Source organism: Streptomyces sp. CA-135486, from assembly GCF_050936555.1.
Classification (GTDB): domain Bacteria; phylum Actinomycetota; class Actinomycetes; order Streptomycetales; family Streptomycetaceae; genus Streptomyces.
In genome coordinates this window covers 1,882,157-1,995,080 of sequence record NZ_JBNJMM010000001.1, presented here as the reverse complement: position 1 = coordinate 1,995,080, position 112,924 = coordinate 1,882,157, and the positions used below count along the sequence as shown (strand labels likewise).

General features: G+C 70.4%; 101 protein-coding genes, 4 pseudogenes and 1 riboswitch (2 of these 106 cut by a window edge). Of the genes and pseudogenes, 51 read left to right on the top strand and 54 right to left on the bottom strand.

All coding sequences use genetic code 11. From position 1 onward, the window contains the following. A protein-coding gene (locus ACQEVG_RS09030; RefSeq protein ID WP_432979637.1) for an anthranilate synthase family protein crosses the window boundary here: on the top strand, positions 1-1,178 show its 3' portion. Its footprint begins 718 nt before the window's first position; only the last 1,178 of its 1,896 coding nucleotides appear in the window; the start codon falls outside the window, past its left edge; the stop codon is at positions 1,176-1,178. A gap of 111 nt (positions 1,179-1,289) precedes the next feature. Here the strand turns inward: ACQEVG_RS09030 and ACQEVG_RS09025 are convergent, their stop codons facing one another. The 4 genes from ACQEVG_RS09025 to ACQEVG_RS09010 all read right to left on the bottom strand — a co-directional run bounded on the left by ACQEVG_RS09025 (position 1,290) and on the right by ACQEVG_RS09010 (position 5,178). Continuing rightward, on the bottom strand, positions 1,290-2,318 hold the full coding sequence (locus tag ACQEVG_RS09025) for a 6-phosphofructokinase (protein WP_432979634.1): 1,029 nt from the start codon (positions 2,316-2,318) through the stop codon (positions 1,290-1,292). A gap of 157 nt (positions 2,319-2,475) precedes the next feature. After that, positions 2,476-3,150 (bottom strand): response regulator, encoded by a 675-nt coding sequence (locus ACQEVG_RS09020; protein ID WP_432979631.1) that lies wholly within the window; start codon positions 3,148-3,150, stop codon positions 2,476-2,478. Next, positions 3,147-4,388: a MacS family sensor histidine kinase gene (gene macS / locus ACQEVG_RS09015; RefSeq protein ID WP_432979628.1), complete on the bottom strand. Its 1,242-nt coding sequence runs from the start codon at positions 4,386-4,388 to the stop codon at positions 3,147-3,149. Before macS ends, ACQEVG_RS09020 begins: the two co-directional genes overlap by 4 nt. 28 nt (positions 4,389-4,416) lie before the next feature. After that, positions 4,417-5,178 (bottom strand): lysophospholipid acyltransferase family protein, encoded by a 762-nt coding sequence (locus ACQEVG_RS09010; protein WP_432979625.1) that lies wholly within the window; start codon positions 5,176-5,178, stop codon positions 4,417-4,419. A gap of 149 nt (positions 5,179-5,327) precedes the next feature. Here ACQEVG_RS09010 and ACQEVG_RS09005 point away from each other — a divergent pair, with 149 nt between their 5' ends. Then, positions 5,328-6,107 (top strand): alpha/beta hydrolase, encoded by a 780-nt coding sequence (locus tag ACQEVG_RS09005; RefSeq protein WP_432979622.1) that lies wholly within the window; start codon positions 5,328-5,330, stop codon positions 6,105-6,107. Next, positions 6,100-6,684, top strand: a complete 585-nt coding sequence (locus ACQEVG_RS09000; RefSeq protein WP_432979619.1) for a hypothetical protein — start codon at positions 6,100-6,102, stop codon at positions 6,682-6,684. Before ACQEVG_RS09005 ends, ACQEVG_RS09000 begins: the two co-directional genes overlap by 8 nt. A gap of 113 nt (positions 6,685-6,797) precedes the next feature. Here ACQEVG_RS09000 and ACQEVG_RS08995 read toward each other — a convergent pair whose 3' ends face one another. The 6 genes from ACQEVG_RS08995 to ACQEVG_RS08970 all read right to left on the bottom strand — a co-directional run bounded on the left by ACQEVG_RS08995 (position 6,798) and on the right by ACQEVG_RS08970 (position 11,886). After that, positions 6,798-7,550, bottom strand: coding sequence for an endonuclease/exonuclease/phosphatase family protein (locus tag ACQEVG_RS08995; RefSeq protein ID WP_432979616.1), 753 nt, complete (start codon positions 7,548-7,550; stop codon positions 6,798-6,800). Positions 7,551-7,672: 122 nt separating this feature from the next. Next, positions 7,673-8,614 carry an ROK family glucokinase gene (locus ACQEVG_RS08990; RefSeq protein WP_404725893.1) on the bottom strand — a complete coding sequence of 314 codons (942 nt, stop codon included), beginning with the start codon at positions 8,612-8,614 and terminating at the stop codon, positions 7,673-7,675. A 66-nt stretch (positions 8,615-8,680) separates the two neighbouring features. After that, positions 8,681-9,145, bottom strand: a complete 465-nt coding sequence (locus ACQEVG_RS08985; RefSeq protein ID WP_432979611.1) for a DUF5304 domain-containing protein — start codon at positions 9,143-9,145, stop codon at positions 8,681-8,683. Between the two features lie 76 nt (positions 9,146-9,221). Further along, complete coding sequence (locus ACQEVG_RS08980; protein ID WP_432979608.1) at positions 9,222-10,568, bottom strand: ArsA family ATPase; 1,347 nt, start codon at positions 10,566-10,568, stop codon at positions 9,222-9,224. Continuing rightward, complete coding sequence (locus tag ACQEVG_RS08975) at positions 10,568-11,017, bottom strand: SRPBCC family protein (protein WP_432979605.1); 450 nt, start codon at positions 11,015-11,017, stop codon at positions 10,568-10,570. The genes ACQEVG_RS08980 and ACQEVG_RS08975 overlap by 1 nt, the downstream gene beginning before the upstream one ends. Positions 11,018-11,130: 113 nt before the next feature. Beyond that, positions 11,131-11,886 (bottom strand): metallophosphoesterase family protein, encoded by a 756-nt coding sequence (locus ACQEVG_RS08970; protein WP_432985189.1) that lies wholly within the window; start codon positions 11,884-11,886, stop codon positions 11,131-11,133. A gap of 304 nt (positions 11,887-12,190) precedes the next feature. Here ACQEVG_RS08970 and ACQEVG_RS08965 point away from each other — a divergent pair, with 304 nt between their 5' ends. Then, positions 12,191-13,987, top strand: a complete 1,797-nt coding sequence (locus tag ACQEVG_RS08965) for an AMP-dependent synthetase/ligase (RefSeq protein WP_432979602.1) — start codon at positions 12,191-12,193, stop codon at positions 13,985-13,987. A gap of 13 nt (positions 13,988-14,000) precedes the next feature. Here the strand turns inward: ACQEVG_RS08965 and ACQEVG_RS08960 are convergent, their stop codons facing one another. Further along, positions 14,001-15,638 carry a GMC oxidoreductase gene (locus tag ACQEVG_RS08960; RefSeq protein WP_432979598.1) on the bottom strand — a complete coding sequence of 546 codons (1,638 nt, stop codon included), beginning with the start codon at positions 15,636-15,638 and terminating at the stop codon, positions 14,001-14,003. 145 nt (positions 15,639-15,783) lie between these two features. Then, positions 15,784-16,926, bottom strand: a complete 1,143-nt coding sequence (locus ACQEVG_RS08955; protein ID WP_432979595.1) for a glycosyltransferase family 4 protein — start codon at positions 16,924-16,926, stop codon at positions 15,784-15,786. Positions 16,927-17,027: 101 nt separating this feature from the next. Here ACQEVG_RS08955 and ACQEVG_RS08950 point away from each other — a divergent pair, with 101 nt between their 5' ends. Further along, positions 17,028-18,395 carry a glycosyltransferase 87 family protein gene (locus tag ACQEVG_RS08950; RefSeq protein ID WP_432979592.1) on the top strand — a complete coding sequence of 456 codons (1,368 nt, stop codon included), beginning with the start codon at positions 17,028-17,030 and terminating at the stop codon, positions 18,393-18,395. Positions 18,396-18,432: 37 nt separating this feature from the next. On the opposite strand, the gene ACQEVG_RS08945 is transcribed toward ACQEVG_RS08950, so the two are convergent. The 5 genes from ACQEVG_RS08945 to ACQEVG_RS08925 all read right to left on the bottom strand — a co-directional run bounded on the left by ACQEVG_RS08945 (position 18,433) and on the right by ACQEVG_RS08925 (position 23,915). Then, positions 18,433-19,665, bottom strand: a complete 1,233-nt coding sequence (locus tag ACQEVG_RS08945) for a hypothetical protein (protein WP_432979589.1) — start codon at positions 19,663-19,665, stop codon at positions 18,433-18,435. Between the two features lie 58 nt (positions 19,666-19,723). Continuing rightward, a complete protein-coding gene (locus ACQEVG_RS08940; RefSeq protein ID WP_432979586.1) occupies positions 19,724-20,752 on the bottom strand; it encodes an NlpC/P60 family protein in 1,029 nt (342 codons plus the stop codon). Between the two features lie 173 nt (positions 20,753-20,925). Beyond that, positions 20,926-21,951 (bottom strand): NlpC/P60 family protein, encoded by a 1,026-nt coding sequence (locus tag ACQEVG_RS08935; RefSeq protein WP_432979583.1) that lies wholly within the window; start codon positions 21,949-21,951, stop codon positions 20,926-20,928. Positions 21,952-22,275: 324 nt separating this feature from the next. After that, positions 22,276-23,637, bottom strand: a complete 1,362-nt coding sequence (locus tag ACQEVG_RS08930) for an NYN domain-containing protein (protein ID WP_432979580.1) — start codon at positions 23,635-23,637, stop codon at positions 22,276-22,278. A gap of 35 nt (positions 23,638-23,672) precedes the next feature. Further along, the gene (locus ACQEVG_RS08925) at positions 23,673-23,915 is read right to left on the bottom strand and encodes a hypothetical protein (protein WP_432979577.1); all 243 of its coding nucleotides are present in this window, start codon (positions 23,913-23,915) and stop codon (positions 23,673-23,675) included. 150 nt (positions 23,916-24,065) lie between these two features. Between ACQEVG_RS08925 and ACQEVG_RS08920 the strand changes: the two genes are divergently transcribed. Then, positions 24,066-24,794, top strand: a complete 729-nt coding sequence (locus ACQEVG_RS08920; protein WP_432979574.1) for a rhomboid family intramembrane serine protease — start codon at positions 24,066-24,068, stop codon at positions 24,792-24,794. Between the two features lie 70 nt (positions 24,795-24,864). Further along, on the top strand, positions 24,865-25,146 hold the full coding sequence (locus tag ACQEVG_RS08915) for an Lrp/AsnC family transcriptional regulator (protein ID WP_277325772.1): 282 nt from the start codon (positions 24,865-24,867) through the stop codon (positions 25,144-25,146). A gap of 54 nt (positions 25,147-25,200) precedes the next feature. On the opposite strand, the gene ACQEVG_RS08910 is transcribed toward ACQEVG_RS08915, so the two are convergent. From ACQEVG_RS08910 to ctaE, 6 genes are all read right to left on the bottom strand, one after another. After that, entirely contained in the window at positions 25,201-26,610 is a 1,410-nt protein-coding gene (locus ACQEVG_RS08910; protein ID WP_432979570.1) for an aminotransferase class V-fold PLP-dependent enzyme, read from the bottom strand. Between the two features lie 227 nt (positions 26,611-26,837). Continuing rightward, a riboswitch (SAM riboswitch) is annotated at positions 26,838-26,955 on the bottom strand. A gap of 98 nt (positions 26,956-27,053) precedes the next feature. Further along, on the bottom strand, positions 27,054-28,118 hold the full coding sequence (trpD, locus tag ACQEVG_RS08905) for an anthranilate phosphoribosyltransferase (protein ID WP_432979567.1): 1,065 nt from the start codon (positions 28,116-28,118) through the stop codon (positions 27,054-27,056). 131 nt (positions 28,119-28,249) lie between these two features. Then, a complete protein-coding gene (gene qcrB / locus ACQEVG_RS08900; protein WP_432979564.1) occupies positions 28,250-29,872 on the bottom strand; it encodes a cytochrome bc1 complex cytochrome b subunit in 1,623 nt (540 codons plus the stop codon). Continuing rightward, entirely contained in the window at positions 29,869-30,921 is a 1,053-nt protein-coding gene (gene qcrA, locus ACQEVG_RS08895; protein ID WP_432979561.1) for a cytochrome bc1 complex Rieske iron-sulfur subunit, read from the bottom strand. The genes qcrB and qcrA overlap by 4 nt, the downstream gene beginning before the upstream one ends. Beyond that, the gene (gene qcrC / locus ACQEVG_RS08890) at positions 30,918-31,727 is read right to left on the bottom strand and encodes a cytochrome bc1 complex diheme cytochrome c subunit (RefSeq protein WP_432979558.1); all 810 of its coding nucleotides are present in this window, start codon (positions 31,725-31,727) and stop codon (positions 30,918-30,920) included. The genes qcrA and qcrC overlap by 4 nt, the downstream gene beginning before the upstream one ends. A 65-nt stretch (positions 31,728-31,792) precedes the next feature. Next, a complete protein-coding gene (gene ctaE / locus ACQEVG_RS08885; protein ID WP_360866443.1) occupies positions 31,793-32,413 on the bottom strand; it encodes an aa3-type cytochrome oxidase subunit III in 621 nt (206 codons plus the stop codon). A 178-nt stretch (positions 32,414-32,591) separates the two neighbouring features. Between ctaE and ACQEVG_RS08880 the strand changes: the two genes are divergently transcribed. Continuing rightward, on the top strand, positions 32,592-32,993 hold the full coding sequence (locus tag ACQEVG_RS08880) for a hypothetical protein (protein ID WP_432979553.1): 402 nt from the start codon (positions 32,592-32,594) through the stop codon (positions 32,991-32,993). An 88-nt stretch (positions 32,994-33,081) separates the two neighbouring features. On the opposite strand, the gene ACQEVG_RS08875 is transcribed toward ACQEVG_RS08880, so the two are convergent. The 4 genes from ACQEVG_RS08875 to ctaC form a co-directional block, all read right to left on the bottom strand. Further along, complete coding sequence (locus ACQEVG_RS08875; protein WP_432979550.1) at positions 33,082-34,335, bottom strand: Ig-like domain-containing protein; 1,254 nt, start codon at positions 34,333-34,335, stop codon at positions 33,082-33,084. Positions 34,336-34,496: 161 nt separating this feature from the next. Then, entirely contained in the window at positions 34,497-34,895 is a 399-nt protein-coding gene (locus ACQEVG_RS08870) for a cytochrome c oxidase subunit 4 (protein ID WP_432979547.1), read from the bottom strand. Then, positions 34,892-36,622, bottom strand: a complete 1,731-nt coding sequence (ctaD, locus tag ACQEVG_RS08865) for an aa3-type cytochrome oxidase subunit I (RefSeq protein ID WP_432979544.1) — start codon at positions 36,620-36,622, stop codon at positions 34,892-34,894. Before ctaD ends, ACQEVG_RS08870 begins: the two co-directional genes overlap by 4 nt. Continuing rightward, entirely contained in the window at positions 36,619-37,578 is a 960-nt protein-coding gene (gene ctaC / locus ACQEVG_RS08860; RefSeq protein ID WP_432979541.1) for an aa3-type cytochrome oxidase subunit II, read from the bottom strand. Before ctaC ends, ctaD begins: the two co-directional genes overlap by 4 nt. Before the next feature lie 383 nt (positions 37,579-37,961). On the opposite strand from ctaC, the gene ACQEVG_RS08855 reads away from it, so the two are divergent. After that, the gene (locus tag ACQEVG_RS08855) at positions 37,962-39,344 is read left to right on the top strand and encodes a cysteine desulfurase/sulfurtransferase TusA family protein (RefSeq protein WP_432979538.1); all 1,383 of its coding nucleotides are present in this window, start codon (positions 37,962-37,964) and stop codon (positions 39,342-39,344) included. A gap of 115 nt (positions 39,345-39,459) precedes the next feature. Here ACQEVG_RS08855 and ACQEVG_RS08850 read toward each other — a convergent pair whose 3' ends face one another. Then, entirely contained in the window at positions 39,460-40,434 is a 975-nt protein-coding gene (locus ACQEVG_RS08850) for a carbohydrate kinase family protein (RefSeq protein WP_432979535.1), read from the bottom strand. Between the two features lie 128 nt (positions 40,435-40,562). On the opposite strand from ACQEVG_RS08850, the gene ACQEVG_RS08845 reads away from it, so the two are divergent. Both ACQEVG_RS08845 and ACQEVG_RS08840 read left to right on the top strand, forming a co-directional pair. Then, positions 40,563-40,769, top strand: a complete 207-nt coding sequence (locus tag ACQEVG_RS08845) for a hypothetical protein (protein ID WP_360866465.1) — start codon at positions 40,563-40,565, stop codon at positions 40,767-40,769. Between the two features lie 111 nt (positions 40,770-40,880). Further along, the gene (locus tag ACQEVG_RS08840; protein WP_432979532.1) at positions 40,881-42,368 is read left to right on the top strand and encodes a hypothetical protein; all 1,488 of its coding nucleotides are present in this window, start codon (positions 40,881-40,883) and stop codon (positions 42,366-42,368) included. A 112-nt stretch (positions 42,369-42,480) separates the two neighbouring features. Here ACQEVG_RS08840 and ACQEVG_RS08835 read toward each other — a convergent pair whose 3' ends face one another. Beyond that, complete coding sequence (locus ACQEVG_RS08835) at positions 42,481-42,837, bottom strand: iron-sulfur cluster assembly accessory protein (protein WP_432979529.1); 357 nt, start codon at positions 42,835-42,837, stop codon at positions 42,481-42,483. Between the two features lie 264 nt (positions 42,838-43,101). Between ACQEVG_RS08835 and nadA the strand changes: the two genes are divergently transcribed. Next, entirely contained in the window at positions 43,102-44,292 is a 1,191-nt protein-coding gene (gene nadA / locus ACQEVG_RS08830; RefSeq protein WP_432979526.1) for a quinolinate synthase NadA, read from the top strand. 94 nt (positions 44,293-44,386) lie between these two features. Here the strand turns inward: nadA and ACQEVG_RS08825 are convergent, their stop codons facing one another. The 4 genes from ACQEVG_RS08825 to ACQEVG_RS08810 all read right to left on the bottom strand — a co-directional run bounded on the left by ACQEVG_RS08825 (position 44,387) and on the right by ACQEVG_RS08810 (position 47,537). Continuing rightward, positions 44,387-45,073 (bottom strand): response regulator transcription factor, encoded by a 687-nt coding sequence (locus ACQEVG_RS08825; protein WP_432979523.1) that lies wholly within the window; start codon positions 45,071-45,073, stop codon positions 44,387-44,389. Next, entirely contained in the window at positions 45,070-46,290 is a 1,221-nt protein-coding gene (locus ACQEVG_RS08820) for a sensor histidine kinase (protein ID WP_432979520.1), read from the bottom strand. The genes ACQEVG_RS08825 and ACQEVG_RS08820 overlap by 4 nt, the downstream gene beginning before the upstream one ends. A gap of 144 nt (positions 46,291-46,434) precedes the next feature. Then, complete coding sequence (pspAA, locus tag ACQEVG_RS08815; RefSeq protein ID WP_432979517.1) at positions 46,435-46,713, bottom strand: PspA-associated protein PspAA; 279 nt, start codon at positions 46,711-46,713, stop codon at positions 46,435-46,437. 29 nt (positions 46,714-46,742) lie between these two features. Beyond that, positions 46,743-47,537, bottom strand: a complete 795-nt coding sequence (locus ACQEVG_RS08810) for a PspA/IM30 family protein (protein ID WP_432979514.1) — start codon at positions 47,535-47,537, stop codon at positions 46,743-46,745. A 294-nt stretch (positions 47,538-47,831) separates the two neighbouring features. Here ACQEVG_RS08810 and ACQEVG_RS08805 point away from each other — a divergent pair, with 294 nt between their 5' ends. After that, complete coding sequence (locus ACQEVG_RS08805) at positions 47,832-48,428, top strand: DUF3043 domain-containing protein (RefSeq protein WP_432979511.1); 597 nt, start codon at positions 47,832-47,834, stop codon at positions 48,426-48,428. A 59-nt stretch (positions 48,429-48,487) separates the two neighbouring features. Continuing rightward, complete coding sequence (locus ACQEVG_RS08800) at positions 48,488-49,222, top strand: class I SAM-dependent methyltransferase (protein WP_432985186.1); 735 nt, start codon at positions 48,488-48,490, stop codon at positions 49,220-49,222. Between the two features lie 362 nt (positions 49,223-49,584). Here ACQEVG_RS08800 and ACQEVG_RS08795 read toward each other — a convergent pair whose 3' ends face one another. Further along, positions 49,585-49,791: a hypothetical protein gene (locus tag ACQEVG_RS08795; RefSeq protein ID WP_360866491.1), complete on the bottom strand. Its 207-nt coding sequence runs from the start codon at positions 49,789-49,791 to the stop codon at positions 49,585-49,587. 98 nt (positions 49,792-49,889) lie between these two features. Here ACQEVG_RS08795 and ACQEVG_RS08790 point away from each other — a divergent pair, with 98 nt between their 5' ends. The 4 genes and pseudogenes from ACQEVG_RS08790 to ACQEVG_RS08775 all read left to right on the top strand — a co-directional run. Then, a complete protein-coding gene (locus tag ACQEVG_RS08790; RefSeq protein ID WP_432979508.1) occupies positions 49,890-51,089 on the top strand; it encodes a bifunctional adenosylcobinamide kinase/adenosylcobinamide-phosphate guanylyltransferase in 1,200 nt (399 codons plus the stop codon). Positions 51,090-51,143: 54 nt separating this feature from the next. Continuing rightward, on the top strand, positions 51,144-52,214 hold the full coding sequence (gene cobT / locus ACQEVG_RS08785) for a nicotinate-nucleotide--dimethylbenzimidazole phosphoribosyltransferase (RefSeq protein ID WP_432985183.1): 1,071 nt from the start codon (positions 51,144-51,146) through the stop codon (positions 52,212-52,214). A gap of 75 nt (positions 52,215-52,289) precedes the next feature. Further along, complete coding sequence (locus ACQEVG_RS08780; RefSeq protein ID WP_432979505.1) at positions 52,290-54,065, top strand: phosphatidylglycerol lysyltransferase domain-containing protein; 1,776 nt, start codon at positions 52,290-52,292, stop codon at positions 54,063-54,065. Next, positions 54,062-54,709, top strand: a pseudogene (locus ACQEVG_RS08775) (hypothetical protein); the annotation flags it as partial. The gene ACQEVG_RS08780 and the pseudogene ACQEVG_RS08775, both read left to right, overlap by 4 nt. A gap of 221 nt (positions 54,710-54,930) precedes the next feature. Here the strand turns inward: ACQEVG_RS08775 and ACQEVG_RS08770 are convergent. Continuing rightward, positions 54,931-55,677, bottom strand: a pseudogene (locus ACQEVG_RS08770) (hypothetical protein); the annotation flags it as partial. A gap of 25 nt (positions 55,678-55,702) precedes the next feature. On the opposite strand from ACQEVG_RS08770, the gene cobS reads away from it, so the two are divergent. Both cobS and ACQEVG_RS08760 read left to right on the top strand, forming a co-directional pair. Next, the gene (cobS, locus tag ACQEVG_RS08765) at positions 55,703-56,524 is read left to right on the top strand and encodes an adenosylcobinamide-GDP ribazoletransferase (RefSeq protein ID WP_432979502.1); all 822 of its coding nucleotides are present in this window, start codon (positions 55,703-55,705) and stop codon (positions 56,522-56,524) included. A gap of 56 nt (positions 56,525-56,580) precedes the next feature. Then, positions 56,581-57,813 carry a hypothetical protein gene (locus tag ACQEVG_RS08760; RefSeq protein ID WP_432979499.1) on the top strand — a complete coding sequence of 411 codons (1,233 nt, stop codon included), beginning with the start codon at positions 56,581-56,583 and terminating at the stop codon, positions 57,811-57,813. On the opposite strand, the gene ACQEVG_RS08755 is transcribed toward ACQEVG_RS08760, so the two are convergent. Continuing rightward, positions 57,810-58,595: an endo alpha-1,4 polygalactosaminidase gene (locus ACQEVG_RS08755; protein ID WP_432979496.1), complete on the bottom strand. Its 786-nt coding sequence runs from the start codon at positions 58,593-58,595 to the stop codon at positions 57,810-57,812. The genes ACQEVG_RS08760 and ACQEVG_RS08755 overlap by 4 nt on opposite strands. 212 nt (positions 58,596-58,807) lie before the next feature. Between ACQEVG_RS08755 and ACQEVG_RS08750 the strand changes: the two genes are divergently transcribed. The 7 genes from ACQEVG_RS08750 to ACQEVG_RS08720 all read left to right on the top strand — a co-directional run bounded on the left by ACQEVG_RS08750 (position 58,808) and on the right by ACQEVG_RS08720 (position 69,910). Continuing rightward, on the top strand, positions 58,808-60,346 hold the full coding sequence (locus tag ACQEVG_RS08750; protein ID WP_432979493.1) for a leucyl aminopeptidase: 1,539 nt from the start codon (positions 58,808-58,810) through the stop codon (positions 60,344-60,346). Between the two features lie 251 nt (positions 60,347-60,597). After that, the gene (lpdA, locus tag ACQEVG_RS08745) at positions 60,598-61,986 is read left to right on the top strand and encodes a dihydrolipoyl dehydrogenase (RefSeq protein ID WP_360866506.1); all 1,389 of its coding nucleotides are present in this window, start codon (positions 60,598-60,600) and stop codon (positions 61,984-61,986) included. Between the two features lie 53 nt (positions 61,987-62,039). Then, positions 62,040-63,842, top strand: coding sequence for a 2-oxoglutarate dehydrogenase, E2 component, dihydrolipoamide succinyltransferase (gene sucB / locus ACQEVG_RS08740; RefSeq protein ID WP_432979489.1), 1,803 nt, complete (start codon positions 62,040-62,042; stop codon positions 63,840-63,842). Positions 63,843-64,060: 218 nt separating this feature from the next. Further along, positions 64,061-64,684 (top strand): GntR family transcriptional regulator, encoded by a 624-nt coding sequence (locus ACQEVG_RS08735; RefSeq protein ID WP_432979486.1) that lies wholly within the window; start codon positions 64,061-64,063, stop codon positions 64,682-64,684. A gap of 609 nt (positions 64,685-65,293) precedes the next feature. Next, entirely contained in the window at positions 65,294-67,978 is a 2,685-nt protein-coding gene (gene aceE, locus ACQEVG_RS08730; RefSeq protein WP_432979483.1) for a pyruvate dehydrogenase (acetyl-transferring), homodimeric type, read from the top strand. Positions 67,979-68,106: 128 nt separating this feature from the next. Further along, positions 68,107-68,925, top strand: coding sequence for a MerR family transcriptional regulator (locus tag ACQEVG_RS08725; protein ID WP_432979480.1), 819 nt, complete (start codon positions 68,107-68,109; stop codon positions 68,923-68,925). Positions 68,926-68,944: 19 nt separating this feature from the next. Further along, positions 68,945-69,910, top strand: coding sequence for a helix-turn-helix transcriptional regulator (locus ACQEVG_RS08720; protein WP_432979477.1), 966 nt, complete (start codon positions 68,945-68,947; stop codon positions 69,908-69,910). 86 nt (positions 69,911-69,996) lie between these two features. On the opposite strand, the gene ACQEVG_RS08715 is transcribed toward ACQEVG_RS08720, so the two are convergent. Then, positions 69,997-70,926 (bottom strand): SDR family oxidoreductase, encoded by a 930-nt coding sequence (locus ACQEVG_RS08715; RefSeq protein WP_432979474.1) that lies wholly within the window; start codon positions 70,924-70,926, stop codon positions 69,997-69,999. A 122-nt stretch (positions 70,927-71,048) separates the two neighbouring features. Between ACQEVG_RS08715 and ACQEVG_RS08710 the strand changes: the two genes are divergently transcribed. Then, positions 71,049-71,570, top strand: coding sequence for a DUF4240 domain-containing protein (locus ACQEVG_RS08710; protein WP_404726207.1), 522 nt, complete (start codon positions 71,049-71,051; stop codon positions 71,568-71,570). A 45-nt stretch (positions 71,571-71,615) separates the two neighbouring features. Here ACQEVG_RS08710 and ACQEVG_RS08705 read toward each other — a convergent pair whose 3' ends face one another. Next, positions 71,616-72,122 (bottom strand): N-acetyltransferase family protein, encoded by a 507-nt coding sequence (locus tag ACQEVG_RS08705; RefSeq protein ID WP_432979471.1) that lies wholly within the window; start codon positions 72,120-72,122, stop codon positions 71,616-71,618. Positions 72,123-72,167: 45 nt separating this feature from the next. Here ACQEVG_RS08705 and ACQEVG_RS08700 point away from each other — a divergent pair, with 45 nt between their 5' ends. Further along, complete coding sequence (locus ACQEVG_RS08700; protein ID WP_432979468.1) at positions 72,168-73,067, top strand: TIGR01777 family oxidoreductase; 900 nt, start codon at positions 72,168-72,170, stop codon at positions 73,065-73,067. A gap of 234 nt (positions 73,068-73,301) precedes the next feature. Further along, entirely contained in the window at positions 73,302-74,651 is a 1,350-nt protein-coding gene (locus tag ACQEVG_RS08695) for an NAD(P)/FAD-dependent oxidoreductase (protein ID WP_432979465.1), read from the top strand. A gap of 178 nt (positions 74,652-74,829) precedes the next feature. Here the strand turns inward: ACQEVG_RS08695 and ACQEVG_RS08690 are convergent, their stop codons facing one another. Beyond that, positions 74,830-76,284 carry a regulator gene (locus ACQEVG_RS08690; protein ID WP_432979462.1) on the bottom strand — a complete coding sequence of 485 codons (1,455 nt, stop codon included), beginning with the start codon at positions 76,282-76,284 and terminating at the stop codon, positions 74,830-74,832. A gap of 263 nt (positions 76,285-76,547) precedes the next feature. Here ACQEVG_RS08690 and lipB point away from each other — a divergent pair, with 263 nt between their 5' ends. The 4 genes from lipB to ACQEVG_RS08670 all read left to right on the top strand — a co-directional run bounded on the left by lipB (position 76,548) and on the right by ACQEVG_RS08670 (position 79,672). After that, positions 76,548-77,345: a lipoyl(octanoyl) transferase LipB gene (gene lipB, locus ACQEVG_RS08685; RefSeq protein ID WP_432979459.1), complete on the top strand. Its 798-nt coding sequence runs from the start codon at positions 76,548-76,550 to the stop codon at positions 77,343-77,345. Positions 77,346-77,447: 102 nt separating this feature from the next. Further along, positions 77,448-78,404, top strand: coding sequence for a lipoyl synthase (gene lipA, locus ACQEVG_RS08680; RefSeq protein ID WP_432979456.1), 957 nt, complete (start codon positions 77,448-77,450; stop codon positions 78,402-78,404). Between the two features lie 331 nt (positions 78,405-78,735). Beyond that, on the top strand, positions 78,736-78,945 hold the full coding sequence (locus ACQEVG_RS08675) for an SCO2195 family GlnR-regulated protein (protein WP_432979453.1): 210 nt from the start codon (positions 78,736-78,738) through the stop codon (positions 78,943-78,945). 19 nt (positions 78,946-78,964) lie between these two features. Then, a complete protein-coding gene (locus ACQEVG_RS08670; protein WP_432979450.1) occupies positions 78,965-79,672 on the top strand; it encodes a DUF4191 domain-containing protein in 708 nt (235 codons plus the stop codon). A gap of 93 nt (positions 79,673-79,765) precedes the next feature. Here the strand turns inward: ACQEVG_RS08670 and ACQEVG_RS08665 are convergent, their stop codons facing one another. Beyond that, positions 79,766-80,233 (bottom strand): RDD family protein, encoded by a 468-nt coding sequence (locus ACQEVG_RS08665; protein WP_432979447.1) that lies wholly within the window; start codon positions 80,231-80,233, stop codon positions 79,766-79,768. Between the two features lie 209 nt (positions 80,234-80,442). Between ACQEVG_RS08665 and glnA the strand changes: the two genes are divergently transcribed. Continuing rightward, positions 80,443-81,852 carry a type I glutamate--ammonia ligase gene (gene glnA / locus ACQEVG_RS08660; protein ID WP_432979444.1) on the top strand — a complete coding sequence of 470 codons (1,410 nt, stop codon included), beginning with the start codon at positions 80,443-80,445 and terminating at the stop codon, positions 81,850-81,852. A 273-nt stretch (positions 81,853-82,125) separates the two neighbouring features. Here glnA and ACQEVG_RS08655 read toward each other — a convergent pair whose 3' ends face one another. The 3 genes from ACQEVG_RS08655 to ACQEVG_RS08645 form a co-directional block, all read right to left on the bottom strand. Continuing rightward, positions 82,126-83,886 (bottom strand): choline/carnitine O-acyltransferase, encoded by a 1,761-nt coding sequence (locus tag ACQEVG_RS08655; RefSeq protein WP_432979441.1) that lies wholly within the window; start codon positions 83,884-83,886, stop codon positions 82,126-82,128. Between the two features lie 116 nt (positions 83,887-84,002). After that, positions 84,003-84,806 (bottom strand): class I SAM-dependent methyltransferase, encoded by an 804-nt coding sequence (locus tag ACQEVG_RS08650; protein ID WP_432979438.1) that lies wholly within the window; start codon positions 84,804-84,806, stop codon positions 84,003-84,005. A gap of 126 nt (positions 84,807-84,932) precedes the next feature. After that, positions 84,933-85,802: a HalD/BesD family halogenase gene (locus ACQEVG_RS08645; protein ID WP_432979435.1), complete on the bottom strand. Its 870-nt coding sequence runs from the start codon at positions 85,800-85,802 to the stop codon at positions 84,933-84,935. Positions 85,803-85,988: 186 nt separating this feature from the next. Here ACQEVG_RS08645 and ACQEVG_RS08640 point away from each other — a divergent pair, with 186 nt between their 5' ends. Beyond that, positions 85,989-86,594, top strand: a complete 606-nt coding sequence (locus tag ACQEVG_RS08640) for a GNAT family N-acetyltransferase (protein WP_432979432.1) — start codon at positions 85,989-85,991, stop codon at positions 86,592-86,594. Between the two features lie 104 nt (positions 86,595-86,698). Further along, positions 86,699-87,058, top strand: coding sequence for a hypothetical protein (locus ACQEVG_RS08635; RefSeq protein ID WP_432979429.1), 360 nt, complete (start codon positions 86,699-86,701; stop codon positions 87,056-87,058). A gap of 8 nt (positions 87,059-87,066) precedes the next feature. On the opposite strand, the gene ACQEVG_RS08630 is transcribed toward ACQEVG_RS08635, so the two are convergent. Beyond that, positions 87,067-87,351 carry a putative quinol monooxygenase gene (locus tag ACQEVG_RS08630; protein WP_432979426.1) on the bottom strand — a complete coding sequence of 95 codons (285 nt, stop codon included), beginning with the start codon at positions 87,349-87,351 and terminating at the stop codon, positions 87,067-87,069. Between the two features lie 72 nt (positions 87,352-87,423). Here ACQEVG_RS08630 and ACQEVG_RS08625 point away from each other — a divergent pair, with 72 nt between their 5' ends. Then, on the top strand, positions 87,424-88,290 hold the full coding sequence (locus tag ACQEVG_RS08625) for an MOSC domain-containing protein (RefSeq protein ID WP_432979423.1): 867 nt from the start codon (positions 87,424-87,426) through the stop codon (positions 88,288-88,290). Between the two features lies 1 nt (position 88,291). Here ACQEVG_RS08625 and ACQEVG_RS08620 read toward each other — a convergent pair whose 3' ends face one another. Then, positions 88,292-89,626, bottom strand: a complete 1,335-nt coding sequence (locus ACQEVG_RS08620) for a glycoside hydrolase domain-containing protein (protein WP_432979420.1) — start codon at positions 89,624-89,626, stop codon at positions 88,292-88,294. Positions 89,627-89,813: 187 nt separating this feature from the next. Further along, a complete protein-coding gene (locus tag ACQEVG_RS08615; RefSeq protein ID WP_432979417.1) occupies positions 89,814-90,128 on the bottom strand; it encodes a hypothetical protein in 315 nt (104 codons plus the stop codon). Between the two features lie 121 nt (positions 90,129-90,249). On the opposite strand from ACQEVG_RS08615, the gene ACQEVG_RS08610 reads away from it, so the two are divergent. Beyond that, a complete protein-coding gene (locus tag ACQEVG_RS08610) occupies positions 90,250-90,612 on the top strand; it encodes an arsenate reductase family protein (protein ID WP_432979414.1) in 363 nt (120 codons plus the stop codon). Positions 90,613-90,616: 4 nt separating this feature from the next. On the opposite strand, the gene ACQEVG_RS08605 is transcribed toward ACQEVG_RS08610, so the two are convergent. Both ACQEVG_RS08605 and ACQEVG_RS08600 read right to left on the bottom strand, forming a co-directional pair. Then, positions 90,617-90,787, bottom strand: a complete 171-nt coding sequence (locus ACQEVG_RS08605) for a hypothetical protein (RefSeq protein WP_432979411.1) — start codon at positions 90,785-90,787, stop codon at positions 90,617-90,619. Beyond that, positions 90,784-91,302, bottom strand: a complete 519-nt coding sequence (locus tag ACQEVG_RS08600; RefSeq protein ID WP_432979408.1) for a carboxymuconolactone decarboxylase family protein — start codon at positions 91,300-91,302, stop codon at positions 90,784-90,786. Before ACQEVG_RS08600 ends, ACQEVG_RS08605 begins: the two co-directional genes overlap by 4 nt. Positions 91,303-91,349: 47 nt before the next feature. Between ACQEVG_RS08600 and ACQEVG_RS08595 the strand changes: the two genes are divergently transcribed. Together ACQEVG_RS08595 and ACQEVG_RS08590 are read left to right on the top strand one after the other, a co-directional pair. Then, positions 91,350-92,777, top strand: coding sequence for a PLP-dependent aminotransferase family protein (locus tag ACQEVG_RS08595; RefSeq protein ID WP_432979405.1), 1,428 nt, complete (start codon positions 91,350-91,352; stop codon positions 92,775-92,777). Positions 92,778-92,933: 156 nt separating this feature from the next. Next, complete coding sequence (locus ACQEVG_RS08590; protein ID WP_432979402.1) at positions 92,934-93,617, top strand: hypothetical protein; 684 nt, start codon at positions 92,934-92,936, stop codon at positions 93,615-93,617. Positions 93,618-93,711: 94 nt separating this feature from the next. On the opposite strand, the gene ACQEVG_RS08585 is transcribed toward ACQEVG_RS08590, so the two are convergent. Then, positions 93,712-94,620, bottom strand: a complete 909-nt coding sequence (locus ACQEVG_RS08585) for a Gfo/Idh/MocA family protein (RefSeq protein ID WP_432979399.1) — start codon at positions 94,618-94,620, stop codon at positions 93,712-93,714. A 202-nt stretch (positions 94,621-94,822) separates the two neighbouring features. On the opposite strand from ACQEVG_RS08585, the gene ACQEVG_RS08580 reads away from it, so the two are divergent. From ACQEVG_RS08580 to ACQEVG_RS08565, 4 genes are all read left to right on the top strand, one after another. Beyond that, the gene (locus tag ACQEVG_RS08580) at positions 94,823-96,229 is read left to right on the top strand and encodes a hypothetical protein (protein ID WP_432979396.1); all 1,407 of its coding nucleotides are present in this window, start codon (positions 94,823-94,825) and stop codon (positions 96,227-96,229) included. Further along, entirely contained in the window at positions 96,226-97,365 is a 1,140-nt protein-coding gene (locus tag ACQEVG_RS08575) for an ARPP-2 domain-containing protein (protein WP_432979393.1), read from the top strand. Before ACQEVG_RS08580 ends, ACQEVG_RS08575 begins: the two co-directional genes overlap by 4 nt. A 146-nt stretch (positions 97,366-97,511) precedes the next feature. Further along, positions 97,512-98,531, top strand: coding sequence for a glutamine synthetase (glnII, locus tag ACQEVG_RS08570; RefSeq protein ID WP_432979390.1), 1,020 nt, complete (start codon positions 97,512-97,514; stop codon positions 98,529-98,531). 408 nt (positions 98,532-98,939) lie between these two features. Further along, complete coding sequence (locus ACQEVG_RS08565) at positions 98,940-99,503, top strand: winged helix-turn-helix domain-containing protein (RefSeq protein WP_432979387.1); 564 nt, start codon at positions 98,940-98,942, stop codon at positions 99,501-99,503. Between the two features lie 57 nt (positions 99,504-99,560). On the opposite strand, the gene ACQEVG_RS08560 is transcribed toward ACQEVG_RS08565, so the two are convergent. Together ACQEVG_RS08560 and ACQEVG_RS08555 are read right to left on the bottom strand one after the other, a co-directional pair. Next, positions 99,561-100,994: a PepSY-associated TM helix domain-containing protein gene (locus ACQEVG_RS08560; protein WP_432979384.1), complete on the bottom strand. Its 1,434-nt coding sequence runs from the start codon at positions 100,992-100,994 to the stop codon at positions 99,561-99,563. 45 nt (positions 100,995-101,039) lie between these two features. Next, positions 101,040-101,591 carry a hypothetical protein gene (locus ACQEVG_RS08555; protein ID WP_432979381.1) on the bottom strand — a complete coding sequence of 184 codons (552 nt, stop codon included), beginning with the start codon at positions 101,589-101,591 and terminating at the stop codon, positions 101,040-101,042. A gap of 210 nt (positions 101,592-101,801) precedes the next feature. On the opposite strand from ACQEVG_RS08555, the gene ACQEVG_RS08550 reads away from it, so the two are divergent. After that, positions 101,802-102,803, top strand: coding sequence for an NAD-dependent epimerase/dehydratase family protein (locus ACQEVG_RS08550; RefSeq protein WP_432979378.1), 1,002 nt, complete (start codon positions 101,802-101,804; stop codon positions 102,801-102,803). Positions 102,804-102,934: 131 nt separating this feature from the next. Here ACQEVG_RS08550 and ACQEVG_RS08545 read toward each other — a convergent pair. Continuing rightward, positions 102,935-103,516 (bottom strand): annotated as a pseudogene (locus ACQEVG_RS08545) (MMPL family transporter); the annotation flags it as partial. Here ACQEVG_RS08545 and ACQEVG_RS08540 point away from each other — a divergent pair. Next, positions 103,517-103,993: pseudogene (locus ACQEVG_RS08540) on the top strand (LuxR C-terminal-related transcriptional regulator); the annotation flags it as partial. A 58-nt stretch (positions 103,994-104,051) separates the two neighbouring features. Here ACQEVG_RS08540 and ACQEVG_RS08535 read toward each other — a convergent pair. Further along, on the bottom strand, positions 104,052-104,585 hold the full coding sequence (locus ACQEVG_RS08535; protein WP_432979375.1) for a GNAT family N-acetyltransferase: 534 nt from the start codon (positions 104,583-104,585) through the stop codon (positions 104,052-104,054). A gap of 196 nt (positions 104,586-104,781) precedes the next feature. Between ACQEVG_RS08535 and ACQEVG_RS08530 the strand changes: the two genes are divergently transcribed. Beyond that, complete coding sequence (locus ACQEVG_RS08530) at positions 104,782-106,338, top strand: DUF1996 domain-containing protein (protein ID WP_432979372.1); 1,557 nt, start codon at positions 104,782-104,784, stop codon at positions 106,336-106,338. Between the two features lie 93 nt (positions 106,339-106,431). On the opposite strand, the gene ACQEVG_RS08525 is transcribed toward ACQEVG_RS08530, so the two are convergent. Beyond that, positions 106,432-106,929, bottom strand: a complete 498-nt coding sequence (locus tag ACQEVG_RS08525) for a hypothetical protein (protein ID WP_432979369.1) — start codon at positions 106,927-106,929, stop codon at positions 106,432-106,434. Positions 106,930-107,032: 103 nt separating this feature from the next. On the opposite strand from ACQEVG_RS08525, the gene ACQEVG_RS08520 reads away from it, so the two are divergent. The 3 genes from ACQEVG_RS08520 to ACQEVG_RS08510 all read left to right on the top strand — a co-directional run. Continuing rightward, on the top strand, positions 107,033-110,125 hold the full coding sequence (locus tag ACQEVG_RS08520) for an alpha-N-acetylglucosaminidase (RefSeq protein WP_432979366.1): 3,093 nt from the start codon (positions 107,033-107,035) through the stop codon (positions 110,123-110,125). 95 nt (positions 110,126-110,220) lie between these two features. Beyond that, on the top strand, positions 110,221-111,015 hold the full coding sequence (locus tag ACQEVG_RS08515) for a tyrosine-protein phosphatase (protein ID WP_432979363.1): 795 nt from the start codon (positions 110,221-110,223) through the stop codon (positions 111,013-111,015). Positions 111,016-111,196: 181 nt separating this feature from the next. Next, positions 111,197-112,924 carry the 5' portion of a hypothetical protein gene (locus ACQEVG_RS08510; protein ID WP_432979360.1) on the top strand. Its footprint extends 225 nt past the window's final position, so only the first 1,728 of its 1,953 coding nucleotides appear in the window; the start codon lies at positions 111,197-111,199; its stop codon lies beyond the right edge, outside the window.

Sequence of the window (112,924 nt, the reverse complement as noted above, 5' to 3'; positions counted from 1 at the left end):
TGTGCACCGTCGGCGACATGGGCGGCGTCGTCATCGGTCCCCGGCTCAAGGAGATGGCCCATCTCGCGCACACCGAGTACGAGTTGAGGGGCAAGAGCTCCCTGGATGTACGGGACGTACTGCGGGAGACCATGTTCGCGGCGACGGTGACAGGATCGCCGGTGCAGAACGCCTGCCGGGTCATCGAACGGCACGAGGTGGGCGGGCGCGGCTACTACGCGGGGGCTCTCGCGCTGATCGGCAGGAACGCGGGTGGCGGGCGGGAGGGACACGCCGGTGCGCAGACGCTCGACTCCCCTATCCTGATCCGTACGGCCGACATCGACGCCGAGGGCTTCCTGCGGGTGCCGGTCGGGGCGACGCTGGTCCGGCACTCCGACCCGGCGGGCGAGGTCGCCGAGACGCACGCCAAGGCGGCCGGTGTGCTCACCGCGCTGGGGGTGCGGCCGGGCCGGCCGCGGGAGGACGCGGAGCGCCCGCAGCTCGCCGACGACCCGCGGGTACGGGCCGCCCTCGACGCCCGCCGCGCCGACCTCGCGCCCTTCTGGCTGCGGATGCAGGAGCGCAGCGCCCGGCTGAGCGGCCATGCGCTGGTCGTCGACGGCGAGGACACCTTCACCGCGATGCTGGCGCATCTGCTGCGCTCCACCGGCCTGGAGGTGACGGTGCGTCGGTACGACGAGCCGGGCCTGCGGGAATCGGCTCTGTCGCACACGGGACCGGTGGTGCTGGGTCCGGGACCGGGCGATCCGGCCGACGCGGGCGATCCGAAGATGCGCTTCCTGCGCTCGCTCGCGGCGGATCTGCTGCGCGATCACCGCCACGGTCTGCTGGGCGTCTGCCTCGGCCATGAGCTGATGGCTGCCGAGCTCGGCCTGGAGATCGTACGCAAGGACGCGCCGTACCAGGGGGCGCAGGAGCGGATCGACTTCTTCGGACGGGAGGAGACGGTGGGCTTCTACAACAGCTTCACGGCGCGCTGCGACGACGCGTCGGCGGCGGAGCTGGAGGCGCACGGGGTCGAGGTGGCCCGCGATCCCCGCTCGGCGGAGGTGCACGCCTTGCGGGGCACAGGCTTCGCGGGCATCCAGTTCCACCCGGAGTCGGTACTGACGATGCGGGGGCCCGAGGTGATCCACGGCCTCCTCACCTCGACGACACGGGTGGGCCGGGCCTGATTTTCCCTTACCCGCCCTCCCCGAACTGGGGGGCGGAGCCCCAGTTCAGGGATGGGGGTACCTCCCACGGCCGCCAGGCCGTAGGAGGGCGGGACAGGGGAACAGCAACCGTCAGCCGAAGAAGACGCCGACCTCCTCGTACAGCTTCGGATCGACCGTCTTCAGCTTCGCCGTGGCCTCCGCGATCGGCACTCGCACGATGTCCGTGCCCTGCAGCGCGACCATCTTGCCGAAGTCCCCGTCCCGCACCGCGTCGATGACGTGCAGTCCGAAGCGGGTGGCCAGCCAGCGGTCGAAGGCGCTCGGGGTGCCGCCGCGCTGGACATGGCCGAGGACCGTGGTGCGGGCCTCCTTGCCCGTACGCCTCTCGATCTCCTTGGCCAGCCACTCGCCGACGCCGGAGAGCCGGACATGACCGAAGGAGTCGAGCGATCCGTCCTTGAGGACCGCCTCGCCGTCCTTGGGCATGGCGCCCTCGGCCACCACCACGATCGGGGCGTAACTGGCTCTGAAACGCGAGGTCACCCAGGCGCAGACCTGGTCGACGTCGAAGCGCTGCTCGGGGATGAGGATGACATTGGCGCCGCCGGCCAGACCGGAGTGCAGGGCGATCCAGCCCGCGTGGCGCCCCATCACCTCGACGACCAGGACGCGCATATGGGATTCGGCGGTGGTGTGCAGCCGGTCGATGGCCTCGGTGGCGATGCCGACCGCGGTGTCGAAGCCGAAGGTGTAGTCGGTGGCCGACAGGTCGTTGTCGATGGTCTTGGGCACGCCGACGCACTTGATGCCGTACTCCTCGTACAGGCGCGCGGCAACGCCGAGGGTGTCCTCGCCGCCGATCGCGATCAGCGCGTCCACCTCGTGCTTGGCGAGATTCTCCTTGATGCGGCGGACGCCGTTCTCCGACTTGAGAGGGTTGGTGCGCGAAGAGCCGAGGATGGTGCCGCCGCGGGGCAGGATGCCGCGTACGGCCGGGATGTCGAGCGTGACCGTGTCGCCCTCGACGGGTCCGCGCCAGCCGTCGCGATAGCCGACGAATTCGTACCCGTACTCCTGCACGCCCTTGCGGACGATGCCACGGATGACCGCATTCAGCCCGGGGCAGTCGCCGCCCCCGGTCAGTACTCCGACGCGCATGGAAACTTCCCTTCGCCTGGTGAGCCGTATGACCGCCACGCTAATGGTGATCCAGGTCACTACGGGATGGGACGAAAGGTCAATTCCTGTGCGTCATACGACGGTTGACGCCCAATTTTCACCCGATCGAGTCTCGTACGGGTAAGAGCCCACCGGATTACTCGTCGTCGAGGCCGCGCTCGATGGCGTACCGCACGAGCTCTACGCGATTGTGCAACTGGAGCTTGCCGAGCGTGTTCTGGACGTGGTTCTGGACAGTGCGGTGGGAGATGACCAGGCGCTCGGCGATCTGCTTGTACGAGAGCCCCTTGGCGACCAGCCGCAGCACCTCGGTCTCGCGCTCGGTCAGCTGCGGCGCCTTCGGCTCGTCGCCCCCCGGCCCGGGAGCGGGCTCGGAGGCGAGCCTGCGGTACTCGCCGAGTACCAGGCCCGCGAGGCCGGGTGTGAAGACCGGGTCGCCGACGGCGGTCCGCCGCACGGCGTCGGTCAGCTCCCCGGTACTGGCGGACTTGAGCAGATAGCCGGTGGCGCCGGACTTCACCGCTTCCAGTACGTCCGCGTGCTCCCCGCTCGCGGAGAGCACCAGGACCCGCAGAGCGGGGTGGGAGCCGAGGAGCTCCTTGCACACCTGAACCCCCGGCATCCCGGGCAGATTGAGGTCGAGTACGAGGACGTCGGGCACGACGGCCCTGGCGCGGCGCACGGCCTGGGGACCGTCACCGGCCGTCCCGACCACCGTGAAGCCGGCCGCGTCCAGGTCGCGGGCAACCGCGTCCCGCCACATCGGGTGGTCGTCGACGACCATCACCTTGATCGTCTGCTGATCCGTCATTTTCCTGCCTTCCCCCGTGGAACCCGTGCCCGTGCAGCCCGCGGGGCCCGTGGAACCTTCAGTTCGACCTCTGTGCCCTGGCCCGGGACCGAGATCAATTCGGCGGTGCCGCCGAGATCCCGCAGCCGCCCGCGGATCGAGAGGGCGACACCGAGCCGTCCCTCGCCCTCCGCCTGGGCGAGCCTGCCCTCCGGGATGCCCGGGCCGTCGTCCCGGACCGTCACGATCACCTCGTCCGGCCAGTCCTCGACCAGGATCCAGGCCTGGGCGTTGTCCCCCGCGTGCTTACGGACATTGTCCAGGGCGGCGCTGACAGCGGCGGCGAGCTCGGCCGCCGCGTTCGTCGGGAGCAGCACGGGCGCGCCCGGCTCCGCGAACGTCACCTTCGACCCGGCGTGCTGGGCGAGCAGCGACCGCAGGTCGTAGAGCTCCGGCTCGCCCGAGTCCCCGTCGTCCTCGACGGTGCGGACCACGGCGCCCAGCGAGGCGTCGTCGGAGGCGCGCATCGCGGGGACCAGGCCGCTGGAGACCAGGGTGCGCAGGGCGACCTCCTGCTCCCCCGCCATCCGGCCGAGCTCGGCGGCCTCGCCGCCCAGCGCCGTACCGCGCCGCTGCACCATGGCGAGCACCTGGAGCACGCTGTCGTGGATGTCGCGGGCCAGCCGCTCCCGCTCGCGGGTCGCCGCCTCGATCTCCAGGGCGCGGGCGAGGGTGCGCTCGGAGGCGCGGGCGACCTCGACGACATAGCCGATGGCGATGGAGGCGACCCAGACCAGCAGGACGTTGTGGAAGGTGTCCCGGCTGGGCTCGCCGCGCTCGATGATGTTGACGACGGCGACGAGTGAGGACGCGAAGCCCGCCCAGCGCCAGCCGCCCTTGATGGCGAAGGCCAGAACGGATCCGGCGGTCCATATCGTCGGCAGCGTCGGACCGTCCATGTGCTGCGCCTGGGCGTCGGCGAGCGGGGTGAGCAGAATGCCGGTCAGCGCGATGGTGAGATCGGCGCCGAGGAAGCGTTTGGTGCAGCGGCGGGCGTTGGCCACCTTGGGGAGCGTGAGCAGCGTCCAGACGGAGATCACCGCGAGGACGGCCACCGCCACCCAGGGGCGCTCGAACTTGTCCCGGGTGAAGATGGCGAGGAGCACCGCGTACGTCATGGTCAGTACGCGGTAGGCCGTCAGCGCACGCCACAGCGGCAGTTCGACCGACATCCGTACGACCCGCTGGCGCTTGGCCATGTTTCCCACCCCAGGACGGACGGCTCGGCTAGGCAGCCGGCCGGTCCGTCGTCTCTGCCGTGTCCGCCTTCGCGGCCGCCTTCGCCGCCTTCTCCGCCGCCGCCTTCTGCTCGGCGATCTGGCGCTTCGCAGCCGTCGCGTAGATGTCTACGTACTCCTGGCCGGAAAGCTTCATGATCTCGTACATGACCTCGTCGGTCACCGAGCGCAGGATGAAGCGGTCGCCCTCCATGCCGTGGTAGCGGCTGAAGTCGAGCGGCTTGCCGATCCTGATCCCCGGGCGCATCAGCTTGGGGACCACCTTGCCGGGCGGCTGGATCTTCTCCGTGTCGATCATCGCGACCGGGATGACCGGAGCGCCGGTGGCGAGCGCCACGCGCGCGATGCCGCCCGGCTTGCCGCGGTAGAGGCGGCCGTCCGGGGAGCGGGTGCCTTCCGGGTAGATGCCGAACAGGCCGCCGCCCGCGATGACATCGACTCCGGCCTTGATCGCCGCCTCACCGGCACCGCGCGCGCCCGAACGGTCCACCGGGAGCTGTCCGACGCCCTTGAAGAAGGCCGCGGTGAGCTTGCCCTTGATTCCGGGCGAGGTGAAGTACTCCGCCTTGGCGATGAAGGTGACCTTGCGGTCGAGCACCGCCGGGAGGAAGAACGAGTCCGAGAAGGACAGATGATTGCTCGCCAGGATCGCCGGTCCCTCGGCGGGAATGTTCTCAAGACCCTCCACCCAGGGCCTGAAGGCGAGCTTCAGCGAGCCTCCGATGGAGAACTTCATTGCGCCGTAGATCAACTCGGGTGCCTCCTGTTGTGCTGTCGAACAGACCTTAACCCGAGGTGGGCCCAGGGTCCCTGCGCTGGGGGGCTTACGCACCTGGTCGGTGTCGGTCCGGTCGCGTACGGTGAAGTACACCTTCAGACACTGACGAACAGGAGACCCTGGTGCCGGTCCTTCCTGGAGCCGAGCCGTACCGCCACGAAGGCGGAGAGGTCGGCGTCCTCCTCTGTCACGGATTCACCGGTTCCCCGCAGTCGTTGCGCCCCTGGGCCGAGTATCTGGCGGAGCGCGGTCTCACCGTGTCGCTGCCGCTGCTCCCCGGGCACGGCACGAGCTGGCAGGACATGCAGGTCACCGGCTGGCAGGACTGGTACGCGGAGGTGGACCGCGAGCTGCGGGTGCTGGTCGAGCGGTGCAGCCAGGTCTTCGTCTTCGGGCTCTCGATGGGCGGCGCGCTCACGCTGCGGCTCGCCGCGAAGCACGGGGACACGGTCAGCGGCATCGTCGTGGTCAACCCGGCGAACAAGGTCCACGGCCTGTCGGCGCACGCCCTGCCGGTCGCCCGCCACTTCGTGCGTACGACAAAGGGAGTGACGAGCGACATCGCCAAGGAGGGCTCCCTGGAGGTCGGGTACGACCGGGTGCCGCTGCACGCCGCGCACTCCCTGCGGAACTTCTTCCGGCTGGTCGACGGCGAGCTGCCGCAGGTCACCCAGCCGATGGTGCTGCTGCACAGCCCGCAGGACCATGTGGTGCCGCCGGCCGACTCGGCCCGCATCCTCAGCCGGGTCTCCTCCACGGACGTCACGGAGATCCTGCTGGAACAGAGCTACCACGTGGCGACGTTGGACCACGATGCGGAGCGGATTTTCGACGAGAGTTACGCGTTCATCGGCCGGCTCGCTCCGAGTGTCGGGAAGAAGGGGAGCACCACTGGTGGCTGAGCAGCACGACGCGGACCGCGAGCCGCAGCCCATCGACGAGGAGGCCGCCTGGGCGGCCATCGTCGCCGGGTACGGCGACGAGCCCACAGACCCGCCGGGCGCGAAGCCGTTCAAGTCGGTGGAGGACCTCGCGCTGCTCGCCGAGGGCGAAGTGAACGAGACCCCCAAGGACCGGGCGGCGCAGCCGGAGCCCGGCCCCGAGGAGGACCCCGACGCGGACAGGCCCGCGCTGGGCAGCTCGATCACCTTCGCACCGGGGGTCGGCGGACCGCGCGACTACCAGCTGACCGAGCCGAAGGACGACGGCCTCGAGGACGGCGACGACGACGAGGGCCACTTCGTGCCGCCGGAGCCGCCGCCGCTGCCGGAGGCCGATGTCACGGCCAAGTTCGCCTGGCTCGCGGTGGTCGGCGGCCCGGTGCTGATGCTCGTCGCGGTGCTCCTGCAGTGGGACATGACCTGGTGGCTGACGACGCTCTGCGTCGGCGGGTTCCTGGGCGGCTTTGCCACCCTGGTGGCCCGGATGTCGGGCGCCGACGACGAGGACGACGACCCGGGCCGCGGGGCAGTGGTCTGATTCGGGCGCTCGGGTGGGGCAGTGGTCTGATTCGGGCGCTCGGGTGGGGCAGTGGTCTGATTCGGGGCCCGGGTGGGGCAGTGGTCTGATTCCGGGTTCGGGCGGGCCACCGCTCAGGCCGCGGGCACCCGGAGCGCGGCCAGCACCGGAAGGTGGTCCGTCGCGGCCTCCAGGTCGTCCTGGGTGATGCCCGGGAGGCCCAGCGGCACGCCGCAGCCCAGCACTTCGACGCCCTCCGTCGCGAAGATCGCGTCGATCCGCTGGTGCGGGTCCCCGGGCGTCGATGTGTGCTCACCGCCCCAGGGGGCGACCGCCCAGCCGTCCTGCAGCTCCCCGGCAAGCCTGCGGAAGCTCCGCCCGCTGGGCCGGTCGTTGAGGTCACCCGCCGCGATCGCGTACGGCACGTCCATCGCCTTCAGCCGGTCGAGCAGCATCCCGGCCTGCGCGTAGCGCTCGTCGCTCCGCAGGCTCAGATGACAGCTGAGCAATCCGATCCGGGCGCCCCCGACGCGTACGACGGCGGTGGCGAAGCCGCGCCGGTGCAGGCCGGGGGTGCGCGGCAGCAGCACGTCCTGCGTACGCTCCACGGTCGCCCGCAGCGAACACATCAGCAACGGCCCGGTCGTGGTCGCGCCGCCGGTCAGCACGACGAGCTCGCTCTTGGCGGCGAGTCGGGCGGCGTGCTTGCGCCAGCGGAAGAACCGCGGGGCCTCCTGGATGAAGACCAGGTCGGGCTCACAGGCACGGATCACCCGGCTCAGCGCGTTCTCGTCGTCGCGCAGGGAGCGGATGTTGTAGCTGAGCACCCGGATCACGACCGAACCGTCCGGCTCGGTGCGGGGGTTGGGCAGCGCAGTGATCGCCATGCGGCTCACGATACGACGCCACGGGCCATCCACCGGGGCTCCGCCCCGCACCCCGTACGCCCTTCGGGCCTGCCCTCAATCGCCGGAACATCAGGCCCGTCCGGCGATTGAGGACAAGGAGCTCAGCCCTGCCGGGCCAGGTCCGCCGCGCCCACCAGGCCCGCCCGGCCGCCGAGTTGCGCCGCCAGCACCTGCGCGTGCGGCCGGTACCGGCCGCCGATCAGCCAGCGTCGGAAGGACTTGCGGATCGGATCCAGGACCAGCTCGCCCTCGTCCGAGACGCCGCCGCCCACGATGAACGCCGACGGGTCGAAGAGCGAGGCCAGATCGGCCAGACCCGCGCCTGCCCAGCGCGCCAGTTCGCGAAAGGAGTCGACCGCGACCGGGTCGCCCTGCCGGGCCGCCGCGCTGACGTGCTTGCCCTCGATGCCCTCGACCGTGCCGTCGCCCAGGGACAGGAGCACCTCGGCGTTCTCCGGGGTGGCGTTGGCGCGCTGTTTCGCGTACCGCACGAGGGCGCGCCCGGAGGCGTACTGCTCCCAGCAGCCCTGGCTGCCGCAGCCGCACTGCAGACCGTCGGGGACCACCCGGATGTGGCCGAACTCCGCGGCCACGCCGAAGCGTCCGCGGCGCAACTTGTTGCCGATGATGATGCCGCCGCCGAGCCCGGTGCCGAGGGTGATGCAGATGACGTCCTCGTGGCCCTGGCCCGCGCCGAAGCGGTACTCGCCCCAGGCCGCCGCGTTCGCGTCGTTCTCGACGACCACCGGGAGGCCGACGCGCTGCTCGACCTTGTCCTTCAGCGGCTCGTGCCGCCAGTGGATGTTCGGTGCGAACAGCACGGTGGCGCGCTTGTCGTCGACGTATCCGGCGGCGCCGATGCCGACGGCCTCGATGTCGTGCCCCTCGCCGGCTCCGGCCACGGCGGAGCAGATCGCGTCGACGATGCCTTGCGGGGTCGACGGGGTGGGCACCGTGTGCGTCTCGATGATGGTGCCCTCTTCGTCGACCACGCCGGCCGCGATCTTCGTGCCGCCGATGTCGACGCCGATGGTGAGTCCCATGTGTCCCTCAGTTTTCGGTCGAGCCCCGCTACGGCCAACCGTACCCGAGGGCGGGCACCCGCCTTGTCAGTCCAGGTCGATGTGCTCGCTTGCCCCGGGGCCCTCGTCGCGGGGGTCCGTGTCGTCCTCGGCGGCCGCCGTGCCCTTGGTTCCCCTCGGGTCGTACGGCCGCTGCGCCCAGCGTCGCTCATGACCCTCGACGGCCGATCGATACGCGGCGAGCAGCTCGCCGCCCGCAGCGGCGAGATGGTCGAAGACCTGTGGATTGCGCTCGATGACCGGCTCGACGGCCGCCTTCGCCTGGCTGACCAGCTGCTGTACGGCGCTCTGCGCGGCCATGCCGGGAAGGGAGGTCTGGAACGAGGTGACCTTGTCGGCGACCGCGTCGAACAGCTTGCGCAGCTCCTCCGCGGCGGAGCCGGGCGGCGGCCCGTAGTGGGCGCGGCGGCGGGCCTTCTCGGCCTCCAGGTCCTCGGCGCACGCCCTGGCCCAGGCGTCGTCGTCGACGGGACGCTCGGTGGCATCACTCATGGCGTACTCCTGCACAGCGGCGGTGGCGGAACTTCCGGTTCGTACGCTCGACGTTACCCGAATGGAGGCGGGGCGTTCAGCGTGCCCGCGGCCACAGCTCGGGGTCCGGAGTGAAGCGGACCCGCAGCACCTCGTCGGTGAGTCCGGCGCCCGACACGGTGCAGCGGCGCAGCACGGACGGCAGCGGAACGATCCTGCGGAACGGGCCCACGGTGAGCAGCAGTTCGTCCCCACGGCGGACAAGACCGACGTCCTCCTTGACGGCGCCGGGCAGCCGGAGCCCCCAGACGAGGACCCCGTCCTCCACTCGCCGGTCCTCGACCGGCTGCCAGGCGCTGCCCGCGCCCGCGGGTCCGGCGCCCGCGGAGCCGCGCAGCAGTGCGCCGAAGCCGTCGTCCGCGGCCGCGTCGTCCACCGCCCAGGGGTCGGCGGCCCGGCGCTCGCGGTCCCAGTCGAGTTCGACGGCGAGCCCGTCACCCGCGAAAAGGCCGCCGCCGGTGCCCGCCTGCTCAAAGGTGGTGCAGGACGAACCGGTGTCGAGAAGCATGAGGTCGTCGACGCCGCGCGGGTCCCGGCCGAGGTGGGACACCTCGCAGAGCGAGGCCCCCGGCACCCACAGCTCGTACCACTCACGCAGGCACTTCTCCTGCTGGGCGGAGAGGGTCGCGAGCCAGGTGTCGGGCGAGTCCCGCGGCAGGATCCGGTTCGGTACGAGGGTGTCGACCCGCAGTCCGTGCAGTGCGAGCCCGGGGCGGGCGGCGGACAGGGCGTCGGCGGCAGCGGGCGAGGGCTCGGCGACCACCCGCAGGGTCGTGTTGCTGGATTCGATCACCGTCTGGACAGCGGCCAGTTCGGCGTCCCAGCGGGCCGCGGTCTCGTACAGCCACTGCGCGGGCATCGGCACGCCGGCGAGCTGGGCGAGCATCGGGCGCAGCGCGCGGGCAACCTGCCGTTCCGGCGGCAGCAGCCGGCTCAGATAGCGCCGCAGCTGTTCGGGCAGGGCGAGCAGGGCGATGGTCTCGCGCAACGGCGGCATGTCGACGACGACCACGTCCCAGTCGCCGTCGGCGGCGTTCTTCAGGGCGCGCAGCAGCGCGTACTGGTCGCTGCCGGGAAGCTCGGTCAGCTCCTCGTCCTCCAGCCGGGCCGCGCCCAGCAGATCGAGCGCGGCGCCGCCGCGCTCCTGCAGAGCGAGCAGCTCGGCCCGGAAGTCGGCCGCGGCATCGATGCGCGCGGCCCACAGCCCGTCCGTGAGCTGTGCCGGATCACCGGGCCGGCCGGTGACGGGCGTGCCGAGGACGTCGCCGGGTTCGGCGGAGAGCAGCAGTGTGCGCCTGCCGCGCCCGGCCGCGGCGAGCGCGGTGGCAGCGGCGACGGTGGTACGGCCCGCGCCGCCGAGGCCGGTGACGAGGACCTTGCGCATCAGGCGGTGGGCCCGCTCTCGACGCGCTTCTTCAGACCGGCCAGGGCACGGTCGATGATGACCTTCTCGGCCTTGCGCTTGATCATGCCGAGCATGGGGATCTTGACGTCGACGGTCAGCTGGTAGGTGACCTCGGTGCGGTCGCCCCCGCCGACGGGGGCGAGGGTGTACGAGCCGTCGATGGCGCGCAGCATCTGTGACTTCACCAGTGTCCAGCTGACCTGGTTCTCGCCGTTCCAGGTGTACGCGAGGGTGTGGTCGTCCTTGATCGCGCCGGCGTCGAGCACCAGGCGGACCTGCTCGGCGCGGCCCTTGGTGTCGGTGGCGAGCACCTCGGCCTCCTTCACCTCACCCGTCCACTCCGGGTAGCGGGCGAAGTCGGAGATCACGCCCATCACGTCGGCCGGCGCCGCCTCGATCGTGATGCTCGAGCTGGTGTGTTCCGCCATCGCTGCGGCTCCTCAGAGTGCGGTACGGACCGGGGGTGGTGTGGTGTGCAGGCTATCGCGCCCCGGCTGGTCACCACTCCAGGGCCCGTGGGTCACCGTTCCTGGCCCGTGCGTCACCACTCCAGCGCCCAGGGGCGACCGGTCGACGCGAAATGGCCGACGTTCACGCACTCCGTCCGGCCGATGCGCATCCGCTGGGCGAGCGGCTGGTGGACATGGCCGAAAAGCGCGTATCTGGGGCGGATCCGGTGGATCGCGTCGAGCAGTGCGCTGCTGCCACGTTCGAAGCGGCGCGCGACCGTGTCGTACGTCAACTCGGGCACCTCCGGCGGGATGTGCGAGCAGAGCACATCGACGGCCCCGAGCGCCTCGACCTTGGCCGCGTACTCCTCGTCGGAGATCTCGTAGGGCGTGTTCATCGGGCTGCGCAGTCCGCCGCCGACGAAGCCGAAGACAAGGCCGCCGATTTCGACGCGCTCGCCGTCCAGAACGGTGGTGCCCGGGCGCGCGTACTCCGGCCAGAGGGACGGTATGTCGACATTGCCGTAGGTGGCGTACGTCGGAGTGGGGAAGGCCGCGAACAACTCGGCGTACTGGCGCCGTACGGCCGACTCGATCGCGCTCTCCCGGTCCATCCGGAGTTCGCCCCAGAGTCTGCGCCCCAGCTCACGGGCCTCGTCGAAGCGGCGGGCCGTGCGCAGCTCCACGATCAGGTCGGCGTTCTCGACACCGAAGAGGTCGGGGAAGATGCCGCGCGAGTGGTCGGCGTAGTCGAGAAAGAGGACGAGGTCGCCGAGGCAGATGAGCGCGTCGGCGCCGTCCCCCGCCATGGCGAGATCCTTGGCGTTGCCGTGCACGTCACTGACCACATTGACTCGCATGCCTCGCATGACGATCACCCTAGGACGACGGAGTTGCGGGTGGGTAGTAGGGGGGCGGACCAGCCGTTCTACCGGGGCGTCAGGGGTGTGGACTACTCTGCGCGAAGCGATGCCACACACATGTGACGCAGCGAACATCTGGCCGGAAACCCCTATCCGGAACCGAGTACTGGTGGGTAACGTCCGGGCAGTCCAGTCGTGCTCGCCCCCCACGAGCACCTGCCCGATCTTGGACCGCAGCCGGTGCATCACACAGAGCCGTGGCGCCGGCGCCTGATGAGGAGCAGCAGTCTTGCGCGAGTTCAGCCTTCCGGCCCTGTACGAGGTCCCTTCGGACGGCAATCTGACGGATCTGATCCGCCGCAATGCCGCTCAGCATCCTGATGTAGCCGTCATGGGCAGAAAGGTGGCGGGCGTCTGGACGGACGTCACCGCCAAGCAGTTCCTTGCGGAGGTGCGCGCCGCCGCCAAGGGCCTGATCGCCGCCGGCATTCAGCCCGGCGACCGGGTCGCCCTGATGTCGCGCACCCGTTACGAGTGGGTGCAGCTGGACTTCGCGATCTGGAGCGCGGGCGCAATCACCGTCCCGGTGTACGAGACCAGCTCGGCCGAGCAGGTCTCGTGGATCCTCGGCGACTCCGGCGCGGTCGCGGTGATCGTGGAGAGCGACGCGCACGCCGCAGCCGTGGATTCGGTACGGGACCGGCTTCCCGTTCTGCGCAGCGTCTGGCAGATCGACAAGGGCGCGGTCGACGAGCTGACCGCGGCCGGCGCCGAGGTCGGCGAAGAGACGGTCGACGCGCGCAGCGCCGCCGCCAAGGCGGACGACCCGGCGACGATCGTCTATACCTCGGGCACCACCGGCCGCCCCAAGGGCTGTGTGCTCACGCACCGCAGCTTCTTCGCGGAGTGCGGCAATCTCGTCGAGCGCCTCAAGCCGCTGTTCCGCACGGGCGAGAGCTCCGTTCTGCTCTTCCTCCCGGCCGCGCACGTCTTCGGCCGCATGGTCGCGCTCGCGCCGGCGATGGCGCCGATCAAGCTCGGCTGCGTTTCGGACATCAAGAACCTCACCGACGAGCTCGCTTCCTTCCGGCCGACACTGATCCTCGGTGTGCCGCGCGTCTTCGAGAAGGTCTACAACTCGGCGCGGGCGAAGGCCCAGGCGGACGGCAAGGGCAAGATCTTCGACAAGGCCACGGACACGGCGATCGCGTACAGCAAGGCGATCGGCACCCCCGCGGGCCCGTCGGTCGGTCTCAGGATCAAGCACAAGGTCTTCGACAGGCTCGTCTACAGCAAGCTCCGTGCGGTGCTGGGTGGGCGCGGCGAGTACGCGATCTCCGGCGGCGCTCCGCTGGGCGAGCGGCTCGGCCACTTCTTCCGCGGCATCGGCTTCACGGTGCTGGAGGGCTACGGCCTCACCGAGTCGTGTGCGGCGACCGCGTTCAACCCCTGGGACCGGCAGAAGATCGGCACGGTCGGTCAGCCGCTGCCGGGCTCGGTGGTACGGATCGCGGACGACGGCGAGGTGCTGCTGCACGGCGAGCATGTCTTCCAGGGGTACTGGAACAACGACGCCGCGACCGCGGAGGCGCTGGCCGACGGCTGGTTCCACACGGGCGACATCGGCACCCTGGACGAGGACGGCTACCTCGCGATCACCGGCCGCAAGAAGGAGATCCTGGTCACCGCGGGCGGCAAGAACGTCGCCCCCGCGGTGATCGAGGACCGCATCCGCGCGCACGCTCTGGTCGCGGAGTGCATGGTGGTGGGCGACGGGCGGCCCTTCGTGGGCGCGCTGGTCACCCTCGACGAGGAGTTCCTCGGACGCTGGGTCTCGGACCACGGCAAACCGGCCGGTTCGACGGCGGCTTCGCTGCGCGACGACGCGGATCTGCAGGCGGAGGTCCAGCGGGCGGTGGACGACGGCAATGCGGCCGTCTCCAAGGCGGAGTCGGTGCGGAAGTTCCGCATTCTTGGCTCCCAGTTCACTGAAGAGGCGGGACACATCACGCCGTCGCTGAAGCTGAAGCGCAATGTGGTGGCGAAGGATTTCGCCGATGAGATCGAGGCGATCTACCGGGGCTGAGTGCCGCCGCTGATCAGCCGCTGGGGTCCTCGGCCAGAATCCGGGTCATGTTCCGTTCGGCGAGAGCCGTGATGGTGACGAACGGATTGACCCCGATCGAGCCGGGGACCAGGGCGCCGTCGGTGACGTACAGCCCCGAATATCCCCTGGCACGGCCGTAGTTGTCGGTGGCCCGGCCCAGTACGCAGCCGCCCAGGGGGTGGTACGTGAAGTCGTCGGCGAAGGTCTTGTTGCCGCCGAAGAGGTCGTACCGGTAGATGGTGGCGTTCGCTCTGTTGAGGCGGTCGAAGAGGGATTTGGCCGCGTTGACGGAGGGCTGATTCTGCGACCGGGTCCAGTCGAGCTTTGCGGAGTCGGTCGCCCAGTCGTACGAGAAAGTCCCGCGCTCCGGGTTCTTGGTGATCGCCAGATAGAGGCTGATCCAGTGCTCGAACCCCATGGGCAGCGGCGCGATTTCCGCGAAGACGGGGTTCGTGGGGTTGGCCCAGTCGTCGATGCCCATGGTGGGCATGGTCGCCTGGTTCGCCCCGACGGTGTCCCAGATGTGGTTGGCGCGGCCGGTCATGACATTGCCGTTGTGGCCCCAGCCTTGGCCGACCTCGGCGCTGAGGTCGGGCAGCGTGCCCTTCTCCCGTGCGCGCAGCAGGAGTTCGGTGCTGCCGAGGCTGCCCGCGCCGAGGAAGAGCTGCCGGCAGCCGATCTCGTCGGTCCCGACGACCCGGCCCGAGGTGTCCGTGCGGTCGACGGTCAGGACATAGCCGCCGTCGGGTTCCCTTCGGATTCCTCTGACCCGGCTCATGGTCTGGATGGTGACGTGGCCGGTGCCGAGCGCGGCCGCGAGATAGGTCTTGTCGACGCTGCGCTTGCCGTGGTTGTTGCCGTAGATGACCTCGCCGGCGAGCGCCGACTTCGGGGCCTGTCCGGCGGCTTCGCGCTGCATATGGCCGAAGTCGTAGACGTTCGGCACGAAGACGGTCCGCAGGCCGGCGTTCTGGGCGTGCTTGCGGGAGATCCGCGAGAAGCGGTACCACTCGGTGGACTCGACCCAGGCCGGATCGATGGTGTTGACGCCGAGCATCCGGCGGGCCCGCGGGAAGTAGGTGTCGTACATCTCGGCGGCGTCGACCTGGGGCAGCACCTCGGAGAAGTACGTACGCAGCGGGGTCACCGCCATCCCGCCGTTGACCAGCGATCCGCCGCCGACGCCGCGTCCGACGTAGACGGACATGCCGGAGTAGCGGACCCGGTCGAGTACGCCGGGGTAGGGGCTGATGTTCTTGTTGACGACATCGAGCCAGAGGAAGGTGGCGAGCGGGGCCTCGGTACGGGTGCGGAACCACATGGAGCGCTGATCGGGGGCTCCGGTGCTGCAGAAGATCTTTCCGTCCGGGCCCGGGGTGTCCCAGAGCCGGCCCATCTCCAGTACGAGGGTGCGGACGCCCGCCTCGCCGAGGCGGAGGGCGGCGACGGCAGCGCCGTAGCCGGAGCCGATCACGACGGCGGGGGCGTAGTCGGCCGCGTTGGGCTCGACGGCGGCCGAGGTCTCCCCGGCGGCAGCCGGGGAGAGACCGATGCGGGTGAAGCCGAGCGCGGCCGCGGTCTGCAGGGCGGCGATGCCCAGCAGTTGACGGCGCGTCAGATTTGATGTCATGTCCGCAGCATGGGCGGAATTCGGTCTTGTGCCCATATCCCGTGCGGCTCAGAACTGACGCTCCATCAAAATATGGTTTACGCAGTTCAGCGATGTGTCCGGTGCGGGTTTACGCAGGTCAGGAAAATGTCTGGTTTCAGGCTGGTCAGAGCAGTGTGCGAAGCTTCTCGGCCAGCAGATCCCAGCGCCACTTCTCCTCGACCCACTCCCGGCCGCGCTCCCCCATCCGCCGCCGCAGCCCCGGGTCCTCGAGCAGAGCCACGATCCGCTCGGCCGACTCCTCGGCACTCCCGCCGCGGACCACCCAGCCCGTCTCCCCGTCGAGTACGGCGTCGGGGGCGCCGCCCGAGTCGCCCGCGACGACCGGGAGCCCGGTCGCCGATGCCTCCAGATACACGATTCCAAGACCCTCGACGTCGAGGCCGCCCCTTCGGGTGCGGCAGGGCATCGCGAATACGTCGCCCGCGCCGAAGTGCGCGGGCAGTTCCGCCCAGGGCACGGCGCCGGTGAAGCGCACGGATCCGGCGACGCCGCTCTCGTCGGCGAGCCTGCGCAGATCCTTCTCGTAGGGACCGCCGCCGACGATCAGGAGCACCGCGTCCGGCACCTTCGCGAGGATCGCGGGCATCGCCCGGATCAGCGTGTCCTGGCCCTTGCGCGGCACCAGCCGCGATACGCACACCACGACCGGCCGGCCCGCCAGCCCGAGCCGCTCGCGGACGGCGTCCCCGCCCGAGCCCGGGTGGAAGGTCTTCTCGTCGACACCGGGCGGGAGTTGGACCATGCGCCCGGCCGCGGCGGGGGTGAGCGCGGCGGCTATGCGCGAGCGGGTGTACTCACCGAGATAGGTGATCGTGTCCGTGCCCTCGCCGATCCGGCGCAGCAGCTGCCGGGACACGGGCAGCTGCGCCCAGCCGGCCTCGTGGCCGTGCGTGGTGGCCACCAGCCGCCGTGCACCGGCCTTGCGCAGGGCCGGGGCCATCAGACCGAGCGGGGCGGCCGCGCCGAACCACACGGATTCACAGCCGTGCTCGCGCAGCAGCTGGGTCGCCCTTCGGGTGACGCGGGGGGTCGGCAGCAGCATCGTCGTACGGTCCCGTACGACCGTGAACGGCTGCTCGGCGTCGAATGCGGCGGTCGCCTCGGCGCCCTCGCGGCCACGCTTCCAGGTGGAGGCGTAGACGACGAGCTGCTCCGGGTCCAGCCGTAGCGCCATGTTGTGCAGGAACGCCTGGATGCCGCCGGGCCTGGGCGGAAAGTCGTTGGTCACGATCAAGGTCTTGTGCATCGTCGCCGACAGTACCGAACGGCCCTGCCTCACCGCTCCCGCGCTGCCCTGCCCGGCATCATGGGGCCCCACAAATCAGACTGAAACAGGATGAGGTGCTCATGGCGGGCGGGAGCGGTGGCGGCACGGAGGGCGCGGGCGGCAGCGGCAGGGGCGGCACGCGGCTTCCCGTCGCGGTGTGGATCCTCACCAGAACGGCGCTGCTGCTCTGCGTCCTCAATGTGCTGCCATTCCTCGGCCTCGATGTCACCACCGACGTCTCTGTGATCTACGAGGGCTGGTACGAGGTGCTGAAGAACGGCACCTATCCGATGGACGACGTCGCCTGGCAGTACCCGCCCGCCGCCGCGCTCGCGATCCTCTCCCCCGCTCTGCTGCCCTTCCTCTCCTACGCCTCCGCCTTCTTCGCCCTCACCCTGCTCTGTGACGCGCTGGTCCTCGGACTGCTGCTGTACGCGGGCGGACGGCTCCGCGAGCGACGCACGCGAGGCCGCCGGGCGGCAGGCGGCGACGAAAGCCGCGCCGCCGCCGAGCGGGCGGAGAAGCGAGCAGAAGTCAAGGGCAAGTCGCTGCGGGGAGCGTGGGTGTGGGTCGCCGGTGTGCCGCTGCTCGGCCCGACCGCGTACGCCCGCTACGACCTGATGGTCACCGCCGTCGCCGTGGCCGCGCTGCTCGCAGGCGCACGCCATCCGCGCACACTGGGCGCGCTCGCGGCCTTCGGCGCGCTGCTGAAGGTCTGGCCGCTGCTGCTGCTCGCGGGGGTCCCGGGCGTGCGGGCGAACCGCCGCGCCTGGGCCACCGCGGCGGGCACGGCGGCAGCGGTCGCGGTTGCGCTCGTCGCGGCGATGCCGGGGGCGCTGGCCTTTGTCACCTTCCAGCGCGAGCGGGGCACCGAGATCGAGTCGCTGGGCGGGCTGGTCTTCCATGTGGCGCGACACCACGGCTGGCACGGTCAGGTGCTGCTGAACTACGGGTCGGTGGAGTTCGTGGGCCGCCATGTCACCCTCGTCTCCACGCTCTCCCTCGGCCTCGCCCTGCTCGCCCTCGGCTGGCTGGTGCTGTGGCGGTTGCGGGTGAAGAAGTTCGTGCCGAGCACGCTGTGCGACGCGGCGTTCACCGCGGTGCTGCTGTTCACCACGACGAGCCGGGTGATCAGCCCCCAGTACATGATCTGGCTGGTCGGTCTGGCCGGCGCCTGTCTGGTCTTCCGGGGCAGCCGGATGGCATGGCCCGCCTGGCTGGTGCTGGCCGCGACGGGAGTCTCGCTGCTGGAGTTCCCCGTCTGGTTCTCGCAGGTGGTGGCGAGCGACCCGCTGGGCGTGCTGCTGCTGTTCGTACGCAACGGCCTGCTCGTCGCTGCGACGCTGACGGCGTGCCTGCGGCTGTGGCGCCAGACGGTGACCGAGCCGGGCCGCCGCCGACTGCTGCCCGCCCAGGCGACCCGCGACAATGCGCTGACGGTCTCCTGACCCGGCGGCTCTTTGGCACGCAGCCATGGCAACGTGCTCAGCGCGCCAGCCGCTCGCGCAGATACTCCCGCCACCGCACCGTGAAGTCCCGCGGCGTCGTCCCCAGCACATCGGCCAGCGCCTTCTCGACCGCCCCCGCCCGCTGTTCGCCCGCCCCCACGGCCCGGTAGAACGCCGTCAGCTTCTCCTCGCCCCAGCGCGCGGCAATCAGCTCACAGGCCAGCCATCCTCCCTCGTACGCCCGCGCCAGCCTGTCCGCGTCCGACCCGAAGGCGAAGTCCGCGTCGGACGGCAGCGCGGCCGGCACCTCGCCGCGCCGGACCGCGCCCTGGAGTTCGGGGGCGGTCTGCCCGGCCGTGCGGCCCCTGCCGCGGTACGCGACCCAGTCCGCGAATCCCTCCGAGAGCCACATCGGGGTCGCCGCCGAGGTGTACGCGCGGGTGGCCACATGGGTGGTCTCATGGGTGAGGACGACGCTCCGGCCGAAGTCGCCGAGCACCCCGTACGCCTCAGGGTTGACGATCACCCGGTCCGCCGGCGCCGTCCCGGCCGCGCCCGTCTCGCCGGTCGTGACCGCCGCTATCCCCCGGTACCCGGCAGCGGGCGCGTCCAGCAGCTTCCCCATGGCGTCCAGGGAGGCGGGGACCAGGACGACGAGACGGCGCGCCCAGGCAGACGGCCAGGCGTCCGACACGGCGGGCACGGCCCGGTCGGCGGTCGCCGCGAGGGCTTTGAGTTGCTCGCCGCTCTGGCCGACGGCGAGGATCAGACTCCGCTCGCCCCGGACCACCCGCACATCACCCTGCTGCCAGAGCTGCTGGCCGCCCGTACGCGCGCGTTCAGCCGTGACATACCAGCGGCCGTCGCGCTCGGCGAGCTCCAGCGTGCGGGACGCGGTCACCGGGGCGGTGTCGTACCCCTGGATCCGGTAGCGCAGTTCGGCCTCGGCGACGGCTCGCGTGCCGTGCCGCTGCACCGTCCCCAGCCGGTACTCCCAGGAGCGCAGGGGCACATCCGCGAGGTTCCGGAACTCCTGGCGCTGCGCCGTACGCAGCCGCGCGGCCTCGGGCGCCAGCGCGGCCAGATAGGCGTTCTCGTCATGACCCAGGACGGCGGCCGCACGCCCGTCCAGGGTCCGCTGGATGTCCCGCACGCTCGTGTCGGACGCCTGGCCGGCCGTACAGCCGGACGCCAGCAGGGCGGCGGCGAGGATCAGCCCCGCCGCACGCCGTATCGCCCGGCGCCCTGTGCCGCGCCCCTGACCTGCCACATGGCCGATCGTACGGAACGCGGTGCGGAACAGTGCGCGGCGCGGAACGGTACGCCGCTCAGACGCGGGTGACCGAGGAGATCGGCATCATGCCGACCGGGTCGTAGCGCACTGCGGCGCCGGGGTAGGGGGCGTGCACGACCTGCCCGTTGCCCATGTACATCCCGATATGACTGGCATCGCTGCGGTACGCCACGAGGTCTCCCGGCCGCGCCTGCGACAGCGGGACCTGCCGGCCCGCGTACCGCTGCGCCTGCGAGGTGCGCGGCAGGCCGACACCCGCCTGTGCGTACGACCACTGGGTGAGCCCCGAACAGTCGAAGCCGGACGGCCCGTTGGCGCCCCACACATAGGGGCGGCCGACCACGCTGCGGGCCGCCCTCACCGCGGCGGCCGCCCGCGAGGAGGCGGGCGCGAGGCCGGAGAGCTCGGGCAGGGAGCCGCGGCCGGCGCGCGACACCCGGTCGAAGGCCTCACGGTCGGCGGCCGGCAGGGAGTTCAGCAGCCGCTGCGCCTGGGTGAGTTTGCGCTCGACGGTGCGCTTGTGGCGGGCCACGGCCGCCCGGCTGCGCTCCAGTTCGGCGAGGTCGCGGGAGGCCTCGGCCCGCTCCTGGCCGAGGCTGCGCTGCTCCCGCCGCAGATCCCGCAGCACGGCCGTCTGCCGCTCGCTGATGCGGTCCAGGGTCGCGGCCTTGTCCAGGTAGCTGTCCGGGTCCTCGGAGAGCAGCAGGGCGAGCGCGGGGTCCATGCCGCCCGACCGGTACTGCGCGCCGGCCACCGATCCGAGCGCTCCCCGCATCCGGTTGATGCGCTCCTGCCCGCGAGCCACGCTGTCCTGCACCTGCGTCACCTGCTCACGCAGCCGCTCGACGCGCTCACCGGCCTTGTTGAACTCCTCGGTGGCCTGCTCGGCCTCCTCGTAGAGCCGGTCGACCGTGGCCCGGGTGCTCTCCGCGGTGGTGCCCGGCTCGGCGCCCGCCGGTGCGGCCCCGAGCGCTGCGGCGGCCGTTGCCGCCGCGGCGGACAGGACGGTGACCCGGGCACTCTGAGTGAGGCCGGACTGTGAGAGCCGTCGATGGGACGTCACGAGCCGCGCTCCCTTCCGCTGTACGAGGGATGTTGCGCGGCAGACAGTAGCCGGGCGAACACGGAGCGGCCAAAGGCCGCGCCGGGCACGCAAAGTGACGCCCCGCCGGAGACCACAGGTCAATGGCGGGGCGTGACGTCAGCGACGGGTGCGGGAAATCGCCCGATTGGGCGTCAGATACGCACGCCGAACTGGAACGGCATGTTGCCGATCGACTCGTAGCGGACGCTGGCACCCGGCTTGGGGGCGTGCAGCACCTGGCCGTTGCCCGCATAGAGGCCGACGTGGTGCATGTCGCCGTAGAAGATGACCAGGTCGCCCTGCTGGAGCCCGCTCTGCGAGTAGATGCGGGTGCCGGCGTTGGCCTGCGACTGGGAGGTCCGGGGTATGGAGACGCCGGCCTGCCCGTACGCCCATGAGGTCAGCCCGGAGCAGTCGAAGGAGCTGGGGCCGGACGCGCCGTAGACGTACGGCGAGCCGATCTTGCTCTGGGCGGCGGCGAAGGCCGCGCCCGCGCGCTGCGAGGCGGGAACCGAGTTACCGAGGTCCGCACGCGAGTTGTCACGGTTTGCCCGGGACTCGTCGGCGGAGAGGGCGGCACGCTCCTTGGCGGTGAGCGTGTTGAGAAGCTTCTGCGCCGCGGCGAGCTTGCTCTGGACTTCCTTCTTCTTGGCGCCCAACTGCTTGCGCGTGTCGGCGAGGTCGCCGAGCTTGTCCTGGGCTTCCTTGCGCTGCTGCGCGAGGGTCCGCTGCTTGGCCTGGATCTCGGCGAGCGCCTCGGTCTGCTTGGCGCCCAGCTGGTCCAGCGCGGAGGCCTTGTCGAGGTACGTGTCCGGGTCGGAGGAGAGGAAGAGCTGCACAGCCGGGTCGATGCCGCCCGAGCGGTACTGGGCGCTCGCCACCGAACCGAGGCCGTCACGCAGGGTGTTGAGCTCGTCCTGGCCGCGGGCGACCTTGTCCTGAAGGGCGTCGACCTGCTTCTCGAGCTTCTGCTGCTGCTCCTTGGCCCCGTTGTACTTCTCGGTGGCCTTCTCCGCCTCTTCGTAGAGCTTGTCGACCTTCTCCTTGACCTCGCTCTTGCTCGGCTTCGGGTCGGCCTGGGCGGCCTGGGAGGTCAGGGCTACGGCCGCGGCGGCGGTCGCGGTGAGCACGGTCACACGGGTGCGGCTCGGCTGCTTGGGTCGACGGTGGGACGCCACGAAGGCGAGCTCCTTCTTCCTCGAGCCGCCTACCGGGCAAGTGGGGGGTTGAATCCCCGGCTCTGGGCATTCATCCCCTGGGGACAAAGGGGCTGAACTGCACAGATTCGGCGGTTCCTTCGCTGTTCGCCCCGGCTGGACGATCAACCGCGCGAAGGTTCGAGGCCTGACCCTAGTGACCTTCTTGTGATCAGTTCAAATCCTGATGAGAAAAATCTGGGTCACCGACTGCATTCTTTACCCACATCACACGCGTAGTAGTGGCCACTTGACACAACGTCCCGTCAACATCGGTCGAATTCGGGCATTGGGTGCGTGAGTTACTTAGATGCGTGAAAGCCGCTTCAGCAACAAGGCGGACGCGACGGGCCGGGCGCCCGCCTTCGCCACTCCGTCGGCGACCTCGCGGTCGGTGGACACCACCACCACCGGCCGGCCCGGCGGCTCCGCCCGTACGAGCTGACGGATCAGTTCGTCCGCCGTCACACCCGGCTTGGAGAACAGCACCCGCACTCCACGCGGTGGCGCGAGCAGCACCGGGGCCGCCAGCTCCGCTCCGTCGAAGACACAGGTGATCTCGGCGCCGGTCTGCGCGGCGAGCACCGAGAGTCCGCCCAGCAGCCGCAGCCGCTGCTTCTCCAACGGCATCGTCGGATAGCCGGTCTTGGTGACGTTGTAGCCGTCCACGACCAGATGCGCCTGCGGCAGCGCGAGCAGCTGGTCGAGCAGCGCCGGATCGGTCTCCGAAAGCGCGCGGGCCGCGATGTCCTTGGGTGACATCCGGCCGGGCTCGACCGCGTCGACCGTGTCGGCGGGATGGAGGGCGGCGGGCGGCAGGGCCAGCTCACGGCGCAGCCCCTGGGCCGCGTCCAGCACCGTGTCCAGCAGCAGCCGCAGCCGCATGTCCTCGATCGAGCGGCCCTCGCGGGCGGCCCGGCGGCTCGCCTCCACGGCGGCCTCCGCCTCGCCGAGGCGAGCCTTGAGCCGACGGGTCTCGCTCTCGGCGGCCGACACCTGGGCGGCAGCCTCCGATCTGATCGTGTCGATCTCGGCGTGCGTACGGCGCAGGGCGGCCTCGCCGCGCTTCACATCGCTCTGGGCGCTGCGCAGCTTGCGGCGCAGCGACTCGGCTTCCTTGCGAGCCGCCTCCAGCTCCGTGCGCAGCCGCTCGGTCTCGCTCTTGGTCTGCCCGCGGGCCTCGGTCAGCTCCTCGCGCAGCCGCTCCAGCTCGCGCCGCCCGGCCTCGTCGGCGCGCTCGGCGTCCGCCCGCTGGGCCTCCTCGCCCGCGGCGGCGACGAGTTTCACCCATCCGGTGGGACGCAGCACATAGGCGGCAGCCGCGACATCGACGGGATCGGCGGCCGCGGGCGGCGAACCGGCCTCCAGCGCAGCGGACAGCTCCGGCTGGGCCTGGCCGAGCCGCTCGGCGATGCGCTGCCGGAAGACCGGGTCGCTCTCCAGGGCCGCGGCCATCGCGTTGCCCGCGAACTTGGCCCGACGAGTCGGGGTGAATCGGGCGTACTGCCGCAGCTGGGCCGGAAGTTCGGAGACCGTCAGGCCGCCGAACGCATCCGAGACCAGCGCCACCACCCGGCGCCGTACGCCCTCCGGCAGCGGGCGGTCGAGCGCCTCGGCGGCGTCACCGGCCGCATCGGCCGGCTCAGCGCCGTGTGCAGGCTGCTCCACGATCCGTCACCCCACTACCCGTTCGGGCCGCTCCCTCAGGAGCCGGCGCCCGGCCTGTCCACCAGCTCGATCTGGTCCACCGCGTTGCACCAACGGCAGCGCACCGACTCGATGGTCTCACTGACCACCTCGCGCTCCTCGACCGTCGGCTCTCCGGCCAGGTCCAGATGGACGTACTCGACGACCTTCGAGGAGCGCGTGACGTCGAAGCGGGTGAGGTTGCCGCAGAGCGTGCAGCGCCAGCGGGTCTTGGCGGTCGGCAGGGGAACCGTCGTCATCGAGCCGTCCTCTTTCATGATGCGGGTGCGGGTGCCGCTGTGCGCCGTCGAACTGCGGGTGTACTGCCCGTAACCCTACGGCCTTGCCGGTACCCCGTGCCGCGGCGAGGCACCCTGTACCGTTCAGTCCCACTACGCCATGCTCTGTCCATGATCGGTTGGCGGGGCGCGGGCCTCCGGAGCGCGGTCCTGCGGGGCGCGCTCACCGGACCCGCGGTGACGTACGCAGTGATCGCCGTCTGCTGTGCGGTGTTCGTGATCAGCCCGGTCTCGGGCGTCAACCCGGTGTACGGCACCGGTGACGCGCTGCTGACCGCGCAGAGTCTGTACTTCCAGCGCTGGGGCGTGATCCCCGCCGAGCTGCTGAACAGCTCTCCCGACGCCCTCCTCACTCCCCTCACCGCTCTCTTCGTCCACGGCAGTTGGCTGCATCTGCTGGGCAACATGCTCTTCCTCTACGTCTTCGGGGCGATGGCCGAGGAGCGCATGGGGCAGCTGGAGTTCGCCCTGTTCTATCTGGGCTGCGGCTACCTTGCGCTGCTCGCCTACGCGGCGGCCAACGCCGACTCCGAGCAGACCCTGGTGGGAGCGTCCGGGGCGATCTCGGGCGTGCTCGGGGCGTTCCTGTACCTCTTCCCGAAGGCCCGGGTCACCAGTCTCTTCCCGTTCCTCTTCTTCCTGCCGCTGCGCTTCCCCGCATGGATCGTGCTGATCTTCTGGTTCGTACTGCAGGGGCTGGCGGCACGAGGGGCCGGCAGCGGTCCGGGGGTGGCGTATCTGACGCATCTGGTGGGGTTCGGGATCGGGTTCCTCTACGCCTGGGGGCGATTCCGGCGTACGGCCGCGGCGATTCCCGAGGGCAGTGAGACAGGAGGCTGACGCCGGGCGGCCCCGGGACCCCCAGTAGGCTTGAGGCCCAAGCAGCGGCCACCGAGGGAGAAAGCCAGCCGTGATCACCGCGATCGTGCTCATCAAGACCAGCGTGGACCGCATCCCTGAGATCGCCGAGTCGATCGCCGCGCTGGACAGCGTCAGCGAGGTCTTCTCCGTCACCGGCACCTACGACCTGATCGCCATGGTGCGGGTCGCGAAGCACGACGACCTCGCCGACGTCATTCCCGGCCGGATCAGCAAGATCCAGGGCGTGGAGGCGACGGACACGCATGTGGCGTTCCGTACCTACTCCCAGCACGACCTGGAGGCGGCCTTCGCCATCGGACTGGACGCGTAAGGCAACAAGCCCGCGCCACAAGGGCGCGGGCTCGTTCAGGGGCAGCGGCCCGGGTCAGACGGCCGGCACGCAGCGGCCGTCCTCCGTGTGGTAGGTCCACTTCGCGCCGTCCCGCACCAGCTCCTTCACCGCCCCCACAAAACGCTCCACGTGCTCGTCCGGCGTCCCCGCACCGAAGCTGACCCTGATCGCGTTCAGCGAGCGCTCACCCGGCTCGGCCTCCGGCGCGCCGCACTCGCCCGGGTCCTGCGGGTCGCTGCCGAGCAGCGTGCGCACCAGCGGGTGGGCGCAGAACAGACCGTCCCGGACGCCGATCCCGTACTCCGCCGAGAGCGCCGCCGCGAAGTGCGAGCTGTTCCAGCCCTCCACCACGAAGGAGATGACGCCGACCCTCGGTGCGTCGTCGCCGAAGAGGGAGAGGACCTTCACCTCGGGGACCTCCGCAAGCCCCTCCCGCACCTTCGTGATCAGGTGCTGCTCGCGCTCGACAAGCGACTCGAAGCCCGCCTCGACCAGCGCCTTGCAGGCGGACGCGATGGAGTAGACGCCGATCACGTTCGGCGATCCTGCCTCATGACGCGCGGCCGTGGTGTGCCACTCGACGTCCACACCGCCGTCCGTGCGCCGCGCCACCTTCCGCGAGGCGCCGCCGCCCGCCAGGTACGGCTCCGCGTCCTGCAGCCAGTCCGAGCGGCCCGCGAGCACGCCCGAGCCGAAGGGTGCGTACAGCTTGTGCCCGGAGAAGGCGATCCAGTCGACGTCCAGGTCCTGCACGGAGACCGGGTGGTGCGGCGCCAGCTGAGCCGCGTCCAGCACGATCCGCGCGCCGTGCGCATGCGCGACGGCCGCCAGCTCCTTCACCGGCCACAGCTCACCCGTCACATTGGACGCACCGGTCACGCAGACCAGCGCGGGGCCATAAGGGTCACGGTCGGCGAGCGCGCGCTCCAGCGTGGCGACGGCGTCCTCCGGCGTGCGCGGCGCGTTCAGGTACGTCACCCGCGCGTCCCGCCAGGGCAGCAGCGAGGCGTGGTGCTCGGTCTCGAAGACGAAGACCTGGCAGTCGGCGGGCACGGCCTGGGCCAGCAGGTTGAGGGAGTCCGTGGTCGAGCGGGTGAAGACCACCTGGTCGCCGGGCCGGCAGTCGAGGAACTCGGCGACCGTGACCCGGCTGTTCTCGAAGAGGTCGGTGGACAGCTGCGAGAGGTACCCGGCACCCCGGTGCACGCTGCCGTAGTACGGCGCGTACGCGGCCACGTCGTCCCACACCCGCTGCAGCGCCGGCGCGCTCGCGGCGTAGTCGAGGGCGGCGTAGGTGACCTCACCGCCGGTCACGAGCGGGACCGTCACATCGCGGCCGAGGACCGGCAGCGGCGCCGCGCAGGCGGGGTCGGCGGAGTCGGAAGCAGCAGAGGCTACGGAGGAAGCGGAGGCGGAGGCAACGGCGTTCGGGCGTGCGGACATGGCGGTATCTCCTGGCAGGACAAGGCTGGGGGTCCCCCGACGGAGTCAGGGGGAGGCTTCGTGAACCCGCGCATCGGCGCTCAACGGCCGCTCGGCACACGGGGGTTGCCTCGATCGCACGGCAACCGGCCGTACGGAGGCGTACTGAAGTCGGGGCGAGAAGCCCTACCGCATTCGCTTGCTCACGAGACTGCTCCCTTGAGGACCAGGACCCCAGGGTGTGCAGGGGTCCGCGCTTGCCGCAGACCTCGCTGCCCACGGCCTGGTCTTCACCCGGGGCACCCCGCCACGGACGGAGGGTTGCCGGACAGCGAGCCGGGGCCTTAATCGCTGTCACTCATGACCTTGAAGAGCATCCTGCCATACGACTCGCGGCGTGCAAGGCGAGGTCCAGTTCCTGAGACGGGAATCAGCACCACGCCTTGCCTCACGCCACACAGACCTCAGGTGTTACTGACTGCCACCCAGCGTTCGAGCGCCGCCCTGGCCGCACCCGAGTCGATCGACTGGGCGGCCCTGGCCATGCCCGCCGCAAGCTGCTCGTTCAGCGTGCCGTCCGTCGGCTCCAGCGCCGCCAGAGCCGCCGCCGAGTTCAGCAGCACCGCGTCCCGTACCGGCCCGGTCTCACCGCCCAGCAGCCGGCGCGCGACATCCGCGTTGTACGAGGCGTCGGCGCCCCGCAGCGCCTCCACCGGCACCAGGTCGATGCCGATGTCCCGCGGATCGAAAGCCTCCTCGCGCACCGCGCCGTCCCGTACCACCCACACCCGCGACGTCGCCGTCGTCGTCAGCTCGTCCAGACCGTCGTCACCGCGGAAGACCAGTGCCGAGGAGCCGCGCTCGGCCAGCACACCGGCCAGGATCGGCGCCATGCGCGCGTCCGCGACCCCGGTGGCCTGAGCCTTCACCTTCGCCGGATTGGTCAGCGGGCCAAGGAAGTTGAACGTGGTGCGGATGCCCAGCTCCTTGCGGGCGGCCGCCACATGCCGCAGCGCCGGGTGGAACTTCACGGCGAAGCAGAAGGTGATCCCCGCCTCGTCCGCGACCTCGACGACCCGCTGCGGGGTGAGTTCGAGATTGACGCCCAGCTTCTCCAGTACGTCCGATGCGCCGCTCGCCGACGACGCGGCACGATTGCCGTGCTTGACGACCTTCGCGCCCGTCCCCGCGACGACGATCGCGGACATCGTGGAGATGTTCACGGTTCTGGCGCCGTCGCCGCCGGTGCCGACGATGTCGACGCTGGGCCCGGGCACCTCGATCAGATTCGCGTGCGCGTACATGGTCCGTACGAGACCGGAGATCTCCTCGACGGTCTCGCCCTTGGCCCGCAGGGCCACCGCGAAGCCCGCGATCTGCGCGTTCGTCGCCTCGCCGCTGAGGATGCGGTCCATCGCCCACGCCGTGGCGTCGGCGCTCTGGTCGTGGTTCTCCAGGAGCGCGTTCAGCACGGCGGGCCAGGAGAGGTCCGCCACGCTGTCGCCGCCGCCACGGGTCACAACGTTCATGGTCCACTCCAGGGTCCACAGCCGAACAGGGATGCTCCCCACCCTATCCAGCCCCGGGGACAGCAAAGAGCCCCGTCCGGTGAATGGACGGGGCTCCAGCTGTGGCGACCGCTGCGCGCGGTCAGCTGGGATCAGTGGTGGCCGTGGCCGCTCGTGATCTCCTTGTACTCATCGGGCGTCGGCTTGGGAATGTGGGTCCCCTCGCCGTAGAACGACTTGCTGAGCCTCGCCCTGAGCTTCTGGGTGACGGGGACCTTGCGCTCGACACCGTTCTCGTCGACCGTCGGGCCGATCTCCAGGGGCCTCGGCTGCTCGTGCGCCGTCAGCGTGTACACCTGCTCCTGGTTGAGCGGCTCGTGGACCTCGACGAACTCACCGTGCGGCAGGCGCTTGATGATGCCGGACTCGCGTCCGTGCAGCACCTTCTCCCTGTCGCGACGCTGCAGACCCAGGCAGATCCGCTTGGTGATGACGAAGGCGACGACCGGTCCGACGAAGAAGCCGATCCGGGCGAACCAGGTGATGCTGTTGATCGACAGATGGAAGAAGACGGCGAACAGGTCGTTTCCACCTGCGATCAGCAGGACGACGTACCAGGTCAGCCATGCAACACCGAAGGCCGTACGGGTCGGGGCGTTGCGCGGGCGGTCCAGGATGTGGTGCTCCCGCTTGTCCCCGGTGACCCAGGACTCGACGAACGGGTAGACCGCGATCGTGGCCAGGACCAGCGGGAAGATCATCAGCGGGATGAAGACGCCCAGGGCGAGCGTGTGGCCCGCGAAGTTGATCTCCCAGCCGGGCATGGCCCGGATCAGACCCTCGGAGAAGCCCATGTACCAGTCCGGCTGAGCGCCGGTGGACACCTGGTCCGGACGGTACGGACCGAGCGCCCAGATCGGGTTGATCGAGGCGATCGCGGCGACGGCCGCGATCACACCGAAGACCAGGAAGAAGAAGCCTCCGGCCTTGGCCATGTAGACCGGCAGCAGCGGCATGCCGACGACGTTCTTGTTCGTCCGGCCGGGGCCCGCGAACTGCGTGTGCTTGTGGTAGAAGACCAGGATCAGATGGCCCACCAGCAGGCCCATCATGATGCCCGGCAGCAGCAGAACGTGGATCGAGTAGAACCGGCTCACGAAGTCCCCGCCGGGGAACTCCCCGCCGAAGAGGAAGAACGACATGTACGTGCCGACGATCGGCATGGACAGGATCGCGCCCTCCATGAACCGGACACCCGTACCGGAGAGCAGGTCGTCGGGGAGCGAGTAGCCGGTGAAGCCGGTGAACATGCCGAGCACCAGCAGCAGGAAGCCGAAGACCCAGTTGACCTCGCGCGGCTTGCGGAAGGCGCCCGTGAAGAAGACGCGCATCATGTGCACGATCATGCCCGCGACGAAGATCAGCGCCGCCCAGTGGTGGATCTGCCGGATGAGCAGGCCGCCGCGGACGTCGAAACTGATGTTCAGCGTCGAGGAGTACGCCTCGGACATCCGGATGCCCTGCATCGGGACGTACGAGCCCTCGTACACGACTTCGTTCATGCTCGGGTGGAAGAACAGCGTCAGATACACACCCGTGAGGATGATGATGATGAAGCTGTAGAGGCAGATCTCACCCAGCATGAAGGACCAGTGGTCCGGGAAGATCTTCCGCATATTGGACTTGGCGAGGGAATAGATCCCCAGCCGTCCGTCCGCCCAGTCGGCGACCCGCTCGCCCGCGGGTGCCTTGCGGTTCGTCTCTGTAGTACTCATCCGCGCTCCCAGAAGGACGGACCGACGGGCTCTTCGAAGTCGCCGAGCGCCTCAAGGTTGCCCTCAGCGTTCACGCCGATCCGCAGCTGCGGAAGCGGGTGACCGGCCGGGCCGAAGATGACGCGGGCGCCGTCGGAGAGGTCGAAGGTTGACTGGTGGCAGGGGCAGAGCACGTGATGCGTCTGCTGCTCGTACAGGCTGATCGGGCAGCCGACGTGGGTGCAGATCTTCGAGTACGCCACGATGCCCTCGTGCGACCACTCGAGCTCGCGCTTGTCCTTGATGTCCTCCGGCTGGAGCCGGACGATCATCAGGGCCGCCTTGGCGATCTCCTTCTGGAAATCGTGCGCGTCCTCCTCCAGGCCCTCGGGCTTGGCGAAGGTCAGCGAACCCACGATGACGTCCTCGGGACGCAGCGGCTCATTGGTGTTCATGTTGATGAGCTGCTTGCCCTTGGCCCACAGAGTGCTCCGGAGCTTCTTCTCGGGCAGCGGTCCCAGGTCGCGCAGCAGCACCACACCGGCGAGCGGCACCATGGCCAGCGCGCCGAACAGGGTGGTGCGGATCAGCTTGCGCCGGCCGATCGCGGACTCCTCGGCGCCCGCCGCGAAGTCCGCCAGCACCTTGGCCTTGACCTCGGCGGGGGCCGCGATGGGGTGGCGCTCGTCGGCGATCTCCACATCGGACATCAGGGTGCGGGCCCAGTGGACCGCGCCCGCGCCGATGCAGAAGAGGGCGACGCCGAGCGTCATGCCCAGCGAGAAGTTGAGCGCGCTCACATGGCCGATCGGCCAGATGAACACGATCTTGTCGACCGGGAAGGTGACGTACGAGGCGATGAAGGCGATCGTGGCCAGCATCGACAGCGTGAACAGGAAGGCGACCACGCGCTCGGAGCGCTTGGCGGCCCGCTCGTCGATGTCCTGGATGCGCGGCTTGTGGGCCGGCAGCCCCGGGTCGGCGAACGGGTCTTCGGCAGTCTCTACCGTGCCGTGCGCGGTGCCCTGCTCAACGGGCAGGTTCTCTTCTGGAATCTCTTGGCTACTCATGACTTCTTGGCCTTAGCGGTGTGGGCCGCGACCCAGACGGCAACTGCGATCAGTGAACCCAGCCCGAAGACCCAGCCGAACAGACCCTCGACCACGGGGCCGAGGCCGCCCAGCTTGAGACCACCGGGGCTCTCGGCCTCCGCACTGTTCACGGTCTGGAGGTACGCGATGATGTCCCGCTTCTGCTGCTCAGGCATCGTCGTGTCGGGGAAGGAGGGCATGTTCTGCGGGCCGGTCTGCATGGCCTCGTAGACATGCTTGGGCTCCACGTCCTCGAGGTTCGGGGCGTACTTGCCGTCCGTCAGCGCACCGCCCTCACCCGTGAAGTTGTGGCACTCGGCGCAGTTGGTGCGGAACAGGTCGCCACCCTTGGCGATGTCGGCACCCTCGGGGCTGTACTGCTTCTCGGTCGGCGCGATGGGGCCGGCGCCGAGGGAGGCGATGTACGCCGCGAGCTGGTCGATCTCACTCTGCGAGTAGATGACCTTCTTCTTCGGCACCTGGGCGCCGGGCTGCTGGGCCGGCATCCGGCCCGTGCCGACCTGGAAGTCGACTGCGGCGGAGCCCACGCCGACCAGGCTCGGGCCGTCAGAGGTTCCCTGACCGCCGGTTCCGTGGCAGCTGGCGCAGCCGACGGTGTAGAGCTTCTTGCCCTCCTGGATGGCGAGGGACTGGGCGGTTTCATCGGCCTGCGCCTTGTCCGCGGGTGCGAACGCGGCGTACAGCCCCCCAGTGGCCGCCAGCGCGAGGAGTAGGACGACGACCGCCGCCAACGGATGGCGTCGTCGTGCGGAGAGCTTTTTCACGGATTACCCCGGTGTCAGGATCTTCTGCGTCGATGCTTGCTGGATGTGTGTCGGGCCGGGCCCGACTACTTGATCATGTAGATCGTGGCGAAGAGGCCGATCCAGACGACATCGACGAAGTGCCAGTAGTAGGACACGACGATGGCGGCGGTTGCCTGCTCGTGGGTGAACCTTCTGGCCGCGTACGTCCTGCCGAGTACCAGCAGGAAGGCGATGAGGCCGCCCGTCACGTGCAGGCCGTGGAAGCCGGTGGTCAGGTAGAACACCGAGCCGTACGGGTCCGAGGACAGCGAGAGGCCGTCCTTCTTGACCAGCTCGGTGTACTCGAAGACCTGACCGCCGATGAAGATCGCACCCATCACGAAGGTGATCACGAACCAGGCGCGGAGCTTCTTCACATCGCCCCGCTCCGCGGCGAATACGCCGAGCTGGCAGGTGAGGGAGGAGAGCACCAGGATCGTGGTGTTCGTCGCCGAGAACGGGAAGTTCAGGGCCGAAGCCATTTCCTTCCAGTGCTCGGCGCCCGTCACCGATCGCAGGGTGAAGTACATCGCGAAGAGGGCCGCGAAGAACATCAGCTCGGAACTCAGCCAGATGATGGTTCCGACGCTGGTGAGGTTCGGTCGATTGACCGACGGGTGCGCGTGCCCGGTTTCTACTGTCGTTGCTGTCGCCACGACCGACATTATGTCGGTCGCTTATCCCGCCCTCACTCCGGGGGGTGCCGTTCGGTGTGTCAGTAGGCTGTGTCCAGCCCGAACGGCCCATCGAAGCAGTGTCCGAAGCGCTGTTGACAAGGAGTGGGACGGAGTAGCATCCGCGCATCGGTTCCTGATGCAGTGCCGCCGTCGATTCGGAGGAACAATGCAGTCGAGCGCCACGGTCCTGGTCTACAGCGACAACGCCCACACTCGCGAGCAGGTGCGGCTGGCCGCTGGACGCAGGCCGGCGCCCGATGTTCCCCCGGTCGAGTTCGTCGAATGCGCCACCCTCCCCGCGGTCCTGAAGCGGCTGGACGGGGGCGGCATCGACGCGTGCGTCCTGGACGGCGAGACGGTTCCCGCGGGCGGCATGGGCGTGTGCCGGCAGATCAAGGACGAGATCTTCAACTGCCCGCCGGTGCTGCTGCTGATCGGCCGCCCGCAGGACGCCTGGCTGGCCACCTGGAGCCGTGCCGAGGCCGCGGTGACGCTCCCGGTCGATCCGGTGGAGTTCGCCGACGCGCTGGCGGGCCTGCTGCGCGCCCGGCCGGCCATCAACTCCTGAGGCCGGGCCGCCCTCCCGGGCCCCTTCCTGAGGTTCTTTGAGCCCTGCCCGAGACGGCCCCGGACCGGCCCGAGCCGGGCCCGGGCCGTCAGACCTCGGGACGCAGCCGCGCCTCGTCCACGGAGCTGCTGCCGTCCCTGGTGTCGGCCACCAGGGCACTGCCACCGCGCCACCTGTCCCAGGACACGTTCCAGTCGCCGAAGCCGTTGCCGAACGGGTCCATCTCGGCGCCCAGGCTGTTGATGACCTTGACTATGTCGCCCTCACGGACGGTCTCGAAGAACCATGCGGCGTTGCCGGTGGACATCCCGGTGCAGCCGTGGCTGACGTTCGCGTACCCCTGCGAGCCGACGGACCAGGGCGCGGCGTGGACGTACTCACCGCTCCAGGTGACCCGCGTCGCGTAATACACGGGCAGGTCGTACGACTCCGAGCTGCCCGCCGCTATCCCGATGCTGGTACCGCGCATCCGTACGAAGTACTCCTTGCCGAGCACGACCTTGATTCCGTTGCGGGTGGAGAATCCGGGCTTGCCGGTGGTCACCGGAATGGTGTTGATCACTTCTCCGTTGCGCTTGACCGTCATCTGGTGCGCGCCCGCGTCGGTGATGGCCTCGATGCGGTCCCCGATGGTGATTTTCAGCTCCTTCGAGGGGCCGCCGTAGAGCTTGTCGGAGACCTTGACGCCCTGGAGGTTGCTGGTGGCCCTCAGGGTCGCGCCGGTGGGCCAGTACTCCTTCGGGCGGTAGTGCAGTTTCTTGTCGTCCACCCAGTACCAGGCGCCCTCCACGGAGGGGCTGGACTCCACCTTGAGGGCGCGTTCCACGACGGCCCTGGCCGCCTTGTCCTTGACCGGGAGGCTGAGCTCCGCGGTGATGGGCTGGCCGACGCCGTACGTGCCCGCCTTGGGGCCGAGGTTGACCGTCAGGAGCCGCTTGGCGGGGGAGGTCTCGAAGGTCAGCGTACGGACGCCCGGGGAGCCGTCCTCGTCCTCCGTGGAGACCTTGACGGTGTACTTCACACCGGCGGACAGCGGTGCGGTGGAGCGCCAGCGGGCGCCCTCGGCGTCGAGTTCGCCGGCCAGGTGGTGTCCCGAGTCGTCGGTGACCGTCACATCGGTGATCCGGCCGTCGTCGCCCGTGGCGACGACCTCGAGCGGCTTGTCGGGGTCCACCTTGGTGCTGTCGTCGGGCGTGTTGAAGGAGACCTGGTCCGCCGCGTCGAACGGCTTCGCGGCGAGCGGGTTGCTGTCGGAGTCCGAGCACGCAGCCGCGGCCGCGCCGAAGGACACGACCAGCAAGGTGCAGGTGAGGACGGTGCGTATGCGCGGCGTGTGGTTCATAAGCACACGCTATGAAGACCAGTTGACGGCGGCGCGCTGGGTGAGGCCAAACGGAGGGGCCCGGATCCCCCTCACGAGTGAAGGGATCCGGGCCCTGCCGTGTGTCGCTTGACGCGGCGCTGTGTTGATACGGGGGGCAACCCCCGGACCCTCAGCCGGAACTACTGGTTCTGGTTCTCGCCGCGGTAGTACTCGAATACCCAGCCGAACAGACCGACGAGGATGACCGGGAGCGAGAAGTACAGCAGCCACCAGCCGAAGACGACGCCCATGAAGGCCAGGGCACCGCCCACGGCCAGGGAGAGCGGCTGCCAGCTGTGCGGGGAAAAGAACCCCACCTCGCCGGCCTCGTCCGCCACGTCGGCGTCCTTGTTGTCCTGCGCCATGGCGTCCACTCGCCGGGCCGTGAAGGCCAGGTAGTAGCCGATCATGATGCTCAGGCCGAAGCCGAGGAAGAGCGCGGTGGTACCGGCAGGCTCCTTCGACCACACGCCATAGACGATCGCCATGGCGAGAATGAAGAAGCTCAGCCAGAGGAACATCTTGCCCTGGATCCTCACTTGCCCGCCTCCTTCTCACCAGCGATGACGCCGGCGCCGTGACCGACGTGCTCGAGGGCCGCGATCTCCGGGTGGTGCAGATCGAACGCCGGGGATTCGCTGCGGATCCGGGGCAGAGTGATGAAGTTGTGCCGCGGCGGCGGGCAGGACGTCGCCCATTCGAGCGAACGGCCGTAGCCCCACGGGTCGTCGACCTCGATCTTCTTGCCGTACTTGGCCGTCTTCCAGACGTTGTAGAGGAACGGCAGGATCGACAGACCGAGCACGAACGAGCTGATCGTGGAGATCGTGTTCAGCGCGGTGAAGCCGTCGGCGGCGAGGTAGTCCGCGTACCGACGCGGCATGCCCTCGGCGCCCAGCCAGTGCTGCACCAGGAACGTGCCGTGGAAGCCGATGAACAGCGTCCAGAAGGTGATCTTGCCCAGCCGCTCGTCCAGCATCTTGCCCGTGAACTTCGGCCACCAGAAGTGGAAGCCGGCGAACATCGCGAAGACCACGGTGCCGAAGACGACGTAGTGGAAGTGGGCGACGACGAAGTACGAGTCGGAGACGTGGAAGTCCATCGGGGGCGAGGCCAGGATGACGCCGGTCAGTCCACCGAAGGTGAAGGTGACCAGGAAGCCGATCGTCCAGAGCATCGGAGTCTCGAAGGACAGCGAGCCCTTCCACATGGTGCCGATCCAGTTGAAGAACTTTACACCGGTCGGTACCGCGATCAGGAAGGTCATGAAGGAGAAGAACGGCAACAGCACGCCGCCTGTGACGTACATGTGGTGTGCCCACACCGTCACGGACAGACCGGCGATCGCGATGGTCGCGCCCACCAGTCCGATGTAACCGAACATCGGCTTGCGGCTGAAGACGGGGATCACCTCGGAGACGATCCCGAAGAACGGCAAGGCGATGATGTACACCTCTGGATGGCCGAAGAACCAGAAGAGGTGTTGCCAGAGCAACGCGCCGCCGTTGGCCGCGTCGAACACATGGGCGCCGAACTTGCGGTCCGCCTCCAGCGCGAAGAGCGCGGCGGCCAGCACCGGGAAGGCGAGCAGGACCAGCACACCGGTCAGCAGCACGTTCCAGGTGAAGATCGGCATCCGGAACATCGTCATGCCGGGCGCGCGCATGCAGATGATCGTGGTGATGAAGTTGACCGAACCGAGGATCGTGCCGAAGCCGGAGAAGGCCAGACCCATGATCCACATGTCCGCGCCGACGCCCGGCGAACGGACCGCGTCCGACAGCGGGGAGTAGGCGAACCAGCCGAAGTCGGCCGCACCCTGCGGGGTGATGAAGCCGGCCACCGCGATGAGCGAGCCGAAGAGGTACAGCCAGTACGCGAACATGTTCAGCCGCGGGAACGCCACGTCGGGCGCGCCGATCTGCAGCGGCATGATCCAGTTCGCGAATCCGGCGAACAGCGGCGTCGCGAACATCAGCAGCATGATCGTGCCGTGCATCGTGAACGCCTGGTTGAACTGCTCGTTCGACATGATCTGCGTGCCGGGACGGGCCAGCTCGGCGCGCATGAAGAGCGCCATCAGACCGCCGATGCAGAAGAACGCGAACGACGTGACCAGGTACATCGTGCCGATGGTCTTGTGGTCAGTGGTGGTCATCCACTTCACGACCACGCTTCCCGGCTGCTTGCGCCGTACCGGCAGCTCGTTCGCGTACGAGTCGTCAGCTGCTTCGGCGGCACCCTGAGGTTCGTTGAGGATGCTCACAGTTTGTTCGTCTCCGAGTTCCGGGCCGGGTCGGTCTGCTCGATACCGGCCGGGATGTAGCCGGTCTGCCCCTTCTTCGCCAGCTCCGCGAGGTGCTGCTGGTAGCGCTCCGGGGAGACGACCTTGACGTTGAAGAGCATCCGGGAGTGGTCGACGCCGCAGAGCTCCGCGCACTTGCCGAGGAAGGTGCCCTCCTGGGTGGGCGTCACCTCGAACGAGTTGGTGTGCCCGGGGATGACGTCCTGCTTCATCAGGAAGGGGACAACCCAGAAGGAGTGGATGACGTCACGAGAGGTCAGGACGAACCGGACCTTCTCGCCCTTGGGCAGCCACAGCGTCGGGCCCGGGTTGCCGGTCTGGGGGTTGACGGTGCCGGGGATGCCTGCGTCGTAGACGCCGCCCGCGTTCGCCGGGAAGTCCTCTCGGAACCTGTCCGGAATCGCTTCCAGGTTTCCGTCGGTCTTGGCGTCGCCCTTTACGCCCGGCACGTCCTCGACGTAGTTGAAGCCCCAGCTCCACTGGTAGCCGACCACGTTGACCGTGTGGGCGGGCTTTTCGGCGAGGGACAGCAGCTTCGACTCATCACGCGCAGTGAAGTAGAAGAGCACCGAAACGATGATGAGCGGAACCACGGTGTACAGGGCCTCGATGGGCATGTTGTACCGGGTCTGCGGAGGTACCTCCACCTTGGTGCGGCTGCGCCGGTGGAAGATGACACTCCAGATGATCAGCCCCCATACCAGGATGCCCGTGACGAGCGCTGCCGCCCACGAGCCCTGCCAGAGGGAGAGGATCCGGGGAGCCTCCTCCGTTACCGGGGTGGGCATTCCCAGGCGGGGAAAGTCCTTGTATGTGCAACCAGAGGCGGTCGCCAGGACAACGCCCGCGGTCAGCACCTGGAGCAGCTTCCGCCGCATCGGGCGCCGCGACGAGCGGTCGGAGCCGTTGGGACTCACGTAGCGCCTTCCCGAGAGTCTCGGCCCGCGCGACGGGATGCGGCCGTCTCGCTGGTCGGTCGCCGGCCCTGACGCGGGCAGGGGTTTGGATGTTTATGCGGACCAAACCCTACTGGACGCTATTTGGGGTCGCGCGGGGAGGGTGCCCAACGCGCCGTCCGACACCCCGAAGGGATGGACTGCCCTGGTCATCGGCGCTGAATCCCGGCCTCCGGTGGGCATCTGACGACCCCTGGCCTACGCCTCCCGAGGAGTCGGCACAGAGGTACGGCGGTCTGCCCGCGCCCCGGCCACCGGGAGCGCGGGGGGTCCGCCCGCGAACCCTCCACCGGGGAGCGCGGGGCTCCACGGACGTGCTGACTCGGCGGGGTTAGCGTTGCAGCGTGCCCTACTTCGATGTCGCGTCCTCCGCTCCCCTGCACCCGGTGGCCCGGCAGGCCCTGCAGGCCTCCCTCGACGAAGGCTGGGCCGATCCCGCCCGGCTCTACCGCGAGGGGCGGCGCGCCAGGCTGCTGCTGGACGCCGCGCGGGAGGCTGCGGCGGAGGCCGTGGGCTGCCGTCCGGACGAGCTCGTCTTCACTCCTTCGGGGACGCGAGCGATTCACCTCGGAATTTCCGGCGTGCTCGCGGGGCGTCGGCGTGTCGGGCGCCATCTGGTGGTGTCCGCGGTCGAACACTCGGCGGTGCTGCATGCGGCGGGCACGCACGAGGCGGCCGACGGGGCGACGGTGACGGAGGTGCCGGTGAACCGGGCCGGGGCGGTGTCGGCTGCCGCGTACACCGCCGCCCTGCGGGACGACACCGCGCTGGCCTGTCTCCAGTCGGCCAACCACGAGGTGGGGACGGAACAGCCGGTGGCGGAGGTCGCCGAGGCGTGCGCGGCGGCGGGGGTGCCGTTGTTGGTGGACGCGGCGCAGTCGCTCGGGTGGGGGCCGGTGGCCGGTGACTGGTCGCTGCTCGCAGCGAGCGCGCACAAGTGGGGCGGGCCTGCCGGGGTGGGGCTGCTCGCCGTACGCAAGGGTGTCCGGTTCGCCGCCCAAGGCCCCGCCGACGAGCGGGAGTCGGGGCGGTCGGCCGGCTTCGAGAACATCCCGGCGATCGTGGCGGCGGCGGCGTCACTGCGGGCGGTACGGGCGGAGGCGGCGGACGAGGCGGTACGGCTGCGGGCCCTGGTGGACCGGATCCGCGCGCGGGTGCCGGAGCTGGTGCCGGACATCGAGGTGGTGGGCGATCCGGTGCGCCGACTCCCCCATCTCGTCACCTTCTCCTGTCTCTATGTCGACGGAGAGACAGTGCTGCACGAGCTGGACCGGGCGGGGTTCTCGGTCTCGTCGGGCTCCTCGTGTACGAGCAGCACGCTCACGCCGAGCCATGTACTGCGGGCGATGGGGGTGCTGAGCGAGGGGAATGTGCGGGTCTCGCTGCCGCTCGGCACGACGGAGGAGGACGTGGACGGCTTCCTGTCGGTCCTGCCGGGTGTGGTGTCGGCGGTCCGGGAACGCCTCGGCGCGCCTGTCCCGTCGGCCGGGACCGGGCAGACGGCGTCACTCGTGGTGGACGCGCTCGGCAAGCGGTGCCCGATCCCGGTGATCGAGCTGGCGAAGGTGATCGGGGACGTGCCGATCGGCGGCACGGTGACGGTGCTGTCGGACGACGGGGCGGCGCGGCTGGACATCCCGGCGTGGTGCGAGATGCGGGGGCAGGAGTATGTGGGGGAGGAGGGCGCGGCGGGGGGTGTGGCGTACATGGTGCGGCGGGTGGTGTGACATCCGCGCCGGGTTTGTGCCCCTCCCCGCCGCCTCCCGAACCATGGGCTCCGCCCCGGACCCCCGGACCCCCGAACGCCCTTCGGGCGCGGGGGGCCGGGGCCGGGCCCCGGTGTCAGTGCAGGTGGCGCTGGACTTCTGCCGACGCGTCGTGGCCGTACGCCTTCGTGAAGCGGTCCATGAAGTGCGCCCGCCGCAGCGTGTACTCCTGCGTGCCCAGCGTCTCGATCACCAGCGTCGCCAGCATGCAGCCGACCTGCGCCGCGCGCTCCAGGCTCACGCCCCACGACAGGCCCGACAGGAAGCCCGCGCGGAACGCGTCGCCGACGCCCGTCGGGTCGACCTTGGCCTCCTCCTCCGGCACGCCGACCTCGATCGGCTCCTGACCGGCGCACTCGATGCGGACACCGTTCGAGCCGAGCGTGGTGACCCGGTGGCCGACCCGCGCCAGGATCTCCGCGTCCGTCCAGCCCGTCTTGGACTCGATGAGCCCCTTCTCGTACTCGTTCGAGAAGAGGTAGGTCGCCCCGTCCAGCAGTATCCGGATCTCGTCGCCGTTCATGCGCGCGATCTGCTGCGAGAAGTCGGCCGCGAAGGGAATCGCGCGGGAGCGGCACTCCTCGGTGTGGCGGAGCATCGCCTCGGGGTCGTCCGCGCCGATCAGGACGAGGTCGAGCCCGCCGACCCGGTCGGCGACGGACTTCAGCTCGATGAGGCGGGCCTCGCTCATGGCGCCGGTGTAGAAGGAGCCGATCTGGTTGTGGTCGGCGTCCGTGGTGCAGACGAAGCGCGCGGTGTGCAGCACCTCCGAGATGCGTACGGACGCGGTGTCCACGCCGTGCCGGTCCAGCCACGCGCGGTACTCGTCGAAGTCGGATCCGGCCGCGCCGACCAGGATCGGCCCGCTGCCGAGTTGGCCCATGCCGAAGCAGATGTTGGCGCCGACACCGCCCCGGCGCACATCGAGGTTGTCGACCAGGAAGGAGAGGGAGACCGTGTGCAGTTGGTCCGCGACCAACTGGTCGGCGAAGCGGCCGGGGAAGGTCATGAGATGGTCGGTGGCGATGGAGCCGGTGACTGCGATTCGCACGGCGATGCGCTCCTGTGGCGGGGTGGGTTTGACAGTTCACGCTACCGGGTCGAGGGCCCCTCGCGAAGTGCGGAAACTACCCGATAGTAGGTCTTTTTCATGGTCGCCCACGTGCGTACGGTGCGGATATGACGAAGCCCATCACCCCCCGTGAGTCGCGAGAGTCCGAGATCAGTCTGGCCCAGCTGCGCGGTGACTGCGCACGAATGGCTCCGCACTGGGTGGTGCCCGCGGCGGCCGTGCCCGCGCCCGTGCCGCCGTCCCGCATCCATGGTGTCGTGGTCCCGGCCTCTTCCGCCCGGCTTCTCGACGCGATGGCCGAATACGGCGACTGAGTTCCGCTCGACGTTCCGCCCGACGGGGGGCGCATCAGGGAACCGTGCGCTCCCCCGCTCCGTCACATCCATGTCCCCGTACAACGGGGACATGAGACAAGGAGCGATGCGGTGAGCAGTACGGAGCGACCTCCCAACAGCGCGGACACCCCCCGCAGTCGGCGTTCCCCGCTCGTCGTCGCCTCAGTGGCGGCGGCGGTGCTGATCGCGGGTGGCGGTGGCGCGTATTTCGCGACGGCCGGCTTCGACAGCGACGGCGCGGAGGCCAAGAGCGGTGCGCCGGGCAAGGGCTCGAATCCGCCCCCGCTCGCCCTGGACGACCGCGGGGAGGGCTCGGGCCGCGGCGGCATCGCGCCGGGTGAGCCCGACCCCTCGGGCGGGGTCGTCTACCGGGCCGCGGGCAAGCTGCCGGACGGGCCGGACAAGGCCGCCGTCCACCGTGCGAAGGGTGCCGTCACGGCGGCCGAGGTGACGGCGCTGGCGAAGGCGCTCGAGGTGCCGGGCACCCCGCGGCTGACCGGCCAGGCCTGGAAGATCGGGGCGGACAAGGACGGCGCCGGCCCGCTGCTGCAGGTCAACAAGGAGGCGCCGGGTACCTGGACGTTCGCCAGGTTCGGGGCTTCGCCGGGCGGCGACAACTGCAAGAAGGTCGATGTCTGTCCGTCCCGTGCCGACTTGGGGACGACGGCTGGGAGCACGGCCCGCACCGCGCCGGTGAGCGAGGATGCCGCGAAGAAGGCCGCGTCGCCCGTGCTGAAGGCGCTCGGCCAGAGCGACGCGAAGCTGGACGCCCGCCAACTGATGGGCTCGGCACGGGTGGTGAACGCCGATCCGGTGGTCGGCGGCCTGCCGACGTACGGCTGGACGACCGGCATCCAGGTCGGCGCGGACGGTCAAGTGGTCGGCGGCAGCGGGCAGTTGAAGAAGCCCGTCAAGAGCGACGAGTATCCGGTGATCTCCGCCGAGGAGGCGCTGAAGCAGCTGAACAAGGACTCCACGGGCAGCGGCCCGATCGGTATCGGCGGCTGCGCCACGCCCGTGCCGCTGGAGGGCGAGCAGAAGCCCGACGCCCCGTGCACGCCGAAGGAGAAGGCGACCGGTCCCGAACAGCTGACGATCGGCAAGGCGGTCTTCGGACTGGCCGCGCAGTATGTCGGCGGGCAGCAGGCACTCGTACCGTCGTGGCTCTTCCAGGTGGAGCCGAAGGGCGGCGCCCAGCCGTTCACCATCGCGCAGCCCGCGGTGGCCCCGAAATTCCTGAAGGAGCCCACGCCGCCGGCACAGGACGTCAAGCCGACCGAGCCGCGGAAAGACCACGCGACGCCGTCCGACCGGCGCGTCCAGTCGTACACCGCGGACGGGCCGACCCTGACGGTGACGTTCTGGGGCGGGGTGTGCAGCGACTACGCGGCGACGGCGACGGAGAGCGCAGACACCGTGAAGGTCAAGATCACCGAGACGAACCCGGACCCGGATCGGGTCTGCATCGCCATCGCCAAGGAGCTGACGGAGAAGGTGACGCTGGCCAAGCCGCTGGGCGACCGGAAGGTCGTGGACGCGGAGACGGGTCAGGCCGTACCGCGGAGCTCGTCCCGCTGACCTGACACAGCACGGAACTGACACGGCACTGAACTGACACAGCACATGTACGAAGGCGGCGGCCCCGGTCTCGGGGGCGCCGCCTTCGTACGTGTCGTACCTGCCTCGAGCCTTAGCTGAAGGAGTCGCCGCAGGCGCAGGACCCGGTGGCGTTCGGGTTGTCGATCGTGAAGCCCTGCTTCTCGATCGTGTCCACGAAGTCGATCGACGCGCCGCCCAGGTACGGGGCGCTCATCCGGTCGGTCACGACCGTGACGCCGCCGAAGTCCTTGACGACATCGCCGTCGAGCGAACGCTCGTCGAAGAACAGCTGGTAGCGCAGGCCGGAGCAGCCGCCGGGCTGAACGGCGACGCGCAGCGCCAGGTCCTCCCGGCCTTCCTGCTCCAGCAGGGCCTTGACCTTGGCCGCGGCGGCGTCGGACAGGAGGATGCCGTCGTTCACGGTGGTGGTCTCGTCCGATACGGACATCTGCTTCTCTCCCGGGTTGTACGGAGACTGCTTGCCGACAATGCAACCGGCGTGGCCGCGGATTCATTCCGGACCGAGGGCTGACTTTCCCCTTCATGCTCGCACACCCGCTCTTCGGAGAGGACCGAGCTGTGGACGGCGGGTGTACGGCGGGGCGTACGGGGGGTGCGTCACATCGACGCTATGGACATCGTCAAAGTGACGTGAAGCAGTTATGATAGATAGCGTCAAATAGACGAGAAGTACCTCTGCAGAAGAGAAAGGGTGCGTGACGTGACCACCGCCCAAGCCCGCCCTGAGCTCGACGTCCAGCCGACGCCGCTCGCCCTGCTGCTGCTCGGCCGTGAGGCCGACCCCAGGAGCGAGCGCGGCGTGGAGTGCCCCGGCGACCTGCCGTCCCCGTCCGACCCGGACCTGGTGGAGCGCGCCCGCGCGGCCAAGGAGAAGCTCGGCGACAAGGTCTTCGTCCTGGGCCACCACTACCAGCGCGACGAGGTCATCCAGTTCGCCGACGTCACCGGCGACTCCTTCAAGCTGGCCAAGGACGCCGCGGCCCGGCCGGAGGCCGAGTACATCGTGTTCTGCGGTGTGCACTTCATGGCGGAGTCCGCCGACATTCTCACCTCCGACGACCAGAAGGTCGTGCTGCCGGACCTGGCGGCGGGCTGCTCGATGGCCGACATGGCGACGGCCGAGCAGGTCGCGGAGTGCTGGGACGTGCTGACCGACGCCGGCATAGCCGAGCAGGTCGTGCCCGTCTCGTACATGAACTCCTCGGCGGACATCAAGGCCTTCACCGGCAAGCACGGCGGGACGATCTGTACCTCGTCGAACGCGAAGCGCGCGCTGGACTGGGCTTTCGAGCAGGGCGAGAAGGTGCTCTTCCTGCCGGACCAGCACCTCGGGCGGAACACCGCGGTCCGCGACATGGGCATGTCCCTGGACGACTGCGTGCTCTACAACCCGCACAAGCCCAACGGCGGGCTGACCGTCGAGCAGCTGCGCGACGCGAAGATGATCCTCTGGCGCGGTCACTGCTCGGTGCACGGTCGGTTCTCGCTGGACTCGGTGAACGACGTACGCGAGCGGATCCCGGGCGTGAACGTCCTCGTCCACCCGGAGTGCAAGCACGAGGTCGTGTCCGCGGCGGACTACGTCGGCTCGACGGAGTACATCATCAAGACGCTGGAGGCGGCCCCGGCCGGCTCCAAGTGGGCCATCGGCACCGAGCTCAACCTGGTCCGCCGGGTCGCGAACGCGCACCCCGACAAGGAGATCGTCTTCCTCGACAAGACCGTCTGCTTCTGCTCGACCATGAACCGCATCGACCTGCCGCACCTGGTGTGGGCGCTGGAGTCGCTGGCGGAGGGGAATCTGGTGAACCGGATTCAGGTCGACAAGGAGACGGAGAGCTTCGCGAAGCTGGCGCTGGAGCGGATGCTGGCGCTGCCGTAGCGCGTCCGTCTGCCGGTAGTTCTGCGGTAAGGGGCACCCGCCATTGCGGGCGCCCCTTACTCAATACTCAATCCTTTGGACTCCGTCCTTGGACCTACTCCACCCGTGGACGAACCAGGCCCGATTCATACGCGATGACCACCAGCTGGGCGCGGTCCCGGGCGCCCAGTTTCGCCATCGCGCGGTTCACATGGGTCTTGACGGTCAGCGGGCTGACCGCGAGCTGCTCGGCGATCTCGTCGTTGGAGTGGCCACCGGCGACCAGGACGAGGACCTCGCGCTCGCGCCCGGTGAGCGCGCCGAGCCGCTCGGAGTACGCCTTGGAGTCCTGCCCGTCGTCCGAAGTGCCGCCCTGCGCGAGGAACTTGGCGATCAGGCCCTTGGTCGCCACCGGCGAGAGCAGCGCCTCACCCGCGGCTGCTATACGGATGGCGTTCAGCAGTTCGTCCGGTTCGGCGCCCTTGCCCAGAAAGCCCGACGCCCCGGCCCGCAGCGACTGCACCACGTACTCGTCCACCTCGAAGGTGGTCAGCATGACGACGCGTACCTGGGACAGCTCGGGGTCCGCGCTGATCAGGCGGGTCGCGGCGAGTCCGTCCGTACCGGGCATACGGATGTCCATCAGGACGACATCGGCCTTGGCCGAGCGGGCGAGGTCGACCGCCTCGGCGCCGTCCGCGGCCTCCGCGACGACCTCCATGTCGGGCTCGGAGTCCACCAGCACCCTGAACGCGCTGCGCAGCAGCGTCTGGTCGTCGGCAAGCAGCACCCTGATCGTCATCTGTCCTCCCCCGTACGCGTCTTGAGCGGCAGTATCGCCTGTACGCGGAAGCCGCCGCCGTAGCGGGGACCCGTGGTGAGGGTGCCGCCGAGTGCGGTGACGCGCTCGCGCATGCCCAGCAGACCGTGGCCGCCGCCGGCCGTCTGCCCCGTTGGCTGCGCGCCGTTGTCCAGCACGGTCACTTCCAGGGTCGGGCCGACCCGGATCACGCTCACCTCGGCCTTGGCATCGTGGCCCGCGTGCTTCTGCGCATTGGTCAGCGCCTCCTGGATGATCCGGTAGGCCGCGAGGTCGACGGCCGCCGGCAGCCTGATGCCCTCGTCGGCGCGGGCCACCTCGACCGGCAGACCTGCCTGCCGGAAGGTGATGACCAACTCGTCGAGGACTTCGAGGCCCGGGGCCGGCTCGGTCGGGGCCTCCGGGTCGCCGGACTGGCGCAGCAGGCCGACCGTGGCGCGCAGTTCGTTGAGGGCCGATCGGCTGGCCTCGCGCACATGGGCGAGGGCTTCCTTTGCCTGGTCGGGCCGCTTGTCCATGACATGGGCCGCCACGCCCGCCTGCACATTGACCAGGGCGATGTGGTGCGCGACCACATCGTGCAGATCGCGGGCGATCCGCAGCCGCTCCTCGGCGACCCGGCGGCGGGCCTCCTCCTCACGGGTGCGCTCGGCGCGCTCGGCCCGCTCGCGTATCGCGTCGACGAAGGCACGACGGCTGCGTACGGCATCGCCTGCGGCCGCCGCCATTCCGGTCCAGGCGAAGATGCCGAGGTTCTCCTGGGAGTACCAGGGAGCCGAGCCGAAGAACACCGCGGCACCGGTCAGCACCGCCATGGTGAGCAGGCCGACCCGCCAGGTGGTGGGCCGGTCGGTGCGGGAGGCGACCGTATAGAGCGCGATCACCGCGCTCATCGCGACCGGGGCGGGCGGGTCCCCGGTGACCAGTTCGGCGACGGAGACCACGCCGGTGAGGACGAGCACCGCCAGGGGGTTGCGGCGGCGGAAGACGAGCGCGCCCGCCGCCAGCACCATCAGCACCACACTGCGCAGCTCCGGGGTCCGGCTCCCGAACTCCGGACCGTGTGGCCCGTTCGGGTCCGCGAAGGAGCCGACGACCATGCAGATCAGCACGGCCGCCGCGAGCGCGCCGTCCAGCGCCGGCGGATACGCGCGGAGCCAGCGCTGGGTGCGGGCGAACCCGGTGGCGAGTGAGGTCACATCGAGCAACGGTACGGCGTGCCGCGAGAGCCGCGTACACGCGTGAGCACAGCAGTAGACGGCAGAACGCCCCGCTCCGGAACATCCGGGGCGGGGCGTTGTGTCTGTTGGAGTGCGGAGGTGAACCCGGTGCGAGTGCGGACGTCAGCCGGGGATGAGGCCGTCGTCCCTGAGCAGTGCCCGTACGTCCTCGAGAGTCGCGTCCGGAGCAGGGAGAATCAGCTCGGACGGCTCCAGGGAGTCGTCCGGAAGCGGCTCGCCGAGCTCCCGGACCTTCTCCAGGAGCGCGTGGAATGTCCGGCGGAAGCCCGGCCCGTCACCGCTCTCCATCTCGGCCAGCAGCTCGTCGTCGAGCTTGTTCAGCTCGGTGAGGTGGCTGTCCGCCAGCCTCAGCTGACCCTCCCCCATGATCCGAACGATCATGACGAGTCCCTACTGCTTGTCGCTGCCTGTCACTGCTTGTCGAACTTCGGGGCGTTCTGCTGCCCAGCCGAGTCCTGCTGGCCGCCGGAGCCGCCTTCGATGGACTGCTGCGAGGTCGAGCCGCCGGCGAGCTCGGCCTTCATCCGCTGCAGCTCCAGCTCTACATCTGTACCACCGGAGATGCGGTCCAGCTCGGCGGCGATGTCGTCCTTCGCCATCCCGGACTGGTCGTCGAGTGCGCCGGAGGCGAGCAGCTCGTCGATCGCGCCGGCCCGGGCCTGCAGCTGTGCGGTCTTGTCCTCGGCCCGCTGGATCGCCAGGCCGACGTCGCCCATCTCCTCGGAGATGCCGGAGAAGGCCTCGCCGATCCGGGTCTGCGCCTGGGCCGCGGTGTAGGTGGCCTTGATGGTCTCCTTCTTCGTACGGAAGGCGTCCACCTTGGCCTGCAGCCGCTGGGCCGCGAGGGTGAGCTTCTCCTCCTCGCCCTGCAGCGTCTGGTGCTGTGTTTCGAGGTCGGTGACCTGCTGCTGGAGCGCGGCGCGGCGGGACAGCGCCTCGCGCGCCAGGTCCTCACGGCCGAGCGCCAGCGCCTTGCGGCCCTGGTCCTCCAGCTTGGAGGACTGTCCCTGCAGCTGGTTCAGCTGCAGCTCGAGCCGCTTGCGGGAGGTCGCCACATCGGCGACTCCGCGGCGCACCTTCTGCAGCAGCTCCAGCTGCTTCTGGTACGAGTAATCGAGGGTTTCGCGCGGATCCTCGGCCCGGTCAAGGGCCTTGTTTGCCTTCGCGCGGAAGATCATCCCCATACGCTTCATGACACCGCTCATGGGCTTCGCGCGCCCCCTTCTGACGGACTCAGCTTCAGCACTCCAACAGAACCCACAGTACGGGCCCTGCATCCATTACCGCACTGTTCGAGCGCGGATGCGCTCATCCCCAAGGACGACTGACCACGGCCTCCGATCCGGCGCAAGGAGTAGGTGGCCGTCAGGGAAACCACGGGCAACGTCCACTGTGTCCGGCTTCCGGCCGGGTTCTGTCCTCTACAGACGCACGGCGTTGCGGGATCGTTCCCGGGCGGCGCCCCGTTCACCGCGCTCCACCCCGTACCCTTGGGCTTTGTGTTTGGTAGCCGTTCCAAAGAAGAGAAGTCCCCCACCGACAAGGTGCCGCTGGACCTCTCCAAGCAGCCCCGCAACCCCGAGGCGCCCAAGGGTCGCCCCACGCCGAAGCGCAGTGAGGCACAGACCCAGCGTCGCCGTGCCTCCAGCACGCCGGTCGACCGCAAGGAAGCCGCGAAGCGCCAGCGCGAGGCCCGCCGCTCGGACATGGCCAGGCAGCGCGAGGCGCTCGCCAGTGGTGACGAGCGGTATCTGCCCGCCCGCGACAAGGGACCGGTCCGCCGCTTCGTGCGCGACTTCGTGGACTCGCGCTTCTGCATCGCCGAGTTCTTCCTGCCGCTCGCGGTGGTGATCCTGGTCCTGAGCATGGTCCGGGTGGGCTCGCTGCAGAACATCGCGCTGCTGCTCTGGCTCGGCGTGATCGTCATGATCGTCGTCGACTCGATCGGCCTGGCGTTCCGCCTGAAGAAGCAGCTGAACGAGCGCTTCCCGAACGAGCCCAAGCGTGGTGCGGTCGCCTACGGCCTGATGCGTACGCTCCAGATGCGTCGCCTCCGTCTGCCGAAGCCGCAGGTCAAGCGCGGAGAGCGGCCCTGAGCACGAAGGTCTCCGGTTTCGGAGGTGCTTCGGCCGAATGGCTGGCCGGGCTCCGTGGGCTGCGTAACACCGTCCGCCAGGAGCTCGTCGCCCGCCAGCTCGACGAGCAGATAACCGCCCGCTATCCGGTAGGACAGCGGCTGCGGATACTCGACGTGGGGATGGGGCAGGGCACCCAGGCGCTGCGCCTGGCGCGGGCCGGGCACACGGTGACGGGCCTGGAGTCCGAACCCGACATGCTCCGGGTGGCCCGTGAGTCGCTCGCCACCGAGCCGGCCGGGATCCGGGAGCGGGTCCGGCTGATCGAAGGTGACGGCCGGGAAACCGGTGTGCACTTTCTGCCGGGCAGCTTCGACGTGGTGCTCTGCCACGGGGTGCTCATGTATGTCCCGGAGCCGGACGCGATGCTCGCCGGCCTGGCCAGGATGCTGGCGCCGGGCGGGCTGCTCTCCCTGCTCGTACGGAACGGGGACGCGCTGGCCATGCGGCCGGCGCTGGACGGGGACTGGGCGGGCGCACTGGCCGCCTTCGACTCGAACACGTACACCAACCGGCTCGGGCTGCCCGTGCGGGCCGACCGTCTCGATGCGCTGACGGCGACGCTGGCGGGTATCGCGGCGCCGCTGCACGCCTGGTACGGGGTGCGGGTCTTCACGGACAACGTGCCGGTGGAGTGCGAGCTGCCGGCCGCCGCGGAGCTGGAGCGGCTGCTGGCGGCGGAGGACCGTGCGGGGCGCACGGAGCCGTACCGGCGGGTGGCGGCGTTGCTGCATCTGTGCGGCGTACGCGGCTGAGCTGCGCAGCGGCTGGGCGCTGGACCCGGCCCCGGCTCAGGTGCGTTGGGGATTTTCGCGGCCTTGCCGAAGTGACAACCGCAGCCGCCGGTGCAGCCGCCGCCGGGAAATCCACCGAAAGAGCGAAACGAGAAGTCGTGCGCCATGCTGCAAGCCCGGGGAACCTGGCGGGCGCTGTACGCGCACTTCCGCCCGCACCGCTGGGTCGTCGCGCTCGGCGCCTGCCTCACCCTGGCCGGGCCTCGGGGGCCGACGCCCACCCACCCCGGCCGGCACGGCCAAGGGCACGGGGTCCCCTATCGCCGCGGAGCCCGTGTCGTGCAGGCCGGCCTCCCGCGTCGCGGACCCCGCGCCCCCTGCTGTCAGCCCTCCGCGTTCAAGCTCATCGGGCCGTAGATCTTCGCGCCGTCCTCCGACAGCACCACCTGGTCCGCGCCGCCCTCGAGCAAGTCCTTCCAGTACTCGCCGATCCAGGACTCCGCGTCACCTTGCGTCGTGAATTCCTCCGGCTGCACCGCCGGCTGGACCTCCGTGCCGTCGGACTTCTCGAAACGCCACGTCCATGCCATGTCCGCCTCCCACTCCCAGGGGCCACCAGCTGATCACTATCCTGCCCGCAGCGTATCCGGGCGCGCATCGCCCGCGGTGACGCGGGAGGATCAGAGGCGTGGAACTGACTCTGCTCGGCACCGGCGCGCCCGCCGGACTGCCCCGCTCCGACTGCCCGTGCGCCGTCTGCGCCACGGCCCGCGGGCCGTATGCGCGGGCGGCCACCGCGCTGCTCGTCGACGGGGCCCTGCTGCTCGACCTCACGCCCGGCGCCGCGCTCGCCGCCGCGCGGTCCGGGCATTCACTCGTCGGCGTACGGCAGGTGCTGCTGACGCATCCTCACGACGGGCCGGCCGTGGAACTGCCCGCCGGGCTGCCCACGGCCGGGCGGGTGCCGGACGGGCAGGAGCTGACGCTGATCAGCGGGCACCGGGTGCGGGCCATGCCGATGGACAACCCCGGTACCGGGTACGAGGTGACGTCGCCGGAGGGCGAGCGGCTGCTGTACATGCCGCCGGGCGCCGCGCCCGCGGGCCTCGCAGAGGGCCTCGCCGCGTACGAGATGGTCGTGGGCGATGTCGTCGGACGGCCGGACGCCATCGCCCGGCTGCGTGCCTCCGGCGCGATCGGCTCGACCACCGACATCGTCGCGGTGCACCTGGACCACGACGCTCCCGGCGGTCCCGAGCTCGCCCGCCGCCTCGCGGCCGCGGGCGCGCGGGCCGTGCCCGACGGGACGACGCTGATCGTCGGCGAGTACCACGCCGTACCCGATCTCCCCCGCCGCACCCTCGTCACCGGCGGCGCCCGCTCGGGCAAGTCGCTCGAGGCCGAGCGGCGCCTGGAGTCCTTCCCCGAGGTGCTGTACGTCGCGACGGGCGGCAGCCGGGACGGGGACGCCGAGTGGTCGGCCCGCGTCTCCCGGCACCGCGAGCGCCGGCCCGGCGCCTGGCGTACCACCGAGACCTGCGACCTCGTACCCCTCCTCGCCGAGGACGGGCCGCCGATGCTGATCGACTGTCTGTCCCTGTGGCTCACCGACGCGATGGACCGGGTGGGCGCCTGGGACGACGCCAAGTGGGCGGCGCACGGGGAGCGCGCACTGCACGAGCGGGTCGCCGAACTGGTCGAGGCCGTACGGCAGACCCAGCGCACCGTCGTCGCGGTGACCAATGAGGTGGGCTCCGGTGTCGTGCCCGCCACCGCGTCGGGCCGGCGCTTCCGCGACGAACTCGGCCGTCTCAACGCCGCCTTCGGCGAGGAGTGCGAGCATCTGCTCCTGGTCGTCGCCGGTCAGGCGCTCGTGCTGCGCGGCTGACGGGCGCTGCCCTGCCGGGACACCGCTGCCGGTACTGTTCGGCGAATGAGCAGGCTGAATCTCGACGACTTCTCCGATCTGATCGAGCGCCCCGACAGCGGCATGCGGCGTGACGCCGAGGAACGCCGGGAGCGGCTGATCGTCCCGCCCGGCTCCCTCGGCCGGCTCGACGAGCTGGGCGAGTGGCTCTCCGCCGCGCAGGCCTCCGTACCGGTCAAGGCGATCGAGCAGCCTCGGGTGGTGCTGTTCGCCGGTGATCACGGGGTCGCCGAACTGGGCGTCTCCGGCCGGGAGTCCGGCTCCGCGCACGAGCTGGTGCGGGCCACACTGGAGGGCGCGAGCCCCGTCGCGGTGCTGGCCCGCCGGATGGGCGTACCGGTGCGGATCGTCGACGCCTCTCTGGACTGCGGCCCCGAGCTGCTGCCCGAGGATGTCGTACGCCGCCGGGTGCGGCGCGGCAGCGGACGTATCGACGTCGAGGACGCGCTGACCGTGGCGGAGGCCGAGGCGGCCGTACGCCTGGGCATGGCCGTCGCCGACGAGGAGGCCGACTCCGGCACCGACCTGGTCGTGCTCGGCGATCTGAGCGTCGGCGGCACCACACCGGCCTCCACCCTGATCGCCGCCCTGTGCGGCACGGACGCCTCGGTGGTCACCGGCCGCGGCGGCGCGGGCATCGACGATCTGGCCTGGATGCGCAAGTGCGCGGCGATCCGTGACGCGCTGCGGCGGGCCCGGCCGGTGCTCGGCGATCAGCTGGAGCTGCTGGCGACGGTGGGCGGCGCGGATCTGGCCGCGACGACGGGCTTCCTGCTGCAGAGCGCCGTACGCCGGATGCCGGTGATCCTCGACGGGGTGGTCTCGGCGGCGTGTGCCCTGGTGGGGCAGCGTGCGGCGTTCCGGGCGCCGGACTGGTGGCTGGCGGGCCAGCTGAGCGGCGAACCGGCGCAGGCCAAGGCCCTGGACCGGATGGCGCTCAACCCCCTCCTCGATCACGGCGTCACTGTGGGCGAAGGAGCCGGGGCATTGCTCGCACTCCCCCTCGTGCAGGCTTCGGCCGCGCTCGCAGCCGAATTGCCGGAGCGTACCGAGCCGGTGGAGCCGGTGGAGGGCGACACGGACTGACGCGTTGGGTGCGGCCGCCACAGGCCGCCGCACCTCGCCCATCATGACGCGAGATGCCCCATATCATCGCGTTTCATGGGAGAGGTCCGTTTGTCCAGCGAAGAGGCCGGCCGGAGTACGAGCCGAAGCACCGTCCGCTCACGACGCAGCGCGGCATTCGCCGTCTGGTACCTGCGCGCGGTGACGTTCATCAACCTCCTGAGCGCTGTATGGGTCTCTTTCGGGCAGGATCTCCGGCGGCGCAACATCGATGACTTCTTTACGCCGTATCTGCTGACGGCGGGCTTCGCCTCCGGGGTCTTCACGCTCTTCCTGGCGATCACCATGCGCCGCCGCAAGCGGGCCGCCTGGATCCTCAACTCCGTACTGGCCGGGCTCTTTCTGCTGCTGTTCGTCCTGGCGCTCGCCGTCGACCCGGCCATCAGGGAGCACGCGCAGAACTGGACCTCGCTCGTCCTGACCGCCGCCTTCGTGCTCGCGCTGCTGCTCGGACGGCGGGAGTTCTACGCCAAGGGCGACCGCGCCAACCCCAAGCTGGCCACGGCCGTCGCGATCGGCGGGCTGCTGCTGACCTCGCTGCTCGCGGCCATACTCGTCACCGCCACCAACACATCGGCCGGCCACTCCACCTTCCTGGAGCGCTGGCGCTACGGCGTGATGCGGCTGGTGTCGCTCGCCGCCGACGACTCCGGCTTCACCGGGATCAGCACGCCCGGCTGGGTCAACGTCACCATCAACGTCCTGTCCACGCTGCTGCTGCTCGCCGTGCTGTACGCGGCCTTCCGCTCCCGCCGCGCGGTCGACCCGCTCACCGAGGACGACGAGGAGCGACTGCGCGTCCTGCTTCAGCGCCACGGCGACCGCGACTCGCTCGGCTACTTCGCGCTGCGCCGTGAGAAGAGCGTCGTGTGGTCGCCCACCGGGAAGGCCGCGGTCACCTACCGGGTGGTGGGAGGGGTCTCGCTCGCCTCCGGCGATCCGCTCGGCGACCCGGAGGCCTGGCCCGGCGCGATCGACCCGTGGCTCGCGGAGGCCCGCGAACACGGCTGGATCCCGGCCGTGATGGGGGCGAGCGAGGAGGCCGGCACGATCTATGCGCGCCACGGCCTGGACGCCCTGGAGCTCGGCGACGAAGCGATCGTCGAGACGGACGACTTCACCCTGGACGGGCGCGCGATGCGGACCGTGCGCCAGGCCTACAACCGGGTCAAACGGGCCGGCTACGAGGTACGGATCCGCCGCCACGAGGAGATCCCGCCCGAGGAGATGGACGTCCTGCTGGGGCGGGCCGACGACTGGCGCGACGGGGCCACCGAGCGCGGCTTCTCGATGGCGCTGGGGCGGCTCGGCGACCCCGGCGACGGCCGCTGCGTGATGCTCGAATGCACCGACGGCCAGGGCGGGTTACGGGCGGTGCTCAGCTTTGTGCCCTGGGGCCCCAAGGGGCTCTCGCTCGACCTGATGCGGCGTGACCGTGACTCCGAGAACGGCCTCATGGAGTTCATGGTCATCGAACTCCTGCAGCGCGCGAAGGAGATCGGGATCACGCAGGTCTCATTGAACTTCGCGATGTTCAGATCGGTCTTCGAACGTGGCTCGAAGCTCGGCGCCGGTCCGGTGCTGCGGCTGTGGCGCTCGCTCCTCAGCTTCTTCTCCCGCTGGTGGCAGATCGAGTCCCTCTACCGGGCCAACGCCAAGTACCGACCGATCTGGGAGCCGCGTTTCATGCTCTTCGAAAAGAGCGCCGACCTGCTGCGCATCGGTGTCGCCGCGGGCCGCGCCGAGGGATTCCTGGAGGCGCCCGGGCTGCCCAAGTGGCTGCACCGCAGACACCTGGAGACCAAGCGGTGAGCACGGTGAGCGCGCTCGCGCACCGTGAGTGGGGTCCGCTGTACGCGACCCTGCGGAGGGCGCTCGTCACCAAGAAGTGGCGGGCCCTTTCGATGACGCTCGGGGCGGTCTGCCTCACAGCGTTCTTCCAGCTGATCCAGAACCAGTCCTGGGGCTTCGGCCCGGTCCGCAACATCGGCTTCGTGAAGGCCGAGGATCCGCTCTGGGTCGCCCTGCTGCGCACCCCCCTCTCGCTGTTCGTACCGGCGCTGGATCTGCCGGTGTGGGGCGCGCTGGCGCAGATCCTGCTGGTGTTCGGAATCGCCGAGATCGCACTGGGCCGGTACCGGACGCTGGTGATCGCGTATCTGTCGACGCTGGCCGGTACGACGTACGCGCGGATCGGCATCTCGCTCGGCCCCGACTCCGTCTTCGGGCTGCCCGCGTCGGACGCCCTGATCGTCGACACCGGCCCCTCGGCGGCGGTCATCGGCCTCGCGGTCTTCGTCTGCTGGCGCCACGGGGCCTGGCTCACGGCGTCCCTCGTGATCGCGTCGATGATCGTCGAGGTGCTGGTGAAGAACAATCTGGCGGGCAAGGAGCATCTGGCGGCGATCGCCGCGGCGCTTGCCGTGATCGGGCTCTCGACGCTGCGCCGCCGGCGGCACCGGCTTCACCGTCGTCAGCCGTCGCGGGAGGCGGGCCGGTCGGGCGGCGGCTCGGACCCGGGTGCGTGGGACCCGGGCGCGTCAGGTCGGTCGGGCGCCCCGGGCCGGTCGGGCGTATCGGGTCGATCAGGCGCGTCAGGCACCTCGGGTCCATCGGGCGCGTCAGGCACCTCGGGTCCATCGGGCGCGTCAGGCACCTCGGGTCCATCGGGCGCGTCAGGCACCTCGGGTCGATCGGGCGCGCCGCCGATAAGGTCCTGAAATCTGCGCCGGGGCCGGTTCCAGCGGCGGTCGTGGTGGAACGAGCGCAGCCCCGCCTTGGCGCGGGCCTTGGGCCGGTTGCGGTAGAAGCGGCGGGCCCAGAATGAGCCGGGCCTGGCCAGCCGGACGGCCCCGACGATCGCCACGAATGGCAGCAGAACGCTGATCAGGGCCATCCGTGGCTTGCCCTTGAACATCGTGATGAGCACCAGCAGGAAGTTGACCGCCAGCGTGAGGATCAGCTGGGCGCGGTCCTGGCGCTCGCCGGGGGTCACTTCATTGACGCCGAGCGGCGAGAAGCCGCTGAGGACCAGCAGCGCCAGGGCCGCGGCGAGCACCACCACCTCCACGCTCTGACGGCCCTGCTCGGTCCAGTAGACGTCGTCGAGATGGAGGATCAGCGCGAACTCGTCGAGCACGAGGCCGGCGCCCATGCCGAAGATGACCGCGCAGACCGCCGCCGCGGCGCCGTACCGCCCACTGCCGACCGCCCCGAAGCCGCCGATGACGGTGAGGAAGATGCCGGGGACCACATGGTGGATGTGCATGCCGCCGGGCGTGACGTTCTTGAACGGCCCCCTGCCCGCCCTGATCAGCCGGGTGACCATACGGGTGATCAGGAAGGTAAGTACAAAGGAGGCCAGCGCGAGCAGCATGGGGAGCTTCCCCGGCTCGACGATGTTGCGGTAAAACCAGTGACCCATGCCACCCGCTCCCGATTCGCGCGTTATGCGCAACTTACCGTCAGTCGGGCCGGGCTACCCTTCGCCGGTGCTCCCACTGACCGGCATACGTTTCGCCTTCGGCACCCTGACCGTGCTCCCCGTCCGTGTGAAGCGCTGGGACCGGGACGCGGCACGCGCCGGAATGCTCAGCGCGCCGCTCGCCGGCCTGGTCGTCGGCCTGGCAGCGGCGGCAGCCGGCGGTGTGCTGACGCTGCTGGGCGCGGGCCCGCTGCTCGCCGCGGTCGCCACCGTCGCCGTCCCCGCCGCCCTCACCCGGGGCCTGCATCTGGACGGCCTCGCCGACACGGCCGACGGGCTCGGCAGCGGCAGGCCCGCCGAGGATGCGCTGCGGATCATGAAGCAGTCGGACATCGGTCCGTTCGGGGTCATCACGCTGCTGTTCGTACTGCTCGCCCAGGTCGCCGCGGTGGCCGGGCTGTACGACCGGGGCTGGGCCTACGGAGCGCTGGCCGCGGCGGTCTCGGGCGTGACCGCGCGCCTCGCCCTCACTCTCGCCTCGCGCACCGGCGTCCCCGCGGCCCGCCCGGAGGGCCTGGGCGCGGCGGTCGCGGAGACCGTTCCCGTACGCACATCTCTCGCCGTCGCCGCCCTGGTCACCGCGGGCTGCGCGGGGGCGGGCGCGCTGCTCGGCGGGCACGCGGCGGTGCACCACGCCCTGGCCGTGCCGGCCGGCCTGATTGCCGCCCAACTCCTGCTGCGCCACTGCGTACGCCGGTTCGGGGGCGTGACCGGCGACGTGTTCGGCGCGCTGGCCGAGACGGCGGCAACGGCTGCGCTGATCGCGCTGGCGCTCGGCCGGGTTTGATCTTTCCGTGACCTCTGGGCGGGCAACCGTGGGGGATCTTCACCGGTCGAACCGTCGTGATCAAACGCCACTTCCCCATCGTCGCAGCCGTTGCCGTGCCGCTGCTGCTGGCCACCGCCTGCTCGGGCGGGACCTCGGACAAGAAGCCGAAGTCGTCCCCGCACCCGGTGTTCTCGAAGCCGCTCGACGCTCAGCCATACGGAGCGGTCAGCCGGACCAGGGGGGCCGGCAGCGCGAGCTTCACCCAGACGATGACGTACGCCTCGAAGAAGGGCGACGCGGTCCTGACGACCACGGGCCGTCTCGACTTCACGGGCGTCCGGGGAGACGGCACGCGCGCGTGGACGATGCCGAAGGGCTTTCCCGCCGCGGCCCAGGACACCATGCTCGGTACCACCCTCGGAGACAGCCGGGGGCACCCGACCGCGCGGCTCGCCGTCGACGCGACGTACACCCGCTATCGCTCGGGCCGGTCGGCGTACTGGCTGCGGTACGCGCAAGGCGCCGCGGAGCCGTACAGGATGGGCGACTCGATCACCAGCCTGCGCGGAGTCGAGGCACCCATCGGCGGAACGCTGCTGGACTCCCTCTCGATGGTTCAGGGCGTGAAGGCGAGCAACGCCGCCGACGGTGGCCGCAGTTACACGGGATCACTGTCACCCGACGAGGCCGGAAGGCTCCTTTTCCCCGACGACATCAGGGACGAACTGCGCTACGGCCTCGATGCGCCCTCAGGCGTCGGCACTCCCCTGCCGTTCACCCTGACAGTGGACAGCAAGGGCCGGATCACCCATGCGACGGCCGACCTCTCGCGCCTGCTGAAGGGAAAGAACAGCGCCCTCGGCGGCGTGACCGCGATCCGCTCCGAACTCACGCTCACCGGCTACGGCGCGTCGAAGCCGGTCCTGCCCGCGTCCTCGGAGCCCATCCTCGATGCGGGCAAGACGGTGAAGTACATCCATCAGACCAAGCCCGGTCAGTGCATCGACTTCAACACGGGCATCGCGAGTGAGCGGCTGGTCGCCGTGGTTCCCTGCACGAATCCGCACGACGCGCGGATCTATGCCTCCGCCCGCCTCGGCTCCGGCGGCGCCTACCCCGGCAAGGAGGCGGCGCACCGGCAGGTGTCGGACAAGTGCGACCGCGCCTACCAGCAGGCGCCGGACGCCTGGATCGGAGAGTCCGTGGAACCCGGGCATTTCTGGTCGACATGGCCGGTCGAGGCCAACTGGGACGATGCAGACCTGCGGGTCGCGACCTGCTACGTCCTCGCCCGCCGGAGTGCCTAGCAGGGCCTGCGCCACACCCCCAGCTCGTACTTCTTCAGTATCGAGCTGAACTTCAGCCGACGGGCCAAGGGGCAGAACTCCTCGGTCGTCAGCTCGTACTCGACGTGGAAGACCGCCTTGCCCGCGCGGATGAACGGCGTCAGCTGCTCGCACTCGTCGTACTGGGCGCACTGCTCGTTGACCGCGAAGTCGAAGTCCCCCACCAGCTGCGGGATCTGTTCGAGGTCGTTCTTGAGGCCGACCGCAAGGCCGCGGTCGTGCGCGAGGCCGGCAATCAGACGGTTGTAGCGGAGCTGGTCGGCGGCGGTGATGGGGAAGCCGGTGCGGTGGGCGTACCCGTCCATGTTGTCCGGCTCGACCGCGTCGAAGCCCTTGGTGCGGCACATGTCGATACGCGCCGCCATCAGGGGTTCGAGGATGTCGGTGCGGCGGATGTCGAGCCAGCGCTCGCCGGCCCAGCCGTTGCCGCGGCCGAGTACGGACGTCGGGAACTTCTCGGCGTCGGGGCGGAAGTCCTCCCACGCGCCGGTGGAGAGATAGCAGATGACCTTGCGGCCGCGGCGGTGCAGATCGGCAACGGCGGACGCGGGGTGCTCGAATCCGTCGATGTCGTACACCGGCACGTCCACCGTCGGATCGAGCCTGCCGCTGAGCTGCCACTGCCAGCCGAGGCCGGGCTCCGGTCGCCGGCGCTCGGCAGATTGTCTGCCGTCGTCCGGCGGTGTTGTGCAGCCCGCCAGTACGAGCGGGAGCAGCGCGAACAGCAGCGGTACGCGTCTCACGGGGCCGGCTCCACGAAGGGGAAGGGGTACGTGCCACTGAAGTCTGGTGGATCGGCGCCGAACCTGAGAGAGACGCCACGGACGAGTGCATTACCGCCGCCGTGAGCGGGCCAGGTGACCGAGCGTAGGCTCTTGTCCGGCGCGGGATGTCGATCCGTCCCCACCACCCCCTCTACGGCCCTGGAACTCAACGGAAGCGAGATTTCACCACCGTGACTGCTCTCACTCTCAGCACCGCCGGCGCAGCGACGCTCCGCGCCGACGCCCTTGTCGTCGGCGTCGCGAAGGGCGCCAAGGGCCCGGTCGTCGCGCCGGGCGCCGAGGCCGTGGACAAGGCGTTCGACGGAAAGCTCGCCTCTGTGCTGGACAGCCTCGGCGCCACGGGTGCCGAGGGCGAGGTGACCAAGCTCCCCGCCCCCTCCGGTCTCAAGGTCCCGGTCGTCCTCGCGGTCGGCCTCGGTCCGGCCCCGGAGAAGGACGAGGCGTACCCGGCCGAGTCGTTGCGCCGTGCCGCCGGCTCCGCGGCCCGTGCGCTGACCGGCACGAAGAAGGCCGCCTTCGCCCTGCCCATCGAGGCCTCGGAGGACGCGGAGGCGATCGCCGAGGGCGCGCTGCTCGGCGCGTATGCCTTCACCGCCTACCAGGGCGCCGAGAAGGACGCGAAGAACGCCAAGAACGGCAACGGCGCCAAGCTGCCGCTCGCCGAGGTCGCCCTGCTCGGCGCGAAGCCGCGTGACAAGGCGTACAAGGCCGCGGCCGAGCGCGCGATCGCGCTGACCGAGGAGATCAACCGCGCCCGCGACCTGATCAACACCCCGCCGAACGACCTCACCCCCGAGGCCTTCGCCGCCGTGGCCACCGCCGCCGGCAAGGAGAACGGCATCAAGGTGCAGGTCCTGGACGAGAAGGCGCTCCTCAAGGGCGGCTTCGGCGGCATCCTCGGCGTCGGCCAGGGCTCGCAGAACCCGCCGCGCCTGGTGAAGCTCAGCTACACCCACGCCAAGGCGGCCAAGACGCTCGCCCTGGTCGGCAAGGGCATCACCTACGACTCGGGCGGCATCTCGCTCAAGCCGGCCGGCCACAACGAGACGATGAAGTGCGACATGAGCGGCGCCGCCGCGGTGTTCGCGGCCGTCGTCGCGGCCGCCCGCCTGGGCATCGCGGTCAATGTCACCGGCTGGCTCGCGCTCGCCGAGAACATGCCGTCGGGCTCCGCCACCCGCCCCGGCGACGTGCTGCGCATGTACAGCGGCAAGACGGTCGAGGTGCTCAACACCGACGCCGAGGGCCGCCTGGTGCTGGCCGACGCGCTCACCAAGGCCGCCGAGGAGAACCCGGACGCGATCGTCGACGTGGCGACGCTGACCGGCGCGATGGTGATGGCACTGGGCACCCGCACCTTCGGCATCATGTCGAACGACGACGCCTTCCGTACCTCCGTGCACGAGATCGCGGAGGAGGTCGGCGAGCAGTCCTGGCCGATGCCGCTGCCGAGCGAGCTGCGCAAGGGCATGGACTCCCCGACCGCCGACATCGCGAACATGGGCGAGCGGATGGGCGGCGGCCTGGTGGCCGGTCTGTTCCTGAAGGAGTTCGTGGCCGACGGCATCACCTGGGCGCACCTGGACATCGCGGGCCCGGCCTTCCACGAGGGCGCGCCGTTCGGCTACACGCCGAAGGGCGGCACGGGCTCGGCGATCCGCACGCTGGTGAAGCTCGCGGAACGCACGGCTGACGGCGACCTGGGTTAGCGGGTGCGCCTGCGGCGGGCCTCGCCCCGGACCCCGCCGCAGGGGCCCCGTACGTGGGGGTAACCCCCGGAAGAGCTCAACGTCACTATCTCAAGCCCCGGCCCCGCGTCCCGCCTTCCGTCAACAAGTGCGAAGATGGGTTCTCGGCAGGACAGGGCCCCACCACAGGGCCGAAGAATCAGCGGCCGAACACCAGCCGCCGCCCGGTCATGGAAGGCCGGCGACCGGCGCACATGCATGGAGGACGTGACGTGGCGAACGACGCCAGCACCGTTTTCGACCTAGTGATCCTCGGCGGTGGTAGCGGCGGTTACGCCGCGGCACTGCGCGGAGCGCAGCTGGGCCTGGACGTCGCCCTGATCGAGAAGGACAAGGTCGGCGGCACCTGCCTGCACCGTGGCTGCATCCCCACCAAGGCCCTGCTGCACGCCGGCGAGATCGCCGACCAGGCCCGTGAGAGTGAGCAGTTCGGCGTCAAGGCCACCTTCGAGGGCATCGACGTCCCGGCCGTCCACAAGTACAAGGACGAGGTGATCACCGGGCTGTACAAGGGCCTGCAGGGTCTGATCGCCTCCCGCAAGGTGACGTACATCGAGGGAGAGGGCCGGCTGTCCTCCCCCACCTCCGTCGACGTCAACGGCCAGCGCGTCCAGGGCCGCCACGTCCTCCTCGCCACCGGCTCCGTACCGAAGTCGCTGCCGGGCCTGGAGATCGACGGAAACCGCATCATCTCCTCCGACCATGCGCTGGTCCTGGACCGCGTCCCGCAGTCCGCGATCGTGCTGGGCGGCGGCGTCATCGGCGTCGAGTTCGCCTCCGCGTGGAAGTCCTTCGGCTCCGACGTCACCGTCATCGAGGGCCTGAAGCACCTGGTCCCGGTCGAGGACGAGAACAGCTCGAAGCTTCTTGAGCGCGCGTTCCGCAAGCGCGGCATCAAGTTCAACCTGGGCACCTTCTTCGAGAAGGCCGAGTACACCGCGGACGGCGTGCGCGTCACCCTCGCGGACGGCAAGACCTTCGAGGCCGAGGTGCTGCTGGTGGCCGTCGGCCGCGGCCCGGTCTCGGCCGGCCTCGGCTACGAGGAGCAGGGCGTCGCGATGGACCGCGGCTTTGTCCTGGTCGACGAATACATGCAGACGAACGTCCCCACGATCTCCGCGGTCGGCGACCTCGTCCCCACTCTCCAGCTCGCGCACGTCGGCTTCGCCGAGGGCATCCTGGTGGCGGAGCGGCTGGCCGGTCTGAAGACCGTTCCGATCGACTACGACGGTGTGCCCCGGGTGACGTACTGCCACCCCGAGGTCGCCTCCGTGGGCATCACCGAGGCCAAGGCCAAGGAGGTCTACGGCGCGGACAAGGTCGTCGCCCTGAAGTACAACCTCGCGGGCAATGGCAAGAGCAAGATCCTGAAGACCGCGGGCGAGATCAAGCTCGTCCAGGTCAAGGACGGTGCCGTGGTCGGCGTCCACATGGTCGGTGACCGTATGGGCGAGCAGGTCGGTGAAGCTCAGCTGATCTACAACTGGGAGGCTCTGCCGGCCGAGGTCGCGCAGCTCATCCACGCGCACCCGACGCAGAGCGAGGCGCTCGGCGAGGCCCACCTGGCTCTCGCGGGCAAGCCCCTGCACTCCCACGACTGAGCCCCTCGGGCGCGACGACCACTTCCGCACATTCGTTAGGAGCAACAGAAACCATGTCGGTTTCCGTAACCCTTCCGGCGCTCGGCGAGAGCGTCACCGAGGGCACTGTCACCCGCTGGCTGAAGGCCGAGGGCGAACGCGTCGAGGCCGACGAGCCGCTGCTCGAGGTCTCGACCGACAAGGTCGACACCGAGATCCCGGCCCCCGCCTCGGGCGTCCTGGCCTCCATCAAGGTCGCTGAGGACGAGACCGTCGAGGTCGGCGCCGAGCTGGCGATCATCGACGACGGCAGCGGCGCCGCGGCTCCGGCAGAGGCCGAGACCGTGGTGGCCGAGGCCCCCGCCGCTCCGGCTCCGGCCGCCGAGGCGCCCGCGGCTCCGGCTCCGGCCGAGGCCCCCGCCGCTCCGGCTCCGGCCGCCGAGGCGCCCGCGGCTCCGGCTCCGGCCGCTGCCCCCGCGGGTGGCGCCACCGGCACGGACGTCGTCCTCCCGGCGCTCGGCGAGAGCGTCACCGAGGGCACCGTCACCCGCTGGCTCAAGCAGGTCGGCGAGAGCGTCGAGGCCGACGAGCCGCTGCTCGAGGTCTCCACGGACAAGGTCGACACCGAGATCCCGGCGCCCGCCTCCGGCGTGCTGCTCGAGATCGTGGTCGGCGAGGACGAGTCCGCGGAGGTCGGCGCCAAGCTGGCCGTGATCGGCGCCCCGGGTGCCGCTCCGGCCGCGGCTCCGGCGCCCGCCGCCCCGGCTCCGGCCCAGGCCGCTGCTCCGGCCACTCCTGCTCCGGCTCCGGCTGCCCCTGCGGCTCCCGCCCCGGCCGCGCCCGCTGCTCCGGCCCCGGCTCAGGCGGCTCCGGCCCCCGCTCCGGTTGCCGCTCCGGCCCCCGTCACCCCGGCTCCGGCTGCTCCGGCCGCCCCCGCCGCGGCTGAGGCGAGCGACGCGTACGTGACCCCCCTGGTCCGTAAGCTCGCCGCCGAGAACGGCGTGGACCTGTCCACGGTCAAGGGCACCGGCGTCGGTGGCCGCATCCGCAAGCAGGACGTCATCGCCGTCGCCGAGGCTGCGAAGGCCGCCGCCCAGGCCCCGGCCCCCGCAGCTGCTCCGGCCGCTGCGAAGGCCCCGGCTCTCGAGGTGTCCCCGCTGCGCGGTCAGACCGTCAAGATGACCCGCATGCGCAAGGTCATCGGCGACAACATGATGAAGGCGCTGCACACCCAGGCCCAGCTGACCTCGGTCGTCGAGGTCGACATCACCAAGGTGATGAAGCTGCGCGCCCAGGCCAAGGACGCCTTCGCCGCCCGTGAGGGCGTCAAGCTGTCCCCGATGCCGTTCTTCGTCAAGGCCGCTGCCCAGGCGCTGAAGGCCCACCCGGTCATCAACGCCCGGATCAACGAGGACGAGGGCACCATCACCTACTTCGACACGGAGAACATCGGCATCGCCGTGGACTCCGAGAAGGGCCTGATGACCCCGGTCATCAAGGGCGCGGGTGACCTCAACCTGGCCGGTATCTCCAAGAAGACCGCGGAGCTCGCGGGCGCCGTGCGCGCCAACAAGATCACCCCGGACGACCTGGCGGGTGCGACCTTCACCGTCAGCAACACCGGTTCGCGCGGTGTGCTGTTCGACACGATCATCGTGCCGCCGAACCAGGTCGCCATCCTGGGCATCGGCGCCACTGTCAAGCGCCCGGCGGTCATCGAGACCCCCGAGGGCACGGTCGTCGGCATCCGCGACATGACGTACGTCGCGCTCTCCTACGACCACCGTCTGGTGGACGGCGCCGACGCGGCCCGCTACCTGACGGCCGTCAAGGCGATCCTGGAGGCGGGCGAGTTCGAGGTCGAGCTCGGCCTGTAAGGCTCACCAGCAGTGCGTGTGGCCCCCGTCCGGTCCTCCCGGCGGGGGCCACACGCATACGCGAGCCCCTCCTCGGCGCCTCCGGCGGCGGCCCAACACCCGTGCCAGGCAGGCTTGTTCCGGGATGAGGACGGGCTGCCGTATCTCCAGGCGTACACGCCGCGACGGCGGCGGCAATAATGGCCCCTGTGTCCGCGCTGTCCTCCCCGGGAGCCCTCATGACCCCGCCCATCGTCCACTCGCTGCGCGAACAGATCCGCGAGCACATCGTGGAGGGGATCGTCAGCGGTCGCTGGAAGCCCGGCGAGCGGATCGTCGAGCGGCGGATCGCGACCGAACTCCAGGTCTCCCAGACGCCCGTGCGCGAGGCGCTGCGGGAGCTGGAGAGCCTGCGGCTGATCGAGTCCGCGCCCAACAAGGGCGTACGCGTACGGAGTCTGACCGCCGCGGATCTGGAGGAGAGCTACCCGGTACGGGCCGGCCTGGAGCAGATCGCGGCGGAGCTGGCGGCCGGGCGGCTGGCCGAGGACTGCTCCGCGCTGGAGCCGCATGTGGCGGCGCTGTACGCGGCGGACGCGGCCGAGGACTCGGCCGCGCAGGTCCGGCACACGGTCGCCTTCCACCGCGAGCTGGTGCGCGCGGCCAGGAACGGGGTGCTGCTGCATACCTGGGAGGGCCTGGGGATCGAGGTGTTCACGGCGCTGTCGATCCGCTGGCTGGGGACGGTGCAGAAGTCGTACGCGGAGGAGCACGAGGCGCTGGTCGAGGCGTTCCGGCGGCGCGACCCGGAGATCGGCGCGCTGGTGAAGGCCCACGTCCTGGGCTGCGCCCCGCGCGCCTGACCGGGCCCCGGACCCCTCGTCGGGTCGGCCCCGGACCCCGCTGCGGTCCGCCGCGAAACCACCCACCGGACAGCAACCACCAACGCCCCCTGGCCCACGGCAAACACGACCCCGGTGACGTGCCCGTCTGGGCCCCCGGACAGAGTCTGGGGGAGATTGAGGACACGCGGCCGAAGGTCGCGTCCGGGGGGTCCGGGGGCGAAGCCCCCGAGTCCGCGCCGCGCAGGCGGCTTTCAGGGGCCCGGGGGCGAAGCCCCCAAGTCCAAGCCGCGCAGCGGGCGCGAGGGGTCTGGGGCGGAGCCCCGGGGCCGCGCCCCGAAGTCGGCGTCCGGGGTCCAGGGGCGAAGCCCCCGCAGTTGCGCCGCGGAGCCGACGCGCGAGGGCCCGGGGCTCGCCCCGGCCCCCGCAGCTTGAAAAGCCCCATACACCCCGTTTATCCACGGCACCCTGTGCCCCATTTCGCGGCACTGGATGCCAATTTCCCGCCACCCTTTGATCGATCATCGATCAGGGACTTACAGTCGACACCGGGTCCACCGACCCGCGCCCTGTCCTGCCAGACAAGGCACCCCCTCTCTCCACCCCCCTCCAGTCCGGAAGGCGGCGACCATGCCCGACCCCGTACGCGTACGCAAGCTTCCGAGCGAGCTCGACCAGCTCCCGGACCGCGACGCCGAGGAAACCGCCGAGTGGGCGGCGTCCCTCGACGCCGTCACCGAGCACGCAGGTTCGCACCGCGCCGCGTACCTCATGCGTCGCACCCTCCAGCACGCCGAGACGGCCGGCATTCCCGTGCCCCGGCTGCTGGAGACGGACTACCTCAACACCATCCCCACCACCGCCGAGCCCGCCTTCGACGGCGACGAGGCGCTGGAGGCCCGTATCACGGCGTGGAACCGCTGGAACGCGGCCGCGATGGTCACCCGTGGGTCCAAGCACGGCGTCGGCGGCCATATCGCCACCTTCGCCTCCGCCGCCTGGCTCTACGAGACCGGCTTCAACCACTTCTTCCGCGGCAAGGAGGGCGACGGCTCCGGCGACCAGCTCTACATCCAGGGTCACGCGTCCCCCGGCATCTACGCCCGCGCCTTCCTCGACGGCCGCCTGAGCGAGCAGCAGCTCGACAACTTCCGCCAGGAGGGCGGCGGCAACGGACTCCCGTCCTACCCGCACCCGCGGCGGCTGCCCTGGCTGTGGGAGTTCCCCACCGTCTCCATGGGCCTCGGCCCGCTCTCCGCGATCTACCAGGCGCGCTTCAACCGCTACCTGCACAACCGCGGGATCAAGGACACGGCGAACTCGCACGTCTGGGCCTTCCTCGGCGACGGCGAGATGGACGAGCCCGAGTCGACCGCCGCCCTCGCCCTCGCGTCCCGTGAGCGGCTCGACAACCTGACCTTCGTCATCAACTGCAATCTGCAGCGCCTCGACGGCCCGGTACGCGCCAACTTCAAGATCGTGCAGGAGCTCGAGGCCCAGTTCCGCGGCGCCGGCTGGAATGTCGTCAAATCGCTCTGGGGCTCCGCGTGGGACGAGCTGTTCCAGCTGGACGTCACCGGCGCGCTGGTCCGCCGTCTGCGTGAGGTGCCGGACGCGCAGTTCCAGACGTACGCAACCCGCGACGTGGCGTACATCCGCGAGCACTTCTTCGGCGCCGAGCCCGCGCTCGTCGAGCTGTCGAAGCTGCTGACCGACGCGAAGATCGCGGAGTGTTTCTACACTTCCCGCGGCGGCCACGAGGCCCGCAAGGTGTACGCGGCGTACCGCGCGGCCGTCGAGCACCGGGGCGCGCCGACCGTGATCCTCGCGCAGACGGTGAAGGGCTACACGCTCGGCAAGGGCTTCGAGTCCAAGAACGCCAACCACCAGATGAAGAAGCTGACGATCGACGAGTTCAAGAGCATGCGTGATCTGCTCGGGCTCCCGATCGCCGACAGCGCCTTCGCCGACGGCCAGGTGCCCTACGGCCACCCCGGCGCTGACTCCCCCGAGGTCCGCTACCTCACCGAGCGCCGCGCGGCCCTCGGCGGCCCCGCCCCAACGCGCCGGGTGCACGCGGTGGCACTGCCCGCGCCCGATGAAAACACTGCGCGTGGCTTCAAGGCGCTCGAAAAGGGCTCCGGCAAGCAGGAGATGGCCACCACCATGGCGTTCGTACGCCTGGTGAAGGACCTCATGCGGGACAAGGAGACCGGTCGGCGCTGGGTGCCGATCGTCCCGGACGAGGCCCGCACCTTCGGCATGGAGTCGCTGTTCCCGTCGGCGGGCATCTACTCGCCGCTGGGCCAGACGTACGAGCCGGTCGACCGCGACCAGCTGATGTACTACAAGGAGGCCAAGGACGGCCAGATCCTCAACGAGGGGATCACCGAGGCCGGGGCCATGGCCGACTTCATCGCCGCCTCGACGTCGTACGCGACGCACGGCGAGCCGATGATCCCCTTCTACATCTTCTACTCGATGTTCGGCTGGCAGCGCACGGCCGACCAGATGTGGCAGCTCGCCGACCAGCTCGGCAGGGGCTTCATCGTCGGCGCGACGGCGGGTCGTACGACCCTGACCGGCGAGGGGCTGCAGCACGCGGACGGCCACTCGCACCTGATCGCGTCCACGAACCCGGCGTCGCTCAACTACGACCCGGCGTTCGCGTACGAGATCTCCGTCATCGTCAAGGACGGTCTGCGCCGGATGTACGGCCCCGAGGCCGAGAACGTCTTCTACTACCTGACCGTATACAACGAGCCGAAGCCGCAGCCCGCGATGCCGGAGGGCGTCGAGGAGGGCATCCTGCGCGGTCTGTACCGCTTCAAGGAGGGCGTCGCCGCTGCCGCCGACTCCCCGCGGCTCCAGCTGCTGGCCTCCGGCACGGCGATCCACTGGGCCCTTGAGGCGCAGGAACTGCTCAGCGCGGACTGGTCGGTCGCGGCCGACGTCTGGTCCGCGACGTCCTGGGGCGAGCTGCGTCGCGACGCGCTGGAGTGCGACGAGGCCCTGCTCCGCGGCGAGCAGCGCACTCCGTACGTCACCCAGGCGCTTGAGGGCGCACCCGGCCCGGTGCTTGCCGTGTCCGACTGGATGCGCCAGGTGCCCGACCAGATCAGCCAGTGGGTCGAGCAGGACTACTCCTCGCTCGGCACGGACGGCTTCGGTCTCTCCGACACGCGCGAGGCGGCCCGCCGCCACTTCGGCGTGGACGCCCAGTCGATCACGGTCGCGGCGCTGGCCCAGCTGGCCCGGCGCGGTGAGGTCCCGGCCTCGGCCGTGAAGGAGGCGCGCGAGCGCTACGGCCTGTAAGGCTCTGTTGTACGACGGTGTACGACGTTGTACGAAGGGCGAACCCCCGGCGGCCGGACGGCGCCGGGGGTTCGTCGTCGGTGATCCTTGACCCTGACACCGTGTGAAGGCGTGCAGTGGGAGGCGTCATGTTCACCATCGGAGACTTCGCCAGGCACGGCCGGGTGTCGGCCCGCATGCTGCGTCACTACGACGCGATCGGGCTGCTGCGTCCGGACCGCACCGACCCTTTCAGCGGCTACCGCTATTACGCGGCGGCCCAGCTTGCCCAGCTCAACCGCATCATCGCCCTCAAGGATCTCGGCTTCACGCTGCAACAGGTGCAGGAGATCCTGGAGGGGAAGGTGAGCACGGAGGAGCTGCGCGGGATGCTTGCGCTGCGGCGGGCGGAGCTGGAGACGGCGATGGCCGAGGCGGCCGCGCGGCTGTCCCAGGTCGAGGCGAGGCTCCGGTCGATCGAGAGCGAGGGTCACATGCCCACCGAAGACGTCATCATCAAGAGCATCCCCGCGGTACGGGTGGCCGAACTGACCGCCACCGCGGCGGGTTACGAGCCCGAGCACATCGGCCCGGTCATCAGCCCGCTGTACGACGAGCTGTTCCGGCGTCTGGAGGCGGCGGGCGTCACCCCGACGGGCCCCGGCATCGCGTACTACGAGGACGCCCCCGAGGGCGACGGCGCGATCCTGGTGCACGCGGGAGTCACGGTCGCGGCCGCACCGGGGCCCGGCCAGGACTTCGAGATCGTCGACCTGCCCGCCGTCGAACGGGCCGCGACGATCGTGCACCGCGGCCCGATGGCCGCGGTCGTGCCGACCGCCCAGGCCCTGGCCCGCTGGATCGACGCGGGCGACCACCGATCGGCCGGGTACGCCAGGGAAGTCACCTTGGAGTGCCCGGCAGACCTCGAGAAGTGGGTGACCGAGCTCCAGGAGCCGCTCGCCTGATCTCCGCCATCATGGGGTCATGCGCGCTGCCCGGCTGATCAAGATGGTTCTGCTCCTCCAGGCAAGGCCCTCGATGACCGGGGCCGAGCTGGCACATGAGCTCGAGGTGTCGGAGCGGACCATCACCCGGGACGCCCTCGCGCTGTCGGAGGCCGGCGTCCCGGTCTACGCCGACCGGGGCCGGGCCGGCGGCTACCGGCTCGTCGGCGGCTACCGCACCCGGCTGACCGGCCTCGCCCGCAGTGAGGCCGAGGCTCTGTTCCTGTCCGGACTCCCGGGCGCACTGCGGGAGATGGGTCTTCAGGACGCGGCGTCCGCGGCCCGTCTGAAGGTGTCCGCGGCGCTGCTGCCCTCGCTCAAGGATGCCCCGCAGAGCGCGGCGCAGCGCTTCCATCTCGACGCTCCCGGCTGGTACCAGGAGCCCGAGACACCGCAATTGCTGCCCGCGGTCGCCGAAGCGGTGTGGGACGACCGCCGCATCAGGACCCGATACCTGCGTCGGGACGCCGAGGTGGAGCGGGAGTTGGAGCCGTACGGGCTCGTACTCAAGGCGGGCATCTGGTACCTGTGCGCCCGCGCGGACGGGACCTTCCGGGTGTACCGCATCGACCGGTTCACGGCTGTGGACGGGAACGGCCAACTCTTCGTACGGGCCGAGGACTTCGATCTGCCCGGATTCTGGGCGGAGCGCGCGGCCCAGTTCGCGCGCTCCATCCTCCGCGCCGAGGTGGTGGTCCGGGTCACCGAGGAGGGCGCGCGGCGACTGCCGTACGTCACGGACCGCGCGGCGGCCCGCGAGGCGCTGGCGGCCGCGGAAGAGCCGGACGGGCAGGGCCGGGTGACGCTTACGCTGCCGGTGGAGTCCCATGAGGTGGCGTACGGGCAGTTGTTCGCGCTGGGCCCTCATATCGAGGTGCTCGAGCCACCGGAGCTGCGTGCGCTGTTCGCCGAGTCGGCGCAGCGGACTGCCCAGCTCTACCGGTAGCCGGCGCAGGGGCGGGGGCAGGGCAGAGGCAGGCGCAGGGCAGCCGAGGCTCCCGGCGGTCGGGCCACCGGCCGGGCGGCCCCGCTCTACCGGTAGTCCTCCAGGGACGGGTCCGCGCCCGCCGCCTCCTCGGCCATGAAGCCCCAGACGTCCGGCCGGCTCCCGTCCGTGTCCGTGAAGCCGTACACCTTCGCCAGCTGCCCGCTGTCCAGCGACCGTCCGTTCCAGTGCGCCCGCTCCGGGTCCGCGGCGAGCGCCGCCACCGCCCGGCCGACATAGACCGGCGACTCGGAGAGCGCCCAGTGCCGCTGCTTGTCGATCCCGTCGCGCCAGTTCTCCTCGGTGAGGCCGAAGATGTCGAGCATCTCCTCGGAGCGGATGAACCCGGGCGTGACCGCCACCGCCGTGCCGCCCACACTCTTCAGTTCCTCACCCAGGATGAACGCCATCCGGATCGGGGCGTTCTTGGCCAGGTCGTAGTAGAAGTTCTCGCGGAAGCCCTTGTTGGACTCGGCCGTGCCGTCCGTGACCTCGACGACCAGGCCGCCGGGCCTGCGCACCAGCAGGGGAAGCGCGATGCTGCTGGTGATGATGTGGCTCCTCGCGCCGAGGTCGATCATCCGCAGCCCGCGGTCCAGCTCGATGTCCCACATCTTGGTGTTGAAGTCGAGCAGGTGGTTGCCGCCCCAGATGTCGTTCACCAGGATGTCGAGCCGGCCGTGGTCCCGGTCGATCCGCTCGACCAGCGCCCGCACCCGGTCCGGCTCCAGATGGTCGGTGGGTACGGCGACGGCCTCGCCGCCCGCCGCCGCGACCAGCTCGGCCGTCTCCTCGATGGTCTCCGTCGCCCGGCCGACCTCGCTGATCTGCTCGCGGGTAGTGCGTCCGGTCACATATACGGTCGCGCCCGCGGCCCCGAGCGCCACGGCGATGGCGCGGCCCGCGCCCCGAGTGGCCCCCGCGACCAGCGCGACTTTCCCGGTCAGAGGCGTGTGCGTCGGTGTCTGCGTCGTCATGAGCCGACCGTCCCACGGATACCCTACGTCTCCTGTCCGCCATTCGTCAGACTGTCGAAAGAGTCAGCATTTCGGCGGCTCCGCGTGCGCCGCCCCTCGCCAACCACGATGCTTGTCCCGTGATGGACGAGACGGAGTTCTGGGAGATCGTCGACAGCACCCGCGAGGCCGCCGAGGGCGACCCCGAGGACCATGCCGACCTGCTGGTCGAACGGCTGCTGCAGCTCGACCCCGACTCCGTGCTGGACTTCGCACGGCACTTCGAGGCGCGCTACAACCGCGCGTACACCTGGGACCTGTGGGGCGCGGCCGCCGTGCTGCTCGGTGGCGCCAGCGACGACGCGTTCGACTACTTCCGCTGCTGGCTGATCGGGCAGGGCAGGGAGATCTTCGAGGGCGGGGTGCACGAGCCGGATTCGCTCGCCGAGCTGCTGGAGGAGTTCGACGAGGACATCGACGGGGACGGTGAGGAGCTGGGGTACGCGGCGGACGAGGCGTACGAGCAGCTCACCGGGGTCGTCGCGCCGGACCTGGGGATCCCGCCGCAGCCGGCCGAGCCGATCGGCACACCGTTCGACTTCGACGACGACGCGGCGCTGGCGCAGCGCTTCCCCAAACTCTGGGAGCGCTTCGGGACGGTGTGAGCCAAAGCCGTCCGGTGTGATCCGAGCGGCGCGGGTCCGATCCGTTCAGCCGGTGAGACTGCGGAGACTACGGCCCATCATGACGTCGTCGACGTACTGTCCGTCCAGGTAGAACTCGCCCGGCAGCACGCCCTCGACCGCGAAGCCCTCCGACTCGTACAGCGCACGCGCCGGCTTGTTGTACCCGAGCACCCGCAGCGTCATCCGTACCGCGCCCTGCCGCCGCGCCTCGTCGCACGCCGCCCGCAGCAGCGCCCGGCCGGTGCCCCGACCGCGCGCCGGGCCGGCCACCGCGAGGCCCTGGATCTGGCGCACATGCCGGTTGCAGGCGAGCGGTGTTGGCGGGATCAGCCGGACGTATCCGACAACCGTGCCGTCGGCATCCTCGGCGACCAGGAAGTGCTCGGGCCGGTGGTTCGAGTCGAAGAAGGGGTCGTACGGAGGCTTCGGCCTCGGCTGTACGGAGTGCAGCGGCGACCAGGTGTCCCGGTCGAGCACGCCGAGGTCTGCCTCGTCGGTACGGAGTGCGGGGCGTATGTGCGACTCGGGCATGGACGCAACTGTGCCATGCGCCGGCGTCGGGGCAGGATGGGGGCCATGCAGCCAACTCGTATTGCCGTCACCGGTTCCACGGGACTCATCGGCTCGGCGCTCGTGCGCTCGTTGCGCTCGGACGGGCACGAGGTGGTGCGCCTGGTGCGCCGCCCCGCACAGGCCGGCGACGAGGTGGAGTGGGATCCACAGCGGCAGTACGTCGACGTGGGCGGTCTGGTGGGCTGCGAGGCCGTGGTGCATCTCGCCGGGGCGGGCATCGGCGCGCGCCGCTGGAACGACGCGTACCGCAAGGAGGTCCGGGACAGCCGGGTGCTGGGCACAGCCGCGATCGCGGAGGCCGTCGCCTCCCTGGACACGCCGCCCCGGGTGCTGGTCAGCGGGAGCGCGGTCGGCTACTACGGCGACACCGGGGACCGCGCGGTGGACGAGAGCGCGCCGCCCGGCGACGGCTTTCTGCCAAAGTTGGTCGTCGACTGGGAGGAGGCGGCGGCCCCGGCCGAAGAGGCGGGCATCCGTACGGCCTTCGCCCGCACCGGACTCGTCGTGGCGCGCAAGGGCGGGGCCTGGGGCCGGATGTTCCCGATCTTCAAAGCGGGCCTCGGCGGTCGGCTCGGCAGCGGCCGGCAGTACTGGAGCTTCATCTCGCTGCATGACGAGGTGGCCGCCCTGCGCCACGTCATGGACACCGAGTCGCTGTCGGGGCCGGTGAATCTGACGGCCCCGCACCCGGCGACCAACCGCGAGGTCACGGAGGCGATGGGCCGTGCGCTGCACCGTCCCGCGGTGTTCGCGGTTCCGGCCCCGGCGCTGCGGATCGCACTCGGCGAGTTGGCGGGGGATGTCCTGAGCAGCCAGCGGGCGTTGCCGACGAGGCTGCTGGAGTCCGGGTTCTCGTTCGCGTTCCCGGGCATCCGCGAGGCGATCGGCGCGGCGCTGCGGTAGCGGTGGTGCCTCCCTCAAGCCGCCGGACGGGCTTGAAGTCCGGCCCGTCCGGGACGTCGGGGTCCGGGGCGGAGCCGGGGAGGCCGACGTGCGCCCCCGCGCACCGGTGCCCCACCGCATGCGCGAGTCCCGGTTCGGCCACCCCTGCCTAGTCTCGGTCCGAACTCGGGTATTCCTCGGGCCTGTCGGGGGCATGAGCCTCCCACCAGCCGCGCCGACCTCGGGGAGGGGCACGTGCTCAGCAGCACCGCTCATGATGCGGACGTCATTATTGTCGGGGCCGGTATCGCCGGTCTCGCAGCAGCTCATCAACTGACCGACGCAGGCGTCTCGGTCAGTGTTCTGGAGGCCGGCCCTGAGGTGGGCGGGCGGATGGCCACCGAGTACGTCGACGGCTTCCGGCTCGACCGCATCGGCCAGTTGCTCAACACCTCGTATCCCGAACTGCGCCGCATTGGCGGGCTCGGGGACGTGGTCCTGCGGCCCTTCTCGCCCGGTGTGCTCGTGCACAGCGGGGGTCGGCTCCAGCGGACCGGTGAAGTGGTCCGGCGGGCCGGTGAACCAGGGAGCGCGCGGTGGGGGTCCCCCAGCGCCTTCCGGGGCGTAGGGGGAGCATTCACCGTAGCGCGCGCCCTCGCGAGCGCCCCCCGGCCGCTCGACCAGGCCCGGCTCGGCGCGTCCCTCGCCCGTATCGCCGCCACCCCGGTGGAGCGCCTGCTGGCCCGCCCCGAGCGGCCCGCGGGCGACTCGCTCTCCGCCCGCGGCCTGCCGGCCCGTACGGTCCACGGCTTCCTGCGCCCGCTGCTCTCCTCACTGCTGTGCGATCCGGCGCTGACCACCTCCAGCCGGTGCGCGGACCTGGCCCTGCGCGGCTTCGCCCGCGGCCGGATGTGCGTACCCGAGGGCGGCGCCGCGGCCCTGCCCCGGCAGCTGGCCGCCGCGCTGCCGCCCGGCACCGTACACACGGGGATTCGCGTCAAGGACGCGTCCATCAGCCGCGTGGCGACCGAGGAGTACGGTGAACTCCACTGCCGGGCACTCGTACTGGCCACCGGCGCCCGCGCGGCCGCCGAGCTGCTGCCGGGCCTGCGCGTACCGCCCTTCCACCCCGTCACGGTGCTGCACCACACCGCGCCCGAGGCCCCGCTCGCCGAACCGGCCCTGGTGCTGGACGCGGACCGCAGCGGACCCGTCGCGCACACGGCCGTCATGAGCGAGGTCGACCCCTCGCGCGCGCCGCAGGGCCGGGTGCTGATCTCCTCGACGGTGCTCGGGACGCCCCCGCAGTATCTGGACCGGACGGTCCGCGCGCATCTCGCCAGGCTGTACGGCAGGCCGACCGACGACTGGGAGCTGCTCGCGGTCCACCACGACCCGGAGGCGGTACCCGCGATGACCCCGCCCCACGACCTGCGCCGCCCGGTACGGGTGCTGTCCGGGCTGTATGTGTGCGGGGACCACCGCGACACGAGCACGGTCCAGGGCGCGCTGTTCTCGGGCCGCAGGGCGGCGGATGCGATCCTGCGCGACTTCGGCGTCCAGGCGGGGTCCGCGGGGGAGGCCGCGCTCCGGGCGGCGGCGTGACTGCTGGGGCCCTTGTCGGGGCTCCGCCCCGAAACCCGCTCCTCAATCGCCGGAGGGGCTGAATTTCAGCCTGTCCGGCGATTGAAGACAGGCTGGGGCGAAGCCCCGGTTACGGGAAGGGTGGGGCGGGGGAACGCCCCGCGCAGCGGCCCAGGGGTCCCGGGCCCCGCCCCGGCGTTCAGCCCAGCGCAGCGACCCGGTCGCGATAGTTCCGTACCGCCGCCGCGTCCCGATACGGCTCCAACCGCCGCTCGAATTCCCGTACATACTCCATCGCCCGTGCCGACCGCATCTCCGACGCCTGCAACGCCGCCTCCGCCCCCAGCGCGCACGCCTGGTCCAGCTCCCCCAGGCCGAGCCGGGCGGAGGCCAGTACCACCCGGCAGAAGAGCCGACTGCGCGCGAACGCCGGCGCGCGCAGCTGGAGCGAGCGCTCCGCGTGCTGCACCGCCGACCGGTACTGCTGCAGATCCCGGTGGCAGTGCCCGAACTCGTCCGCGAGCTGCGCCTCGTCGAAGAAGCGCGCCCAGTGCGGCACTTCGTCCCCGGCCCGTGCCGTCTCCAGCGCCCGCTCGGCCCTCACCAGCGCGCCGGTGCACGCGCGCACCTCGCCCAGCACCCCGTGACCGCGCGCCTCGACCGCGTGCAGCAGCGCCTGCACCAGGGGTGGCGCCGACGATCCGACCCCCTGCTGTGCGACGCGGGTCAGCTGCACCGCCTCCCGCCCATGCCCGAGATAGATGGCCTGCCGGCTCATGGTCACCAGCACATAGGAGCCGTACGCACGGTCGCCGGCGGCCTGCGCGAGCCGCAGGGCCTGTACGAAATAGCGCTGGGCGAGACCGTGGGCCGCGATGTCGTACGAGGTCCAGCCGGCCAGCCGGGTCAGATCGGCGGTCGCGGCGAACAGCCGCCGCCCGGTGGACTCTCCGTAGGTGCCGCGCAGCATCGGCTCGGCCTCGTGCTCCAGGTAGCGGACCAGCGCCTGCCGGGCGTGCCCGCCGCCGTACGCGTGGTCGAGGCTGCGGAACAGCTCGCCGACGGAGCGCAACGCCGCGATGTCGCCGCTGGAGACCTTCTGCCCGGGCCCCCGGTCGGTGGCGCGCTGCCGGGGGACGGTGGGCCGGCCCTGCACAGGGAAGCGGATCGTCCCGTTCGTTCCGTTCATTCCGGTATCACCCCGACTCACCTGCTCGTCGGGCCGACCGATCAGCCAGTCCCGGCTCGGCACCACCAGACCGGCCGGCGTAAAGGCGATCTTGCGCAGTTCCGCGTGGCTGCCGGAGTCCTTGCGCCACAGCCCGCTGACGATGTCCACGGCCTCCTCGGGCGTGGCTGCGAACTCCAGACCCGCGTAGACGGGCGCACAGGCGTCCAGACCCAGGTCCTGCGCCGACAGCCGACGGCCCAGCCGGCGGGTGAAGACCTCGGCGATCAGCGCGGGAGTGGTGCCGCGCGGCTGCTGACCGCGCAGCCAGCGGGTCACGGACGTCTTGTCGTAGCGCAGATCCAGGCCATGCTCGAGGCCGAGCTGGTCCACTCGGCGCGCAAGTCCTGCGTTGGAGAATCCGGCTTCTGCGATGAGCGCGGCAAGCTGGCGGTTGGGGATGCGCTGAGGGGGTCGTTCCGTCATCAGCTGTGCGATCTCCTGCCTTCCGGGCGGCCGGAAGCAGCCCTCATGGAACGGCGCGAATTTAGCCGCCCTGCCCGCCCCGACCGGCAGCTTCGCCCCACATTCATCCGATCGTGTGAGGATTGGGGACAACGCTGACGGGCCGCCCCTTCCCCCGTGACCCTCCGGGCACAGGAGGTACCGCCAGACCCACCTCACGGGAGCCGCCGTACAGTGGCTTGGGCGTGATGAGTGCAGGGTGAAGGTTCGAGGGAGGCACAGCCGTGAGTGAGCTGCGGTTCGTCCGACTGGGGTTCGGCGAGGAAGCCGTCGAGTACCAGGACGCGTGGCAGAAGCAGCGCGAGGTCCACGCCGCCCGCTTCGCCGACCAGATCGAGGACACGTGTCTGCTCCTTGAGCACCCGCCGGTGTATACGGCCGGGCGGCGCACCGCGGACAGTGAGCGCCCGCTGGACGGCACTCCCGTCATCGACGTGGACCGCGGTGGCAAGATCACCTGGCACGGCCCCGGCCAGCTGGTGGGCTATCCGATCCTCAAACTCCCGCGCCCGGTGGATGTCGTCGCACACGTCCGGCGGCTGGAGGACGCGCTGATCCTCACCTGTGCCGAGTTCGGCGTTCGGACCAGCCGGGTCGAGGGCCGCAGCGGCGTGTGGGTGCTCGGCGATCCGGTGGAGCAGCGTCCGGCGATCGGCGGTCTCTCGCTCGATTTCGACCCGCGACTGCAGGACGAGGAGTTCGACCCGCGGCTGAACGGCCCGGAGTACGCCCCCTCCAACGCCGGCCAGCGCCGCGAGGACCGCAAGCTGGCGGCGATCGGCATCCGTATCGCCAAGGGCGTCTCGATGCATGGCTTCGCGCTCAATGTGAACCCGGACAACACCTGGTTCGACCGGATCGTGCCGTGCGGGATCCGGGACGCGGGCGTGGCGTCGCTGGCCAACGAGCTGGGCCGGGAGATCACGATCGCCGAGGTGCTGCCCGTGCTGGAGAGGCATCTGCGGGATGTGCTGGAGCACGCGGAGCTGAAGCCGCGTGAGGTGGAGAAGGCGACCGCCTAGGGAATGCGTCCCTCTGGCCATGGGTTGGCCAGACGTAAGGCCGCACTTTTAACGGGCGTACCCTGGTGTTCGCCGAAGAATCGAAGCTGTAGGGAGCCGGTCGTGTCCGCAGTCGCACCCGACGGACGCAAGATGCTGCGCCTGGAGGTCCGCAACAGCCAGACCCCCATCGAGCGCAAGCCCGAGTGGATCAAGACCCGGGCGAAGATGGGCCCCGAGTACAACCAGCTGCAGAAGCTCGTCAAGAGCGAGGGCCTGCACACGGTCTGCCAGGAGGCAGGCTGTCCGAACATCTTCGAGTGCTGGGAAGACCGCGAGGCCACGTTCCTCATCGGCGGCGACCAGTGCACGCGGCGCTGTGACTTCTGCCAGATCGACACCGGTAAGCCCCAGGCGCTGGACCGTGACGAGCCGCGCCGCGTGGGCGAGTCGGTCGTCACGATGGACCTGAACTACGCCACCATCACCGGCGTCGCGCGCGACGACCTGGAGGACGGCGGCGCCTGGCTGTACGCGGAAACGGTGCGCCAGATCCACTCGATGACGTCGGAGCGCGAGGCGGGCCGCACCAAGGTCGAGCTCCTCATCCCCGACTTCAACGCGGTGCCCGAGCAGCTGGCCGAGGTCTTCTCCTCGCGCCCGGAGGTGCTTGCGCACAATGTCGAGACCGTGCCGCGGATCTTCAAGCGGATCCGTCCCGCTTTCCGTTACGAGCGCTCCCTCGAGGTCATCACGCGCGCCCGTGAGGCGGGTCTGATCACCAAGTCGAACCTCATCCTCGGCATGGGCGAGGAGCGCGAGGAGGTCAGCGAGGCGCTGCAGCATCTGCATGACGCGGGCTGCGAGCTGATCACGATCACCCAGTATCTGCGTCCTTCCGTGCGCCACCACCCCGTCGAGCGCTGGGTGAAGCCGCACGAGTTCGTGGAGCTGAAGGAGGAGGCCGAGGAGATCGGCTTCTCCGGTGTGATGTCGGGTCCGCTGGTGCGTTCCTCGTACCGGGCGGGCCGGCTGTACCAGCAGGCGATGGAGCGGCGGGGCACGACGGTCGCCCCGTAGGTCCCAGGCCGGGCCCCGAGCATGTGAAATCAGGCACAAGTAATTACCGCCGAGTAATGGCGCATTCAACGCGGTTCGTACCCTCCCCGCAGGTCGGGGCGGCGTACGGGCCGCGTCAGTGTTCCTAGGGTCTGAGTAAAGGTTTCATCGGTGTTTGACCGCTCGGTCACCCCCTGGTAACACCAATCAGTAACCCTGACTGTACGCACAGCACGCACCACCCCCCGTGGAGCTCCGCACCGCTCCCCGTAACGGTCAGGGCAAGCCCGCACCGCAAGTCCCGCACCGCATCCGCTCACCGTTGTCACCCACCCCGAGGGGGACCTCAACCATGCAGGCCGTACCGGTTCGACCCGTACGCGCGACCGCCATCCCGTCCGTCACCGATGCTCTGCGCGCCATGGAGTCGCTGCTCCTGGGCAGCGGGCAGCGCACAGCCCGCAGGAACGCTTGGACCGCAGTCCTGGAAGACCGGCGCAGGGCCAGGGACCGGGTCGAGGCGGAGCATGTACTGGAGGCCGTGGCTGGTCGCACTTCCTAGGCCACGTAAACTTCCACACATGGCGAGGAAGGCAAACTCAGACAGCGCTGACGCTGCTGCGAACCCCGGGCGACTGAAGCAGATCGCCCTGACGTACAAGATGACCCGGAAGGCCGACTCGAAGGTCGGTCTTGTCGTCGCGGCTGTGGGAATCGTCACCTTCGGTGTCTTCCTCGCGATCGGTTTCTTGATCGACCACCCTGTTTATCTGGGCATCCTCGGATTCCTGCTGGCCTTCCTCGCGATGGCGATCGTCTTCGGACGCCGCGCCGAGCGGGCGGCCTTCGGGCAGATGGAGGGCCAGCCGGGTGCGGCGGCGGCCGTACTGCAGAACGTGGGCCGCGGCTGGACCACGACTCCTGCGGTCGCGATGAACCGCAGCCAGGACGTGGTGCACCGGGCGGTCGGCAAGGCCGGCATCGTGCTGGTGGCCGAGGGCAACCCGAACCGGCTCAAGTCACTGCTGGCGGCCGAGAAGAAGAAGATGGCCCGCATCGTGGTGGACGTTCCGGTGCACGACATCATCGTCGGCGACGGCGAGGGTCAGGTGCCGCTGAAGAGGGTGCGCACGACGATGCTGAAGCTGCCTCGGGTGCTCACCGGACCGCAGGTCACGGCCGCGAACGACCGTCTGCGGGCGATGGGCGACCTGATGAGCAATATGCCGCTGCCGAAGGGGCCGATGCCGAAGGGCACACGGATGCCGCGCGGCGGAAAGATGCGCTGACGTTCCACGACGTGAAGAGGGGCGCCCCGGAGAGTTCCGGGGCGCCCCTCTTCACGTGCGTACGGCGTGCGTTTCACGTGCGTACGGCGTGCGCTAGATCCGCACCTGCACGGCGCGGGCGAGGCGGTCGTGCAGCCCGCGCCCGTCGCGGTCCCAGATGAGGGCCGGGATCGCGAGGGAGAGCAGCAGGCTGCGAAGGGCAACCCGGAAGAGGCCGAGCCGCCCGCCGTCCTCGGCGATGATGCGCAGCCCGAAGATGCGCTTACCGGGCGTGAAGCCCACGGTCCCGACGGTGAGCACGCTCAGGAGGAGAAAGATGCCGAGCGCCCAGTTCCCCGCGGCCTTCCCGTCACCATTCGCAAACAGTCCGTATGCGATCAGGAGGCAGAGCCCCCAGTCGATGAAAACGGCCCCGAAGCGCCGCCCGAGCGGGGCGATGGAGCCCGGTCCCGCCTGCGGCAGGCCCAGCCGCTCGCCCCGGTGACCGAAGTCGGCACCCATGTCCTCGGCGGCCGCGCGCGGCCCGGAAAGCCACGATCCGATTGCTTGCCTGTTGTCCACCCGTCCACGGTACTGGCCCCGCTTTGGATCACTTCGGGCCGGGTCCTTGACACAGCCCTGATCCCGGGTCCGGTTAACTTGACCGAAACAAATGGGTCATGCTTGAGAAATCCGGCCTGCCTAAGGTCGGGTCCAACGTGTGCCACCGCACTGGCCGCACGACGAGCAACCACCCCGCCCGTCCCCGGGTCGGGAGTAGGAGGAGTTGGATGTTCCAGAACGCCGACGACGCCAAGAAGTTCATCGCCGACAACGACGTGAAGATGGTCGACGTCCGGTTCTGCGACCTTCCCGGCGTGATGCAGCACTTCACGATCCCGGCGACGGCGTTCGACCCGTCCGACGAGCTGGCCTTCGACGGCTCGTCGATCCGCGGCTTCCAGGCGATCCACGAGTCGGACATGGCGCTGCGCGCGGACCTGTCGACGGCGCGGCTCGACCCGTTCCGCAAGGACAAGACGCTCAACATCAACTTCTTCATCCACGACCCGATCACGGGCGAGCAGTACAGCCGTGACCCGCGCAACATCGCGAAGAAGGCGGAGGCGTACCTGGCCTCCACCGGCATCGCGGACACCGCGTACTTCGGCCCCGAGGCCGAGTTCTACGTCTTCGACTCCGTGCGCTTCAACACCACGTCGAACGAGGGCTTCTACCACATCGACTCCGAGGCCGGCGCCTGGAACACCGGAGCGATCGAGGACAACCGCGGCTACAAGGTCCGCTACAAGGGCGGCTACTTCCCGGCCCCGCCGGTCGACCACTTCGCCGACCTGCGCGCGGAGATCTCCCTGGAGCTGGAGGCGTCCGGTATCCAGGTCGAGCGCCAGCACCACGAGGTGGGCACCGCCGGCCAGGCCGAGATCAACTACAAGTTCAACACGCTGCTGGCCGCGGCCGACGACCTGATGCTCTTCAAGTACATCGTGAAGAACGTCGCCTGGCGCAACGGCAAGACCGCGACCTTCATGCCGAAGCCGATCTTCGGCGACAACGGCTCGGGCATGCACGTCCACCAGTCCCTGTGGCAGGGCGGCTCCCCGCTCTTCTACGACGAGCAGGGCTACGCGGGCCTCTCCGACATCGCCCGCTACTACATCGGCGGCATCCTGAAGCACGCCCCGTCGCTGCTGGCGTTCACCAACCCGACGGTGAACTCGTACCACCGCCTGGTCCCCGGCTTCGAGGCCCCGGTCAACCTGGTCTACTCGCAGCGCAACCGCTCCGCGGCGATGCGTATCCCGATCACGGGCTCGAACCCGAAGGCGAAGCGCGTCGAGTTCCGCGCCCCGGACCCGTCCTCGAACCCGTACCTGGCCTTCTCGGCGCTGCTGCTCGCGGGCCTGGACGGCGTGAAGAACAAGATCGAGCCGGCGGAGCCGATCGACAAGGACCTCTACGAGCTGGCCCCGGACGAGCACGCGAGCGTCCCGCAGGTCCCGACCTCGCTCCCGGCGGTGCTGGAGGCGCTGGAGGCGGACAACGAGTACCTGCAGGCGGGCGGGGTGTTCACGTCGGACCTGATCGAGACGTGGATCGACTACAAGCGGACGAGCGAAATCGCACCGATCCAGCTGCGGCCGCACCCGCACGAGTTCGAGCTGTACTTCGACATCTAAGAACGCCGCGGGTCGGAGCGGGTCTCCGCTCGCCTGGGCAGTCTGTGGGCCGTCGGCCGTGTCCTTCCCGTCTCGGGAGGCACGGCCGACGGCCGTTTCTACGGGGGCACTCCCCAGTTCTGCTTGGCGGTCCAGCCCTCGGCAGGTTGAGCCCCCGTGCCGTCTGAGGAGGGTCGTGGGCGTGAGGGCCCCGCTGATGGCGACTGAGGCGCAGCGGACCGACACCTCGATGCGGTGTCGGCCCTGCTGTCCACTCCGGCCCCGGCAGCCGATTCAGCCCTCCGAGCGCTCCGGCTCCAGCAGCTCCCGCAGTTCGCCCACCGCCTCCCGGAGCCGGTCCGCGAACACCCGCATCTGGTCGGCCACCGCCAGCGGCGTGCTCAGGTAGACGTTGAACCGCTCGGGCAGCAGCACATAGGCGACGCCGATGCACTGGAGGCTCGTCGAGCCGAAGCCGAAGTACTGGATGTTGTGGGACGGCGCCGAGCTGGTGCTCAGGTAGTCGTCGCGCATCGTCAGCCAGCCCGGGGTCCGATACAGCGCGGGCTGTTCGAGCACTCCGAGCTCCGTCCCGCGGCGGCGCTGGATCAGCTCAAGCTCCCACAGGTGCTGCTCGGGCACCTGGCCGGCCTGGCACTCCTTCGCGCGTGCCACATGAGCCTCGGCGGCGGCCCGGAACGCGGCGCGGCGGGTGGCCGTGTCCGTCGACGGGTCCTCCATCGCCGCCACGAAAGCCACCATCTCGGGGGTGACGACGCGCATCGCCTCGGTCCGCCCGTGCCGGTACTGCCGGGTGGCGATCGATTCGTATGTGGCGCCCAGGTGTCCCTTGGCCCGCTGGTGGGCGAGCTGGTAGGCGACCTGGACGAATGCGTCCGGTGAGACCCGCAGCGCCTTGGCGGTGGTGGCGCCGAAGTCCTCGAACGACACGGTGACGGTCGCGGTGGCCTCTCCGTACGCAGCGAACGCGTCCGCGGCCGAGCGCGCCTGGTCCCGCAGGGCGTCGTCCAGTTCGAAGGCGATCGGCTCCAGCGCCGGGAGACCCTGGGAAAGGGCCCCGGACTGGCGGGAGTGTTCCTCGGCCGGGGTGCTGAGCAGGGCGTCGGTGAAGCTGAGGATGGTGGTTCCGTCCAGCTCGCAGTGCTCGACGTTGATGCCCGCCCGGCCGTCGGCGAAGACGATGAAGGTCACGGCCTTGTCGAACCATCGGTTGCCGCGGTCGCCGTACAGCAGCTCGTCGCACGCCTCCTGGGTGTCCGCGGGTGCGAAGTCCTCCAGAGCGACGCAGAACAGCGCGGTCTCCACATCGTCCAGTGCCTCCGCGTTGCGGGGGTGGCAGGCGAGCAGGGACTCACGGGCGGCCGCCCATTCCGCCCGGGCCATGGTGGTGAGGTGGCCCACGGACGTGTCCGCCGGCTCGGCACCCGCCTTCATGACGGCGCGCAGGCCCGCCTCGAGGTCGTCCAGGCTGTGCGGGACACCGTCGGCGCCGAGCACGTCGAGCCGGAACATGGTGCCCCGGAAGAACACCACGATGTGCCGGGCCCTGGACGGGCCCGGCTGCGCCTCGCTGTAGGGGGCGCGGACGGTGTCCTGTTGGGCGCCGGGGATCCGGGTGGTGGAGAACAGATACTTGTTCTGCACCATCGACTGGGGCTGCCCGCGCTGCACCACCGGCGCAATGAGCTCCTGGTCGAGCTGCCGCTTGTAATTGAGAGCCCCGGCGATGAGCCCGGCCGCCCGCTCGACCTGCGGCCGGTCGGAGTCCTGGAACAGGAAGAAGAAGTTGGCGTTGAGCGCGATCCGGTCCCGGCGGCCCAGGTAGCGGTACGGCCAGAAGGTGTCGAGCCAGCTGTGTACGCCTTCCGACGCGTCGTACTCCGCAAGCGCGGCGTGCAGCTGCCGGCCCGGGCCGTCGGGCCGGAGGAAGGCGGTCACCTCCGCCTCGGTCGCCGCCAGCTCGTCGGCGGTCAGCAGCGGTGTGCACCAGGCGAGGAACCTCTCGCAGCTCGCCTCCAGCGTAGGCAGCGGCACGCGCGGCAGCGTGTCCTCGTACGCGAAGGTCGTTGCTGCTCCCTGACTGGCCTGACTGATGTTCAATTCTGTTCTCGATTCCGATCGTTGTGACCTGACGTGCGTGTGCGCGTGCCCTACGGCCGGGAAAGGTAGAGCTCTGCGTAGAGCCAGCCTTCCGCTTCCAGGCCCCCCGCATCCACCCCGTTGGCAGACATCGTGTCCAACACGAGCGTCTGTTCCTCCGGGGAGGCGAACCGACGCTGTTTGAAGACGCCGTCGACACGGACGGTCCGGTAGCCCAGTTCGTCGAGCGCGCGCTCGACGGGGTCGAACGGGAACATCCGCAGCACGAAGTGCGCCATCCAGGGTGGGCGGCCGGCCTGCGCCCGCACGACGCGGGTGAGTGTCCGCTCGGTGACATAGCCGAGGCAGCCCGTCGAGATGACCAGGTCCGTCCCGGCGAGCTGGGCACTCTGCTGCGGTGTGGGCTCGTGCCCCTCCAGGTCCGCGTGCACCGCGTCGTCGAGGAAACCGGCCCCCAGTGCGTACGACAGCGCACTGTCGGAGGCGTCCAGGCCGACGAAGCGGATGCGCTGCGCGGGTTGGCGCGACCGGGACAGCTCCCGGTCGCGGGCCAGCAGGGCTTCGCGGCTCATCCCCTGGCTCGCCTCGTCGTCGTAGCGCGCGTACAGCTCGTCCATGGTCGCGTCGTACTTCAGCAGGGCTGCGTTGATTCCGTATGAGCACCCTATGTCCAGCACTTGCGGCACCGCGACGTGCTGGGAGTCCCGGTACTCCTTGATGAGTTTCGCGAAGTAGGGCTTGGCCTGTTGCGGAACGCAGTAGCCGAGCGGGCGCAGCACATTGAAATACGCACGCGGATCGGGCTGCGTGTAGATGTGGTCGAGCGAGACTTTTCCGGTCGCGTCGAAACGCACAGGGCTTACTCCTCCGTGGATCGCGGATCCCTGGATGGCAATTCCGTGGACGGCAGTACCGTGGGTGTCAGTTCCGCGGATGGCAGTTCCGTGGATGACAGAGGGGGAAACGGCCTACGACGACCGCTAATCCAGCAGTCGATCGCCTCGCACGGCCCGGCCCTCGGCCGCCAGATGCTCGGGCAGTACCCGGCCGAAGAGCTGCCGGGTCCGCGCCACGCTCCCGATGACGCCGGGGCGCTCGCTGTAGGCGAATATCGCGGAGTGGCGCGCGGTCTCGCCCCGCACCGGGCTCACGCGGTGCAGCGAGTAGCGACCCTTGAACAACTGCAGGTCACCGGGTTGCAGGGGGAGGCGGCGGATCATCCGCTCACCCCGGCCGTCCAGTACGTCCCGGACGTCGTCGAAGCTCTCGTCATGCGCGGACCTGATGTTCGGGCAGTACTCGAAGACGCCACCCGCCTGCGCCTCCTGGGTGAGCATGCTGACGGTGAACTCGTTGGTGTCGAAGTGCCAGGGGTGCTCCATGCCGGGCTCGACGACGTTGAGTACGAGTCCGGAGAGCGGGTCCGCCAGCTCGTGCAGCTGCGGCAGTCTGAAGCAGCTGGCGACGAAGCGCTGGAAGACCTGGTGGGAGTAGAGCCTGCTGATGAGGGAGCCTGCGGGGATGCGGTCCCGCGCGACGAACGCGTTGCCCCGCTGGAAGGTCCTCCGGCCCGGGTGGTCCGCCGGCAGAGACGAGTCGACCGCGATGTTGTAGACGTTGACCGTTTCGACGTCGAAGTGCGCGCGGGGGGCGATGGCCGAGCACTCCTGTCGCAGGACGTCGCGGAGCGCGGGACGGATGAAGTCGGACAGCACGGTGCAGCCGAGATCAGCCAGTTCGCGCCGGGCGCGGGAAATCACGGCCTGCCCCTCGGCGCTCTCGAGCTCGGACAGGGGATATTGAGCCGTGTCGACCACTTGGTCAAGCGTCATTGCTTCCAAAGTGCTCATTCGATCCTCTCCACGGGCGGGCAGATCGTCGACTCTTCAGCAACTGACCTGAGGAGTAACGGGGTTGAAGTTCCCACAGCCCCGCCGGGTTGTCTGTGACACGTCGCACTACGATGGCGCGATTCCACTTTGCACTAGGACAAATGAGGATTGCAGCTAGTGCAGAATCGGGCTACCGTTCGAGCCATGCCTGCCAAGACACCGCTGCCCGTGACGCTGACCGGCCACTATGTCCGCCTCGAACCGTTGACGATGGATCACCTCCCCGATCTTTTCGCCGCGGGCGGCGGAGACGACGAGGTCTGGCGCTGGCAGGGCGGGCCGACGCCGTATACACAGGACGAGCTCGGCCTCAAGCTGCGCGCGCTGCTCGATGAGGCAGAGCGGGGCGAGTACGTGGCGTTTGCCGTCATCCACCGGGCGTCCGGGCAGGCGGTCGGCTGGACCACGTACCTGGACGTCGACCCGTCGGACGAGCGCCTGGAGATCGGCTGGACCTGGTACGGGCGCGCGGTCTGGCGGACTGCGGTCAACACCGAGACGAAGCTGCTGTTGCTCACCCATGCCTTCGAGGAACTCGGCATGGGGCGCGTCCAGTTGAAGACCGACCACATGAACCAGCGGTCGCAGGCTGCCATCGCCCGCATCGGGGCGCGGCGTGAGGGCGTACTGCGCCGCCACCGGCAGCGGCCGGACGGCACATGGCGGGACAGCGTGTACTTCTCGATCCTGAGCGAGGAGTGGCCGGCGGCGAAGGCGCGCCTCAGCGCGCGGCTCCAGGTCGCGCAGTGAGGTGGTGCGGTTGACGCTGGTTCCATGAGCGAGCCGAACCCTGGGGACACTGGGACGCACCGCCGGCCGGTGCCGTGCCACGCAAGCGCAGGACGTGGCCATGGGTGCTGCTCGCTCTCGCTCTGCTGCTGGTCGGCGGCTGTGTCGCCGTCGTCGCCCTTGTCGTGGACGAGGCCTCGAAGACCGTCAGGATCGAGTACGAGGTCACCGGGGATGCCAGGGGTGTGGCCATCGCGTACTCGACGTGGCAGGACGGGAATGCGTCGATGAACCAGGAGAGCTCGCGGACGTTGCCCTGGCGCAAAGAGCTCGAGGTCAAGGGCTTTGCGAAAGGTGGCTCGCTGACCGTCACCCTGGGCGCGGAAGGTGGAACAGCGACCTGTTCGGTGACCGTGGACAACGATCCGCCGAAGACGGCCACAGCGTCCGGTCCGTTCGCCACAGCCTCGTGCAGTGGTTTCTGAGAAAGGCCTCAGGCGGGCTCGGTCGCCGAGATGCGGTACTTCTGCACCTCCGCGTCGACGATCGCCACCAGCTGGTCCGGCGCCGGGCCCGAGCCGCGGAACGTCGCCATGGCCTCGTCCGACTCCCAGCGTTCGTAGACGTTGATGCGGGTCGGGTCGAGCAGGTCCGGTGAGAGTGCGAAGTCCAGGCAGCCGGGGGCCGTACGGGCGTGGGTCACGACCTCGCGGCAGCCGGTGAGGAAGTCGTCGCGGGCCGTGGCGGCGACGTGGAGCCTTCCGGACACGATGAGCATGTAGGTCTCCCCTGGTGGTCTCCCGCTGATCGTCTCACCGGTCGGCGCGGCACGCACGTACGATCGGTCGGCATGGGGATCACTGTGCAGAATCTGACGTACTACCCGGTCAAGGGCTGCGCCGGTACGGCCGTCGAGTCCGCCCGGGTCGGGGAGACAGGGCTGGAGCACGACCGCACGTTCATGGTCGTGGATGCCGCGGACGGTGCGTTCCGCAGTCAGCGGACGCTGCCCGCCATGGCCGCGATCCGGCCGGAGATCGTCGACGGGGGTGTCGCGGTGCGACTGTCCGCGGGCGGGGTCGAGAGCGTACTGCTGGACGTGGACCCTGACGGGGAGCGGCGGCCGGTGAGCATGTTCGGCAAGGACATCGGGGAGGGCGCCGACCAGGGGGACGCGGCCGCCGAGTGGTTCTCCGAGGTGCTGGGGGCGAAGTCCCGGCTGGTGCGGGTGCCTTCGGGCTTCGACCGGGACGGGTGGGGCGAGACGCCCGGCAAGGTCGGGTTCGCGGACGCGCATGCGGTGCTGGTGGCGTCACAGGCGTCGCTCGACGGGCTGAACGCGCGGATCGCGCAGTGGGACGCGGAAGGGGGATCAGGGCCGGGCGCGGCTCCGGTGCCGATGGATCGCTTCCGGGCGAACATCGTGCTCGACGGCTGCGCCGAGCCGCACGCCGAGGACGAGATGCGACGGCTGGAGATCGGGACGGTCCGGCTCGCCTACGCGGTACGGGCAATGCGGTGCAGCGTCCCGCTGGTCGACCAGCTCACTGGGCTGCGGGCAGGTCCCGAGCCGGTCCGTACGCTCGCCACCTACCGGCGGGAGCCGGAGTACGAGAACAAGGTCAGCTTCGGCATGAAGGCCGCCGTGGTGCAGCACGGGACACTCTCCGTAGGAGATCCCGTGCTGCCCACCTGGGCGTCCGGCGCGGCTGCCTGAGTCAGCAGCGGGGAACCGGCTTGCTGTAGGTCGTGTTGCTGGGTGTCGCCACGTAGTAGTCCGAGACATAGCGGCCGTTGTCCATGCGGTCCCAGACACTGGTGGTGCCGACCTTCGAGCCGGGCCGCTGGCAGTACACCCAGGCCAGGGACCCGTTGGGAGACGTACCCGCTACGGGGTACGACGTGCCGGGGCCGGTGTGCTGGGCGAGGCCGCTCGCCGCGGTGGTCTGGTACGGGTACGTGCAGCGCGGCAGCGGGGCGCTGTAGTTGGTGTTGGACGGGGTGCTGACGTAGTGGTCCGTGACGTACGAGCCGTCGGAGAGCTTGTCCCATACGCGGGTGCCGCCGACGGTGGAGCCGGGCGCCTGGCACACCACCTTGAGGGCCGCCCCGGGCGCGTAGGACTTGGCGATGGGGTAGGCCGTCGAGGGGCCGGTGCGGGCGTTGAGCGTGGTGGAGCTCGTCACCGTGTAGGTGTACGCGACGGTGGCGACCGGTGTGTTGAGCCGGTCGGTGTCGATGTTCAGCGTGACGCCGCCGTACGTCTCGTTGTGGTCGCCCTTGAACTGCTTGGCCCGCTGGGTCACGGCCCACTTGGCGTCGGCGATGTTGGTCCAGCCCGTCAGGGAGTCGACCCCGTCGTAGCGGGCGATCCACAGCGCGTCGGGACGGGCGTAGGCGGGGGATGTGTAGGCGTCGGAGAGCTGCTTTGCTCCCTGGCTGAGGTTCATATAGACGCCTGAGACATAGCCGAGCCGGTGCAGCTCCTTCGTCCAGGCGGAGGCGTACGACAGGACGGCGATCCGGCAGGTGTCGTCGGTCTGGGAGTAGTTCTCGATGTCGTTGTAGAAGGCGCTGCCGGGCTGCATGCCGAGCGCCTTGGCCTTGGCGATGGCGTCCGCGGCCGCCGCGGTGCCCTGGGACCGGGCGGTCGCCGGGACGTTGCTGATCTTGGCGTCGGTGGGGCGGCCGCCGCACGCCGGCTGCAGGCCCTTGTAAATGGGCAGCAGACGCCACTTGAGCGCGGACACGGATGTGACCCATGACGCGGTCAGTTGGGGCTGGGCGCAGGTGCGGTTGACGCCCCCGATGTAGACGCCGACGGCGCGGTACGGGGAGGCGCTCCACGCCTGGATCGTCGTCAGCGGCGGTGCGGTACAGGTGTCGAAGGCGAGTCCGGAGTAGCGGGTCGCGCTCGCTCCTGAGGGATAGGCGACCGCCGTGGCCGGTTCGGCGGCGGCGGGTGGGACGAAGGTGAGCGTGGCGCCGGCGCTGAGGACGCCGGCGGCACAGAAGACGAGGAATCTTCGAAGGGTGCGGTACGGATGCGACATGGCTGGCCCCCGGGGCTGCTCGAACCGAGTGGGTTCAGAATGCCCCAGTCTGCGCCAACTGCACCCTGTGCCGGTGTCGTTTCTTGCCCGTGTCGAACCTGCCGCCGTCACCCGAGGTGACGGCGGCAGGTCATGACCCTGTTCGACTTATCCGACTTGTGTGACTTACTCGACCGCCGTAGTCGGATCAGCGGCCGTAGCGGATCAGCGCCCGTACCATCCGGCAGGTCGTGTCCGACGGCGGGTGGATCCCGACGCGCTCCGCCGTCGCTCGTATCTTCATGTTGTCGGCCGTCGCCGGGTGGTAGACGCCCAGGTCGAGCAGCGCGATCGCCAAGCGCATGGCCTTCAGTCGGCGGTTGTGGGAGACGTACCACTCGCGCGGCTGTCCGGCCGGGAGCGGCTTCTTCTCCAACGGGTGGTATGCGGACCCGGTCTGGTTCTTCGGCTTCGTCGTGTCAGTCGTCTTGGTCGGCTTCGTGATGAGTGTGACAACGGCCATCGGCAACCTCCTGGCGCGGTGGCGGGACCATCCCGAACTACTGTCCATTCTACTGGCGGCCACTGACAATCGTCGCTGGCCAGACGGTGTTTGAGGGGCGCCTGAGCGGTATCGTGGCGGGATGGAGATCTGGATCAACCCCGCCTGTTCGAAGTGCCGCAGCGCGATCAGTCTGCTCGACGAGGAGGGTGCCGAGTACACCGTCCGGCGCTATCTGGAGGACGTGCCCGGCGCGGAGGAGATCCGGGCCGTCCTGGGGCGGCTCGGACTTGAGCCGTGGGACATCACGCGGACGCAGGAGGCGGTGGCGAAGGAGCTCGGGCTCAAGGAGTGGGCGCGGGACGAGGGTTCACGCGACCAGTGGATCGAGGCGCTGGCGAAGCACCCCAAGCTGATTCAGCGGCCGATCATCACGGCGGACGACGGGACGGCCGTCGTGGGGCGCACGGACGAGGCGGTACGGGACGCGCTCGGCCGGTCCTAGGACGTCACAGCGGGACGGCGTACCAGCGGCGGTGCGTCAGCGGTTCGACCAGCAGCACGCCCGCCGATGCTGCCGCCGCGACCGTGGCCGCCGGGAGCGAGCCCCAGGCCGCCGCGACCGCTCCGGCCAGGACGAGGAACGGGCGCAGCTCCTGGACCGGCTGTTCTGAGGTCACCGCTCGTCCGTGCCCGCGACCTTCCCCGTCGCGAGCGCGATCCGGTTCCAGGTGTTGATCGTGAAGATCAGCGCGAGCAGCTGAGCCAGCTCCTGTTCCTCGAAGTGCGCCGCCGCCTGGGCGTACACCGCGTCCGGCACGCCGCCGTCGGCGATCAGAGTGACCGACTCGGTCAGCGCGAGCGCCGCCTGTTCCTTCTCCGTGAAGAAGTGCTTCGCCTCGCGCCAGACGGCCGTCATGTGCAGGCGCTCCTCGCTTTCGCCCGCCTTGCGGGCGTCGCCGGTGTGCATATGGAGGCAGTACGCGCAGTGGTTGAGCTGCGAGGAGCGGATCTGTACGAGCTCCACGAGGGTCGGGTCCAGGCCTTCGCGGGCCGCCGCGTCCAGGCCGATCACGGCGCGGAATGCCTTCGGGGCCGCCTTGGCGAAGTTGACCCGCCGCACCACCGGGGGGACGGTCGCGGCCGCCGGGGGGACGGTCGCGGTCACGTTCTGGTTGATCTCTGTCGTCGTCATGTGTACGAATCTAGCGGCGGAGGCGACCGGCAGTGGGGTGCATTTCAGTGGCGGAATCATGGGTCAATCCGGCGGAGAGCCTGGGTGCTGATCTGCATCTTGAGCTCACCGGTCCGGGCAGCCGACGGGCCGTGCTGATGCGGGCGTTGCGCGAGGCCGTGCAGAGCGGCCGGCTGGCGCCGGGGACCAGGCTGCCGCCGTACCGGTCCCTCGCCGCCGACCTCGGGATCGCCCGTAACACCGTCGCCGACGCCTACGCCGAGCTCGTCGCCGAGGGCTGGCTCACCGCCCGCCAGGGCTCCGGGACCCGGGTCGCCCATGGGGCCGCCCCGCCGCCAGGCGGGGGAAAGGTCGCGCCCAGCGCTCCCGCACGCAGCCTGCGCACTCCGGCCGGACCCGTCCGGTCGACCTACGACCTGGTGCAGGGGCAGCCCGACCCCTCCGCCTTTCCCCGTGCCGCCTGGCTCGCCGCGGCGCGGCGGGCGCTCGGCAACGCGCCGCACGACGCCTTCGGACCCGGGGATCCGCGCGGGCGGGTGGAGTTGAGGGAGGCGCTGGCCGGGTATCTGGCGCGGGTGCGCGGGGTGCGGACCCGGCCGGAGCGGATCGTCCTGTGCTCGGGCACCGCGCACGCGCTGCGGCTGCTGGCGGCGGTCGCGGGAGGGCGGTGGGCCGTGGAGTCGTACGGGCTGTCCTTCCATCGCGGGCTGCTCGCAGGCCAGGGCGTTGACACCGTGCCGCTTACCGTCGACGAACATGGCGCACGCATAGGCGAGTTGGGCACGCAGCGCGCGGTGCTCCTCACTCCGGCGCACCAGTTCCCGACCGGCGGTCCGCTGCATCCGGAGCGGCGTGCGGCCGTCGTCGGCTGGTCCCGCTCGACGGGCGGTCTGGTCCTGGAGGACGACTACGACGGCGAGTTCCGCTACGACCGCCGGCCGGTCGGCGCGGTGCAGGGCCTCGACCCCGATCGCGTGGTGCTGATGGGGTCGGTGAGCAAGAGCCTCTCCCCCACCCTGCGGATCGGCTGGATGGTGCTGCCCGAGCAGCTGGTCGACGACATCGTGGCGGCGAAGGGCGAGCGCGAGCAGGTCTCGAGCGCCACGGAGCAGCTCACGCTCGCGGACTTCATCACCTCGGGGGCGTACGACCGGCATGTACGGAAGATGAGGCAGCGCCACCGGCGCAGGCGCGACCAGCTGGTGGCGGCCCTGGCGCAGCGGGCGCCGCGGGTGCGGGTGACCGGGATCGCCGCAGGGCTGCACGCCGTGCTCGAACTCCCGTCAGGAACCGAGGGGGCCGTGGTCAAGGCCGCGGCCCGGCAGGGGCTGGCCGTCGAGGGGCTGGCCGACTACCGCCACCCGGACTTCCCGAAGGACGGGCGGGACGGCCTGGTCGTCGGGTACGCCACCCCGCCCGAGCACCGCTATCCGCGGGCCCTGGACGCGCTGTGCCGGGCTCTCCCACCCGAGTGAGCACGTAAGTGGAACGCGAGCGAGAACGTGAGGGAGACTCGCTGAGCTGCGCCAACCTTAAGAAAAGTTAAGGAAGTTGTGGTGGGGACCGCTGAAACGAACGAGATGGCTACTCGTACGTAACGGCACACGCACCCGACCCGACAGGAGTCCCACGTGTCGCGCAAGAAGTCCCTCAGCGGTAAGAAGAAGATCGCTCTGCTCGTTGGCGCCGCCGCCGTCGTCGGCGGTACGGCAGTGGCCATGACCGGCGTCGGCAACGCGTCGTCGGTGGCCTGCGACGGGCTGGTCACAGCCCTGCAGAACAACGAGAAGTTCATCGCCGATCAGCGCGCCAACCCGGACGCGCAGTCCGAGGCGCGGATCGCCAACCGGCAGGCCGTGATCGAGGAGATCAAGCGCAAGCAGGCGGCGTCGGGGTGCGAGGTCGGAGGCGGGGGAGGTGAGGCCGCTCAACCGCCCGCCCAGCAGCAGCCTCCGGCCCAGGAGCAGCCGCCCGCCGACGACCAGGCCACCCAGCCCCCGGCCGCCGAGGAACAGCCGCCCGCCGACGATCAGGCCGGCGGCGATCAGGCGGGTGGTCAGGCGAACGGCCAGGTCGTCTGCGCCGGCTCGACCGTGACCCTGTCCGGCGAGGGCGGCGCACCCGCCGCCTCCAGCAACCAGTTCCCGGTCGGCACCACCCTCAAGGTGACCAACCTCGACAACAACAAGTCGACGACCGTCAAGGTCGCCTCCGTCTCCGGCAGCTGCGCCCTGCTGAACAACGCGGCCTTCGAGCAGGTCCGCGAGCCGGGCAAGTTCCTCATCCGCAAGGCGCGGATCGAGAAGATCGGCTGACCCAGCCGGTCGTACCGGAATCCAGGACGGTGCCGCACCCCCCATACGGCACCGTCCTGGTCACTCCCTCGGCGATCTCCCTCAGCGATCTCCCTCAGCGATTGAGCCGGAGCTCCGCCTCCGCCAGGATCTCCGTCAGCCGCAGCCCGAACCGTACGTCGCAGCCGTGCGCCCGCCCCGTACGCGCCGACTCCACCAGCGCGTCCACCGCCGCCCCGAACGAGCGCACCGCGTCGCCCCACTCCGGAAGCGTGGCCTTCCCCTGATCGCCTGCCAGCATGATGCTCGCGCCGGAGGCCTTCACCGGCGCGCTCAGACCGAGCGTCGACGTGCTCGACGCCCCGGACGCGTGCCGCAGCACCAGATGCACCGTGTCCACCGGCCCGCGCGCCGCGGTCACGTCCGTCACATCGCCGAGCACCGGGATCAGCACGGACAGCACGTGCGGGCCGACGTCCCACAGACCGCCCTTCTCGCGCCGCCACGGCGAAGCGGCGTACGGACTGTCCGCGCCCGGCGCGTACAGCGAGCCGAGCCACTGCGCATGGGCCGTGAACCAGCCGCCCACCGCCGCCTGTGCGTCGATCCAGGGCGCGGTGTCCGCGGCGAAACGCAGGGTGCAGAAGACCACCGAAGCGATCCCGGCGCGCTCCGCCGCCGCGGCCGTCTCCCGGGCCGGCGCCACGCTCGTCGCGACCGGCTTGTCCAGCAGCAGATGACAGCCGGCCGCGGCCGCCCGGGCCGCGAGCGGCGCCTGGACGTCCGGCGGCAGCGCGAAGGCGACCGCCTCACAGTCGGCGAAGAGGGCGTCCGCGCCGTCGTCGCCCGAGTAGGTCCTCGTGCCGTGCGCGGCGGCGATGGCGGCGGCCGCCTCGGGCCGTCTGGCCCATACCCCGGCGAAGTCGACGTCCGGGTGGGCGGCGAGCGCGGGGGCCTGGGTGCGTTCCGCCCAGGGGCCGGCGCCGAGGAGTCCTATACGCAGCTGCCTTGCGGGCTTCGTCATGCGGCCAGTGTGCCCGCAGCGGAAAATTCCCGCGGAACCACTGGCCAACGGTGTTACGTTTCCGGGGCCGGCCGCGGGACTCCGGTGCGACTTCCGGGACTTGCCTATGAAGCAGTGATTTCGCTGATCGCGCCCCCATTCCCCGGCCGGCGCCTGTGTGTACGCGGGATCGAGGTGCGTGTATTGCAGTACGGGGGAGACAATGGCGGAGACCCATGCCGATCTCATCGCGGCCGAGGACGTGCTCCTCTTCGTGAACGCCGCGGTCACGGCGACCGGACAGCGTGAATTCCGCTCGGGGGCCTTCGAGCAGCAGCTGTCACTCGCCTTCCTCCACGAGTACGTACGCGTGAATTACCGCTCCCTGTATTCGGCCGCACTCGCCCTCGACATCAACGACCACAACTGCGTCCGGATCGTCGAGCAGCTGCTGCGCACGGCGTCGGACGCGACCCCCGAGCAGAAGCGGACGGAAGGCCGGCTGATCGCGGCCCGACTCGCCGTACTGCCGCCGCAGCGCGTCTACCGGCTGTTCCGCGCGCTGCGTGCCGCGAAGGTCAACAACCGCCGCACGCGCGCGATCCTGCGCGACTGGCTGGGGACCCGACCGGACCTGGGCCTCGACGCCGTGAAGTACCGCGGCGGACTGAAGACCGCCGCCCGGCACACTCATCTCCCCTCCGAAGAAGGGGAGTTCGGGGACTTCCTGTTCCGGCCCGGCAAGCGTGTCCGGTACGGGCAGACCTTTCTCGAGGCGTACCGCAGTGCCCACTTCGAGCAGAGCGCCATCTACGAGCTGCCGTTCACCGTCGCCGAGGGCTTCGCGGCGAAGCACGGCATCCCCCGCGAGGTGTTCCTGGAGCGGATCGCTCCGCGTATGACCCGTTTTGAGCGGCTGCGTACGCAGCGGGCCGGGACGCCGACCGATCTGAACGTCATGCCGCTTACCCGGCTCGCGCTGTACGTCCTCTCGCTGGAGCGGGACGAGCGAGTGCGGCGGCGCACGGAGCTGACCGGCGCGCTCCGGGCCGCCGCGCTGCGAGCCGCGGGTCCGTACGCCGGGACCTGGGGACGGGTCGCCGCCGTGCTCGACGACAGCTACTCCTCGTCCGGCTCGGGTGTGAAGCGCCGCCGACCCCTCGCGGTCGCGCTGGGCTGCCACTTCCTGCTGGAGGCGCTGGCCGGTTCGTACCGGGCGCACTGGACCTCGGGCACGCGCGATCCGCTGCTCGCGCGGCCGTCGGGGCCCACGCCGCTCGGCACCAGGATCCTGGACGCTCTGGAGCACTCCCCCGAGCGGCTGGTGATCGTCTCGGACGGCTGGGACAACGCGCCGCCGGGCCTGGCCAGGGAGGTGCTGCGGGTCTGGCGCACGCGGCTCGACCCGGACCGGCGCACACATGTCGTGCATGTGAATCCCGTATACGACGCGGACGGTTTCGATGTGCGCCGCCTCGCTCCGAACGTGCCGACGGCCGGCATCCGTGACGCCGAGGATCTGGCGGCTCTGGTCGAGATCGCGCAGTTCGCCGAGGGCCGTACCGGCCTGCCCGAGCTGCAGGCCTATCTGGACCGGCGTACGGAACGCTTCCTGGAGGGGGCGCGATGAACAAGCTGGACCTGACCGGACTCACCACCCTGCCCGCCCAGGTGTGGGGCGGCATCCGGCTGGTGCCGCTGGCGCGCGAGAAGCCGGTGGACGGGCTGCGGCTGCGCCACGAGATCTACGGTCCGGGCTACGGCGAGGTCGAGCTCGGCCCTCGCGACCGCTATCTGTCCTACATTCCGCACGGCTTCGTCGCGGACTGGTCGGGCGAGGGCGGCCAGTCAGCGGCGTACGGAACCCAGCTGGGCGACGGGTGCCCGGCCTGTGTGCCCGTGCGCCGTCACCACCGGCTGGCCAAGCGGCGCTCCGCCAAGGGGGTCAAGGAGAACCGGCTGCGCTTTCTCCCCCTCCAGCTCGCCCTCGAGGGCTATCTGGCGCTCCACTTCGGCGGCCCGTCCATCGTCTGGGACGAGTGGTCCCAGCAGGCGGTACGCCAGGGCCTGTCTCCGCGCGCCGAGGACGCGTATGCGGGCTGGGCGGTGCGCGGCCTCGGCGAGGCGCTGCGGATCTTCGAGATCCATCCCGGCCAGTGCGGGGTGCTGGTGTACGCGGCGGACTCGCTCGCCGCGGCCTTCGTCGTGCCGCACCCCGCCGACTACCGCGCCCTGCACCCGTCCCTGATCGAGGATCTGTACGGGGAACTGGTCCATCAGTACGCCTTCTTCGGCGGTCCGGTGCCCGACTTCGAGGCGCGCATCCGCGACCGCGGGCACATGACGACGCTCGCCGATCTGCGGATGGCTGCCCGCGGCCAGGAGCGCGCGTGGGCCGAGAGCCACCGCCCCCTGATGGCGGACCGGCTGCTCGACCCCTCGTACAGCTTCGAGCGGGTATACACGTTGGACTCGTTCAGCCTGTGGCGCTTTCTGCCGCCCTTCCGGCGCGGGGAGAGCGAGCAGCACATCGGCGAGGCGATCACCGACCACAAGGGCCGTGTCGCCTATCTCAAGACCTTCCGGCTCTCCGAGGCGCAGATCCGCCGCGGCCATCTGCTCAGCCGGCTGCACGACCACGACTGGCACCTGGGCCGCACCGCCGAGGCGCTGGGCACCAGCTGCCCCGATCTTGTCCGCCGGATCCGTGCCGCGGGCTTCGATTCACTGCTCAAGCAGGGGGTGGAGCCGAGGGCGCGGACCTGAACCGTCGTGCCGTCCGACGGCCTCCTCCGGGCCGTTCCGCCGGTGCCGGTCCGGCGTAACGTGGGGTTCACACATGGGCAACGGACGGGAAATCGCGAATTGCGAAGCTGCGCGGCATACCGCGCACCCGCAAAGGATGAGGCCCCGTGACCTTCAAGGCTGAGTACATCTGGATCGACGGCACCGAGCCGACCGCCAAGCTTCGCTCGAAGACGAAGATACTGACGGACGGGGCCGAGCTGCCCATCTGGGGCTTCGACGGATCCAGCACCAACCAGGCCGAGGGCCACGCGTCCGACCGCGTTCTCAAGCCGGTCTTCTCCTGTCCGGACCCGATCCGCGGCGGCGACAACGTCCTGGTGATGTGCGAGGTCCTGAACACGGACATGACCCCGCACGAGTCCAACACGCGTGCCGCGCTCGCCGAGGTCGCCGAGAAGTTCACGGCCCAGGAGCCGATCTTCGGCATCGAGCAGGAGTACACCTTCTTCAAGGGCTCCCGCCCGCTGGGCTTCCCCGAGAGCGGCTTCCCGGCCGCGCAGGGCGGCTACTACTGCGGCGTCGGCGCCGACGAGATCTTCGGCCGTGACGTCGTGGAGGCGCACCTGGAGAACTGCCTCAAGGCGGGCCTGGGCATCTCCGGCATCAACGCCGAGGTCATGCCGGGCCAGTGGGAGTTCCAGGTCGGCCCGCTCGCCCCGCTGGAGGTCTCCGACCAGCTGTGGGTGGCCCGCTGGCTGCTCTACCGCACCGCCGAGGACTTCGAGGTCTCCGCGACCCTCGACCCCAAGCCGGTCAAGGGCGACTGGAACGGCGCCGGCGCGCACACCAACTTCTCCACGAAGGCGATGCGCGAGGGTTACGACGCGATCATCACCGCCTGCGAGTCGCTGGGAGAGGGCTCCAAGCCGCTCGACCACGTCAAGAACTACGGCGCGGGCATCGACGACCGGCTGACCGGACTGCACGAGACCGCCCCGTGGAACGAGTACAGCTACGGCGTCTCCGACCGTGGCGCCTCGGTCCGCATCCCGTGGCAGGTCGAGCAGGACGGCAAGGGCTACATCGAGGACCGCCGCCCGAACGCCAACGTCGACCCGTATGTGGTGACGCGGCTGCTCGTCGACACCTGCTGCACCGCGCTGGAGAAGGCCGGCCAGGTCTGAGCGACCGCTGACTGACGAAGGGGGGCGCCCGCCGATTCGGCGGGGCGCCCCCCTTCGTATGAGGTCACGCCCGTGCCGGAGGAAGCGGGCTGCTGCTCGCCGTTGCGCGCTGATGGCCCAGATGTAGACAAGATCACGTATCAACGTACGAGAGGACCCTGCTGTGACGGCGGGGTGTCTGCTTCAATAGGAACATGCCCGGCTACCAGCACATCGCGACAGGTCCCAGCGACCTCGAGCCGTTCTGGCCTTCCCGGCAGCACCACGACTTCGACCGGGTGTGTTGCCGCGCGGTGAACGCGCAGGCCCTCTAAAGCCGCTCATCCGGCCTTCGGCCAGCGCGCATGACGTACGTCCGTCCCAGCGACGAACTCGACGACATCCTCCGCGCGAAAGAGCTGACCTCTCATGGCGAACACCCGTAGCTCCGCCCGTTCCTTCTCCGCCGTCCCCGACGTCCCGGCCGCCACCGTCCAGGCTCCGACTGGCCGCCACCGACTGCGTGCCGTCGACCGTGACGAGGTCGTCGACGTCGCCGACTTCCTTCCGCCGGGGGCCACTTGGCTGCCCGCACCCCAGCACACGCTGCCCACACTCCCCGGGCAGCCGCCGATGGTCGGCTACCTGGTGCTCGTACCGGCCGATCAGCACCCCGCGCTCGTGCCCGCACCTCAGCAGCAGGCACCGGCCGACGGTCCGGTGCTCATCGATCCGGTGGAGCGCACCGCCGCGGTGGACGGCCAGACGCTGGACCTGACGTACCTCGAGTTCGAGTTGCTCGCTCATCTCGTCGCCAATCCGAACCGGGTGCACACGCGTGACCAGCTGGTGACGACCGTGTGGGGCTACGGACATGTGGGCGACGGGCGGACCGTCGACGTCCATGTGGCCCGGCTGCGCCGCAAGCTGGGTGCCGAGCACCGCCGGTCGATCCAGACCGTGCGGCGGGTGGGCTACAAGTACACGCCGTGATCCGACGCAGGGCCCCGGTTCCGGTGACGTCCGGAACCGGGGCCCTGCGGGTGAGTCCTAGGCCCGGGAGCGGGCCCTCGCCGCCGCGCCGAGTGCCATGTCGATCACCAGGAACACCAGCAGGCTGATGCCGAGCATCGGCACGAGCCAGCCGACCAGCACCGCCGCCGCGGCGATCGGCAGCAGCGCGGTCACCGGCAGCTTGCGCCAGGCGCCGCGCGGCATCGGCCGGCCCACGCTCAGCGTCCGGTCCTTCGTCGGCCTGCGCAGCCACCACATCCGGTAGCCCCACACGATCAGCAGGATCAACGCGAGGGCGAGGGCCGCCAGGGCGAGCTGGTTGGCGAGGCCGAAGAGCTTGCCCATGTGGACGTCGATGCCGAACCGGGTCAGCTTGGCGAGCACCGGGTAGTCGGCGAACCTGAGCTCGTCCATGACCCTGCCGTCGGCCGGGTCGACAGCGACCGAGTCGAGATGGACCGGGAACTGCTTGTCGGTCTCCTTGATCACATAGCCGCTGCCGTCAGCGGGCAGGGTGACGGAGATCTCCCCGTCGACTCCCTTGGCCGCGGCCGCCTCGACCGCCTTGTCAATGCCGATGTCCGGGCCCTGGTGGCCCGTTTCGCCGCCGCCGTGGCCCTCGTGTGTACCGCCCTCGCCGCCGCCCGGCTGGAGTCCGGCCGAGACGGAGGGGGTCGCTCCGCCGAGCTGGGTCTGGATCGCGTCGATGTTCTCGCCCGCGTACTTGGACCAGGTCAAACCGGTCGCGGAGAGCACCACCAGCCCGGCGACCGCCCACATGCCGATGGCACCGTGCCGGGTCAGCGTGCGGCGGCGACCCGTCGCGCCTCGCTCGGGAAGGACCAGCTCACGCTTGGCGCGGCGTCTGCGGCCCAGCCACAGCAGCAGTCCGCCGAGTGCCACGACCCACAGCCAACTGGCGGCCATTTCACTGTAGTTGCGCCCCGGGTCGCCCAGGTGCAGGTTGGAGTGGAGCCCGCTGAGCCAGGCTCGCAGCGGGAGAGCGCCGAAGGAGTCGGCCAGCTCGCCGCGTATCTCGCCGGTGTACGGGTTGACGAAGACGGCGAGGGACTCGCCCTCCTCGACCTCCGGGGTGGTCATCAGGACCCGGGTGGTCGCGCCGTCCTCGTACGACGGCCACACGGCGGTCACCGTGCCCTCGGGGTGGGCCTTACGGGCGGCCTCGACCTGGGTTGCGAGCGGGACGGTGCGATCGCCGGCCGGCACCTGGAGTTCGTGGCGGTAGACGAACTTCTCGGCCTGGAAGGAGAGCGAGTAGAGCAGGCCGGTCACGGCGGCGATGAGCAGCAGCGGGGCGATCAGCAGGCCCGCATAGAAGTGGAGGCGCAGTACGAGGGGGCGCAGTGCGCTCCACAGGCCGGCCTTGGTGGTCTCGGGTGCGGCGCTGCCGGTATCGGTACCGGTCTCGTCCGCCGGTTCGATGCCCTTGCTGGGAACGTCGATGGACATGGTGGTCCTTAAGAGTCGGCGTTGACATGGGGAGGCGGCCCCAGGTCAGACGGCTGCTCCAGGGGCCGTGGCACGGGGGACGAGAAGCGCGGGCGGGCCCCGCCGCACCAGGGTGTGCGCGAGGACCACACCGTGCAGCGGGCGCGGGGTACGGGAGACGGGACACGGCGCGGGTCGCACCGGCCGGGGCAGCCGTACGACCGCGAGCAGGAGTCGCAGCGGAGTGGCGGCGAACGCGGCGACGGCGTGCGCGAGTTTGAAGAGCGCGGTCTCGCCGTGGGCCAGCCACAGGGCGCAGCCGACGGCGGCGACGAGGTGGACGGCGATCATGCCGACATCCGTGGCGATCACCATGCCCGTGTCCACCGGGGCGGACGGCTCGTGGGCGAGGTGGTCGTAGTGCTCGTGGGCGGTGTGATGGTGCGGAGCCGGCCAGCGTCCGGTGGTGAACAGCAGATGCAGCACGCCCTGCACGGCGAACAGCCCCGCCCCGAAGGAGCGGACCCCGCGGCGCCGGCCGGCTGCGAGCCACCCGCCGGCCGCGGTCACGGCCAGCGCGGTGAGCAGTGCCGGGATCGGAATGTCATGCGCAGACAAGGATGAATGCCCCACGGCGGCCAGTGTGACGGCAATTGCCGCGAAAATTGCGGCCCGAAGGGCGCGTATCGGCGACCGGGCATCCGTCATGGTCCGCACATGTTGCCATCCGGCAAGCGCTTGCGGGGAGAGGGACCGCGCGTTCCCGATCATTCACCTCGCAGCGGAACCACTGGGCATGCCTGGCGAGGGCGGGGCAGAGTCGAGCTCATGAGACTTCTGATTCTTGGTGGGACCGAGTTCGTGGGCCACGCGGTGGCGGAGGCGGCGCTCGCCCGCGGGTGGGAGGTGACGGCCTTCCACCGCGGGCGGCACAGCGCCCCCGAAGGCGTGACCACGCTGCTCGGGGACCGTACGGCCGAGGGCGGGCTTGCCGCGCTCGCGGATGCCGAGGGCGACTGGGACGTGGTCGTCGACACCTGGTCGGCCGCGCCTGCTGCCGTGCGGGACACGGCGCGGCTGCTGGCCGGGCGGACGGGTCGCTATGTCTATGTGTCGAGTTGCTCCGTGTACACCTGGCCGCGGACCACCGGTTACGACGAGAGCGCACCAGTGGTGGACGGTTCGCCGGACGCGGAGGATGTGCCGTACCCGGAGGCCAAGCGCGGCGGTGAACTGGCCGTGCTCGACGCCTTCGGCGAGGAGCGCTCGGCGCTGGTGCGGGCGGGCCTGATCCTCGGACCGCGGGAGAACATCGGCCGGCTGCCGTGGTGGCTGAACCGGATCGCGCGCGGCGGTCCGGTCCTGGCGCCGGGCCCGCGGGATCTGCCGGTGCAGTTCATCGACGTGCGCGATCTGGCCGAGTGGATCCTGCACGCGGCGGAGCACGGGCTGAGCGGCCCGTACAACGTGGTGGGCGCGACGGCCCATACGACGATCGGGGAGCTGCTGGAGGCGTGCGTACGGGCCACGGGTTCGACGGCCGAGCTGCGCTGGACAGCGGCGGAGACGGTGCTGGCGGCGGGCGTCGAGCCGTGGACCCAGCTGCCGATCTGGGTCCCGCACGACGAACTGCCGGAGCTGTACGCCTCGGTGTACGGCCTCGATGTCGCGCGGGCGCTCGGTGCGGGGCTGCGGTGCCGGCCGGCCGAAGAGACGGTGGCCGACACCTGGGCGTGGCTGGAGTCGATCGGCGGGAGCGCGCCGCAGCGGGCGGACCGGCCGGTGGTGGGGCTGTCGCCGGAGGTGGAGGCGAAGCTCCTGGGCGCGTGAGGTTCGCGGTGGCGCGCTTTCCCTCAGGGGACGTTGGCGGTTGTTGTCCGGTGGGTGGTTTCGCAGGCGAACCGCAGCAGCGTTCGGGGCGGGGCCCCGCCCGGTAACAGCCGGTGCGGGGCCCCGATCTGTCAGTGGTGCGCCGGTACCCGGGACTCCTGGCGGGCCGGCGCCGCAGTCGGCGGCACCGCGTGGTCCGGGCTCGGGAGCCACCGCAGCCCCCTCGGTGTGCGCCAGTTCCGCTCGCCCAGCAGCGCCATCAGCGACGGCAGCAGCACCATCCGCACAACCGTCGCGTCCAGCAGCACCGCCACCGCCAGGCCCACGCCCATCTGCTGCATGTCCTGCATGGACAGCGTTCCGAAGACCGCGAAGACCGCGACCATGATCACTGCCGCGCCCGTCACCGCTCCCGCCGTGCGGCGGATGCCCTCCCGGATGGCGGCGCGCGTGTCGATCCCCCGGTCACGCGCCTCGCGGATCCGGGAGACCACGAAGACGTGGTAGTCCATCGACAGACCGAACAGCACCACCAGGACGAACAGCGGCATCCAGCTCTCGATCGCGCCGACCGCCTCCGTACCGAGCGCGGACGCGCCCCAGCCGTGCTGGAAGACCCCGACCATGACGCCGTAAGCGGCACCCACCGAGAGCAGGTTGAGCAGGATCGACGTGACGGCGATGACGTACGACCGGAAGCAGAGCAGCATCAGTCCCACACGGACGAGGGGCTGCAGTGCGCCCTGGCGGCGCGGCGGGCGAAGCCCGGGCTGCCGGTGCTCGTCCTCTCGCAGCACGTGGAGCAGTTGTACGCGCGCGAGCTGCTGGCCGACGGAAACGGCGGGGTCGGCTATCTGCTGAAGGACCGGGTCTTCGACGCGGAGCAGTTCATCGACGCGGTACGGCGGGTGGCGGCCGGGGGCACGGCGATGGACCCGCAGGTGATCTCTCAGCTGCTGTCCCGGCGGGCGCAGGACAAGCCGATGGGCGGACTGACCCCGCGCGAGCTGGAGGTCATGGAGCTGATGGCGCAGGGCCGTTCCAATGCGGCGATCGCCGCGCAACTGGTGGTCACGGAGCGGGCGGTGGCCAAGCACACGTCGAACATCTTCGGAAAGCTGGACCTGCCGGTCTCGGACGACGACAACCGCCGGGTGCTGGCGGTGCTGGCATATCTCGATCGCGGCTAGCCCCGCGTCCTCAGGCGCCTGGTTTTCAGGCCTGTCCGGCGCTGGAACCGTTCCGTGGTCAGGCCTGGTACTCCGTGAGGTCGATCGCGTGGATGTGCAGCGGGAAGCCGTACACGGGGTGCACCGTCTCGCGTTCGAGCTCCATGCCGAGCTTGCGCATCACGTTCTCCGAGGCATCGTTGCCCACCCGCAAGATGCTGATCACCCGGTCGAGGCCGCGGTCCTGGAGCGCGAACTCCAGGGTGGCGGCGGCGGCTTCGGAGGCGTACCCCTGGCCCCAGAACGGGGTACCGAGCCGCCAGCCGATCTCCACCGCAGGCAGCACCTCCGGCAGGAACGTGGGCACGGACAGGCCCACGAGGCCCGCCAGTTCGCCCGAGGCGAGCAGTTCGACGGCGAAAAGTCCGAAGCCCTCCTCGTCCCACTCCTCCTCCCAGCGCTCGATGTCCTCGGCGGTCTGCTCCAGATCGCGTACGGAACCGTCGCCGATCCACTGCATGACCTGCGGGTCCGCGTTGATGTCGGCCATCGGGACAAGGTCGTCGTCGTGCCAGCGGCGCAGCAGGAGCCGGGGGGTGTGGATCTCGGTCATGCGCCCCATCCTGCCATCCCGCCCGCAGTCCGACTTCGGCGCAATGCGCCGGGTTTGCTGATGGAGATTTCTACGAATTCCCATGTCTGCCGCACTCCGCTTGAACACCACATGAGCCACACCCGTATGGAACGACGCGCTTCTCCCTCTGCCGGGATCCCCCAAACCCACCCCGGCAACGAAGCAGAGGAGTTCCATGGGACGCACAAGAAAACGCTCGACGCTGGCGAACCGGGCGATCATCGCCTCGGCCGCATTGATCCTGGGCGGGGGTGGGCTGGCTGCGGTCAATGTGTATGCATCCGCGAGTGAAGGCTGGTCCTGGTCCGGTCAGCAGAACGAGCAGGCGCAGACGAAGCAGGCCGGGCAAGAGGTGTCCACCATCGACTGCCCCGAGGTCGCGAACGAACTCCCGGAAGTGCCACCCCAGGCACGCCAGGAGGTCGACGGTGAGCTGGCAAAAATCGACAGCCAGATCACCGATGCATACAAGAGGTTCGCCGACCAGAAGCAGAAGGTCGAAAGCGATCCTCAATTCGCCAAGAACGCCATCCTGAATCCCCTCAGGGACAAGCGGCGCGCGAGCATCGACCGGATTGCCAACGCGATCGGCCGGAACGGCCAGCAACCGCAGGGCATGGACGACCTCGCCGAATGCGCGCTGCAGGCCGACGACCAGGCCGACGGTCAGAACAACGACGGCCAGAACAACGACGGCGGTCAGGACGACGGCGCCGGGCAGGGCGACAACAACCAGGGCCAGGACGGTGGTCAAAATGGTGACCAGAATGGCGGTCAGGACGACGGTCAAGGCGATGACCAGGGCAATGGCGATGGTCAGGGCAACGATCAAGGAGGTCAGGGCGGCAACGGACCCGAGGCAGCCGACTTCGTAGACATCCAGTCCGTCCAGCCGAACGTCCAGCAGCCCCAGCAGCAGCAGGGCGGCTCCAACGGTAAGTTCGTCACCAAATGCGGCACGAACGAGAACGGCAAGTTCAATCCGGACAATGTCATCGTCGCCCCTGGTGTGAGCAATGGCGCGCACCATATGCATGACTACGTCGGCAACCAGGCAAATGACGCCTTCGCCAGCGACGACGATCTCGCGAACGGCCAGACCAGCTGCGCCAATCAGGGTGACAAGTCCACGTACTACTGGCCGGTGCTGCGACTGCAGAACGGGCAGGACGAGAACGACGCCCAGGCGGACGGCGGCGGCAAGGACAAGAACGTCGGAGAGATCCAGACTCCGTCGCAGGTCACGCTGAATTTCGTGGGCAACCCGGTCAGCAAGGTGACCGCCATGCCGAAGTTCCTGCGCATCATCACCGGTGATGCCAAGGCATTCACCAACGGTGACGCGAACGCCAATGCCTCCTGGAGCTGCACCGGTTTCGAGGACCGCCAGCTGAAGGACAAGTACCCGATCTGCCCCGAGGGCAGCCAGGTGGTGCGGAGCTTCAAGTTCCAGAGCTGCTGGGACGGCCAGAACACCGACAGTGCGAATCACCGCACCCATGTGGCCTTCGCGGACGGCAATGGCAACTGCGGCAATGGATTCAAGGCGATTCCGCAGCTGGTGCAGCGGATCGTGTATGACGTCCCGCCGGGTCCGGGCTTTGCTGTCGACTCCTTCCCCGAGCAGCTGCACAAGCCGATCACCGACCACGGTGACTTCATCAACGTCTTCGACGAGAACCTGATGAACAAGGTGGTGAACTGCATCAACACCGGGAAAAAGTGCCAGTGACGCAGTGACCTGACCTGACAGAAGCGGCCGGATCGGCCCCCCCCGAACGGGGGGGCCGATCCGGCGTTTCGGCCCCCCGTCCAGTGCGCGCGGTCAGCTCCCGTGGTTCCCCGAGTGGCCCGAGCCCGTGTGGCCCGAGTGGCTGTCCCCGCTGCCGCCCGTGTGACCCGAGTGGTCCGCGCCCGTCTCGACCGTGCCGCCGAGCCGGCTGCGCACCGCCGTCACCACCTCGGCGTCGCCGACCACGACCCACTTGCGGCCGACCAGATACGAGCCGCCGTAGTCATTGGCCGTATTGATCCATTCGCGCTGGCCCCGGTCGGTGGCGAAGGTGGCCAGCACATACTTGCCGTCGCCCGTGGTGCAGTTGGCCTGCCGCAGCTCGTCCGCATCCGTCTGGATGTTCGGTTTGCACTCGGCCTTCTCGGCCAGCTGCTCCAGAGTGCCGGTAGCCGTCTTCGGGGCCTTGTCGTCCCCGCCACGCCCATCGCCGTCGTCGCCCGCTCCGCAGGCGGCGGCAAGGGCCAGCGTGAGAACTGTCAGTGCTGCGCGGGCTGTACGCCTCGCGCCCTTGTTCGTACTCGTCCGCATCCGGCCATCGTGCCTTGTTACCCGCCTTTCGCGCGAGAGAACTCCCGGTAACCTGCGGCTCCGCACACACCGGTTGTCACGTGAGCAACACGGAGGAGCGCTGATGATCAAGCTGACGAGACGTACCGTACTGGGCACCGCGGGAGCGATCGGCGTGGGTGCGGCACTCGCCGGACACACCCCCGCAGCCGCCACCCCCGCCCCCGCTTCCACCCCCGCCCCCGCGACCGCGTTCAGCACGGCGCCCGCCCAGCAGGCACTTGAGCGGCTGCTGCCCCGGCACGCCGGGCAGTTCCGGCTGCAGGCCCTGGAGGGCCCCGAGCGCTTCCGGGTCACCGGCTCGGGGGGCCGTATCGAGGTCGCGGGCACCAGCCCCGCCGTACTCCTCACCGGAGTGCACTGGTACCTCAAATACGTCTGCCGGGCGCACATCTCGTGGTCGGGCAGCCAACTGGACCTGCCGGGTCGGCTGCCCGCGCCCCGCGAGGCGCTCGAGCGGTCCGCGACCGTCCCGCACCGGTTCGCGTACAACGACACGCACGACGGCTACACCGCCCCGTACGCCGACTGGGCCCGCTGGGAGCGACTGCTCGACGTCCTCGCCCTGCACGGCTGCAACGAGGTCCTGGTCACGCCCGGCCAGGAGGCCGTCTACCACCGGCTCCTGATGGACTTCGGATACTCCGACACCGAGGCGCGGACCTGGCTGCCCGCGCCGTCGCACCAGCCGTGGTGGCTGCTGCAGAACATGAGCGAGTACGGCGGGCCGCTCTCCCCCGAGCTCATCGAAAGGCGCACGGACCTCGGCAGCCGGATCGCCGACCGGATGCGCGAGCTCGGAATGCACCCGGTCCTGCCCGGCTACTTCGGTACGGTCCCGGACGGCTTCGTCGCCCGTAATCCCGGCGCCCGCGTCATCCCCCAGGGCATCTGGAACGGGCTGCGCCGGCCCGACTGGCTCGACCCCCGCACCCCGAACTTCTCGGACGTCGCCGCCGCCTTCTACCGGCATCAGCAGGAACTGTTCGGCGAGGTGAACCACTTCAAGATGGACCTGCTGCACGAGGGCGGCACCGCCGGGGACGTCCCGGTGGCGGCTGCCGCCCGCGCGGTGGAGACGTCGCTGCAGACCGCGCGACCCGGCGCCACCTGGGTGATCCTCGGCTGGCAGGCCAACCCGCGGGCCGCACTGCTCGACGCCATCGACACCGACCGGGTGCTCATCGTCGACGGCCTGTCCGACCTGGACACGGTCACCGACCGCGAGGCGTCGTGGGGCGGGGCTCCGTACGCCTTCGGCACCATCCCGAACTTCGGCGGGCGTACGTACCTCGGGGCGAATACCGACCGGTGGACCGCCAAGTTCACCGCCTGGCGCGACAAGCCGGGCAGCGCGCTGGCGGGCACCGCGTACATGCCGGAGGCCGCCGAGCGGGATCCCGCCGCGCTCGAACTGTTCAGCGAGCTCGCCTGGCGCGAGGAGCAGATCGACCGGGACGCCTGGTTCGCCGGCTACGCGGAGATCCGCTACGGCGGCGACGACGGCTCGGCGCGCGCCGCCTTCGCCGCGCTCGCCGCGACCGCGTACCGGCTCACCAGCACGGACGGCCGCCCGTACGACTCGTTGTTCTGCCGCCGCCCCAGCCTGACCTCGTCCATCGGGACCGCCTTCGATCCGGCGGGCTTCGACCGGGCGTTCGCGGCGCTGCTCGGCGTACGGCCCTCGCTGCGGGACAACGACGCCTACCGCCACGATGTGACCGACCTGGCCCGGCAGGCACTCGCCAACCGTTCCCGCACGCTCCAGCTTCCGCTGCGCGCGGCGCATCTCCACAAGGATGTGGACACCTTCCGCGCCCTGTCCGCGCTCTGGCTGAAGCTGATGCGGCTGAGCGACACGATGGCCGGCTGCCACCGCGCCTTCCTGCTCGGCCCCTGGCTGGAGGACGCCAAGCGGCTGGCCACCAGCGCGGAGGAGGCGGTGGAGCTGGAGCGCACCGCGCGGGTGCTGATCACCACCTGGGCCGACCGGGCCGCGGCCAACGAGCTCAGCAATTACGCCAACCGCGACTGGCACGGGCTGATCAGCGATGTCCATGTGCCGGAGTGGGAGGCGTATCTGGAGGAACAGGCCGCCGCGATGGCCGAGGGCCGCGCTCCCAAGTCCTTCGACTGGTACCCGGCGGAGGAGGCGTGGACGAAGGACCGGCGCGCCTATCCGGTACGGGCGACGGGGGACGCGTACCGAACGGCCAGGCGCGTGCACGACACCCTCGCGGCCGCCCCCTACCAGGGGTTCACCGACCTCACCGTGGACCCGCCGGCCTTCACGCCCGGCAGCACCGGCACCGTCACGGCCGCCTTCCGCAATCTGAACGGGCTGCGTTCCACCGGCCGCGTCGACTTCGCCCTGGCAGGGCCGGCCGCCGAGCCGCTGGGCGAGACCTTTCTCAGGAGCGTCCCGGCGGGCGGCACCGGTGCGGTCGGCTGGCGGGTGACCGCGCCGGCCGCCCCTCTCACCGAGCCACTGGTCCCGATGCCGTACGAACTGCTCACCCGGTACGGGCCGCGCGGCGAGGACCGGGTGCCCGTGACCCAGCAGGGCTCGCTCTGGATGGCGTCGCCGCTGGAGCCCGGGTGGCACACCTTCACCAGCAACAGGTCGGTCTTCGGGCAGCTCGGCGACCGCCTCGCGATCAACGGCGCGGGCGACGACCTGTGGCGCGGCACCACCCACTTCGGCACCGCCTACCGGGAAGGCGCGCTCACCGCGGGCGCGAGCGTCGTGGTGCGGGTGGACTCCCAGGAGAACACGAGCAGTTGGGCCCGCGCGGGCATCGTCGTACGCAACAGCCTGGCCCGGCCCGGCGACGGCGGATTCCTGAATCTGGCCGCGACACCCGGCCAGGGCATCGCGCTGTCGTACGACACGAACGGTGACGGCACGCTGGACACCTACCGGCGCATCACCGGCGTCAAGGCCCCGGTGCTGCTGCGGCTGACCCGCAATGCCGGGACGTCCTTCACGGGCGCCTGCTCGACGGACGGCGGCGCGAACTGGCGCACGGTCGCCACCGTCTCGGTGCCGGGGACCGCCGCGGCCCAGGACGCCGGGCTGTTCATGAGCGCCGCCAACGGCGGCAGCGGGGCCCGGGGCACGGTGCGGTTCAGCGGCTGGTCGATCGCGGCCGCGTGACCTCGCGGGGGTCGCGGCCCGTGGTTCACGTTCGGCATGAAATAGGTTGCTTCGGTAGATAACAACCATGTGCCGAGCCAGGGAGCCGCCCCGCCATGACCGCGATCCCCGCCACCACCGTCGCCAATCTCCGCGACCTCGGCGGCACTCCCCTGCCCGCCCGTCGTTCCGTACGACCGGGTCTGCTCTTCCGCTCCGGGCAGCTCGACCGGCTCGACCCCGTCGCCGATCCGGCCGTCGCCGCGCTCGGCATCCGTACGGTCGTCGACTTCCGCACCGCGGCCGAGCGCCGGGACCGCCCCGACCATGTTCCGGCGGGCGGCCGGCTGCTGCTCGCCGATGTGCTCGCGGACCAGGTGGCCGCGGGCCGGATGCCGCCCGCCGCGCAGCTGAGGCGGGTGCTGGCCGATCCGGTGCTCGCCGAGCGGGAGTTGGGTGGCGGCCGGGCGCAGACGATGTTCGCCGACACCTACCGCTCCTTCGTCACCACCGAATCTGCGCGCGCCGCCTACGGCGCCTTTCTGGGCGAGGTCGCCGACCCCGAGTCGGGCCCGCTGCTCTTCCACTGCACGGCGGGCAAGGACCGCACCGGCTGGGCGGCGACGATCGTCCTCTCCCTGCTCGGCGCGGATCCGGAGACCGTCGAGGCGGAGTATCTCGCCGTCAATCCGGGGGTACGACGAGCCTTCGCGCCGCTTGTCGAGGGCTTCACGGCGCAGGGTGGCGACCCCGAGACCGCCCTCGCGGTCATCGGTGTGCTGCCGGGGTATCTGGCGGCGGCACTGGACGAGGTCGACGCCCGCTACGGCACGATGGAGAAGTACGTCTGCGAGGGGCTGGGGGTGGCGGTGGCGGCGATCGAGCGCATCCACGAGCGGCTGACGGGCTGAGCGGATGGGCAGGGCTGCCGGGTCGAGCCGATGAGCCGGGCCGACGGTCCGGGCCGATGGGCGAGGCCGACGGTCCGGGCCGCGCGCAGCTCAGCGGCCGATGGCGTCAAGGGCGCGTGCGCCGCGGCCCCGATCGAAGGGCGGCGGGTGACCATAGGACCATTCGCTCGTTCTGCTGAACGTGCGCTCACAGGATGTCGTCTCCACCCCCGCTCCGGCTCCCGCCTCCGCCCCCGTCGCCCTCGAACAGGCCGAGGCCGCCCTCGTCGAGCACTACCCCCGGCTCGTGCGGATCGCCTATCTCGTACTGCCCCCGACCCTCGGCCGCAACCGCCGTGTGCTGACCGCGCACGCACTCGCGCAGCGCTCGCTGCCGCGCGGCCGCACCGCCCCCGCGGGCGCCCGGGACGCCGACTCGGCGATCCCCGGCTCCCGCCGCGGGCAGGGCGACGCGGACCCCGGATACACCTATGTACGGGGGCGGGTGCTCCGCCAGGCCCTGGACGCCGGCCTTCCGCTCAAACGGTTCGCCCGGCCGAAACGCGCCCAGCTCCCGCCGCTGCTGCCTCACGTCTGGGGCCTGCGGGTCTTCCCGCGCTCCGGCGGTGCCGACGAACTCGCCCTGGACCAGCGGCTGTCCGCGCTGTCCGGACCCGCGAGGGCGGCGTATGTGCTGCGCGGCCTGGAAGATCTGTCCGACAGCGAGGTACGCCACGAACTGACCGCCGCCAAAGTGGCGGACCCGCATGCGGCGCTGGCGGAAGCGGGCGATGTGCCGCCGCAGTACGAGCTTCTGGAGTCGCCCGAGTTCGACCCGTGCTCGCTGCAGGCGCGCCCCACCGATCTGATGCGCCGCCGCCAGCACGCCAAGGCGGCCCTGGTGGCGGCCGCGGCGCTCGCGGTGTGCGGCGCGCTGCTCGGACTGCCGGGCGACGGCTGGGGCCCGGACGGCGCGGCCGCGCCGCCGTACGCGCGCAACCCCGCCGCCGAATCGGCCCTCGACCCGGCCACATTGACGCGGATCTCCCCCACGGCCTGGCAGAGCTCGTCCCGTACCGACTTCTCCGTCTGGCCGACCCGCGGCGGTCTCACCCAGGACACCGCCCTGCTGCGCCGCGCGCTCGCCGTCTGGGCCAGACCCGGCAGCACGGTCCAGGTCTCCGCCACCCCCGGCACACCACCGGGACCGCCGATGGGCTCGCCCCAGCTGCTGTACGCGGGCGACGTGGACCAGGCCCGTGTGGTGCTCCTCCACGACGGGCTGCGGGTGGTCCGCTATGCCGAGCCGAAGGACGGCACGGGTGGTGTGGCGCTCGACTTCGCACGCACGGACGGCGCGGACGCGACCTCGTCCGCCGCGCTGGTGGCGGGCCGCACCAGCGGCAATGTCCGCTATCTGACCGCGCCCTGGGTGCGCAGGGCCTCCGTACGGGACCTGCTCGACCCGACGGGCGACGCGCGACCGCTGACACGTGACGCGGACGGGCTGACCGGCTCGCTGCCGAGCCCGGCGCAGGCGCGGGACTGCCGGGCCTGGGACGTGCTCGAGCTGCGCGACGGGCCGGCCGACCGGCTGCTCACCGACCTCGGCGAACTCACCCCGGCCAGGCTCACCTCGGGTCCGCCGTCCGCCCCTCGGGACGTCACCGGCCCGGCGGCCCGTGCCTCGTGGGCCCGCACGGCCTGCCTGCTGCCCGGCGTCCGGGCGCACGGGGTGCGCAGCGTCAACTCCTGGCAGTACGCACGCCAGGCCCTTCCCGAGTCCAACGGCAACGCGGCCTGGCTGTGCACCCGCGCGGAGACCTGGCGGGGCACCGGGAGCCGGGTGATGGCCCAGTTCCAGGCCCCGGCCGCGAAGGCGGGCGCGCCCGCCGCGATCGCGGCACGGGCCGAGGACTCGCCCGCCTGC

Coding starts and splice junctions, on each gene's coding strand:
- ACQEVG_RS09025 (WP_432979634.1), bottom strand. CDS start 2,318: ATGCGCGTCGGAGTACTGACCGGGGGCGGCGACTGCCCCGGGCTGAAT.
- ACQEVG_RS09020 (WP_432979631.1), bottom strand. CDS start 3,150: ATGACGGATCAGCAGACGATCAAGGTGATGGTCGTCGACGACCACCCG.
- macS (WP_432979628.1), bottom strand. CDS start 4,388: ATGGCCAAGCGCCAGCGGGTCGTACGGATGTCGGTCGAACTGCCGCTG.
- ACQEVG_RS08995 (WP_432979616.1), bottom strand. CDS start 7,550: ATGGCGATCACTGCGCTGCCCAACCCCCGCACCGAGCCGGACGGTTCG.
- ACQEVG_RS08990 (WP_404725893.1), bottom strand. CDS start 8,614: ATGGGACTCACCATCGGCGTCGACATCGGCGGCACGAAGATCGCGGCC.
- ACQEVG_RS08985 (WP_432979611.1), bottom strand. CDS start 9,145: ATGAGTGATGCCACCGAGCGTCCCGTCGACGACGACGCCTGGGCCAGG.
- ACQEVG_RS08980 (WP_432979608.1), bottom strand. CDS start 10,568: ATGCGCAAGGTCCTCGTCACCGGCCTCGGCGGCGCGGGCCGTACCACC.
- ACQEVG_RS08975 (WP_432979605.1), bottom strand. CDS start 11,017: ATGGCGGAACACACCAGCTCGAGCATCACGATCGAGGCGGCGCCGGCC.
- ACQEVG_RS08960 (WP_432979598.1), bottom strand. CDS start 15,638: ATGACATCAAATCTGACGCGCCGTCAACTGCTGGGCATCGCCGCCCTG.
- ACQEVG_RS08955 (WP_432979595.1), bottom strand. CDS start 16,926: ATGCACAAGACCTTGATCGTGACCAACGACTTTCCGCCCAGGCCCGGC.
- ACQEVG_RS08950 (WP_432979592.1), top strand. CDS start 17,028: ATGGCGGGCGGGAGCGGTGGCGGCACGGAGGGCGCGGGCGGCAGCGGC.
- ACQEVG_RS08925 (WP_432979577.1), bottom strand. CDS start 23,915: ATGACGACGGTTCCCCTGCCGACCGCCAAGACCCGCTGGCGCTGCACG.
- ACQEVG_RS08920 (WP_432979574.1), top strand. CDS start 24,066: ATGATCGGTTGGCGGGGCGCGGGCCTCCGGAGCGCGGTCCTGCGGGGC.
- ACQEVG_RS08910 (WP_432979570.1), bottom strand. CDS start 26,610: ATGTCCGCACGCCCGAACGCCGTTGCCTCCGCCTCCGCTTCCTCCGTA.
- trpD (WP_432979567.1), bottom strand. CDS start 28,118: ATGAACGTTGTGACCCGTGGCGGCGGCGACAGCGTGGCGGACCTCTCC.
- qcrB (WP_432979564.1), bottom strand. CDS start 29,872: ATGAGTACTACAGAGACGAACCGCAAGGCACCCGCGGGCGAGCGGGTC.
- qcrA (WP_432979561.1), bottom strand. CDS start 30,921: ATGAGTAGCCAAGAGATTCCAGAAGAGAACCTGCCCGTTGAGCAGGGC.
- ctaE (WP_360866443.1), bottom strand. CDS start 32,413: ATGTCGGTCGTGGCGACAGCAACGACAGTAGAAACCGGGCACGCGCAC.
- ACQEVG_RS08880 (WP_432979553.1), top strand. CDS start 32,592: ATGCAGTCGAGCGCCACGGTCCTGGTCTACAGCGACAACGCCCACACT.
- ACQEVG_RS08875 (WP_432979550.1), bottom strand. CDS start 34,335: ATGAACCACACGCCGCGCATACGCACCGTCCTCACCTGCACCTTGCTG.
- ACQEVG_RS08845 (WP_360866465.1), top strand. CDS start 40,563: ATGACGAAGCCCATCACCCCCCGTGAGTCGCGAGAGTCCGAGATCAGT.
- ACQEVG_RS08835 (WP_432979529.1), bottom strand. CDS start 42,837: ATGTCCGTATCGGACGAGACCACCACCGTGAACGACGGCATCCTCCTG.
- ACQEVG_RS08825 (WP_432979523.1), bottom strand. CDS start 45,073: ATGACGATCAGGGTGCTGCTTGCCGACGACCAGACGCTGCTGCGCAGC.
- pspAA (WP_432979517.1), bottom strand. CDS start 46,713: ATGATCGTTCGGATCATGGGGGAGGGTCAGCTGAGGCTGGCGGACAGC.
- ACQEVG_RS08810 (WP_432979514.1), bottom strand. CDS start 47,537: ATGAGCGGTGTCATGAAGCGTATGGGGATGATCTTCCGCGCGAAGGCA.
- ACQEVG_RS08795 (WP_360866491.1), bottom strand. CDS start 49,791: ATGGCATGGACGTGGCGTTTCGAGAAGTCCGACGGCACGGAGGTCCAG.
- ACQEVG_RS08780 (WP_432979505.1), top strand. CDS start 52,290: ATGGGAGAGGTCCGTTTGTCCAGCGAAGAGGCCGGCCGGAGTACGAGC.
- cobS (WP_432979502.1), top strand. CDS start 55,703: ATGCGCAACTTACCGTCAGTCGGGCCGGGCTACCCTTCGCCGGTGCTC.
- sucB (WP_432979489.1), top strand. CDS start 62,040: ATGTCGGTTTCCGTAACCCTTCCGGCGCTCGGCGAGAGCGTCACCGAG.
- ACQEVG_RS08735 (WP_432979486.1), top strand. CDS start 64,061: ATGACCCCGCCCATCGTCCACTCGCTGCGCGAACAGATCCGCGAGCAC.
- aceE (WP_432979483.1), top strand. CDS start 65,294: ATGCCCGACCCCGTACGCGTACGCAAGCTTCCGAGCGAGCTCGACCAG.
- ACQEVG_RS08725 (WP_432979480.1), top strand. CDS start 68,107: ATGTTCACCATCGGAGACTTCGCCAGGCACGGCCGGGTGTCGGCCCGC.
- ACQEVG_RS08720 (WP_432979477.1), top strand. CDS start 68,945: ATGCGCGCTGCCCGGCTGATCAAGATGGTTCTGCTCCTCCAGGCAAGG.
- ACQEVG_RS08715 (WP_432979474.1), bottom strand. CDS start 70,926: ATGACGACGCAGACACCGACGCACACGCCTCTGACCGGGAAAGTCGCG.
- ACQEVG_RS08710 (WP_404726207.1), top strand. CDS start 71,049: ATGGACGAGACGGAGTTCTGGGAGATCGTCGACAGCACCCGCGAGGCC.
- ACQEVG_RS08705 (WP_432979471.1), bottom strand. CDS start 72,122: ATGCCCGAGTCGCACATACGCCCCGCACTCCGTACCGACGAGGCAGAC.
- ACQEVG_RS08700 (WP_432979468.1), top strand. CDS start 72,168: ATGCAGCCAACTCGTATTGCCGTCACCGGTTCCACGGGACTCATCGGC.
- ACQEVG_RS08690 (WP_432979462.1), bottom strand. CDS start 76,284: ATGACGGAACGACCCCCTCAGCGCATCCCCAACCGCCAGCTTGCCGCG.
- ACQEVG_RS08675 (WP_432979453.1), top strand. CDS start 78,736: ATGCAGGCCGTACCGGTTCGACCCGTACGCGCGACCGCCATCCCGTCC.
- ACQEVG_RS08670 (WP_432979450.1), top strand. CDS start 78,965: ATGGCGAGGAAGGCAAACTCAGACAGCGCTGACGCTGCTGCGAACCCC.
- glnA (WP_432979444.1), top strand. CDS start 80,443: ATGTTCCAGAACGCCGACGACGCCAAGAAGTTCATCGCCGACAACGAC.
- ACQEVG_RS08645 (WP_432979435.1), bottom strand. CDS start 85,802: ATGAGCACTTTGGAAGCAATGACGCTTGACCAAGTGGTCGACACGGCT.
- ACQEVG_RS08640 (WP_432979432.1), top strand. CDS start 85,989: ATGCCTGCCAAGACACCGCTGCCCGTGACGCTGACCGGCCACTATGTC.
- ACQEVG_RS08630 (WP_432979426.1), bottom strand. CDS start 87,351: ATGCTCATCGTGTCCGGAAGGCTCCACGTCGCCGCCACGGCCCGCGAC.
- ACQEVG_RS08625 (WP_432979423.1), top strand. CDS start 87,424: ATGGGGATCACTGTGCAGAATCTGACGTACTACCCGGTCAAGGGCTGC.
- ACQEVG_RS08620 (WP_432979420.1), bottom strand. CDS start 89,626: ATGTCGCATCCGTACCGCACCCTTCGAAGATTCCTCGTCTTCTGTGCC.
- ACQEVG_RS08615 (WP_432979417.1), bottom strand. CDS start 90,128: ATGGCCGTTGTCACACTCATCACGAAGCCGACCAAGACGACTGACACG.
- ACQEVG_RS08610 (WP_432979414.1), top strand. CDS start 90,250: ATGGAGATCTGGATCAACCCCGCCTGTTCGAAGTGCCGCAGCGCGATC.
- ACQEVG_RS08600 (WP_432979408.1), bottom strand. CDS start 91,302: ATGACGACGACAGAGATCAACCAGAACGTGACCGCGACCGTCCCCCCG.
- ACQEVG_RS08585 (WP_432979399.1), bottom strand. CDS start 94,620: ATGACGAAGCCCGCAAGGCAGCTGCGTATAGGACTCCTCGGCGCCGGC.
- ACQEVG_RS08580 (WP_432979396.1), top strand. CDS start 94,823: ATGGCGGAGACCCATGCCGATCTCATCGCGGCCGAGGACGTGCTCCTC.
- ACQEVG_RS08575 (WP_432979393.1), top strand. CDS start 96,226: ATGAACAAGCTGGACCTGACCGGACTCACCACCCTGCCCGCCCAGGTG.
- ACQEVG_RS08565 (WP_432979387.1), top strand. CDS start 98,940: ATGGCGAACACCCGTAGCTCCGCCCGTTCCTTCTCCGCCGTCCCCGAC.
- ACQEVG_RS08560 (WP_432979384.1), bottom strand. CDS start 100,994: ATGTCCATCGACGTTCCCAGCAAGGGCATCGAACCGGCGGACGAGACC.
- ACQEVG_RS08550 (WP_432979378.1), top strand. CDS start 101,802: ATGAGACTTCTGATTCTTGGTGGGACCGAGTTCGTGGGCCACGCGGTG.
- ACQEVG_RS08535 (WP_432979375.1), bottom strand. CDS start 104,585: ATGACCGAGATCCACACCCCCCGGCTCCTGCTGCGCCGCTGGCACGAC.
- ACQEVG_RS08530 (WP_432979372.1), top strand. CDS start 104,782: ATGGGACGCACAAGAAAACGCTCGACGCTGGCGAACCGGGCGATCATC.
- ACQEVG_RS08525 (WP_432979369.1), bottom strand. CDS start 106,929: ATGCGGACGAGTACGAACAAGGGCGCGAGGCGTACAGCCCGCGCAGCA.
- ACQEVG_RS08520 (WP_432979366.1), top strand. CDS start 107,033: ATGATCAAGCTGACGAGACGTACCGTACTGGGCACCGCGGGAGCGATC.
- ACQEVG_RS08515 (WP_432979363.1), top strand. CDS start 110,221: ATGACCGCGATCCCCGCCACCACCGTCGCCAATCTCCGCGACCTCGGC.